This is a genomic window from Bradyrhizobium sp. CSA112, from assembly GCF_029051645.1.
Classification (GTDB): Bacteria; Pseudomonadota; Alphaproteobacteria; order Rhizobiales; family Xanthobacteraceae; genus Bradyrhizobium.
Map to the genome: position 1 here is coordinate 280767 of NZ_JAACFS010000002.1, position 114474 is coordinate 395240.

Here is a 114474-nt window from a genome sequence, read left to right on the forward strand (position 1 = left end):
CATCTTGACCAGCACGTCCTTGACCGGATGCTCGGTCCAGGCCTGCGTGACGTAATCGCGGTGGGTGACGCCGTCAGGCGTCTGCATGAATACCACGCTGCCGGGCCGCAGCGGCCCGTCCATGCTCTCGGTAACGGTGATCCCTCGGTCGCGGAGCATCTGCATCAGCTCCAGATCGTGCCGCTTGGTGTAGCGGGTATACGAAGAGACGAAGAAGCCGGTCCGGTTTTTCTCGATCCAGGAGGCGAACTTGTCGAGTTCGCCGTAGACGGCGTCGAGCAGGAACACGCCCCGGACCCGGTTGGAAAGGCCGCCGACCTCAAGGCTCCAGGCGGTCGGCAGGAAGCCGCCGCTATAGCCGACGATCACGATCGGCAGGTTCGCAAAAGCTTGCGCCGACTTCGGATCGCCGTAGAGGCGGGCGAGGTGGCTGGCCGATTCATCGATGAAGCGCTTGAAGCCGCCCGGCTGCCAGAATTTGCCGGCCGAAGAGTCCGCGGCGTTCACGGCCATTTGTGGCGCGAGCAGCACGGCGTTGACGCCGGAATCCGAGATTTGCTGCGGCACCAGTTGGCGGTCGCGCACATCGCGCTCCAGCGTCGCGCCGTTGCCGTGGAAGAACACCACGATGACGCCCGGCTTCCTGACATCGAAAGTCTCGGGGACATGCACCAGCACGCGGCTATCGTTGTAGGTCTCGTCCTGCCAATAGACCCGGCCGCTATGGCTGCGGTGGCCCTTGCGGTCGCCCTTGGTGATGTTGAGGAACGGCTCTTCGGAGCGCGGGTTGGTGCCGAAATAGGGGAAGGCCGAGGACTTCATGCTGACCAGTGTGGTCAGCTCTTCGCGCTCGCCGCGGGGCAGGGTCAGCGTCGGCGTTAGCGACGCGACCCTCACGGGCTCCGCGCGAACCGTGCGCTGCTGAGGTGCCAGCGCGACCTGCCGCTGTACCTGGGGCACGCTTTCTTGGGGCAGGCTTTCATTCGCAGTCGGGAAACGGTCGGCGAATTGCGGTTTGGGGAAACGGTCGTCGAATGTATCGGACGAAGCCTGGGACTTGGCGGCCCGGGACTTTGCGCCTTCCGTGTTCGCTGCCAGCATTTCGGCGTTCGGCGCCTTGCCGCACTGAACCAGGAGAAAGGACATCGGCACGAACAGCGCAGCCATCGCAGCCAAGTGCCAACGAAGGGGCAGGGCGCGGCGCCGCATGACCGAGGACATCGCCCGGCTGGCGCGATCAGCTATCTGGAATTTCGGAATTGCTCCGACCATCCACCCCAATGCCCCAAGATCCACTGTCAACCGGCGTAAGCTCGCACGCGTTTAGGCGACGTTAAGCGTCCGGAAAACTCCCCACGTCCGGAAGCCCCGAGGAGACCACGCAATCGTGTCGCGATTGTGGGACCGTCACGATGTTTTCGCAATCCGGTAGTGGCACGGTGCCGCCGGCGGTATCATAAAACCGATTTCGTGTCGTAATTTAAGCCATTGTTAACATTGCTTGAATTGAGGGGCATCAGCCTGCACGATGCAGTTCCTGGCTGCGGCGCTGAAGGTACGGTCCGAGATGGCGGCATCAGAAACGGGAAGCCCGGCTTGGCCCGGCGCGCGCTCCGGCAGCGGCTCCGGCGTTTCGGTCCTGGTGGCGGTCGCCATCGTCGTTGCCGACATGGTCGGCGTCGGCGTCTTCACCAGCCTCGGCTTTCAGGTCAAGGACATTCCCTCCGGCTTTTCGATCCTGCTGCTCTGGACCGTCGGCGGCATCGTCGCGCTGTGCGGGGTGTTTTCCTACGGCGAACTCGGCGCGATGTTTCCGCGCTCGAGCGGCGAGTACAACTTCCTCGGCCGGGCCTATCATCCGGCCTTCGGCTTTGTGGCCGGCTGGGTGTCGGCGACGGTCGGCTTCGCCGCGCCCGTCGCGCTGGCCGCCATGGCGTTCGGCGAGTACGGCAGGTCGGTGCTTCCAGATGCGCCGCCGGTGGTGCTCGCGGTCGGTGTGGTCTGGCTGGTGTCGCTGGTGCAACTCGCCGGCATCAGGCATTCCTCGACCTTCCAGCTTATCGCCACCATCCTGAAGGTGGCGCTGATCATAGCCTTTCTTGCCTGCGGTTTCATAATCGGCACGGCGCAGCCGGTGTCGTTTGCGCCTTCAGCCTCCGACTTCACCCATATCGTCAGCGCGCCGTTCGCGATCAGCCTGGTATTCGTGATGTATTCGTTCTCGGGCTGGAACGCGGCGACCTACATCATCGGCGAGGTGAGGTCGCCGGAGCGCAATGTGCCGCGCGCGATGCTGATCGGAACGCTGATCGTGCTCGTATTGTACGTCGCGCTCAACGCGGTGTTCCTGCATACCGCGCCGATCGACAAGCTCGCCGGCCAACTCGATGTCGCCCGGATTTCCGGCAGTCACATCTTCGGCGAAATCGGCGGCCGCATTGTCGGCGCGATGATCTGCTTCGGATTGATCTCCTCGATCAGTGCCATGATGTGGATCGGGCCGCGCGTCATGATGACGATGGGCGAGGACATTCCAGTGCTGCGGGCGTTCGCCCGAAGGTCGCCCGGCGGTGCGCCGGCTTACGCCATTCTGTTTCAACTCACGGTCGCGAGCCTGATGCTGTTTACGCGCAGCTTCGAGGCGGTGCTTGAATTCATCCAGTTCTCCTTGTTGTTCTGTTCTTTCTTTACCGTGCTCGGGGTCATCAAGCTGCGGATTACGCATCCCGACCTGCCGCGGCCCTACCGCGCCTGGGGATACCCGGTAACCCCGGTGGTTTTCCTGCTCGTGACCGGTTTCATGATGTACTATCTCCTGACCGAACAGCCGCTGCGCTCGTTCCTTGGTCTTCTGATCATGTTTTCCGGTCTCCTGATTTACGCCGTCTTCCGCAAGCGGGAAAATCAAGTCCCCGCGGCCGCAGCAGGCCACGAATGAACATGCTGCATTCCCTGAGAATGGCGACGCTTGCTGCTGTCATGCTGCTGGCGGCCGTGGCTGCCGTTCATGCCCAAACCGCAACGGTGGACGACACCGCGAAATTTCTGGCGGGCATGATGCCGTCGGCGGAATCGCCGCTCGCGCCGCTCACCAGGGATCCGGCCTGGCAGCGGCACGCCAAATTTTTCGACACCGCGTTCGAGAAACTCGAGCAGCGCCAACTATCGCGGATCCGCGCCTGGGCGGATACCAATCTGGCGGCGCCGCGGCCGACCATGTTCTACATGTTCTCAGGTCCGGACTTTCTCTATGCGAACGCATTCTATTCGAAAGCTTCGACCTACGTGCTGAGCGCGCTCGAGCCGGTGGGTTCGGTGCCTGACCTCTCGAGATTGTCGCGCGGCGGCATCGCGTCTGCGCTCTACAACGTCGAGCGCTCGCTCGGTTCGATCCTGAGCTTCAGCTTCTTCATCACCAAGCAGATGAAGACCGATCTGCAGGCGGACCAGATCAGCGGCACACTGCCTATCCTCTACGTGTTCCTGGCGCGCTCGGGCATGACCGTGAAGGGCGTCAGTCCGATCTCGCTGGACGACAAGGGGGCGGCATATTTCGCGGGCGAAAATCCCGGGCCGAACGCCGTACGCGGCGTGCGCATCATCTTCGCCGGCAGCGACGGTCAGGAAAAGACCCTGTATTATTTCTCGACCGATCTCTCCAATTCCGGCGTGAAGGCGAGCGGTTTCCTGAAATTCTGTGCGACGCTCGCGCCCGGCAACAGCCTGATCAAGAGCGCCTCCTATCTGCTGCATTCCGGCAACTTCACCACGGTGCGCGACTTCCTGCTCAACAACAGCGCCACCATCATCCAGGACGATTCCGGAATCCCGCTTGCCTATTACAGCACGAAGAAATGGCGCTTCTTCCCGTTCGGCCGTTATCTGGGACCGATCGACGAATTCGAGGGGCGCTATCAGGAATCCTACGCCGCGCTGTTCCGGCGCGCGCAGCCGATCGATTTCGGGATCGGCTATCGATGGCGCACGCCAGAATCGAATTTGCTGCTCTCGGTGAGATTGCCTGACGATGGGTCGACCGCCGCCGACGCCACGTCGTCGACCGAGGCGCCGCTGTCGCCGCCACGACCGCGCAGGCCGCGACCGCCGGCGGATATCGGACCGCAGCCGCGAGGCGGATTTTTCTTCTGGCGCTAAGCGGCGAAACTCAGGTGAAGCGTCGCATTCACGAACTGTTGACGCCGCGCCAGCGCCCGTAGCGCCACGGTAGATACCAGCGCGCGCCCGGAGGTGTTGTGAGTGGCACGTTGTCGATGCCGGACGTGCCCCAGGGATGGCAGCGCAGGATCCGCGCCAGCGTCATCCAGCCGCCGCCCCATAGGCCGAAGCGCTCGATCGCTTCATCGCCATACACCGAACATGTCGGCAAATGCCGGCAGTTGTAGCCAACCAGCAGCGACAGTGTGTGCCGGTAGATCCAGATCAGCACGCGTCCCGCATTTCGCGGCAGACGACGGACTGTGCTGGCACAATCCGTGCATTGTTTTTGACGTGACGAACGGTCTGCGGGCACCATGCCGAACTATGTACGTAGTTTTGCGGGCGTTCCCAAGCAAGGAACTTAATGCCTGCAGATATTTACGCCACAGTTCACAATTATCGCACTGCGAAGCAGCGCAGCAATCCAAGGTATTATGGACGACACAGGACAGCACAGTTACCGTTTTGATACGGATCGATGACAGAATCATCTTGCGATAAAACCGGAGCCATTGCCGCTATTCGTGGACGGGGCTTGGGGGAAGGAACCAAATTGAGGTTTGTGAGGTCGCTGAAATTTCGCGGCTGGGCGCTTCTCGGCGCCACCGCCCTCTGTCTCGCATTGCCTGGCGCGATCACGGCGCTGGGTAATTCGGCTCACGCCGGCGGAACCCTCGAAGAACGCAAACAGCCGATGCGTTTCAAATGGAATGCGTGCCAGCCCGATTGCAGAGGCTGGGTCTCGGCTGTCGGCATCGTCACTTCAGAAAGTCCAAAGGAGTTCGACGAATTCGCCAAGAATCGTCAGCTCGCCGGCGCAACCATCGTGCTGGATTCCAGCGGCGGCTCGGTCAACGATTCCATCGCGCTTGGCCGGCGGTTTCGCAATCTCGGTGCGCTGACCACGGTCGGCGCCACCGTGCGCACGAAGACCCCGCAAGGCGAACGCGCGAGCGTGGCGCCGGAAGCCTATTGCGAGTCGATGTGCGTGTTCCTGCTTCTGTCAGGCAAGACCCGCTACGTGCCGCCGGTCGCGCACGTCCGCGTGCACCAGATCTGGATGGGCGATCGTGCCGACGATGCCAAGGCCGCGAGCTACACCGCGCAGGATCTGATGATCGTGCAGCGCGACATCGGCCGGCTCACGAAATACACCTTCGAAATGGGCGGAACCGGCGATCTGCTGTCGCTCGCGCTAAGCGTGCCGCCGTGGGAAGATCTGCACGAATTGTCGCGCGGTGAACTGCGCCTGGCCAACCTCATCACGACCGATGCGGCCGCCGATGTGTTCCCGCAGGACAATGCGTCGGTGCCGATGGCCGAGGCGAAGCCCGCCAAGCCGCAGGACCGCTTCGTCAGTTCCACCGTCGGGGGCGAGGCGCAGCCGGGCAAGTCCACCAAGACCGCCGAAGCCGCGGCTCCGACGGGTGGCTCTGCGGCGGCGCCGGCCCAGCCGACGCCGGCTCAGCCGCAGCAGAAGTAAGCCGTATCCTGGCAGACTACGTCATCATCCGCGAAAGCGGATGATCCAGTACGCCCCGGCGTTGGGATAAATCGAGAATTCCCGGCGTGCTGGATACCCCGCATTCGCGGGGTATGACGACGGTATGCTGGGCTCGCCCCTTACGCCGACGCCGGCTGCTTGGCCTTTGCTTCGATCTGGCCGATGGCGTCGACCACGGCGTCGAAGGTCAGCATGGTCGAGGCGTGCCGCGCCTTGTAGTCGCGCACCGGTTCGAGCAAGGCGATGTCGGCCCATTTGCCTTGCGGGGGGCCGCCATTTTCCTTCAGCATCTTGCGGACGGTTTCTCGCAACTCGCGTAACTCGCTAGCCGTCGAGCCGACGACATGGCTTGCCATGATCGAGGAGGAGGCCTGGCCGAGTGCACAGGCCTTCACGTCGTGGGCGAAGTCGGTGACCACGGACCCGTCCATCTTGAGGTCGACCTTGACGGTCGAACCGCACAGTTTGGAGTGGGCGGTGGCGCTGGCGTGGGGGTCGGGGAGGCGGCCGATGCGGGGGATATTGCCCGCCAGTTCGATGATCCGCTTGTTGTAGATGTCGTTCAGCATGAGAATCGGTGTCCCGGGCGGCGGTGCGGGTGCCCTTGGCGGCTGGGTTTCATCGTCCTATATATGGACAGGAACGGCGGAAAAACAGCCCGGCCGTTCGCCGAAGACGGCCCGACATGGAAACCAGTTCGGCCGCCAGCGTTTTTGTGGATGGGACTCAGGCGCCCGGCGGCAAAGCTGCCCCGTCTGCCCGGTGACACTCCGGTCTTTGTGGCCGGTCGAACGGAGAAGACATGGACGCATTGATCAAATCCCTCCGCCCAGGCAAGCCTTCTGAAATCAGGCCTTCCGAAGTGAAATCGCCCGATGTGGCCCCGGAAACCCGCTCGGCCGAGCTCGACCCGGCCGAGTTCCTCGCCGCCGCCGTCCGCGCCGACCTGCCGCGACCGTCGCGCGCGGAGGCCGAACAGGCCGTACATACGTTGCTCAGCTATATCGGGGAGAACCCCGGCCGCGAGGGTCTTTTGGATACGCCGCGCCGCGTGGTCGAAGCCTTCGACGAACTCTATCAGGGCTACCACCAGTGCCCGGCCGAGGTGCTGGACCGCACCTTTGGCGAAACCGCGGGCTACGACGATTTCGTCCTGGTTCGCGACATCGAATTCACCTCGCAATGCGAGCATCACATGATGCCGTTCTACGGCAGGGCGCATATCGCCTATACGCCGGTGGAGCGGGTGGTCGGCCTGTCGAAGCTGGCGCGGCTGACTGACATCTTCGCCCGCCGCCTGCAGACCCAGGAGCACCTGACTGCTCAGATTGCGGCTGCAATCGACGAGGTCCTAAAACCCCGCGGTGTTGCCGTGCTGATCGAGGCGGAGCATACCTGCATGTCGGTGCGCGGCGTCGCCAAGCATGGCGCCATGACGTTCACCAGCCGGTTCACCGGCATGTTCCGCGACAATCCGGCGGAGCAGCAGCGTTTCCTGTCCCTGGTGCGAGGACCGAACCGGTAACCTCGTCGCTTCTTTGATTGACGCGTTTTCTTCACGCGAACCGGCGTCCACTTCGCTTGAAAACGCTATGGATTCTGCGAGGCTTTCCGTGTCCGCTTCAAAACATGACCATGACCGCGAAGAAGGGCTGGAATTCCAGCCCAAATTCGACGCGTCCGGGCTCGTGACCTGTGTCGCGACCGATGCGGCGACCGGCGACGTGCTGATGGTCGCGCACATGAACGACGAAGCGCTGCGCAAGACGATCGAAAGCGGCGACGCCTGGTATTTCAGCCGTTCGCGCAATGCGTTGTGGCGAAAAGGCGAGACTTCGGGTCAGACCCAGCGCGTGGTCGAGATGCGGATGGATTGCGATCAGGACGCGGTCTGGATCAGGGTGGAGCAGATCGGTGCCGCCTGTCACACCGGCCGGCGGTCCTGTTTCTACCGAAAGGTCGATAACGGTGCGCGATTGTCGTTCGTCGACGCCGACCGCCTGTTCGATCCGAAGGCGGTCTACCGCGAATAGCTTCGGATTGTCTGACCGTCATTCCAGCAGCTCGGCGATCATGCGCGCTGCGCGTCTTGCCCCATCGGCCTCGACAGGTTTCGGCTTATCCGACCTCGATAAAGCCAGCATCATCGCATCGGCAATCATGTCCGGCGTGGAGGCGGCGAAATCCATTTGAATTCCTGCGCCGTAGCGGCGAAGGCGATGAGCGACGTGAAAGGTCTGCTCAAAATGATTTCGTAGCGGAAAATAGACAAACGGCGTGCCGGCGGCAGCAAGTTCCATGCAGGTGGTCAGCCCGCCCTGCACCAACGCAAGATCACAGGCCGCAAGATGGCGATCGAGATTGGCGACGAACGCCCGTACCTCGACGCCCGCAGGCGCGGCCAGCGACGCCGCTTCGATGCGCGGGCCGGCGACGACGATCATGCGCAGGTCCGGAAGCTTTGCCTTCACCATGGGATAGGCCTGCAGGATGCGCCGTATCAGGTGCGCACCGACGCCTGAGCCGCCGACGGTGACAATGCAAATCCGCTCGTCGTCGCGGTAACCCAGTCTTTCGCGAAGGGCTTCCCGGCTACCGAAGCCCTGCGGATGCTCGCCAATGATGTAGCCGGTAAAATCGAAATGCTTCGGTATCCAGTCGCGCATCGGAGGCAGATCTGCGCCGAACGACAGCGGCACGATGTCTTCAGGTGTACCTACGAAAATCGAGCGATCGCGCACCGTCGGATGCCGTTCGACATGCTCGATCATCTCTGCGTTATAGTCGCTCGTAAGGAACGCCTCGTGCTCGCCGCCGGATGGCATCGGGACGTAACCGACAAAGTCCGTCAGCCAGGCAAGCCTCGCTTTCTTCAGTTCGGGGTGCTCGTGCCAGTAATGGTCGATGTCCCAGGCTTCGTCCGCGATCACAAGGTCGTAGGCGCCTTGCTCGACCGCCTCCTGGAAGATCATGAAATTCCTGATCAGCACTTCATCCATGCGGCGGAGCGCCTGAAAGCAGTGCAATTCATGCTCGCCGCTTTCGAGTTCGATATGCCGCGTCTCGCTGGCAAGCCGCGCGCTTAGCGGATGAACCTGCTCGTTGCTGGCTTCGAGCAGACGCGTGACCGGATCCTGCGCCAGCCAGTCCACGCCGAGATCGGGATGGAGCCTGCGCAACTCGCGCGCGATGGCAATGTCGCGGCGGCCATGCCCGAGGCCGATCGGCGAGGAGAGGTAGAGGGCACGTTTCCCGGCCTTGTTGCCTTGGACGATCCGGCGCGCTGGCGCCGCGATGCCGAGTCTTCGATCGACGAAGTCGTTGATCAGCGTGTTTGCCTTTGCCGGGTACCGTCCAAGCGGGTTATGTCCGCCGCCTCTGATCGTGACGAACTCCGAGCCGCTCACCGCCGCGTGCGCGGCCTTCGCGCGCTCGTGGGGTTGGATCTGGTCGTTGTCGCCATGGATGAACAGAACCGGACAGCGAATCTTGCGGTACATTTCTTCACTGACGTCGAAGCCGGGAGGAATGCTGCGCGCTTCCACTGTGCTGACCAGCGTCGGACCGCTGGTCTCGGCGGCCCAGCCGATTCCGTCCTCGATCTGCTTGGTCGAATGCGGCTCGCTGCAGAGGTTGCGAATGAAGAACTCAGCGAAGTCGGGATAGTTCTTCAGCCAGTAATCGCGGTTGAACTTGTCCCAGCCTTCATAACGGTCGCGTGCGGCCAAAAAGTGCGATGCGGCCAACCTTTCGTAGTGTGCAGGTCCGATGGTCGAGACCGTACCGGCAAGTATCGCTGCCCTGGTGCGCTCGGGATGATACGCCGCCAGAACGGAGGCGAGCAGGCCGCCGAACGAGAGCCCGACCAGGATCGCTTGGCCGACGTCGAGAGCATCCATCACGGCGAGGGCGTCGGCCAGATAATTGTCCAGCGTGTAGGCGGCGACATCCCTGGGGCGATCGGATTTGCCATTGCCGCGCCCGTCATAGGTGATGCAGCGGAAGCGCTCGCTGAAGCAAGGTAGCTGCGCCTTGTAGATTCGCGAGTGAACGATGCTCCAGGGCGGGATGAACAGCATGGTGTCCGTGGCGTCACCATAAATTTCGTAGGCGAGATTTACGCCGTCGCGGGTGACGAAACCCGCGCTATCAGGCAATTTTGCCCGCATGGCATCACCTCTTGTCTGACGAGGATCCTTCCGCAATCCGGATGAGGTCACCGACGCGACGAAGCGATGCGCGGATCGGTGAGCCCTTCTTTTCCAAGCCGAGCAGGAACAGGCTTTCGCCCCCGATAAAGCAGGAGGCGGCGATCGCGCCGACCTCCTCGGCCGAGAAGGGGCCGAGGGGACCGATCTTCTGTTCAGCCGCCCGGACCACTCCCACGATCAGATCGACCCAACCCATAAGGCCGGCGCGGATCACCTTGGCGACTTCCGCGTCATGCCAGCTCACGGCGATCAGCTCCTGCAGCACCCGCACATAGCCTGAGGCGATGTCCTCATCCAGGTAGTCGCAGGCGCGGTCCCACTGCTCGGACAGTTTCAGTGACGTGTCACCGAACAATTTGTTCTGCCGGTCCAGGAGCTGAGCGTTGAGATATTCGAACAGCTCGAGGACCAGGTTCTGCTTGGACCCGAAGTGATAATGAATCTGGCTCAAGGGCACGGCTGCCTCTGCCGCGACTTCACGGGTGGACAGTCCGGCATAGCCGGCGCGACGCAGCACTTTCTTGGCAGCTTCGAGCAAGCCGGTGCTGGTCTCAATCTTCTTCACTGCCGCGCGCGCCATGGTGCCTCGTGATGCGATGGAAGTAGCCAAGACGCTACATGAAATCCGGTCGAAATGGCCAGGCTCGGCGTTTTGCCCTCCAGCCGTCGGAAGACCGATGCCCGGCGTCAAGCCGGGCACTGTGAAACAACCAATGCATGTCACCCTACCTTCGCCTTATGTCGTGGCAGCGGGATCAGCATGGACACCTGCTGCCGGTAGCGTCGGTACTGGTCGCCGAATAGCGCTATCAGGTCGCGCTCCTCCAGCCATATGCCGATCAGGATGTAGCCGGTGGTGGCGATGGCGAACACCAGATGACCGACCGTCATCGTCGGCGTCGCCCAGAACGCAAGCAAGAAGCCAAGATAGATCGGATGCCGAACGACCTTATAGAACATTGGCGTTTTGAACTCGGCCGGGGGCAACTCGCGCCCGAGAAGGCGCGCCAGCACCTGGCGCAAGCCGAACAGCTCGAAATGGTTGATCATGAAGGTGCTGGCGAGCACCACCGTCCAGCCGATCCAGGAAATCGTCTGAAGGACAATTGCCGCAACCGGATCGGTCGCCGACCATACGATGCCTGTCATCGGCCGCCATTGCCAGTAGAGCAGCAGCAATGCGACGCTGGCAAACAGCACGTAGGTCGTACGCTCGACCGACGGCGGTACGACGCGTGTCCACCACCGCTTGAAGGCGGGGCGCGCCATCACACTGTGCTGGACCGCGAACACGCCGAGCAGCAGGACATTGATGATCAGTGATGGAATGAATGGCTCCGGCCGGCCGCTGTCGATGGTTTTCGGCACCGGCAGGTTGCCCACGAAGGCAATCGCATAGAGGAAGGCGGCCAGAAACAATAGGTAAGTGACGATGCCATAGAGCATCGCAACCAGGCCGCCGGCGGTGGACTTCGCAGAAGGAGAACGGATGGCTTGATCACTCATGAGTCGATCCTGTTTCTGGAAAGTTGAAGGGATGCCCTTTCAATGTTCGTCGTCGGGAACCCGTCGCCCCGGCATTTCCCGTCATTCAAGCGGCGCGTGACCGCTCAATATTAGGTCGGTCGATCGACCGAAATGTTCAACCCGTGCTGCGGCTTTTTTTTGGCAGGAGCCCCTTAACGGGCCATTAACCATAATTGCGGCAGTCTCGGCCCCCTATTAGGCACTGATTGCCGGTGCCTTGAGAGCCCGCGCGAGGTTTCGCGAGGAGCGGGGCACCAGAGACATGGCGGTCGACACAACAAGCGCCACGGCTGCGGCAGGTGTCGATCCCGCGCGTCTGAAGATTGCCGGCTCGATCAGGCAGGCCGCTTCGACCACCGGCGCCAGCTTCGAATATCTGCTCGCCACCGCGAAGATGGAATCCAACTTCAACCCGAAGGCCGCCGCCACCACCTCGTCGGCGCGCGGGCTGTTTCAGTTCATCGACCAGACTTGGCTCGGCACGGTGAAAGAGGCGGGCGCCCATCTCGGCTATAGCCAATATGCCGACGCCATCACCAAAAATCCCTCGGGCAGCTATTCGGTCGACGATCCCGCAGCGCGCGCCGCAATCATGAAGCTGCGCGACGATCCGGACGCCGCCTCATCGATGGCGGCAGTACTGACGCAGTCCAACAGTTTCAAACTGACCGGCAAGATCGGCCGTCGTCCGACCGATGCCGAACTCTATATGGCGCATTTCATGGGCGTCGGCGGCGCCGGCAAGTTGATCCAGAGCGCTGAAGACAATCCGAACGTATCGGCAGCGCGGATGTTTCCGAACGCGGCCGCGGCCAACCAGTCGATCTTCTACGACCGCTCGGGGCAGGCGCGCAGCGTCTCGCAGGTTTATTCGGTGCTGAGCACGCGTTACGCCGCCGCCGCCAACTCGCCGGTGACGCGCACGGCGATGGCGGCCGTCGGCGGCGATCTGCCAAGACGCATCAACGTCGCGAGCGCCGCGCCGGCGACGATGGCGATCGACAACGCGGCCTATCTCTCGAGCTTCCCGGATCAGCGCAGCGTGACGCCGGTTGCGGCAGCATCGCAGACCGCTTCATCACAGGCGGAGCCGATGTTCCGTTCGCTGTTTCAGGCCGGCGAACGCGTGCAGCCGATCTCGTCGGCGGTTCAGGAATTGTGGGGCAAGGTTGCATCAGTAACGCCCGAGGTCCGCGCGCCCGGCCGGCTCGACCTCTTCAGCGACCGCTTCGGCACGTTCGGTAGCTGAGCGCAGACGCACGTCCCGGGCGCGATGCAGCGCGAAGCGATGCGTCGCAGAACCGGGACCCGCGCGGCCTTGGATGGACTCCGGATCAGCAGCGCAACACTGCGTGTTGCGCAGCATCCGGGGAACGGCAGACGGCAAGCCGTCCTTCCACCCTTAACAAAACGTCAATAAAACCAGCCGTTTATGGTGAACCCTTTGTTAAGCGTCATGGTTTATTTTTTCTAATAGTGGCACCGCGTCACGGTGTCGTCTCACGTTGCGTAAGCCAGGACCATGATCGTTCGGCAGTTCATCAGTTGGATTCGTACCGCTCCGGCAGGCGAGCGGGCAGAGGCGACGCGGGCGTTGGCGCGGGCCTGGTTGATTTCAGATCTTTCCGAGGACGATCGCATCGCCGCCGAAGGCGCGCTGCTGATGCTGCTCGACGATCCATCGCCGCTGGTCCGCCAGGCCATGGCGGAAGTATTTTCGCGCAGCGCCGAAGCGCCGGCGGCCATCGTGCAGGCGCTTGCGCTCGATCAGCCCTCCATTGCGCTGCCAGTACTCGAACATTCACCGCTTCTGATCGATGCCGACCTCGTCGACATCGTCGCGACCGGCAACAGCGATACGCAATGCGCCATAGCTCGCCGCATCAATCTGCCGCCCTCGGTTTCCGCTGCGATTGCCGAAGTCGGCTCGGCGGCCGCGGCGCTCGAACTGATCGAAAATGCCTATGCCGAACTGGCGCCGTTTTCCTGGGACCGCATCGTCGAACGTCACGGCCATCTCGCCGCTATCAGGGAATCGATGCTGGTGCTGGAAGGCTTGCCCGCCGCCACCCGCGTGGCGCTGGTCGCCAAGCTCTCCGAAACGCTGGCGCAGTTCGTCGTCGCGCGCAACTGGCTCAGCGCCGACCGGGCAGGGCGGCTTGCGAGCGAAGCGCGCGAGCGCTCGGCCGTGAATATCGCAGCGCGGTCGCGCGGCGAGGACATGGCTGGTCTGGTGCGGCACCTGCGCGCGACCGGGCAATTGACCGCCGGCCTGATCCTGCGCGCGCTATTGTCGGGCAATCTCGAACTGTTCGATTCCGCGCTCGCCGAATTGGCCGACCTGCCGCTGGCCCGCGTGACAGCGCTGCTGCATGACCGCGGCGGCGCCAGCCTGCAGGCGCTGCTGATCCGCGCAGGCTTTCCCGAATCGACCTTCGCGGCGTTTCGCGTGGCGCTCGAGGTCAGCCATGAAACCGGCTATGTCGATACGATCGGCGGAGCCGCGCGACTGCGCCGCCGCATGGTCGAGCGCGTGCTGACCCATTGCGCGACCGACCGCAAGGCCGCCGAGCCGCTCTTGATCTTGCTGCGGCGTTTTGCAACCGAGTCCGCGCGCGAAGAAGCCCGCATGTTCTGCGAGGAGTTGGTCGCCGACGAAGCGTTCGTGCCGCCCGCGCGCGATCTGATCGCGGCGTAAGCCGATCCTGCGACAACACACTCGGTGTCGTCCCTGCGAACGCAGGGACCCATACGCCGCGGCTTATCCATTGAAAAATGCTGGTCGACGGCTTTCGCTCACCACAAACGGCCGTGGTTATGGGTCCCTGCGTTCGCAGGGACGACGACGAGAGAGAGGCGACTCTCACTCCGCCGGAACGATGCTCGGCGCCAGAATGGCTTCGAGATGCTCGGGGCGGTCGCGGTTGACCTTGAGCAGGAATTCATCGGCGACGCCGCGGAGCTGCTTGCTCAGTTTGCTCGCCATCACGGCGGTGTCGAGCTTGGTGCGCTCGCGCACGATCGCCTGAATGGCGTTGATGTGATGGGTGATCAGCTCCGCCGGGACCAGGTGGAGGTCAGGCGCATGTTCGATGATGCGGCACAGGCTTTCGGCGGCAGCGCCCGCGGAAGGGAAGCCGAACGTGGCGGCGTCGCCCTTGATGTCATGGGCGGCGCGAAACAGCTCTTCGCGGTTGTCGATGGTGAAGCCGTCGCGGAGAACGACCGCGTGCGCGGCCGAGAGGCGGTCCGCCTCGATTGTCATCCAGCTCTTGAATTCGCCGGACAATCCGGCCAGCGCCTTTTCGGCGCGCCCGACGGGATCGTCGAGATCGGATTCGGGAACGCGCAGCAATACCTTGCGCAACGGATTGGGCTGCGTGATCACGTGGTGATCGGCAAACGACTTGATCTGCAGCGTCCCGGGCTTTTCTTTCGCCATGATGGTATCTCCAGGCTGCGCTTGGATGAGGGCTGCGCTTAGATGTTCGACCGCGCCTTGTCGAGCAGCGACGGCTGCTGCATCACTTCCATCTCGCCGCCGACCCGGCGCTCGGGGCCGATATAGGCGTTGTTGGTGTTACGCCGCCGGTCCGGGCCGAAATAGGTCTTGGTCTTGATGAAGGGGCGCGGGCTGGCGACGACGTTGAGAATGCGCTGGTAGAGTCCCTTGGCCGAGATCGGTTTGGCCAAAAACTCGGTGACGCCAGCATCGCGCGCAACCGTCACGCGTCGTTTCTCCGAATGCCCGGTCAGCATGATGATCGGGGCGTAGGGATTGCCCTTGGATTCCGGCTGCCGGATCATCTGCGCGAGTTCGAGGCCGTCGAAGATCGGCATCGCCCAGTCAGTGATGACGATGTCGGGCACATAGTGGCTGTACATTTCCAGCGCGGTGGCGCCGTCTTCGGCCTCATAGACCTCGCGTGCGCCGAACGAATGCAAGAGCGTCCGCAGGATGCGGCGCATATGCGGATTGTCGTCGCAAATCAGAAATCGCAGCTTGTTGAAGTCGATGCGATACATGGAACGGCCCGGCCCAAGCAAAACGGTATACTGGCGTTAACCATATCGCGGCGCCCGTTAAGGAATGGTTGCGAAGCCGACCTCCTGATAGAGGTCGGACAGCGATATTTTCTCTCAACGGTCGCGCAGGGACGACGGCGTCAGTATCCGAACTGCTCGCGCAGGATGCGTTCCTCGAGGCTGTGACCGGGGTCGAACAGCATCCGCATCGAGATCGTCTTGTCGGACAGCACCTCGACGCGGCGGACATCGCGCACGTCGTCATGGTCGGCGGCCGCTGCGACCGGGCGCTTTTCGCCCTCGAGCACCTCGATCACCACGAAAGCGGAGTTGGGGAGCAGGGCACCGCGCCAGCGACGCGGGCGGAACGCGCTGATCGGGGTCAGCGCCAACAGCGCGGCGTTGATCGGCAGGATCGGTCCCTGCGCCGACAAATTATAAGCAGTCGAGCCAGCGGGCGTCGCCACCAGGATGCCGTCGGCGATCAATTCCGCCATGCGCTCGTGCTCGTCGATCAGGATGCGCAGATGCGCGGCCTGGTTGGTCTGGCGAAACAGCGCGACCTCGTTGATGGCGTGATGCAGATGCACCGCGCCATGGACGTCGGTGGCGCGCATCAGGAGTGGGTTGATCAGGGATTCCCGCGCCGCCGCCAGCCGCGTATGCAGATCGTGCGTGGTGAACTCGTTCATCAAAAAGCCGATGGTGCCGCGATGCATGCCGTAGATCGGCTTGCCCGAGCGCATATGCCGGTGCAGCGTCTGCAGCATCAATCCGTCGCCGCCAAGCGCCACCACGACGTCGGCGTCGTCGGCATCGTGATTGCCATAGAGCTTGGTGAGCTGCGCCAGCGCGGTCTGCGCCTCGGCGCCTGCGCTCGCGACGAAGGCGATCCGGTCGTATCGCTTGGGGGTGGCCATCGGACGACGAACTCTTGGGTAACGCCAGGACTGGGGGCGCCGGATTGCGCCGCGCTCGTCTATACACCTTGTCGGGGCTTGTCGAGATGGCCGAACCGGCCTTTCGCGCCGGTAACGTAAACCGGCGGTCATCAGGGCGTCATTTTTCCTGCAACGTCCGGATCGGGTCCCAATCCTCGCCCGGCGGGTTTTTGGCCAATACCCGGGCCCGCTCGGCAAATAACGACGCCGGCCGGTCGATATCGGCGGAGCGGCCGAAACACTGCGCAGCGCGCCCGAACTCGCGGGCCCGCCAGTGCGCAAGCCCGTCGGCGTAGTTGGCGATCAATGTCGCTTGCGAGGACGTCAGCCCGGCCGACAGCGCCAGCAACTCGTAGATCTTCAGCGCCTGGGTTCGCCCCTTGACCCTGATAGCGTCGAGTTCGCGCCAGGCGAAGGCCTCGCCGGCTAGCGCGACAGTCGTCTCGGAAGCGATGACGGTGGTGCCGTAGAACTTGTTGGCGCCCTCCAGCCGCGAAGCCAGGTTCACCGCGTCGCTCATCACCGAGTAGTTGAAGCGCCGCCGCGATCCGAAATTGCCGACCAGCGCCTCGCCGGAATTGATGCCGATCCGCTGCGCCAGCTTGCATTCGCGGAAGAGGGCTGAGGAATCGTTGAGTTCTGCCAGTTGCGTGCAGCAATCCAGCGCGGTGCGCGCCGCATTGGCGGCATGGTCGGGATCGTCGGCTGGTGCGCCGAACACCGCCACGATGGAGTCGCCGATATATTTGTCGACATATCCGCCATGGCTCTCGATGACGTCGGTCATCGCCGAAAGATATTCGTTCATCAGCTCCATCAGGCTGTCGGGCGACATCTTTTCCGCGATCAGCGAAAAGCCTTCGATGTCGGAGAAGAACACCGTCACGTTGCGGGTCTCGCCGCCGAGCTCGGGCAATTTGCTCGATGACAGCATCCGGTTGATGACGTGCGGGGCTAGATAGAGCGCAAAGCTCTTCTGCAGCAGGCGGCGGTCCTTGTCGGCAACGACGAAGCGGAAGCCGATCGTGGCGGCGAGCGCGAAAAGGCTTGCCAGGAACGGCTCGGCGATCGGCAGCGCCAGCGCCTGGTTGAAGGCGATCGTGGCGCCGGCAACGCCGAGCACGATCATGGCGGTCCAGGCCAGCGCCGCGCTGAGCGGTCTCAGCCGCCATGCCGCGATAGCGGCCAGCGCGGCAAACAGGGCAGAGATCAGGAAGCGCGACAGCGGGCCCGGCTCGACCACGGCATTGCGCCGGATCAGATTGTTGACTGCCGTAGCATGGATATAGACGCCGGCGATCGTGCTGATCCTGTAGCCTGCGGTGACCGGCGTGCTCTCGGCCGCGCAGCGCGGTGCGCGCGCGCCTTCGATGCCGGTCGCAAAGCGCTTGGAGGTCTGCCGGCGGTCCTCGATATCGAGAACGCTGCCGAAAATGACGACCTTTCCGGCGAACCAGCGCCGGAAATAATCCTTGTCGTTCTTGACGGCGCACGCGCGCAGATCGGCGAATGAGAAGGTCGGAACGTCGTCGGCGCCGCCCTCGAAATTCAGCGTCATCGTGTTCGGCACCCGGCCGGGAACCTGGTAACCGGCAAGCGTCAGCCTGCCGCGGTCATCGAACTCGGGTGTAGCACGCAGCGCCCGCGAGGCCAGTTCGACCGCCATCGAGGGCACCCTTGCCCCGTTGACGGTAAAGCTCAGCGGCAAGCGCCGCACGATGTCGTCGCTGTCGATATGAACGTTGAGCGGGCGGATGTTCTGCTGCTGGCGTACGGCGACGCGCTGTCCCGGCGATGGCCTGACCGCCTGGTTGCCGCCCAGGGTTTCTCCCAGCACCACCTTGCCGTTCGCCGCCGCACCGGCGAGCGCACGAAGGAAGTCGCGGTCGAAGCCACGGACTTTCTCGCCGAGCATGCCCTCGCCGAACGGAATCTCCGACTGTTCGATCGAGGTTTGGATCACAATGTCGAAGCCGGCCACCTTGGCGCCGCCTTCGAGTGTCGCTGACAGCACGCGGCCGATCTCCCCGGTCCAGGTCAGCATCGGCGCACCCTTCAACGGCGCGGTACGCAGGCTTTCCTCGTCGATCGCTACGACGACCGCCGGCGAAGCGGCCGGATCCTGTCTGCGGCCGAACGTCTCCCAGCGCAGTGCGGTGAGGATATCGAGCGATAGCCCGCGGATCGGTCTGGCCGCCGGAGAAACCGAAGCCGCGGCGCAGACCAGCGCGATGGCGGCAACCACCATCCTGTCGCGCGTGCTGCGCCTGATTCTCAAGCGGGACGGCCCGTTACGCCTATTGCATCCGCAGCAGCCGGCCGACGATCGGCGTCGCGCCGGGTTTGGCCTGCGCATCCACCCGGAACACGATCTGCGATGATTTGAACGTGGCGGCGTAAAGGCCACCGGGAGCCAGCGCGACGTTTTCGCTGGCAAAATCGAGGAACCGTCCCTTGAGCTGGGTGCCGCCCAGACTGATCTCCTGACGCTCGCCCGGCACGTCGAGGCGCCGAATGATTAGCTTGCCGCGTCCCTTGGCCTCCACCAGCGGCGATGCACCGTAAAGGGTGAGTTGCGCCTGGACCGAGGAAGCCGCTTTGCTGTTGTCGACGCTGCGCAGCACGGTAGCGGCGACGCCGCTGGTTTCGCGTGTGGTCGCGTTTGCCTGATTGGAATCGCAATTCGTCTTCTCGGCCTTCACCTCGGCGAGATGAACGGCGCTTTCCTCGGTGCCGACGATGACCGTGCCGGCGCCGCTGATCGTCTCGCGCCGGCATGACTTCAGGTAGCTGAGAATGATGGAGCCGCCGTCGCCGATCTTGATGACCGCTTTGGGCGTCACATAATCCATGAATTCCACGCCGGTGACCTTGCCCTGAACTTCTTCGACCACCGCGGCCGGCGAATCTGCGGCGGCCGGAGAAACCAGCGCCAGCAGGCCGAGACAAACAGCAATCGTACGTTTCATATTTAAAACCCCATTGAAAAGCGCAGGTTCATTAGTCGCGCCAGCGCGCAAATGGTTTCATGGATGGATCAAAAATGCTCGGCCGGTACGCCGACGGAACCGACCGATAGCACCTAATGGTCGGCGGGGACAACCATCGGACGTGCCGGCCATTTTCTCACGTGATGCTGTCGGGATTGTGATTTTCGGCAAGGTTCCTCATTGTTGTGCACCACCGCCTCATTGTCGCAGTGTTGCGGCAGAATTCGAGGGGCTTCGGGATCGCAGGACACAGGGAGCAACCCCATGGCTTTTCGTTTCACGGCGCAGCGTCAGATGCGCTTAGCCGTTGCGCTTCTGGCCCTGTGCTGCATGGCCGACGCGTACGCCCAGGACGCCATCGCCCCGTCTTCGCAGCGGCAGCCGGCGGCAACGCCGTCGCCGTCCCCATCCGGCGAGAGGGGCGGGGCAGGGCGGGGTAGCGCCACGCCGCCGCCCGCCGCCGAACAACATCGTCTGCCGCCGGATTCCACGACAAAACAGACGGTGACGCTGCCCGGACGCACACTCGATTTCTCCGCCACCGCGGGTTCGATCCGCTTGTTCGACGACAAGGGCGAACCGCAGGCCGACATCGCCTATACCTCCTACCAGCTCGACGGCACCGATCACGCGCGCCGGCCGGTGACGTTTCTGTTCAACGGCGGGCCGGGCGCATCCTCCGCCTGGCTGCAATTGGGCGCGGCCGGGCCGTGGCGGCTGCAGATCGGCGGCGATGGCGCGGTGTCGTCGGCAACTCCCGATCTGTTGCCCAATGCCGAGACCTGGCTCGACTTCACCGACCTGGTTTTCATCGATCCTGTCGGCACCGGCTACAGCCGCTTCGTCGCGTCCGGCGAGGACGTGCGCAAGCGCTTCTTCTCGGTCGATGGCGATGTCAGTTCGATCGCACTCGTGATCCGTCGCTGGCTGGAAAAATACGACCGGCTTTCATCGCCGAAATTCGTCGCCGGCGAGAGCTATGGCGGCATTCGCGGGCCGAAGATCGTCCGCAACCTGCAGACCCAGCAGGGCGTCGGCGTGCGCGGGTTGATTCTGGTGTCGCCCTTGCTCGACTTTCGTGATTTCTCCGGCTCGAGCCTGCTGCAATACATGAACACACTCCCGACCATGGCTGCGGTGGCGCGCGAGGTGAGGGAAGCGGGCAAGGCGCCGCTGACGCGCGCCGATCTCGCCGACGTCGAACGCTACGCGCAGGGCGAATTTCTCACCGACCTCATCAAGGGGCAGGTGGACACACAGGCCACCACCCGGCTTGCCGACAAGGTAGCCGCGCTGACCGGCATCGATCAGGCCGTGAGCCGCAGGCTCGCCGGCCGCCTTGAAGTCAGCGAATTCCGCCGGGAGTTCGATCGCCGCAACGGCAGGGTGACCGGACGCTATGACGCCTCGGTCATCGGCTTCGATCCATATCCGGATTCGAATTCCGCGCATTTCGGCGATCCTTCCGGCGATCCGCTGAAGGCGCCGCTGACCAGCGCCGCCGTCGAGCTCACCACGCGCAAACTCAACTGGCGGCCGGATGGCTCGTATCACCTGCTCAGCGAGAGCGTGAACCGCTCGTGGGATTTCGGCCGCGGACCGGCCGAGTCGGTTTCACAGCTTCGCCAGATTCTCGCGCTCGACCCGAAAACGAAATTGCTGGTCGGCCATGGGTTGTTTGATCTCGCAACGCCCTATTTCGCCTCGAAGGTGATCCTCGACCAGTTGCCGGCCTTTGCCAGCCCGGATCGCGTGAAACTCGTCGTCTATCCAGGCGGCCACATGTTCTATTCACGCGACGGCGCGCGTCAGGCATTCCGCGCGGAAGTCGAGGCGCTGGTGAAGTAGGGAAGTCAAAACAGAAACGGCGCGGTCAGACGACCGCGCCGTTTATTGTTCGTCATTGCGAGCCACCCGGTCGGCGCGTAGCGCCGCCGGATGACAGGCTCCGCGAAGCAATCCATGTCACGGCATAACGGACAGATGGATTGCTTCGTCGCTTCAGCGCAAAATTGCTTTGCAATTTTGTCGCGAGCTCCTCGCAATGACGAGGAGAGGTTAGCGCTCAATAAACCAGCCCCGTTCCCGGCGGCTTCTCCAGCGCCGCGGCGAGCGAGCGATATTCCTCGCTGTTCGTGCCGCTAAGCTGGGCAATCCGGTTCAGGTGATATTGCGCCTGATCGCGGTTGCCCTGTTCGACCTGCCACAGGCCGTAATACTGCCAGGTCTTGACGTGGTTCGGATCGGCCTTGAGCGCACGCTCGTACCAGATCTGCGAGACCTTGTAGTCGCCGAGCTGGCGATAGGAGTAGCCGATCAGATTGGCGACGGCGGCTGTGTCGTCGCGGCCGAGCGCCTTGAGCTGTGCGATCGCCGAAGAATAGTCGTGGCGCTGGTAGATCGCAGCATAGGCGGCGCGATAGCCGTCGGCGAACGCGGTTTGTTCGCTGCCGGGACGGGCCTCGCTGGACTTCTTTTTCTTCTTCGGCGGCGGAGGCGGATCGTTGTCGGCCGCGGCGTAGACGACGGAAACGACAGGGGCTGCCGCAAGCGCGAGCGACAGCATTGCGAGAGTCAAAAGCCTGATCGCTAATTTATTCATGCAATTCTCCTGATGGCCGGTTCGGCGATCCTACACCGAAGCCCGCTGGTTTGAACCCCTGGCGCCTAACAACATTCCCGCGCCCTTTACCTCGATTCCGCCAATTTTCATCAGCGGTCCGCCGTCAACGGACATGACGAAGATGTCATTCAGATGAACGGCGCCCGAAAGTTCGATTCAGAAGAGGTTCAGTGCACGGCCGCTAGCGTCGCCTGCACGATCGGCGAGCCCGGCCTTTCGACCGGAAATGCCCGCGGGTCCCCCATGGAAAAGGAGACAACCATGCTCAAGACCATTTCCGCAGCGCTCGTTGCCGTTTCCGTTATCGCCGCGCCCGCACTTGCCGGCACGCCGGGCAAGACCGTTCAGGCACCGACCGCACAGGCGCCCGCCGTGAAGGCGGAGCAGGATAAAACGAAGGCATTGAAGGCCAATGCGCGGACGGCGCGCGATCACAAGCAAACCGGCTCGCACAAGACGCACGCGAAACCACACGTCGCGGTCAAGCATGTGAAGCCGGCCGCAAAACGCAGCTAGCTCTGATTCGCCGGCGCGGGTTTCGCCCCCATTGCCCCCGCGCCTGCGAATGTCAGGCCAGCCCACACGCCATTTGCTTTGCTAATGGCGGTGGGCTGGCGCGTACTCAACTTTTCGAGAGCGATATGCTGCAATAACCGAGTTGCGAATTCCATTCCATCGCGAGGCGGTCTAAGAGACGGCACTTGGTGAGGGGAAGAGTTCGCTTGGGGCGTTCGTTCAAAATTGCGGCGATGGTGTTGTTGCCGATCGCGCTTTCGGCTTGTGCCGCCAGCGATGACAGCAAGCCGATCACTTTTACCGAGGATCGTGGCGTCTCCAGCCAGCCGTTTCCGAAAAACTACCGCACCGAAGTGCAGTCGTTTCTGAAGACCTATCTCAACAATCCCGTTGGCGTGCGCGATGCCGTCATGGCCGAGCCGGTCGAGCGCGTGGTCGGCGGACGGCTGCGCTACGTCGTCTGTCTGCGCTTCAGCGCGCGCGAATCCGACGGCGGCTACCGCGAGCCGCGCGAACGCGCCATGCTTTTTGTCGACGGCCGGTTCGACCGCATTATCGAAAATGCCGTCGAGCCCTGTGCGGGGGTGACGTACGCGCCATTCGCGGAACTGGAGAAAATGACGCGCTAATTCCAGGTGTGTTTGCGTGGAAGTGCGGAGCGCCGGGGTTGGCCGGGTTCGTCTTTGCAGCTTCCTTGGCAGGATCTCCTCCTGTCTCCACACGAGAGTGATGCATATATCGCATGCGATTAAATCGGAAGGGTTGACATTAGACCGAGCAAGCCAATACATCGGATACGATTTAATCGTATAAGATAAAACACTGGAGTGAGAGCCATGTCCCAGCACGTCAACCCTGACCGCCGCCGCTTCCTCGGCACCGCCGCCGTAACACTTGCGGCCGCACCGTTTGCCTTGAACGGCGCGCTATTTGCGCAGTCCGGCGACGCAAAACCCGGGGCGGGTGCGATCAGGCCGGGTACCCATACTTCGTTCGCCGCGCTGAAACAGATCGAGGCCGGCGTCCTCAATATCGGTTACGCGGAAGCCGGACCGGCCGATGGCCCCGCCGTCATTCTCCTGCACGGCTGGCCCTACGACATCCACGCTTTCGTCGACGTCTTCCCGTTGCTGGCGTCGGCAGGGTTTCGGGTGATAGCGCCCTATCTGCGCGGCTATGGCACGACGCGCTTCCTCTCAGGCGAGACGCCGCGCAACGGCCAGCAGGGCGCGCTCGCCACCGACGTCATCGCCCTGATGGATGCGCTGAAGATCGACAAGGCGGTCGTGGCCGGCTTCGACTGGGGCGCCCGGACCGCCGACATCGTCGCGGCGATCTGGCCGCAGCGCGTCAAGGCGCTGGTCTCGGTCAGCGGCTATCTGATCGGCAGTCAGCAGGCCAACGAGAAGCCGCTGCCGCCATCCGCCGAATTGCAATGGTGGTACCAGTACTATTTTGCGACCGAGCGCGGCAGGCTGGGTTACGAGAAATACCGGCGCGAGTTTTCCAAGCTGATCTGGCAGCTCGCCTCGCCGAAGTGGAGTTTCGATGACGCTACCTTTGAGCGGAGCGCCGCGTCCTTCGACAACCCCGACCATGTGGCCATCGTGATCCACAATTATCGCTGGCGGCTCGGTCTTGCCCCGGGCGAATCGAAATACGACAAGCTGGAAAAGCAGCTGGCTGAATTTCCGGTCATCGCAGTGCCCACCATCACCCTTGAAGGTGACGCCAACGGCGCGCCGCATCCGGACCCCAAAGTCTATGCCAGGAAGTTTTCCGGCAAATATGCCCACCGCCTCATCACCGGCGGGATCGGACATAACCTGCCGCAGGAAGCGCCGCAGGCCTTTGCCGACGCCGTCATCGAAGTCGCTCGCTGAGTGCGGGATGTCTGGCCGCCGGCGGCCGCAAAGGCTTGCCGGCGCTGCCGTGTCTTCCGACGTTCCCGGGACGGAACCGTGAACAAATTTGGATCACTTTTCGGCGAGGGTTGAACCTTGCTTTAGTCATCGCGGACATCAACTAAGCGGGAAGCTACCTCCTTAACGGAGAAAAAGGCCTTGTGCAAGGGAACTAAAACGTTTTGTTGCAGTGCCGTCACAGTGGCGCGCCATCGGGTCGCGGGTACTTGCCGCAAAGCAACCTAAATGAAGTCACGTTGTTTGGCTTGGTATCCGACGTCCGTAACGGGGAAAGTGAAATGAAGAAGATCCTGCTCGGCGCAGCCGCGCTGGCCGCCATGGCGGCTCCAGCTGTTGCGGCTGACATGCCGCCGCGGCCTTATACCAAGGCACCTGCGTATACCGCCCCGGCCGTCGTCTACAACTGGACCGGCTTCTACATCGGCGGCCATGTCGGCGGCGCCTTTGCAGGGAACGACTCCCTGCAGGGCAGCGACGCGCGCTTCCTCGGCGGCGTGCAGGGCGGCTTCGACTATCAGTTCGCTCCGAACTGGGTGCTGGGTGCCGAAGCCCAGTATAGCTGGCTGCCCAGCTCCAATAATGACGGCGTCCTGTTTCCGGGCGGCACCCTCGTAACCTCCAACACCGACCAGATCGGCTCGGTGACCGGCCGGCTCGGCTACACCTGGGGTCCGGCGCTGCTCTACGCCAAGGGCGGTTACGCCTGGCGCGACGGCAACAATCTGGGGGTGACGACGGCGGCCGGCGCGCCGGCGGCCTTCACCACCGACGGCAATCACAAGGACGGCTACACCGTCGGCGGCGGCCTCGAATACATGTTCGCCCCGAACTGGTCGGCCAAGGCCGAGTACCAGTATTACAATTTCGGCGACACCACCTTCACATCCGGTCCTGTCGATCTCACCGGCCGCAGCTTCCGCAACGACGAGCACACCGCCAAGGTCGGCGTGAACTACCGGTTCGGTTGGGGTGGCCCTGCTGCTGGCAAATATTGATACCGGCTTTGGTATCGACACGTGCAAAGGGCCGGCTTCACGCCGGCCTTTTTGTTTGGGGAATGTCGAGGCGAGCGTGCGCCGGATTTTTTTGGCGGCGCGAAAAAAATTTCGCGCTGCATGCAACTTTTCGTCACGATCCGATATTATGGTTCCGGCCGGCTGGTGGGACAACGAACATGCGTGTTTTTGCGTTAGGGCTGATCTTTTCCGCAGCAGCGTATCCGTGCCTTGCTCAAACTGTCCTGAAATCCGAACCGCTTATCCTTGCTCCCTATGAAATCGCCTTCGTGCAGGACCCCTCGTGCGGGGCCGGCAAGGTGCGCAAGGTAACCGGTGCGATCAGGGGACTGCAGCGGCGCAAGGCCTGTGTCACCCTGTCTTCGGAGCAGGCATCGCTGATCTCGGCAACGCCGTAGAACCCGATTTTTCACCTCGGATGTCGTCCCGGCTGATGCCACGGACCCATACCCCGAGCGGTGTCGTTCGCCCGCCCGGCCGTGCCACGGCCGATGAAGAAGGGCACTATTGCTTCGCCGTGGCGCTATGAGGTAGCGGCCCGTTGGGCGCTCCGATCAGCTAATCTGCGACGGCCTGCGATCCTATGCTACGGGTTTCCTCGTCCTTCAGGCGAGGATCCGCGGCGCCGCGGTGGCCTGATCACCCGTATTCGGCGTACCCGTCGGCTCAATCAGCAGGATATGCACTTCCCCGCGCGCTACGGGCCGATGCTCAATGCCCTTGGGCACGACAAACACCTCGCCGGCATTGAGGGTGACCGTGCGATCCCGCAGCTCGATGTCCAGCGTCCCCTTGAGCACAAGGAAAAAATCGTCCGTCTCGTCATGCTTGTGCCAGTGGAACGGCCCTTCCAGCTTGGCCACCATGATGTCGTTGTTGTTGTATGTCGCAACTGTACGCGGGGAGAAACGATCCGTAAACGTCGCGAGCTTTTCGACAAGATTGGCGGGTGCCTTCATTGCGCGTTTTCTTCCTTGGCTGGAGACCCCTCAGTCAGGTTCGACTGCGTCAATGGCGGCGGAGGGCAGTTGCGTCGGAACGGTGACGCACGGGCGAGATATCGCGCTTTGGCGTAAGCTGGCAAATGGCGCCGCCCTCACGACGCCAACTGCAATTCCGTCTGTGCTTCCCGCTCGGCGTCGGCCTTGTTGCGGGCGGGGTCTTCATGCGGCTCGAGCTGGCACGGCTTGATCTCGTAGTCATGGTCCAGCACCGGACGGGGGCCGGTGTTGTCCTGTCCGGCGACGACATCGACCACGAGACCGCTCTTCTGAGCGATCTTCCAGACATCGGCTGCGGTGGGATAGGCCTTGCTCAGCTTGGCATCGTTTGAGAACAGCGCGTAGGGCATGGGTAGCTCCGGTAAAAACGGTCAACGCGGAAGCGGGGGCCGGGTTTCCGGCTTGGCTGCCATGCCGCCATTTCACAGGCTGTTTCGGGAGCAAATTGGCTCGTTTCGGCCCATTTTCGTGGAGTCTCTGAGTCTTTAACGAGCCGTAAATTCCGAAAAAAAGAATCCCCGAGACTCCGCCGCCAGAATCGCCGGATGTTCCGGCCATGAGAACGAGCCTCCAGACCTCCTGCGAGCGTGTCCAACTCACGCTGACCGTCTGCCTGCTGCTCGCCTGCGCAGCCAACGTGGCGCTGGTCTACGCCTGGCTCTGAATCTGCCCTGAATATCGTGCCAACGCCGCGCAGTGTCTCTACTTCTCCGGCCGCGGCGGCTGCCCGCCTTCCCTGATAGCCGCATGGACCTTTGCCATGGTCGCGCTGCAATAGGCCTCGCGCTCGCGGTTGAACCGCTCCTGATGAGCACGGAAATTCGCAACCCGCGCCTTGATCTCGGCCTGGAAGTCTTCCCTCAGGTCGGGACGCACAAGAGGGGCCTGCCTTGAGATCTCCCTCGGTATTTCTCTCGATGCTTCCATTGGCGCCTGGGCGGCGGGCGTCGTCTCCGCCAGCAAAGCCTCGACGTCAGGGAGCGGCGCGGCCGCGCGGGTCAATTCGGATGTCTCGACGGAGAGCTGGGTGATCGAGGTCGTGACCGTCTTCTCGGCCTCCGGCGTCTTGCCGGTCACCGATTGAACAAACGCCATCGTTTGCGCGATCAGGAGATCGCGTTCCCTCATCCATTTCATGAAACACCTCGGCGCAAGTCACTCCATCAAAGGCCTTTTGTGGAATCAAGCGGGTGGGGAGGCAACAGTGGATAACTGCCGCGCTTTTGCGCGCGAGGTGACAAAACGGTGACAGTCCTGACCGGCAGCGTGCACATGACGGTCAGGTGTGGTCCGGGTTCAACCGAGGTCTCACGAAAGGGATGTTAGCGCTCGCGGGGATTCGTATTTGGGACGAACGGCGCGCCGATCACGCGCACCGGCGGCTGGTCACCGACGTTGATGATCCGCTTGTCGGGTGAGTTCGCCTGCTCGGCGAACCGGACCGGATTACTGTCGCCGACCCCGAGCAGACTGGCGCCGCCTGCAATGGCCACGCTGATCGAGGTGACCACAGCCAACAAAACCATGTTGCAGTTTTCTTCGCGAATTCTCATGCGAGAAAAACGTGGAAGAGGAGGGGTGGTTCCGGCTCCGAAGAGAGAGATGCGCGCGGCGGGGTTGATCGGCTGTTTGTTTTGTACCGTAAAACTACGGGTAACTGTTTGTACCGTAAAATTACGGAGAACTGCAGTCTTTACAGGCAAGTAGCACGAAAAATCAGCAAACGTAGCCGCTAGTATGGGCCGAGAAGCTCTTTTCGCGCATCGCGGGTGGATGCCATACCATTCCGGAGTTTCCAGATATCGGCCTGCTCATTTATCGGAGCCGCCTGCGGTGGAGTAACCCTACCGCACGACCCGTATTTGCCGGGCCTTGCATGGAGCTTGTCTTTCTGTGAAAGGCTATATTATGAAATATAACTAATTTTATCAACTAAGCGGATCCGATTGTTTTCGACATGAAAGTTCATTTTGGCCCGGGGGGCTGGGTTCAATGGCCAGACAGCGAAGAGTTCTCGATCGAGTTCATGAGGCTGCTGGGCGCGGCGCAGGAAGGCGGTTCGATGATCTCCGAATGCTTGCTTGCCGCAAGCCGGATAGACCCAACGGATGTCGGCGATTCCTGGTATCGGGAATGGATAAGGATGGCCGACATCAGCAATGAGCGCGCCAATGCCGCCTTCAAGCGCGGTCATGTGCTGACCGCGCAGAGTAACTGGCTTCGCGCCATCAATTACTATCAGGCATCAGCGTTTGATTTCGATGCTGCCGACAAGAAACAGGAGCATGCGCTCCGAACCATGCGAGCCTGCGCCCGCCGCTACATTGCGCATTTGACGCCCCCTGGCGTGGTCGTCGAGATTCCCTGGTTGAACGGCTATGCGCTGGAAGGCTATTTTTTGCCTGCCCCCGCCGCTTCTGGTCGAGCGCCTGTTGTCGTGTGCATGGGCGAACCCGGCCATCGGAAGGAGGAATATCTCTACAAGGCGGCACGCTATGCCCGCGATCGGGGAATGTCGATGCTGGCGGTAGATCTGCTTGGATCCGGCACCTGCGCCAAATTCGATGAAGTCGTCGGCCGTCCCGATCTGGAAACATCGGTGGGTCACGTGATGGATTACCTCACGACAAGAGACGATGTCGACGAACGCAGGATCGCAATTCTCGGCGACGGTTCAGGGTCGTCCTTTGTGGCGCGCGGTGTTGCTCTCGATAATCGCTTCGCCGCCGCGGTTTGTGATGGCGGAATCTGGGACATGCATGAGCGCGCGTTCTTGATGAATCGCCACTCGCCGAATGGTCTCGGAAGTAATGGAGTTGAAGGCGGCTCGGCCGGGCGAAAATTCCATTGCCCGGTCCTGATCACCATGGGTGAGCAGGGCTGGCTCGAACGCGACCATGTGACCGATCTGTTCGAGCGGCTCAAGATCGCCAATTCCGACATTTCATTGAAGATTTTCGAAAGCTCTGAAACGGCTGCCGCGCAGGGGCACCGCGACAACCCTACGCTTGCCAGCGAATTCATTTTTGACTGGATGGCCGATCGCCTCAACTCGATATCGGCCTAGCCCAGCCGCCGCCCAAATCATATGCCCATCGCGACTTTCAGGCTGGCCTTCTCAAGGCGATTCCTCAATGCCGCGAGCTTGGCGGTGAACTCGCCGAGCTCGCGGTCGCTGAATTCGGCAAAGATGAATTCGTTGAGCGCCGCCTGCTCGGAAGCCAAACCCGCGATGTGCTTATAGGTCTTGTCCGTCAAGGACATCTGCACGATTCTGGCATCCTCCCCTGAAGTCTTGCGGCGCATGAAGCCCTTTTTCTCGAGCATTTTCGACTGAGTCGTTACGAAGGACGGGTCAACGTGGAGCCTCTTGGACACGACCTTCACCGGGACGCCTTCACCCTGATCCAGATCGGCCAATGCCATCAGGATCAGCCATTGCGGGCCGCTGATGCCCAGCGTTTTTGCCCAGAAATAGCGAATCTCCTGGAGGTGCACGTTGATGGCGGCGATCTCCCAGGCAAATTGCCGGGCGACGTCCTGATTCTTCTCGCCGAACTCATTCGACGCTCCGCGTTTCGCACGGCCCGACGAATCCGATCCCTGCCGCAGTTCCCGTCCCATGGCTTGTTTCATCGCGATTCACCCTGAAGCTGCTTACCTAATTTAATAACAAAATCATCTGATTGCATGCCTTTTGCTGCCGGCTTCTGAACAAGATTTCGCGAGCTACCGGTGTTGCTGTCGCGACACAGTTCGGCGGGATAGAGATAGCTGAGTTCATAAAGTATTTTGATTAAGTAATTGGCGCATGCATAGTTCCAAAGGCGGTCGGGGGATCCTGGATCGTTCCGTTCTAGGTGGTTCGCTTAAGTCCCTCGCGTTCATGCGGGTGTGTCCGAAGACGCGAAACGACTGAGCGGTTTTCAAAAGGCGAGGGCGGATCTTTTCCTGGGGGAACAGCCACAGGTCCGGTCCTTGTCCTAGCAGCGCAACTTGGAGGTTTAACATGAATATGATCAAGGGCCTTATTCTCGGCTCAGCGGCGGGTTTCATCGCCGTGAGCGGAGCGCAGGCTGCCGATCTTCCCGTCAAGGCCAAAGCGGTCGAGTACGTAAAGATCTGCTCGCTTTACGGCGCGGGTTTCTACTACATCCCGGGCAGCGACACTTGCATAAAGATCGGTGGCTATGTGCGCGTTGACACGACGTTCAACGGCGGCATTTTCGATGAGCCGGCGTGGAAGGCCAATCTTGGTCAGCAGAATCGCGTGCGCGATTACTATGCTGCCCGTTCGCGTTTGGCGCTCAGCGTAGATACGCGCACTGCCACGGCGTACGGCGTCGTTCGTAGCTTCGCTCAGGCCAACTTCAACCTGAACTCGTCTACCGGCGAAGGTTATGGTACGCCTGGCGCTGTGGCTGGCTCGGGCCTTGCGGCTGGCTCGCAGTCCCTGGGCGTGGATTTGGTGTTCATCCAGTTCGCTGGGTTCACCTTCGGTAAGTCTGCTTCGGCCTTTGCGACGCCTTGGCAGGGTTATCCGGGCAACAACTCCTCGCATCTGATTGGCGGCCATGACGACGTCACCGGCACCAACAACATCCAATACACCGCGCAGTTCGGCAACGGCGTGTCCGGCACCATCGGCCTGGACGACCCGTACTACGGCCGCACTTCGCTGCTGAACCTGGGTGCTACCAACCCATCCGTTGCCGTCGCGGCAGGTTCGCAGGCCTACAGCGGTGCGCATGCTCCGGACATCGTCGGCAATATCCGCGTCGACCAGGCATGGGGTCTGTTCCAGATTTCGGGCGCTTTGCATGAAGTCACTCCTTCCTACAACCTCCTGACCGCCGGTGCTGTGAACAACCTGTCGGAAATCTCTGGCCACCCCGATTCCAAGTGGGGCGGTTCGGTGATGGCTGCGTTGCAGCTCAAGAACCTGCCCACCGGCCCCGGCGACGACATCAAGGTTGATGCCACCTATGCCAAGGGTAACACGAGGAACGTGATCTTCAATTCGACCAGCTTCGCGATGTTCGGCGACACGGGCCGTGCGGACTCTTACCAGAGCATCGGCTTCGGCCAGACTGCCGACGGTGTCTACCTGCCCGGCGGCGATATCAAGCTGGTTGAAGCGTACGGTATTCGTGGTGCGTTCAACCACAACTGGGATCCGTACTGGTCGAGCAGCCTGTTCGGCTCCTACTCTGCGGTTCGTTATGGTGGCAGCAACGGCGACCTCACCACGGCGAAAGGTCAGTGGTGCTCCAACTACAACGCCGGCAAGGTGTTGAGCGCAGACTACTCCTGCAACCCCGACTTCAACGTCTCGCAACTCGGTGTGGTCACCCGTTGGACCCCCGTTGCGAACCTGACGTTCTCGGCGGAAGTGATGTGGTTCCACCTCGACCAGAAGTTCAGCGGTGCTGCCACTATGACCCCGGTGGCTCCGAAGCCGGCCACGCGGTACGAGTACAAGGATCAGGACGCCGTCAGCTTGAACGTTCGCGTTCAGCGCAACTTCTGATCCTGAACTGAACTATCGCAATGACCCCCGGCAGTTTTTACCGCCGGGGGTCTCTTTTTTGGCGAGCTCCGAGGCCGCACACCGTTCTCAAACTCCACCCGATTTTCAAAAGGTCAGGCGTTGAGCAACCTCGGTCTGTTACAGAACGCATTCGCCACAAATAATTTGCGCACTATTTGTAGGGCGATCGATGACGAGATATCGAGGCAATCGAGCATCACGGAATTTTCTCAACTCGCGAAGGTGAACCGGACCACGCTTTTTCGCGCCTTTCGTCGCCGGCAGGGAACAGGGCTGGAGACGATGATACGAGTGCTCGAAGTGTTAGGATTTCGCCTTGCTGTGACAGCCAAGGGGCAAGTCGATAGAAAGGCGAAAGCTGACGCTTCGACATCCGAGCGAAACATTCTTGAGAAGACTTCGCCTGGCGAAGGAATGGCACGCAAACTTACTGCAGCGCTCAACAGCTCGGAAGCGCGTCCTGTCATCGGAGTGTTCGCGGAGATATTGCGGACGCAAGATAACATCGCCAGCTTATCGAAAAAGACAATCAGATGCCGCGAAACATTCTATAGAGCCTTTGTTTATCCTCGCGTACCTCGGTTCAGCACCGCCCTGACCCTCCTGGATGCACTGGGATTCACTTTTACTATACGCAGGATACCTCGCTACAAGCCGTCACCGTACCCCTCAACCCTGTTTGGTGACGACAGCGGGACCCATACAACGGCCGCTGTCGATCGTGCGCTAATTTCTCAGTGCCAGTGATTGGCCATCGCTCGACACACACACCACACACACACACACACATCGCATCCGAGCGACGCTCCAACAGACTCCTGTCGCACGGTTTGAAGCCCACATCGGGCGTCAAGGCTTCACTGAAGCCTTGACGTCCGCGCACCCATCGAAAACCAACGAAGGCCCCCCTCCGCCGAACATGCCGAGTTATATTGTAAAAATACTTATTGCAATAACATGATTTACTAATGTATTGTCATCAGGCGTAGTCGCCAAACAGGTTGGCGGCCTCTCATGGAGAAGCGCACCAGCATCTTCAGAAATACCTCCGAAACCTCTGGCCATGCCCGGCCAGGGGTTTTTCGGCCTCTTGAGGGCTATTTTCTGATTGCGCCGGTGAGTGCAGATTCGGATGGCACCAGATGGCCAAGACGGCGCGTCGCTCTCAATACGCCAGCACGGCTCAGCTTGAAAAATTCTTGAATCAGGCGTTTCAAACCACCGATAGCCGTCAGGTTTGCCTGGCTCTCGGTGAAGCAGTCCGCGCCCAAAATGTCACGACGATTGCTATCGCATCAGGAATAGAGCGGGCACACCTCTACGGTGCCTTTGCATCGGAGAGGGGGCCGCGGCTTTCCACAGTGACGAAGGTGATTACGGCACTTCGCCTGCGGCTGGTTACAGTGCAACCGTCCGCATCCACGCTCGAAAGATATAGTTATCAACAGCCAGTGCATGGCCATTTGCGTTACAGCACTCCGGCCGGAGTTGCCGAGCTCTTGAATCCTGCCCTTGCAACATCCAATCTTCGTGCCATTTGTTCTACCTTTGGTGAGATCATCCGAGCCCAGGAGAATGTTGCTGAGTTCGCGCGACGAATACAGATTGGCCGAACACGCCTCTACCGCTCGTTCATGGGCGATCGTTCTCCCGAATTTACGACTGTCCTGACGATTCTCGGGGCGTTCGGTTTGCAGCTACGTGTAGAGCGGGTAAGCAAACGGAAAGCATCGCTCGATCCCTATTCAACGCAGGGCCTTGGGCAATCGGCAGAGCTTGGGGAATCGGCAGAGCTGGTGTTCCCCCAACAGCTTCCCGTGGAATTCCCGGCAATGGTGGAGGCCTGAACGGGTCTTGGCTCGGCCGAGCGGTTTCGTCCGCGGACCTTCTTAAATGGTGCCGGTTGAGAGGATTGAACTCCCGACCTTCGGTTTACAAAACCGCTGCTCTACCGCTGAGCTAAACCGGCAAACTGAAGCGATCGGTGCGCGGCGAAAATACCCGCCGCGTGGAGCCGATCTTCGGCGGCTCGAATACCAGACTTGTCCGCAAAGGGCTAGAACCTCAACACCCGCGCGCGCGTACCCCGTATGAAAAAGGCGGCCTTCCGGCCGCCCTTTTTGCGCTCAGTTCCGCTTGCTCACTGGCAGAGATGCCTGCGGCCGTCCTCGCCGCGGAACTAGGTGCCGGGGGTACAGACAAAACCGTTGCGGCGGGCAGAGGCTTCGCCGCCGATCATTGGTGGACTCCATTGCAGGTTGCGCCACGCCAAGTGTTCGCGCCGACGGATCGTTCCGATGCGGTCCTTTTTGCGCGCGTCAAACAGACGTGATGCCGAACAGTGAGGAAGGCCGAGACTTCCGATTCCGGTTGTGCGATCTGCCAACAGATGTGAAGTTCCGGCTCGTTATCGTCTGAAGGATCACGGAATTTCATGCAGGCGCGCGACGTCGATTACCGCTGTAGCGAGGTCAATTTGCGCGGCTATCTCGCGCTCGGTGAGGGGATCGGCAAGCGGCCAGGCGTGCTGGTGTTTCACGAAGGGCTTGGGCTTGGCGAATTCGCGATGGAGCGCGCACGCCGGCTCGCCGGTCTTGGCTATGTGGCGCTGGCCGCAGACATGTTCGGCAACCGGCGGCAGGCCTCCAATCTGCAGGAAGTCGCTACGCTGGTCGGCGGGCTTCGCGCCGAGCCGGAAAAACTCCGCGCCCGGGGCCGCGCCGCGCTGGCTGCGCTCGCCGCGCTGCCGGAGGTCGATGCCGGCAGGTTGGCGGCGATCGGGTTCTGCTTTGGCGGGTCAGTCGTGCTGGAGCTGGCGCGCGAGGGTGCCGACCTGAAGGCCGTGGTCAGTTTTCACGGCGTGCTGGCGACCAAGATGCCGGCGCAACCGGGACAAATGAAAGCCAGCGTGCTGGTCTGTACCGGGGCCGACGATCCCTTGGCGCCGCCGGAACAACTCGCCGATTTCGAGAACGAGATGCGGGCTGGCGGGGTGAAGGACTGGCAGGTCATCGCCTACGGCAACGCGCTGCACGGTTTCACCAATCCCGCTGCTGACGGCTCGATGATGCGCACCGCGCTGTACAACGAACAGGCCGACCGCCGCTCCTGGGCGTCGATGAAAAGCCTGTTCGATGAAGTCTTGACCTGACAAAGGCTTCCAACTCGTATTTGATAAGCCGGTACAGCGGGTAGGGGGCGTATGTTCGGAATTCTTGGGCTGGGGTTTTTGCTGGGCATGCAGCATGCGCTCGAGGCCGACCATATCGCCGCTGTCTCCAGCATCGCCGTGCGCCGTAGCCATGTGGCCGATATCGTCAAGCACGGGCTGACCTGGGGGCTCGGCCATACGCTCACTTTGTTCGTCTTTGCCGGCGCTGCGATCCTGCTCGGCCACGCGATCCCGGACGGCGTTGCCCGGCCGATCGAGACGGCGGTGGGCCTGATGCTGGTCGGCCTCGGCGCCCACGTGCTGTGGCGGCTATGGCGCGACGGCGTGCATTTTCACCAGCACGGCCATGGCGACGGCACGGTGCATTTCCATGCCCATAGCCATGCCGGCGAAACCACGCCGCATGCCCGTATGGCTCACGCGCATGACCATGGCTTCCGCTGGCGTACCCTGCTGGTCGGCCTGATGCACGGCATGGCGGGCTCGGCCGCGCTGCTGGTGCTTGCGGTCACGCAGGCCTCCAGCCCCGCCGTCGGCCTCGGTTACGTTGCGTTGTTCGGGGTCGGCTCGATGATCGGCATGGGCGCGCTGTCGACGGTGATTGCGGTGCCGCTCGCGGTCTCGGCCCGCTCGCTCACCTGGGCCAATCGCATCCTGCAGGGAGCTGTGGGTCTTGCCACCGTCGCGATCGGAATTATGACCGTGGTCGAGATGGTGCTGGCTTGACGTGGCCGCCTCAGTGCCGCGGGAATGAACAATAATAAAGAGTTCGGGGAGGATAGGATGAAACGCCGAGATTTTCTGGCCGGAAGCGCCGCATGCTCACTGGCCGCATGGACGGGCCAAGCGCTGGCGCAGTCGGGCCCGCTGACCAAAATCATCTTTCCGTTTGCGGCCGGCGGCAGCGGTGACCTGCTATGCCGGCAGTTGGCGCAATATCTGCCTGCGCTCCTTGATCGCAGTTTCATCGTGGAAAACCGCACCGGCGGTGACGGACTGATCGGCATCCGGGCGGTAAAGGGCGCGAATCCCGATGGCACCACGATCCTGATGACGACTGGCCCGACCATGTACCTGCTGCCCATGGTGGAGAACCAACCGAGCTTCGACGCGGCCAAGGACTTCGTGCCTGTCTCACAGTTGACTCGCTTCGAATTCGGCGTTGTCGCGAGCCCTGCGATCGGAGTCAAAGATTTCAAGGAATTGGCAGCCTGGTTGAAGGCGAATCCCGGCAAAGCGACTTATGGCACTCCGGGCAGCGGCAATATCCCGCATTTCACCGGCTGGCAGCTCGAGCAGGCGCTGGGCTTATCGATGACCAAGGTGCCGTATCGTGGTTCGGCGCTGATGGTGAACGATCTGATTGCGGGGCACGTCCCGTTTGGCATCACCACGGTTTCCGACACCGTTTCACAGCACCGCGGCGGAGGTTTACGGATTGTCGCCGTCGCAAGCGAAAGCCGTTCCTCATTCTTGCCGGACATTCCGACCCTGAAGGAGAGCGGCGTCAATCTGGTGGCGGATGGCTGGTACGGGATGTGGCTGCCTGCCGGCAGCTCGCCGGAGTTCGCGAAGAAGCTGAGCACTGCCGTTGCCGAGGTGCTGGCCAAACCCGAGGTGAAGGAAAAACTGCTCGCGGTCATGCTAACTCCGGTCGGTTCGACGCCGGAGCAGTTGACGCAAAGGCTCGCGGCTGATCACGCATTCTGGCAGCCGATCGTCAAGGCGACGGGATACAAGATCACGAACTAAAGCCGTTATTGCGAGCGGAGCGAAGCAATCCATCTATCCGTTATGCCGAGCTATGGATTGCTTCGCTCCGCTCGCAATGACAGTGCTCTCCCTCATCCCCATCCCGCCGGCTTCATCCCAACTTTCTCCCGTGGTGGAGCAGGGCAATCGGCCCGCGCCGTGGCGCGATGCTTCGCGCGTCGATGACGTATGGCGCGCTCCACCGTTGCGATCAAAGAGGCGACCCAATAATCAAGGATCCAGCCGGCCTGGCCAAGTTCTCGATTGCTTTGTTTTGCTCGCAATGCCTGCGTCATGACCAGATACCCTTGCCGCCGGTGAGCAAGTGCTCCCGGCCGCCGCTCAAGAAGTTTACAGCCCGTCGCCCACGCCTTATCGCCGCGCTTCGAGAACGATGTTGAAGGGCGTCTCGGCTGCGATCCGCACGCAGCCAAATCCGGCTTCGCGCAGAACCGCTTCCAACCGTGCCGGCCCTGCCTGTCCGCCGAGGGCGAGCCCGACCTCCTGTGCCAGCGAAACCGGCGTACAGATCATGGTGGAGCCGGCATAATACAGCCGGCCAACCGGATTGATGTTGTCCTCCAACCGGTCTCCTGCACGTGGCTCCACCGCCATGAATGTGCCGTCGGGGGCCAGAGCCTCCAGAATCCGGCTCGCCGCACCCACGGGGTCGCCAAGGTCGTGCAGCGCATCGAAGCAACAGATCAGCTCGAAATTGCTGCCCACAAAATTCTTGGCTGTGGCGACATCAAATTCCGTTCTGGCTGCTACGCCGTCGCGTTTCGCGGCGTCGCGGGCGCAGGCGATCGAATCTTCGTGGTTGTCGACCCCGAGAAATCTGGATCTTTCGAAGGCCTTCGCCATCAAAATGGTGGAGATGCCATGGCCGCAGCCGATATCCGCGACCCGCACGCCGTTATTGAGCTTTTCGATCACGCCGTCCAATGCGGGAAGCCATTCCTGCACGAGATGGGCTTTGTAGCTCACCCCGAAGAAGCGCGACATTCCGCTGAACAGACAGTTGCATCGTTCGTGATAGCCGGCGGCGCCGCCGTTGCGGAAAGCCTTGCTCACCTTGGGTTGGTCAAGCATCACCGCCTGGCAAACCTCGAACGAGCCCAGCATGTAGACCGGACTTTCCGGATTTCCGAAGACCATGGCCTGCTCGGGATTCATGGCAAAGCGCTTGGTGGTGCCGTCATAGTCCAGATAACCGGCGGCGGCGTGGGCGCTGAGCCATTCGCGCACGAGGCGCTCGACCGTTCCGGTACGGCGCGCCAGTTCTTGCGGCGTCACCGGTCCTGACTCGGCGAGTGCGTTATACAGCCCGAGTTCGTCTCCGATGCGGACCAAAGGCGCAATCATGGCGGCGCCGAGATCGTCCAATATCCGCGTAACAAATACTTCCAGCTTCTGCTCGTTTAATTCTCTAACTATCATGTTCATTGCCGCCTCCTTTGGCGCGACGGGACATAGATCCTCGCGAGGGTGCGGCAAATGACCAGACTGCCGGATGGCTTGACTGAGCGTCTAAATCATTCCTATTTTTTGCCGTTCGTCCGAAAAGCGTGACCGAGCATCCGATTGGAGCTGCGATTATGGGCGCCGATGCCCTGTCCGATGTGTTGCGCGCGGTACGGCTCAGCAGTGCAATGTTCTTTCATCTCGACGTTCGCGCACCGTGGGTGGCCGCGGCGCCGGCCTCGTCCGCCTGTGCCTCGGCCGTTCTGCCCGGGGCGCAGCATGTCATCGAATATCACGTCGTGCTGGATGGCTGCTGCTGGGGCGGGTTGATCGACGAACCTTCCGTACAGCTCGACGCCGGCGACATCATCGCGTTTCCGCAAGGCGCAGCCCATGTGCTTTCCAGTGGGCCAGGCATGCAGGCTGTCCCTGACTTTAGCTATTACCGTCAACCGACGACGGACCAGCTCCCCCACAGGATCAGCCTCGGTGACAACGGGCCCGCGGACGCACGCATCCTGTGCGGATTTCTCGGCTGCGACACGCGTCCTTTTAATCCGCTCCTGGAGGCGCTGCCTTCGGTCCTGCATCTGCGCGGAAGTGCATATCGCGACCGTTCGAGCCTTGCATTCCTGATCAATGCAGCGCGGGCCGAAGCCGAGGGGCGCCGGGCAGGAGGAGAGGGCGTCCTTGCCCGGCTCGGCGAGCTGCTCTTTGTCGAGGCGATCCGCTGCCATATCGAAGCGCTCGGTCCGGAACAGACCGGTTGGCTTGCAGGGCTCGGCGATCGACATGTCGGCCAGGCGTTGAACCTGTTGCATGGCGACCCTGCGGCGGATTGGACGTTGGATGAACTCGCGAAATCGGTGGGCCTGTCGCGCTCGACGCTCGCGCAGCGCTTCACCCATCTCATCGGACAACCGCCCATGCAGTATTTGACGCGCTGGCGCATGCAGCTTGCGGCAGGCCTGCTCGCTTCCGGGCGCGATCCGATCGCACGTATTGCAGAAGCGGTTGGTTACGATTCCGAGGCCGCCTTCAATCGTGCGTTTCGCCGGACGGTGGGAACGCCACCGGCCGCCTGGCGGCAGGCTCATATAGTGTCGGGGTAACCCGCGGGAAAATTATCGCGTGGCGGTTCCCGAGACCCTTTACCACGTTAATCGCCTGAATTACTGCATGATTTGTCAACGTTGGCAGCACCTTCGCGCGCTCGATGGGCTAATGTGCCGCGTCCGCGCTTTGACTTGATGATGATTCCCAAGTTTAACTACCATTGTGTCTCGGATGGGAATTGGGCATCGAAGCAGGTGCGCCGGATTCTTGGTTGCCGCCTAGCCGCGTCAGCCGACAGCAGGGGGATAGCACCGCATGAGTTCATATTTTCGGCGGCAGCTTGCGGATTACGTCGAGTACCATCGTGACCCCTGGAATTGCGCGATGCATGTCTTCGGCATCGCGTTTTTGTTCCTGGCCGCTGTTCTTCCGCTCAGCCTGTGGTCCATCACCGTATTCGGGTTCCAAACCAGCGCGGCAATCATCGCTGTCGTACCGGTGCTCATTTACTGGTTCCTGCTCGACTTCGCGCTCGGAGCCGCGATCCTTGGGGCCGCAATCGTCTTGCTCTCAGTCGCTGCCGTGATCGTTAGTCACGCGACGACTGCTGGCATGTGGTCACTTACGGCCATCCTGATTGTCGTTGGGGTCGCATCGCAGATTGTCGGGCACCGCGTGTTCGAGCGACAGCAGCCGGCGCTGGTCGACAACCCGACCCACCTGTTGCTCGGACCAATGTTTGTCATGGCGAAGCTGTTTATCGCGCTGGGCTTTCGGCGCGATCTCGCCATCATCATCCAACAGCATCCGCAAGGTGCTGCATCGTGATCTCAAACAGTTCAGCTTGAGTCCATCGGCAGCATGACGCGCATACTGGTCACCGGCGGCAGCGGGTTCATTGGAAAGCACCTCGTCTCCGCGCTGATAGCGCGAGGCCGGCAGGTGAGGGTTCTCGATCTTCAGCCGCCGCCGCACGCTTTGCCGCAAGTTCAGTATGTCAGGGGTTCGGTGCTTGATCGAGACCTGGTGGACCGGGCGATGGATGGCGTCGATGAGGTCTATCACCTGGCCGGCCTGCCCGGGATGTGGCTGCCGCGGAAAGCTGATTTTCACACTGTCAATTACGGCGGCACCGAAATCGTCATTGAGACGGCACGAAAGCGCGGCATAAAGCGCTTCCTGCACTGCTCGACAGAATCCATTCTGTTCCGTTCCTCGCCATCGATGGTTCCTGTCGCTGATGATGCGTTGCTGCCGGACGACATGCCGGGTCCATATACGCGCTCGAAAATGCTCGCCGACCGGTTCGCCATGCAGGCGGCCGCATCCGGATACCCGGTGGTGATCGGCTGTCCCACCATGCCGGTCGGACCTTACGATCACAACGTTACGCCGCCGACGGCGATGCTCCGGTATTTTCTCAACCGGCGCCTTCAATTGCATCTTGATTTTGTCGTGAACCTCGTCGATGTGCGCGACGCCGCCGAAGGGCTGATCCTTGCCATGGAGCGCGGACACGCTGGACATCGCTACGTTCTCGGCGGCGAAAGCATGGCGCTAAGACAGGTTCTCGAACTCATCGCTGGTATCAGCGGACGTCGCGTCCGGTGCATTCACGTGAACGGCAAGGTCGCCGAAATGGTCACTGCAACGCTTGAGTTCATCGCCGATCACGTGACGCGCCGGCCCCCCTCCGGTACGGCCGAAGGCGTTCGTATCGCATTGCGAGCAGGGGCCTTGTCGATCGAAAAAGCGCAACGAGAGCTGGGCTATGCGCCAAGCCCCGTCGAACCTGTGTTACGGGAAACCATTGCGCATCTGCTTGATGGCGGCCACAATCAACCTGAATGGGGTCCAACGCAGAGTGCTCGTCCTCGACCGTTTCATGTCGAGCGACGGCTTGGCGGCTGATCCATGCGATTGAGGCGATCCGCGATATGCTAAACGATCCTGGTCAATGGTTGGCTTTCGCCTTGAGTGGCTGGACCACTACCTGGCCCACACAGGTCCTCGCCATCATCTGGATTTTGTGGGTTATCAGTTGGGTCGTGGCGTCGTTCTGGTCCGGTCAAACCAAGAAACACGTGATGACCTGGGACTCGCTCAAATACCGCTTGCCGATTCTCGCAGGGGCCGTTCTTTTCTTGCCATTGACTGGCAAGGTCTTGGGAGAAAAGCCGCTCTGGCAATTTGGCAGCGCTGGCATCTACGTGCTGGCGTGTCTTGTCCTTGCAGGGATCTCGTTCACATGGTGGGCGAGAATTCATCTCGGACGTTTCTGGTCGAACGCGATCACGCACAAGGAAGGCCATCAGGTCATTGACACCGGCCCGTACGGGCTTGTGCGCCACCCGATCTATACAGGGCTTATAGCGGGGATGCTGGTGACGGGTATTGCGGTCGGCACAGTGACCACGATGCTGGGTGCGGTGCTGATCTCGGTCGGGATGGGGTTGAAGGCCCGCATGGAGGAGGGCTTCCTCACGGAAGAACTCGGTGCGGATGCCTATGGATCGTATTGCCGTCGCGTTCCGATGCTGATTCCGTTCCTGCGGCCTAACTGAGGCCGCAGTACATTTTGCGCGCTATCGTTTGGGTTTCGGCGCCGCCGCCGACGCGACAGGTGGAGCAAGACGGCGCGGAACCAGAACGCGTTGGCCAACTGACAGCGGTGCACTCTCAGAATACTGATTGGCCTGGGTAAGTGACCACAGCGGTACACCGTTAAGTGCCGCGAGCCTTTGCAAGGTATCGCCCGAACGGGCGAGTTGCTGCGTGCCGCTGTCCCACAGCTCGATCGGGGCATCGGAAGGAACGACGTAGCGCAGCGGCGCCGCCTCTCCTTTGGTTGGCGTCATCGCAAGTTGCGCAACTGCCGTCACCACTTGCTCGTGGATGGAATCCTGCTTGTCGATGTTGATGTGGGTGACTTCCTCGTGCTGCTTCAAATCGAAGCTCGCGTAGTGACCTTGGTAGCCCTGCTCCGCCACCACGTCGCCGCCGCCCAATATGCTGTCGGACAGGAAAATGTTGATGAAACGCTCGACATTCAGCGGCACCTTCGGGCTTGCCTGAGCCGGATCAATGGTCACCACCAGGCTAACCTGGATATTTTCGGATTTCAGTATTCCGGCGAACGTCAATGCACAAAGTCCGCCCATCGAATGACCGATCAGGGCGATAGGCGCGGGATCGTCACGGAAGTCACGGATGGCCTGATCTGCGATCAGCCGGCAAATGGTGAATTCATAGACGTCAGCCCGGATACCGGCTTCCTGGAGGCGCTTGGTCAGGCGGTCCATCCCGCGCGAAAAGATCGGGCCGAGCGCGCCCCGGAACAGATAGACGCGCGGCTGGGGCGTGGCTGGCGGCGCGTCGGGAGCGATTGTCGCGGTAGCATTGGTCGAGCGGGCGACCGGCCCGGCGAGTGCCAGATTGCAAATGGCCGAGAAGATGCAGACGGAAAGGGCCGCACGGATCACCACGGCCGCAACCTGCGTCGGACTTCTCATTTGCTTTCCGTCCGTGCTTCCAGTTGTAAAGGCGCGCCGGAGCATGAATGCCGGCATGCGACGCCGCCCGGCGCTTCTTGCGGATGATCTATCGTCGAGGAATTGGCAGAATTGCGGCGCTGGTCGCTTCGATGACAGCCGCCTGAACGAGCGAACCGAACTACTAACGTACCGCTGCGGTGCTTGCCGAGCCGGGTCTTGCCGTGTCAGGTCTTGCCGCGCTTGCCGCCCGAGGCTGCCGCAGTTTCTGTGTCCCTGAAGCTGGTGCAGATCGGCCGAAGACGACGGCGTCGATCTCGCTTATCACCTTCTGCTGCATGATCTGGTTCTTTTCGATGGACATGTGCCCGACGCCAGGCACGCCCTGCACATTCACATTCTCGAGCTTGCCCTGGAACTGCCCGGTTTTCGCAACCGGCGTCCCGGCGCCATTGGCGATGTAAAAGTTTATATAGCGTCCCACGCGCCCCGAGAGGCTGGTGCGAAACACCGAATCCAGGCCGATTGCCAGCTTCACGGGAGCGCCAAGCTGATCCAGCTTGGCGACCATATCGGGCAGCGCGGTCGCGCCCGAGGAATGCCCGACCAGAATGATCGTCTTGATCCTGCCGCTTTTGTATCCGGCGGCGGCTTCGTCGGCGAGCGACGACCAGGAGGCGAAGTTCGCGACAGTGACCGGGATGCCCTGCGCCCGGAGCTGTGCCGCAATGTCATCGAGCCCTAAGGAAAAAATATTGAGGACACCGCGGAGCAGATAGACATGAGCAGTTGAAGCCGCCGACGGGGAATTCGGCGCTGCCAGCGCGGAACCTGCGCCGATAGGCAGGAGTAACAAGACCGCGATCGCGATCGTTTGCAGTAGGCGCCACGATGCCCGGCGGAAAAAGGATGGCCAGCCGACAAATCCGATGTCGCCGCAATATGGCTTCATGGCTCTCCTCGAAGGGTTGCAAAGTGTTTCGCCGGGCGACCGTAGCGCCCGCGTGCTCGAAACTGCAATAAACGCGGCGTGAGCGGCCGCAATTTACCGACACGACGTGGCTCCGCCGCAACACCAATCATGCGTGCGAGGCCGGCTCTTAAGGCTTCATCCCGATCTTCTCCCTGATCGCACCGAGTTCCGCCTCGTCCCAGATGCCGATCAGCACGCCGTTCTTCACTTGCAATTGCTGGGCAGCATAGGCCGCGATCTTCGCATTCGGCGTGGTGACGTGCATTTTCGGATGCAGCGCCCAGTCGAACAACTCCGACTGCAGCCGCGCCACGATATCGGCGCAGGCAGGGTCGGCGCCGCGATCGTCAAACTCCTCCGGATCGGTTTCGAGGTCGTAGAGCATCGGCCGGAACCCGGACGCGTGGATGAACTTCCAGCGGCCGTCGAACACCATGAACAGGCGGCAGCGCTCGATCGGCTGGTTCAGCATCACGCGAACGTCCTGCATGGCGTAGTCGTATTCGGAGAACACTACCTTGCGCCAGTCGGCGGGCCGTTCACCATGCAGCAGCGGCTTTAGCGAGCGTCCCTCCAGAATGTGATCCGGCGGCGTGGCGCCGAAATAGTCGATGAAGGTCGGCGCCAGGTCGATCGCCTCGACCAGCGCGTCGCTCACCGTGCCGCGCGTGCTGTCGGCGGCAGGCGAGGGATCGATCACGATCAGCGGAATCTTGGCCGATTGCTCGTGGAACAGATCTTTCTCGCCCATCCAGTGATCGCCGAGATAGTCGCCATGGTCCGACGTGAACACGATCATGGTGGTGTCGAGCAGGCCGCGCGCTTCGAGGAATTGCATCAAGACGCCCATCTGGTCGTCGATCTGCTTGATCAGGCCCATATAGGTCGGGATGACTTTCTCGCGCGCCTCGTTGCGCGACATGTTCCGAGAATAGCGCAGGTCCATATAGGCGGCAAACACCGGATGCGCGTTGGCGCGTTCCTCCTGCGAGCGGATCACCGGCTGCACGTCTTTCGGGCCATACATGCTGGCGTAGGGTTCGGGTGCGATGTAGGGCCAGTGCGGCTTGATGTAGGAGAGGTGCAGGCACCATGGCCGGCCGTCGTCTTGCGCCTCCGCAATGAACTCCATCGCGCGCCGCGTCATGTAGGGCGTCTCGGAATGCTCGTCGGGGACGCGCGCAGCCTTGTCGGCGTGAACCAGCAGCCAGCCGTTTTGCAAGGTGCCGTCGTCTGCCGCGCCGGAATTGGCCCAGTGCTCCCACGGATTGGGCGCGTCATAGCCGTGCTGGCGCAGGTAGTTGTCGTAGGCCGGACGCGGCCGCCCGGTCGGGTGCAGGCCGTCGTCGCGTTCATAGGGCTCGAACCCGCATTCCGACACATGCACGCCGATGATCGAATCTGCGGGGATGCCGAGATTCTTCAGGCCTTCGAGGTCGGGGGCCATGTGGGTCTTGCCGACCAGCACGTTGCGCACGCCGATCTTCTTTAGGTGGTCGCCGAGCGTAGGCTCCCCAACGCGCAGCGGCCAGCCGTTCCAGTGCGAGCCGTGCGAGCGCATGTAACGCCCGGTATAGAACGACATCCGCGACGGGCCGCAGATCGGCGACTGCACATAGGCGTTCGAGAACAGCACGCCACGCCTCGCCATCGCGTCGATGTTCGGCGTCTTCAGCACCGGGTGTCCGGTGCAGCCGAGATAGTCGTAGCGAAGCTGGTCGCACATGATCCAGAGCACATTCTTCACAGGCGTTTTGGTCGTCATTTCAGGCATTTCGGCTGGAGTCAGGAGGAAGTGGGAGAAGGGCGGGATGGTGCGATATTGCCGCGCAAATGACAATCGAGCGGGGCACCGGTCCCGGGTTCGGCCTTCCGATCCCCAGCGACGTTAACGTTTGGATAGCGCCATTCCTCGCAATTGAGCGGCGATCCAGCCTTGCGCGTTAGCCTTACCGGCAGTTTGGCCGGCCGCCTTAACACACGGAACGGCGCGTTGGATTAAATTGGGACTCCAGGAAAACGGGATCCCAAGCGATGCGCGTTGCCGCGACACTGGCAATTTTGGCGGTGATGACGTCGGCGGCCTTTGCCGGCGGCGGCTTCGAGATCGTGATTCCGGGCCGTCCCGGCGTACCCATCATCATTAACGGCATCGATGCATCCTATGCGGTGGTCGAGGGCGATTGGGGTCTGGGCAAGGGCACCCATGTCGAGCCGACCATTTACGGCGGCCGCTATATCGATCCGGTTCCGCATGTCGGTCATTACTATCCGAGCGCCGGCCGCATGCCCGGTTACGGGCGCCTGGAAATCGAGCCGCCGGCGAACCGCAGGTTACCGCAGCCGGCCGAGAGCTATCATCAGTCCTGGTCGGCGCAATCGGCGCCGCTGCCGGCGCAGTCCAACGTGCCGGTCGATCCGCCCGAGATCATCTACGCGCCGCAGGATTACAGGCGAGGGCCGCATAATCTTCCACGCTAAGACCTAAGGAAAATACGAACAGGAGAGAGTAATGCGTCAGATACTTAAAGGATTGGTCGCGGCAGTCGCCGTCATGGCCGCTGCACCCGCGATGGCGTGCGGTTACACCGCCTGTGCAGCGCCGGTCTATGTCGCGCCGGTCGCTTATGGCTATGCGGGCTGCAACCCTTGTGGCGGCTGGGTCCGCGAGCGTCTGCCCGATCCGGAGCAGCAGTATTATTACGTCAACCAGGGCCCGACCTATACCGGTCCCGGCAACTGGGCGCCGCGTCCGGTCTATCGCGAAGGCGCGATCTCCGACTACGGCTATGGCTATAACCGTTCGTACGGCTATCACCGGCACGGTTACCGTTACACGGGCCGTTATTACCACGGTCGGCCCGTACTGCGCCGCTACTACTGATCTGTCGCCATCAGTGAACGATTTCAGCGCCCGTTTGCCTGCCGCGAGCGGGCGCTCTTCATTTCATCAAGCCAAGCCTGACAGCGCCGATATAGAGCGCCAGCACTGCGGCGTTGGAGACGTTCAGGCTCTTGATCTCGCCGGGCATGTCGAGCCGCGCCACCACGCTGCAGGTCTCGCGGGTCAGTTGCCGCAACCCCTTGCCCTCGGCGCCCAGCACCAGCGCGAGCGGCTGCTGCAAGGCCACCGCGCCGAGATCCTCCGTCCCATTGCTGTCGAGCCCGACCGTCATGAAGCCGCGGTCGTTCAGTTCGGTGAGCGCGCGGGCGAGGTTTTGCACGGTCACCAAAGGCACCAGTTCCAGCGCGCCGGACGCGGATTTTGCCAGCACGCCGGTGGCCTCCGGGCTGTGGCGGGCCGTGGTGACGATCGCCTTGACCGCAAAGGCGGCGGCCGAGCGCATGATCGCGCCGACATTGTGCGGATCGGTGATCTGGTCGAGCACCAGCACGATGCCTTCCTGCGGCAGGGTATCGATATCGGGCGAGGGCAGGGGATCGACCTCCGCCAACATGCCCTGATGCACGGCGTCGGGGCCGAGCCGCTGGTCGATTACGTTCGGCCGGACGATTTCCGCGGGAACGCGGGTGTCGATATTCTCGTCCGCCAGCCGCCTCGCGGCGTTTTCGGTCAGGAACAGCTTTCGGATTCCCCGCTCCGGGTTGGCGAGGGCCGCCGAAACCGTGTGCCAGCCATAAAGAATCACGGGCCCGTCAGGGCTCGCGTCCCGGTCCCGGCGGCCCGGCAGACGCGCGAATTTCCGCCCTTTTTCGAAGGGTTTGCCGCCGCCGCGGCGGAACGGCGGCTTTCGGTCGCGATCGCTCATGGGGAGCTTGTGTCACGGGGGCATGAATATGGCAATTTGCCCCATGGAAGCGCGTTTTGGTGGTCCGCATTGGTTGACTTTGCCATCCCCCTTCGCCCATAAACGCGCCGGCCGCAGCCGGTTCGACCGCGCTCTCGGCCTCAGCGTCATCCATGGTCCGGTCCTCCGCCACTCGGGCGGTCGGTTCGGTGACGCTGTTGGACGGGGAAGTGTCCCGAGTGGCAAAGGGAGCTGACTGTAAATCAGCCGCCGTATGGCTTCGAAGGTTCGAGTCCTTCCTTCCCCACCAGCCTTCGCTCGCTCCGCGAGCTACGGCTCGGCAAGCCCCATCGTAGCGAAGGCTGCCGCGGCGTAGCCCGAAGGGCGAAGCCGGGCTCTCTCGGCAGATCAGAAAGCTTCGCCTGGCGTCACCCACGCTATGTTGTTTGCCCGGACACCGCTACTTTTGTGCGTTGGAGAAAGCGGTTTCGAGCACTTCGCCAATCGGCTGCCAGGTGCGGCCGTCGAATTGAATGAGTCGCAGGTGTTTGATCGGTCGAAAATTCCCGGGTCCAGTGCTGATTTTGACCCCAGGTAGCAACATCGAGCCTTGGTAGTCTTTGAGGGCCGCTGCCTGCTTCATGACGTTCTCGCGAGATAGGTCGTCGCCGCATTGTTTGAGCACTTGGGCCAATGTCTCGGCTGCGGCGTAGCCGAAGACGGCGGCGTTGTCGTCCTTGCCTCCGGCCCGATTGTATTTCTCGACAAATGCCTGCCAGTCCTTGCTGGTTTGTTCGTCCTTCCAGGCCGGGTCATTTGCATCCTTCAGGAAGGCGGCCGTAATAGCGCTCAAGGCGTTGTCGGTGGGCTGCGCCGTCGCGATCGATGAAGCCATATGGTTCAAGATGAACACCGGATGCCAATTGAGATCCGCCGCTATTCGGACGGCTTTCGCTGCGTTTGCAGGCACCCCTGCAAATACAAAAATTTCAGCTCCTGATCGCTTCAAGATCGATATGTGCGTGTCCAGATGCTGATCTGCGATATCGTAGGCGATGTCGACCCTGATCATCCGGGCGACGTCGCCGAGTCCGTCTTCCAAGCCCTTGAACAGTTCTCGACCGAAATGATCGTTCTGCCAGAGAGCAACGATCCTTTTTCCGGGGTAGAACGCCTGTATGTAGTTGGCGTAGATGCGCCCCTCTTCCCGAATGGAGGGCTGCCAGCCCATTGTCCACGGAAACAACGACGGATCGCTCAGATGATCGTCTCCGGAGGCGACAAAGAGTTGAGGAACTTGCCTTTCGTTCAAGTACGCGCGAACGGCAAAATTCCCCGGCGTTCCGAACGATCCGAACATCAGGAGGACGTCGTCCTTCTCGATGAGATCGCGCGTGAGGCTTAGAGCCGTCGATGGATCGGATTTGTCATCATATGAGATGAAGCGCACCTTGCGGCCGTTGATCCCGCCACGCTCGTTGATCATCTCGAAATACGCCGCTTCGGCTTTTCCAATCGCTCCGAAGACCTGCAAGCTGCCGCTATAGGGCATAACGTTCCCGATGCGAATTTCAGTGTCGGTCACGCCCGGATCGCGTACTCGCTCGGTGATCGCGCTCAATGATGTAAGCGCCAAGATGAGCGCCAGGACAAAAGCGATCAGTGTTCGGGCCCTGGTTTGCATCGGATGAACTCCGTTACAAGAATGCAGCCAGATTTCGAGACCTATGTGAGGCGCGTAGCCTGTTCTAGATCAAGCGCCGAGAGATTGGCGGCAACATGATCGTCATTTTCTTTGACAAAAATGGATGAGCCAAAAATGGATGAGCCTATGTCCTCGACCGGCTCATACCGAAAACGGCGGTAGCCAGTAGCAGGCAAGCGCAAGTTCCCGCAAAACGCGATGCAACAAGCGTACGCTGTCGATCGGTTGTGTCAACGGATTCGCTTTTGTTCCCTTGGAGGCAACCAAGCCACTCCCATGAACTGTTCCGCGCCCGCCGCGAGCAGGCGGCGAGGAGCGCATCGTCGCCTTGGGAAGCCTCAACCCTGATCGCCTTCCTGAGCGGTTTCCGGCAACGCTTCTCCGGGCAGGTAAAGCCTGATCGGTCGAATCTCGTAGACGGCCGTCGGATTGACGCGGCGCAGGTCGCGCGCAACATCGAGCGCGGCGTCCGCGTTGTCGCAGTTCACCACATACAATCCCAATAGCTGCTCCTTGGTCTCGGCAAACGGCCCGTCGATGACCATGCCGGCGCCCGGTCCGCGTAGGGTGCGGGCTTCCGCGGTCGCCCCGAGCCGCGCCGCCGGTCCGAGCAGTTTCTTCGCGTTAAGCCGGTCGTGCACCGCCAGGAGGTTGGTCATCAGTGCCGCATCCTCTTCTGGCTTCCAGGACATCACCTCGGCTTCGACGTGATAGGCGAGAATGGCATAGAGCATCGGATTCTCCTTGATGGGCTGGCCGGGCTGGCTGCCCCTTAAAGGACGATTCGGCCCGGATCATCCCGACATATCGACCGCGACGAAACATTCCGGAAACACGATATATCGGATTGCCCTTGAACGCGGCCCGGCAGGCTCTCGACTGATGAGCAGAACGCGAGCCAACGCGCCATTCAAGGAGACGGTTATGCGACGCCAGCCAGCCACGATCATCTGCGATGCTACGAGATTGCGCGCACCGTCGCCGGCGTCGTCGCAGGCAGGCGATTGGCACGACGTCACCGGCCACCACCGCTACTACGGCAGTTCCGCCGTCAACGGCGGCGAGCGTATTGCCGAAGACCGCCGCGGCCGGCGCCCTCGCTTCGTCAATCTCTGTGGATTTTGATCGCACACCAAAGCTGCCGGCACATGACCGTGACCAGCCTCAGGCACCAACCATAAAGCCAAACAAAAGGCGCGGCGGGATGGCTCCCGTCGCGCCCCAATTGTTGTGCTCGCTGGTCCAGGGCTGAGAGCGCCCCGATGCCAGGCTATAAATAGAGCCTAGCGGGCGATCCCAGCGAGGTGACAGCGCTTGGTATAAGACACTGGATCACCTCCTTTCGTTGTTGATGGAAACATCAATATAGGCGGCGAATCAGCCCCTGTTAAGGGCTCGGACCGTTCCATGGGCCGCCACAGGATGTTCTGATCGGGCCACCTGCGGCGGGTTGAGGCCGCCTGCACGGCGTGTTAGTTCAACGCCAGCGCGGGTGTAGCTCAATGGTAGAGCAGCAGCCTTCCAAGCTGAATACGAGGGTTCGATTCCCTTCACCCGCTCCATCGTTCAAAATTTATTCAAGATTTCGCTGATATCGTGTCGCAATGTGATACGCCGTAGGCACCTGCGGTTGCGTACACGAACACGTTCCGATTGCGGGGCGACGCGTTAGCGTCGATTTCGTGCATTTCTGAGGGCGAAAATACGCGCTTGCTAACCATGCCTTACGGAACGCCTGGACTTGCCACAAAATCAATCCGATTGAGACACAATGTCGGCGAGTAGGGTTGAAACGGTGCCCGCTCGCATCACGCGCGTTTAGTAATGGGCTCACAGGGGGGCTGCAATGCGGGCTAAGATCGATCCTCGTTGGCTAAAAGAGCAATTGTTCCGGTCTCGGGCCGGAACGGCCATGCGCCGGCTTTGCACCGCGCCGCGACGCGGCGCTGTGACGGCGCTGGTGCTCGCCGCGATGGCCGGCTCGGCGATCAGCGATCAGGTGTACGCGGCGCCTCCGGGCAGCAACGAAATCCGGATTGGCAACACGGCCCCCTATACCGGTCCGGCCTCCGCCTACGGCGTCATCGCCAAGGTCATCGCGGCCTATCTGGACAAGGTCAACGCCGAAGGTGGCATCAACGGCCGCAAGGTCAATATGATCACCTATGACGACGCCTACGAGCCCACCAAAACCATGGAAATGACCCGCAAGCTTGTCGAGGAGGACCAGGTTCTCTTCACCTTGGGGACCATCGGTACGAACACGAACGCGACGATCCAGCCTTATTTGAACTCAAAAAAGGTCCCGCAGCTTTTTGCCTTGTCGGGCGCGGCGGCCTGGGACCAGCCGCGCGATTTTCCGTGGACCATGGGCTTCCTGCCGACCTACACGGCTGAAGCTCAAATCTTTGCGCAGTATATCCTGGAGAACCATCCCCGCAGCAGGATCGCCGTCCTCTATCAGGAGGATGGGATGGGCAAGGAATACCTGAAGGGCCTGAAGGACGGCCTGGGCGGCAAGATTGCGATCGTGGCCGAGGCCCCATACAAGGTGACGGACACCAATATCGATGCGCAGATGGCCAAGCTGAAGGCCTCGGGCGCCGACGTCTTCATTGAGTTCACCACGCCGAAATTCGCGATCATGGCGATCCGGCGAAGCGCCGAGCTCGGCTGGAGGCCGAACCATTTCGTCGCGTCGATCGCCAACTCCTACTCGGCCGTGATTCAGCCGGCGGGCGCGCAAAATGCGGAAGGCATTTTGTCGGCGGCATACCGCCTGGAGGGCGAAGACTCGGCGGCGGCCGGCGATGCGGCGTTCCGCGAATGGAGCGCCTTCATGCAGCGCTATGTGCCGAGCGTGAGCAAGGCCAACGGCCAGGCCGTTCTCGGTTATCTCGTCAGCAAGACGCTGCACGAGGTCCTGAAGAACTGCGGCGACGACCTGTCGCGTGAAAACATCATGAAGCAGGCCCGCTCGATCAAGGGTATTCAGCTTCCCATGATGGTGCAGGGCATCCTGCTCAACACCAGCGCCGCCGATCATGCGCCGATCGAGCAGATGCGGATGATGCGCTTCACGAACGGCCAATGGCAGCACTTCGGCCCGGTGCGAAGCGGCATCGATCCTGGCGCCGTCAGCGATTCCTTCAAGACGATCTTCAAGTACGGCACCGCCACAAAGCGCGATCTGGCCAACCAGCTCAACGCCAATACCGTGAGCCTGATGACGGGCTCGTTCGGCTCCACCTATGCGCAGGTCGGCGCGGATCTCGCTTCCGTGCTCGACAGCGGCACCAATTTGCGGATCTTGCCCGTGATGGGCCGCGGGTCTGTTCAGGCGGTGGCCGACATTCTGCTCTTGAGGGGCGTGGACGCCGGCATCGTGCGCAAGGACACGCTGTCCTATCTCGACCGCAAGGACTTCGCAAAGGACATCCGCAACCAGTTTGTCTACGTCGCCAAGATGTTCAATGAAGAGATGCACGTCCTGGCGCCGAGGACGATCACCAGCATGAGGGAGCTCGACGGCAAGACCGTGGTGGTCGATTTGCCCGACAGTTCCACCTTCGTGACCGCGATCAACGTGTTCGACCGGCTCGGGATCAGGCCGCACCTGATCTATCAGGAGCCCCGGCTGGCGGTGGACATGCTGCGCAAGGGCGAGATCGACGCCATCGTGGCGATCGAGGGCAAGCCGTTGCAATGGCTGAACCAGGTCAACGATCGCAACCTGCATCTGGTCCCGGTCGACTACGCCAAGCCTCTCCAGGAGGAATATCTGCCTTCCAAGCTTTCGTCGGCGGACTACCCGGGCCTCGTGGCGGAGGGCGGCTCGATCGAGACGATCGCGGCCGAGGCGGTGCTGGCGTCGTATAACTGGGCGCCGAACAGCGACCGCTACCGCCGGCTGGCGCTCCTGGTGGACACTATGTTCGACAAGGTCGCGCAGTTGCAGCGCCCGCCGTTCCATCCGAAGTGGAAGGAAATGGCGCTGCGTGCGACGGTATCGGGATGGACGCGCTTCAAGGCGGCACAGGAATGGCTCGACCGCAACATGCCGCCCCCTCCGGGCTTATCGGCAGCATCGGGCGCCGTTCTGCCCGCCGCCGCGCCGGTGGCCGCGCCCGCCGCTACCGCGTTCTCGCCACAGGAGCGCGATCCGCTGTATCGCGAATTCCTGGAGTGGCGCGCCAGCCGCGCCAAGGCCGGCCCCCGGCAGTGACGGCAACCACGGTTTGACGATAGGACGGCCCGCTTCGGCGGGCCGTTGCTTTTTCGGCAAATGCCCGGGCCGTTCCATTTGGCGGAACGCACCATCCGCTTCACTTCGAGACCTCCGGCCTGTTCGCGGCGCCTTGTGTCGGCGGGCGGCGAACGGATGGCGTCATGCCGGTAATGCAGGGCTCAGCCACATAAAATAGTGTATCGGCAAGCTTCGCAGCGGCAGGCGCGGCGACCGCGCCACAGAATCAAGATTTCGGAGGAAGTTTCATGTCGGCTCTGCCACTTTCGGGCATCAAGATTCTCGACCTGACGCGGGTGCTCGCGGGCCCGCTGTCGGCGCAGATGCTCGCCGACCTAGGCGCCGAAGTGATCAAGATCGAACGTCCCGGCGGCGGCGACGACGCCCGCGCCTTTGGCCCGCCTTACCTGAAAGACCCCGAGGGCAAGAACAACAACAACAACTCGTTCTACCTCTGCGCCAACCGCAACAAGAAATCCGTCACCGTCAATATCGCGACGGCGGAAGGGCAGGACATTGTCCGCGAGCTCGCCAAAAGCTGCGACGTGATGATGGAGAACTACAAGGTCGGCGATCTCAAGCGCTACCGGCTGGATTACGGATCGATCAAGGCGATCAACCCCGGCATCATCTATTGCTCGGTAACCGGCTTCGGCCAGACCGGGCCTTATGCGCCGCGCGCCGGCTATGACGCGATCCTGCAGGCGATGGGCGGCTTGATGAGCGTCACCGGCCACATCGACGGCGAACCGGGCGCGGGGCCGATGAAGGTCGGCCCCTCCATCGTCGACTACATGACCGGCATGAACTCCTCGATCGGCATTCTGGCCGCGCTCTATCACCGCAAGGCCAATGGCGGGGAGGGGCAGCACGTCGACGTCTGCCTGTTCGACACCGTGATCGCCGCGCTGTCGCATTACGCGCAGATCTTTCTCGTCAACGGCCAGACGCCGCCGCGGCGCGGCACCTGGGGCAATGGCGGCATGCCGGCCGGTGTGTTCCGCTGCACCGACGGCGAACTGATGCTGGTGGTCGGCAATGACGGCCAATTCCAGCGCACCTGCGCCGTGCTCGGCGCGCCGGAGCTCGCGACCGATCCGCGCTTCGTCAAGAACAACGACCGCGTCGTTCACGGCAAGGAGATCATGGCGATCTTCGCCGGGCTGTTCCTGAAGGAGCCCGTCGCTCATTGGCTGGAAGAGTTGGAGAAGGCCGGCGTCCCCTCAGGTCCGATCAACGATTTCTCGCAGGTGTTCGCCGATCCGCATGTCCGCTCGCGCGGCATGCAAGTCAAGGTCGACCACCCCTTGGAGCACGACCTTTCGCTGATCCGCAATGCCATCACCTTCTCCGGCACCCCGGTTAAGGAGTATCGCGCGCCGCCGCTGCTCGGCGCGGATACCAAGGACGTGCTGGCGACGATCGGCTACGACGATGCCAAGGTCGAAGCGCTGAAGGCGCAGAAGATCGTCTGATCCGGAAAGCCGGCGCGGGCTTGCAAGGCCGCGCCGGTTCTCATTTGGCGACACGACAAAGCACAGACAGTCAGCGCAAGCCCTGACGGTTGATCAGGATCCGATGGATCTGGATGAACGCGGGCAGCTCCATCAGAAACTCGGGATCGCGATCGAGATGGTGCACCTTGGTCGGCTCGCCCTTGGTGAAGGCGGTCATGGACTCAAGGTCGCTCCAGTAGGAGATGGTTGTGAACCAGCTCTCCTGTTCACGGTCCTGAAGAGCTGAACGCCGAGCGCCGTCTTCTCCAGCGGCGGGATGCCTTCAGTTCTAATATAAGCTTCATAGCTGTCAGCGATTTCAGGCCGCGTGCGGCCGCGCCAGATGCGGGCAATCGTCGGCTCGGTCGGCATCGATTCCTCCGTTCTGTGTGTTCCTCGACCCTCGACCAGAGTGTCGACTTGCGTTGATGCACTTTTGCGAGGGCTGACCCACAACGGCATTGCCGGCCTGCGCGTTCCCCGGCGAAGATGGAAGCGCTGTTGTGATGAGGTCCGCGTCGAACGATCTCATCCTGTCTTTGCGAAGTAGAAATTGTCGCGCGCGGTCGCCGCGCCACGGGATGATTGGAACTCCGAAGATCGCTCGATCGAGCATGACCATTATCCCATAAATGGTCACGATTGGGTCAATGACTGATCACACTCGGCCAATAGCAGCAAATCAGATCAATCGCGAATGGTCCTTCAGCACATCGTCATCAGTCATCACCCTGCGAGGACATCGTCATGGCGCAGCCGAGTACCTATGAGCAGTATTTGCTTGAACTGATCAATGCCGAGCGTGCCAAGGTGGGCGCTCAGCCGCTTGCCTTCGATGGCGATCTCAACGAGGCCAGTGAAGGCCACAGCCAATGGATGATCGGAACAGACACCTTCTCGCACACAGGCTCAGGCGGGTCGAGTGCGGGTCAGCGCATGACTGCCGCGGGCTATGCGTTCACGGGGTTCCTGGAGCTGGGGTGAGAACATCGCGTGGGCAACGACGCGATCGCCCGCCGGGCTGCAGGACGAGGTGCTGCTGCTGCACACAAACCTGATGAATTCGTCGGGTCATCGGGCCAACATCCTCAATGACAATTATCGCGAAGTCGGGCTTGGCTTCGAGGCAGGCGATTACGGCGGCCGCGATAGCGCGTTCGTTACCGAAGATTTCGCGCGTTCCGGCTCGGGCGTGTTCCTCACCGGCGTGGCGTTCGACGATAAGGATGGCGACCGCTTCTACGATGTGGGCGAGGAACTCGGCGGTCTGACGCTAACCGCCGTGAGCAGCACCGGCGCGACCTACACCACGACCACATACGGCTCCGGCGGCTATGATCTCGTGCTGCCGCCGGCGACCTACACGGTCACGTTCTCAGGGGCGGGTATTCAAGCCACCACCATGCAGACGACGATCGGCAGCAAGAATGTCAAGCTCGACCTGATCGATCCCGCCACAAGCGGCGGCTCCCAGCCGCCGCCTTCCGAGCCACCTCCGCCTTCGTCGAACGTGATCGCCGGCACGGCATCAGGCGAGACCCTCAATGGTACGGCCGGCGCCGACACGATGCAGGGCCTCGGCGGCGACGACCGGCTCTACGGGCAGAACGGCAATGACCGGCGCGAGGGCGGCTCCGGGAGAGACTACCTGTACGGCAGCACGGGAGACGACACGCTGCTCGGCGGCGACGGAAACGATCGTCTCTATGGCGGAGCCGGCCGCGATGTCCTGACTGGCGGCGCGAACCAGGACAGCTTCGTTTTCGATACTAGTCTCGGTGCTTCGAACGTCGACAAGATCACGGACTTCTCGGCCGTGGACGACACGGTCCGGCTGGACAACGCGGTATTCACGGCGTTCGGATGGAACGGCACGATGTCCTCTTCGACGTTCCATATCGGCGCGGCCGCCCATGATTCGACCGACCGGATTATCTACAACAGTGACACCGGCGCGCTTAGCTACGATCCGGACGGGACAGGTTCGGCGGCCGCAGTCCAGTTCGCGGAGCTCTCGACCAAGCTGGCGCTGACCAGTCAGGATTTCCTGATCGTCTGATCCGGAACGCCCAGAAAACGGACTATCTGCGCATAGCGCTCGATGTCCGCTTCGGCTTGATGTCCTGCACGACCGGCGCGACCGATTGTGCGAACAGTTTCGCCACCGGGCTGAGCGAGCGATCCTTCAGCGCGATCAGGCCGATCGCGCCGTGTGTGGTTGGCAAGCGCACGTCGACCGCAGTCAGTTGCGGATGTTCGTTCGGTGTCGTCAACATCGCCCGGGGATGAATGCCGAGGAAATTGCCGTTGCCCACCAGCACGCTCAGCGAATACGTGCACGACGTCGTCACCGTCGCACGGGGAAAGGCCAGGCCTTGCGCTTCGAATGCGCTGCGCATGATTCCGGTGAGGAAGCCGGTTGGGGGAGGGAGCACCCACGGCTCGCCGACGAGTTCGGCCAGGGACACGTTGCGGCGTCGGGCCCACTTGCTGTGCTTGCTGCAGAGGACCACCAGTTCGTCGCGAAACAACGTCTCGACGCTTAGATCATCGTTGCCGGCCATCGACGCGAGCCGGCTGATGACGATCTCCACATCGCGCTGGCGCAACTGGCGGAGCAGCACGTCAGTCGGGCCCACAGTCAGATCAAACCGCATTCGCGGATAGCGCGGCACCAGGCGATTGAATACGGCCGAAGCCACCGCCGACATCGGCGGTGTCGTGCCGATCCGCAACTCGCCGACCTCGGGGTCGGCGAGGGAAGCGATCTCGCTGATGCCGTGCCGTAACTCGTTGAACACGATGGCGCTGCGCTCCAGCAGGGCCCGTCCATAGACCGTCGGTGTGACGCCCTGCGACGAACGCTCGAGCAGCGGCACGCCCACGGCATGCTCCAACTCTGAAATCGCATAGGAAACGGCGGGCTGGGTTATGGCCAGATGAGCCGCCGCTTTGGCCATGCTGCCGGTTTGGGCCGCAGTTTGAAGCACATGAAGATCGCGAAGCTTGATGCGTCCGTCGAGAGCAGGGCCTCGGTCCATGTAAGCCTCCATCAATGGATTTTATCGCCATATAAAGAAAACAAGACTTCCTTTATGGATCATCAAGGCAGAGGGTCGAGTGGTCAAGATCATAACGACCGTCTGCCAGCGAGGGCGTCCATGCGCATGATCCGAGTTGCATTGGCAATGATGCTCGGCCTGATGGCTGATCATGCCGGGGCCGAGACGGGCGAATCCCCGATCCGGATTGTGCTGCCGTTTCCGGCCGGCGGTGTCGGCGATACGGCTTTGCGGATGATCGCTGAGTCGATGCGCGTGCAGCTCAATCGGACGGTCATCGTCGAGAGCAGGCCTGGCGCGGCGGGACGCCTCGGCATCCAGTCGGTGAAGGGCGCGCCGGCTGACGGTACGGTCCTGCTGTTCACGCCGATCGCGCCGATGGTGCTTTTCCCACACGTCTACGACAATTTGGCCTACGATCCAGTCCGGGACTTCCAGCCGATCTCGCAGGTGGGGACCTTCGACCTTGGCGTCGCGGTGGGCGCGAACGTGCCCGCCAAGAACCTGAAGGAGTTGGTTGACTGGTTGAAGAGTCATCCCGATCAGGCGGCCTATGGAACGCCGGCAGCAGGATCACTGCCGCACTTCTTTGCGGTGCTCTTTGCGCGCCAAGCCAATCTCGAACTTCGTCACGTCGCCTACAAGGGCAATCCGCAAGCCATTACCGATCTGATCGGTGGTCACCTGCCGCTGTTCTTCACCTCGACGCAGGATCTGGTCGAGGCTCACAAGGCCGGACGCATCCGCGTGCTTGCGACGTCGGGCCGGGCGCGATCACCGGTGCTGCCGGAAGTGCCGACGTTTACCGAAGGCGGCTACGGCATTCGCGGCGAGGGCTGGTACGGCATCTACGCGCCTGCCGCAACACCGGCCGCGCTGATCACGCAATTGAACCGGGCCGTGCGCCATGCGGTAGGCACTCCAGAGTTCGGCGAGCGCCTGACAGCCTTGGGCGTTCAACCGACCGGCACTTCTGCTGAGGAATTTTCAAGGATTCAGAAATCCGACTCCGAACTATGGGGACCGGTGGTGAAGGCATCCGGCTTCAAGCCTGAATAGCTTCGTAGGTTGGCAAAGGAGCGTGAGCGACGTGCCTACCATCTATCATCAAGTGCGCTTCTTGTGGTGGGCACGCTGTCGCTTTGCCGACTCTGCGGTTCTCGTGTCCCGGACGCAGTGCAGCGTTCTTAACGCTGCACTGCAGAGCCGGGACCCATGGACCCCGGATCAGCAGCGCATCACTTCGTGCTGCGTAGCATCCGGGGAACGCAATCACCTACGGACTGCGAACTGATTTGCCTCCTGTGCAAGCGCAATTTCATGCTGCGGCCTGCGACAAGCTGGCACGACGGGCAAATCAGCAAGAACCTGTCCAGCCCTTCGCGCAAAAATATTCTGCTTTCGTTCTCACGCAAATCACCGGCATAACTCCGCCTGTCTCACGCAGATGAGGGGCGCTCGCGATCGTCACGAACGTGCGGTGAGATGCGATGGACGCAGATGGCGCGCTAGACGTACGCGCCGGATGCGTACGGCGAAGTCGTGTGGTCCGGACGCCGCGGTGCTGGCGTTAAGCTGTGTGAAAGCGCAGCGACGGTGGCAAAAGAGCCGTTCACCGGGGAGAGCACGAAGTAAGCCGTAAAGCCATTGCGCAGGGAAGGCCGGAATGCTCCCGCTGCCCTGTATGCTCGTGTGCAGTTTTGTTTGCGCAAATCGCACGCGAGACCGCGGGTGCAGCAAGCACCCGGTCTTCCCTGCGCCCTCTGATTGGAGGGCGGGAGGTTCTCCAGCAAACCTCGGACAGTTCATGTCGCGGGATCGCGAACGCATACTCGGTTGTCGTCACCCGCGAAGGCGGGTGATCCAGTATTCCAGAGACATCAATGATTGAACCGATAGGCCGCGGCGTACTGGATCCCCGCCTGCGCGGGGATGACGGTAGTGTGTTGCATCGCTACCTCCGCGTCATTGCGAGCGAAGCGAAGCAATCCACCTCTCCACTTGCGGCGCTATGGATTGCTTCGCTGCGCTCGCAATGACGTGGAGAGAGCCGTGCTACGAGAATTTAGCGCGTGACGATTCCAATTCACAAGTCCTGCCGGGTCAGCCTCCCGTGCGGTACCACCGGCAGCGTGGGTGCTCTCTTCGCCGGCGTCTCGCCGCCCGTCAGCGCCATCACCGAGACCGCGACCACGCGGTTAACGATGGCATCCACGTCGTTGAGGTCGCATTGTCCTTCCGACAATCTGGTGAGCCGCTCTTTTTCCCGGATGGTGTGATGCGACATCGCCAGCGCGAAATGCAGGCCCCAATAGAGTTCGGCGTCGTCGCGGCCGGGCATCGCGCGGCGCATCGCGGCGATGAATTTTCGCAAATGATCGACCTCGCGGTTCTTGATGCGGCGGATCGGCGGCACCGACTCGATCGAGGCGCGGATCATGAAGCGCGCTGCGGTCGAGCCTTCGCGGTCGGGACCGAGACAGCCGCGCAGGGTAGGGCCCACCAGTGCATGCAAGATGGCGTCGATCGGGGCACGGCCGCCGCCTTTTTCTTCCGCAAGCTTCAGCTCGTTGAGCCGCTCGCGGTTGGTGGCGAGGCTGCGGGTGACGAACAGCTCCGCGATCAGCTCGTCCTTGGAGCCGAAATGATAGTTCACCGCGGCGAGATTGACGTTCGCTTCGGCGACAATGTCGCGCAGCGTCACGTCGCCGAAGCCGCGATCGGCATAAAGCCGTTCGGCGGCGGCAAGGATGGCAGACCGGGTCCTATCGCTCGACATATCTGGTACCCGCCAGGGGAGTTGCAATTCAAACAGTTGTATGAAACTATCGTTTGAAGAGCCGGAAATGTCAATCCGTCGCCTCATTGCGTAGCGCAAAATACCTTGCGGCGAATGGGAGGCGGGCGGACAGTACGGCCCAACGAATTCAGAAGCCCAGAGCCGAGGAGCGTCCCATGAACTTCGATATGTCCGAGAAGCAGAAGGAATGGCTGGACCGCGTGCGCGCATTCATGGCCACCCATGTTCGTCCCGCGGTGCCGATCTACGAGCAGCAGGATGCGGAGGGGCCGCGCTGGAAGGTGATCCCGATCCTCGAGGAACTGAAGAAGAAGGCGAAGGCCGAGGGCCTCTGGAACATGTTCATGCCGCCGAACGCGCATGAGGATGATGAATTCCGCGGCGCGGGATTGACCAACCTCGAATATGCGCTGCTGTCGGAAGAGATGGGCCGCATCTCCTGGGCCTCAGAGGTGTTCAATTGCTCCGCCCCCGATACCGGCAACATGGAAGTGTTCATCCGCTACGGCACCAAGGAGCAAAAGCGGAAGTGGCTCCGGCCGCTGATGGACGGCGAGATTCGCTCCGCCTTCCTGATGACCGAACCAGCGGTGGCTTCGTCGGACGCGACCAACATTGAGACGCGCATCGAAAAGGATGGCGATCACTACGTCATCAACGGCCGCAAATGGTGGTCGTCGGGTGTCGGCGATCCCCGCTGCAAGATCGCGATCCTGATGGGCAAAACCGATCCGAAGGCGGCGAAGCACCAGCAGCAGTCGCAGATCCTGGTGCCGCTGGACACGCCCGGCATCAAGGTGGAGAAGATGCTGCCGGTGTTCGGGTTTGACGATGCGCCGCACGGTCACGCCCAGGTGCTGCTGGAAAACGTTCGCGTGCCGAAGGAAAACATCCTGCTCGGCGAAGGCCGCGGCTTCGAGATCGCGCAGGGTCGCCTCGGCCCGGGCCGTATCCATCACTGCATGCGCACCATCGGCAAGGCCGAGGAGGCGCTGGAGAAGATGGTGAAGCGGCTGGCCTCGCGCACCGCGTTCGGCAAGAAGATCATCGAGCACTCGGTGTGGGAACAGCGCATCGGCGAAGCGCGCGCCGACATCGAGATGAATCGCTTGCTGTGCCTCAAAGCCGCCGACATGATGGACAAGGTCGGCAACAAGACCGCGCAGGCCGAGATCGCGATGATCAAGGTCACAGCTCCGAATATGGCGCTGAGGATCATCGACAACGCCATCCAGGCTTACGGCGGTGGCGGCGTCTCCGACGATGCCGGCCTGGCGCGGGATTATGCGCATATCCGTACGCTTCGTCTGGCCGACGGTCCGGACGAGGTGCATAACCGCGCCATTGCCAGACTTGAACTTCGGAAGTATGCAAACGCTACGCACTAACTAATAGAGGGAGCGAACGCAGCGCTCTCTCAACCGTCATTCCGGGGCGATGCGCAGCATCGAACCCGGAATCTCGAGGTTCCGGGTCTGGTCCTTCGGACCATCCCGGAACGACGGATAAGAAACTTAAGGGGAGCGTCATCGTGGCGGACGGCGTCAGGAAAGACGAAGAGTTTTCGGGCACCAAGGCAGTCGAGGAGCGCCATCGCATTGATGAGGCGAGCCTCGATCGCTGGATGCGCAAGCATGTCGAGGGCTATCAGGGGCCGCTGACAGTCCGGCAGTTCAAGGGCGGCCAGTCCAATCCGACCTACAAGCTCGAGACACCCGCTCGCTCCTATGTGATGCGCCGCAAGCCGTTCGGCAAATTGCTGCCGTCGGCGCATGCGGTCGACCGCGAGTTCCGCGTGATCGCAGCCCTCGGCAAACAGAGCTTTCCGGTTGCCAAGGCCTATGCGCTGTGCACCGACGACGCCGTGATCGGCGCGGTCTTCTATATCATGTCGATGGAAGAAGGCCGGGTGTTCTGGGATCCGACGCTGCCGAGCCAGACGCCGGACGCGCGGCGCCAGATCTTCACCAGCAAGATCGAGACGCTGGCGAAACTCCATGTCTTCAATCCGGAAGCGATCGGGCTCGGCGATTTCGGCAAGCCCGGCAACTATTTTGCGCGCCAGATCGACCGCTGGACCAAACAGTACCGCGCCTCCGAGACGCAGCACATTCCGGAATTCGAGAAGGTGGCCGAATGGCTGCCGCGAACCGTTCCGGAGCAGAAGCGCGTCTCGATCGTCCACGGCGACTACCGTCTCGACAACATGATTTTCCACGCGACGGAACCGCGCGTACAGGCGGTGCTGGATTGGGAATTGTCGACGCTCGGCGATCCCATGGCCGACTTCACCTATCTGTTGATGCAGTGGACCATGCCGGGTCTGGCCAATGTCGATCTCAAGGCGCTGAATATTCCGAGCGTGGAAGAGGCCGCGCAGATCTACTGCAACGTCACCGGCATGGAAGTGCCCGACCTCAACTGGTACTTCGCCTACAACATGTTCCGCCTGGCGGGCATCACGCAGGGTATCGCCGGACGTATTCGCGACGGCACCGCCGCCAACGCCAAGGCGTTGGAGTCGGCGGCGCGCACCGTGCCGCTGTCGAAGTCTTCCTGGGAATATGCTCAGAAGGCCGGCGCGACTTAATCCTACTGCGTCATAGCTGCTCAAAAACCCTCATCCTGAGGAGCCCGCAGAGCGGGCGTCTCGAAGGATGTAGGCCACAGATGGGGCCTCATGGTTCGAGACGCGCTTCGCGCTCCTCACCATGAGGAAATCCAGTTGGCACTCTCTCCGAATATTCGCGGCAGCCTGCTGATGGCGGTGTCCATGGCGGCGTTCACCATGAACGACTCCATCACCAAGGCGGTGTCGTCAGAGATGAACTTTGGCCAGGTGATGCTGGTGCGCGGGCTGTTCGCGATCGTGCTGGTCGCGGCGTTCGCCTGGTATCAGGGTGCGTTGCGTCCGCTGCGCACGCTGATGCAAAAGCCGGTGGCGCTGCGGGTGTTCGGCGAAATCGGCGGCTCGATATCGTTCATGGCGGCGCTCGCGCACTTGCCGCTCGCCAATACCTCGGCGATCTTTCAGGCCTTGCCGCTGGCGATTACGCTCGGCGCCGCCGTGTTATTCGGCGAGCCGGTCGGATGGCGGCGCTGGTCGGCGATCGTGGCCGGCTTCATCGGCGTACTTATCATCGTGCGGCCGGGGCTGGCGGGCTTCAGCCAGTATTCGGTGTTCGCGCTGGTGTCGGTCGCGTTCTGCGCGCTGCGCGATCTCGCAACCCGGCGGATACCCGCCAAGATCCCGTCGCTGTTCATCACCTTGCTGACGACAATGACCGTAACCGCCGCCGGCGGCGTCATCCTCGTTCCGCTCGGGGGCTGGACGCCGCCGTCGACAGGCGCGCTTGGCCTGCAGGCGCTGGCCGCCGTGCTGCTGCTGATCGGCTATCAATGCATCATCACCGCGTTGCGCACTGGCGACATCTCGGCGGTGGCGCCGTTCCGTTATTCCGCGCTGCTGTGGGCGATGCTGCTCGGCTATCTCGTGTTCGGCGACGTGCCCGATGCGATGATGGTGCTGGGCGCATCCGTCATCGTGCTGTCCGGCCTCTATGCCTTCTACCGCGAGCGCATTCGTCACCGCGCGCTGGCGGCGGAATCATCGGGCTTTCCGCCGGATGGGTTGTGATCGTTCGCCGCCGAAAGATTAGGAGCTTACTTGCGACTTCCGCCTGGAAAATCAGTCTCGTGTCCCGGACGCGGTGCGGCACAAAGTGACGCGCCGCAGAGCCGGGACCCAACTTCCCGTTCCGTGCAAGCAATGGGCCCCGGCTCTGCAGCGCAACGCCATAGCGCGTCGAAGACGCGCGTGAACGCACTTGTGGCGCTGCGCTGCGTCCGGTGCACGCGATCACGGCTAAATCGGCTTCCCCGTATACGGCATCGAGGCAGTCAGGCCGCCGTCGACCGGGATCGCTTGACCGTTGACATAGGAAGCGTCGTCGCTGGCGAGGAACAGGCCCATCGCGGCAAGTTCGTGCGGCTGGCCGGCGCGCTTCAGGGGATTGAGCTGGCCGATCTTGTCGGAGGTGCCGCGCTCCTTGGCGCGGTCGAACACCGGCTTGGTCATGCCGGTTTCGATCAGGCCCGGGCACACCGCATTGATACGCACGCCGGTGCCGGACAGCGAGTAAGCAGTGGTTTGCACCAGGCTGATGACGCCGGCCTTGCTCGCACCATAGGGGTGTCCGCTGGCGCCGGCCTTCAGGCCCGCCACCGAAGCGGTGCAGACGATCGAGCCGGACTTCTGTCGGATCATGTGCGGCATCGAATGCTTGATCGCGAGGAACGGTCCGATCAAATTGATGCGCAAAACTTCCTGCCAGTGCTCGACTGTCTGCTCGGCCAGCGGCACCAGTCCGCCGCTGACGCCGGCATTGGCCCAGATCGCATCGAGGCTACCGTATTTCGCGACCGCCTTGTCGATGAAGGCCTTCACGTCGGCTTCCGAACCCGCATCCGCCATCACGGCCTCGACGGTGCCGCCGGCATCGCTGACGAGCCTGGCGGTATCCCTCACGCCCTCGGTCTTATCGACGATGACGAGCTTCGCCCCTTCCTTGGAGAACAGCACCGATGCTGCGCGCCCGATGCCGCTGCCCGCGCCGGTGATGATGACGGATTTGCCTTCGAGGCGGCCCATGAGTTTCTCCCTACCGTGTTGCGTGTGTCGGCGTCTGCCGCCTTGCGGAATTCAAACAAGATTTCAAACGTCTGAGGCACTTGAGACGATGTATGCTCTGACGTACAGCGACAACGAACAGTATTGAAGGGCTTTGGCGATGTCCAATACAGACAAACCGCTGACGATCACGACACGATGGTGGTGGGTTCGCCATGCGCCCGTCCGCGAAGATGGCGGCTGCATTTACGGACAGAAGGATCTCGGCTGCGACTGCAGCGATCGCATCGTATTCGAGGCGGTCGGAAAAATCCTGCCGCGTAACGCAATCTGGTATGCAAGCAATCTGAAGCGCACGCATCAGACCGCGAGCGCGATCTGGTCCGCGGGATTCCCGAAGCCTTCGGAGATGCCGTACGTGAATGCATTCGCCGAGCAGCATCTCGGTGAGTGGCAGGGCCTCAACCGCGCGGCGTTCCTCGCCAGCCGCCCGGTCGGCAGTCACTGGTTTGCGGAGATCGACGAGGTCCCGCCCGGCGGCGAGAGTTTCATGGACCTGTACAATCGCACATGCGGCGCGATCGAACGCATCAATGCCGAACAGGCGGGCAGGGACATCGTCGTGGTTGCGCATGGCGGCACGATCAGGGCCGCTATCGGCCTCGCGCTCGGCGGTCAGCCCGAAAAGAGCATGGCCTTCGATATCGATAATTGTTCGGTGACACGGCTCGATCATATCTCGAGTGCCAATTACGGCGGCTGGCGGCTCCCGATGGTCAACCAGCAGCCCTGGATCGCTGATGCTTCGCACAATGCCATGCATCAGCCGGCGGGACCGGAGGTCGAGCCACCGGAGACGAAACTTGGCTGAGCCTTAAGTTGTCGAGAACCGCAAAGGCTGCTTAGTTCGAATTCAAGACCAAACCGGCATCGCGCTGGATCAACATCGGGGAGAGAGACATGAGCTTGTTCGATATGACCGGGAAAGTCGCCGTCATCACCGGCTCCACGCGCGGCATCGGCCGTGCCATCGCCGAGCGCATGGCCGAACACGGCGCCAAGGTGGTGATCTCCTCGCGCAAGCAGGATGTCTGCGACCAGGTCGCCAAGGAGATCAACGAAAAGTTCGGTGAGGGAACGGCGGTTGCGATCGCTGCGAACATTTCCAGCAAGGAAAACCTGCAAAACCTAGTCGACGAGTCCAACCGCGCCTTCGGCAAGATCGACGTGCTGGTCTGCAACGCAGCGTCCAATCCCTATTACGGTTCGCTCGCCGGCATTTCCGATGACCAGTTCCGCAAGATCCTGGACAACAACATCGTCGCCAACAACTGGCTGATCAACATGGTGGTGCCGCAGATGATCGAGCGCAAGGACGGCTCGATCGTGATCGTGTCGTCGATCGGCGGCCTGAAGGGTTCGACCGTGCTCGGCGCCTACGCGATCTCGAAGGCGGCCGACATGCAGCTCGCGCGTAACCTCGCCTGCGAATACGGCAAGCACAATATTCGCGTGAACTGCATCGCGCCCGGTCTGATCAAGACCGATTTCGCCAAGGCGCTGTGGGACAATCCGGAGACGCTGAAGGCATCGACGGCGCGCTCGCCGCTCTTGCGCATTGGCGTGCCGGACGAGATAGCGGGCGCCGCGGTGCTGATGGGATCGAAGGCTGGCGACTTCATGACCGGTCAGACCATCGTGATCGACGGCGGCGCGACGATCAGTTGACTATTGGCCTGTCATTCCGGGGCGCGCGCCAGCGCGAACCCGGAATCTCGAGATTCCGGGTTCAGCCCTAACGGGCTGCCCCGGAATGACGCTGCGTCTTATTCCACCGCCGCGTAAACCAGATCCCGCAGCATGTTGCGGATATATTCGCGCTGTCCGGGGCCCTGCATCATGAACACTGTGAATAGCTCCTCGGCCGGATCGATGAAGAAAAACGTGCCGGCCATGCCGCTCCAGAAGAACTGGCCGAGCGAGCCCGGGAAGGGCGCGATGCCTCGGTGAGTGCGGACCGCGAAGCCGAGGCCAAAACCGTGACCGGGCGGCATCAGCGGCGAGTCGACCTTCACACCGGCGCTGAGATGATCTGAAGCCATCAGCTCGAGCGTTTTGCGGCCGATGATCCTGTTGCCGTCGAGCGAGCCGCCGTTGAGCAGCATCTGGCAGAACCGCGCATAATCCATGGTGGTTGAGACTAGCCCGCCGCCGCCGGATTCCATCGCAGGCTTCTCCAGCATGTTGAAGAGCTGCACCTTGTCGCCATTCCAGGGATCGGTCGCAAACGGTTCTGCGAGTCGGCCGGCATTCGCTTCAGCAGTGTGGAACGCGGTCTCCGTCATCTGTAACGGCGCCAGGATGCGTTCGGTCAGGAAGGCGCTGAGCGACTTGCCGGAGACGACCTCGATGATGCGGCCGAGCACGTCGGTCGAGCGGCTGTAGTTCCATTCCGCGCCCGGCTGACAGATCAGCGGCATACCGGCGATCATGGTCGCGTGCTCGGCGTTGGTGATCTTGCGGCTGCGCAGCCGCGACTGCTGGTAGAGCTGCTGGACGAGGCCGTTGCCGGTGTGGTCGTAAGTAAGGCCGGACGTGTGCCGCAGCAGGTCCTGAACGGTCATCTGCCGCTTCACAGGCACGAGGTCGAGCTTGCCGTTGCTCTCGACGCCGACCTTCTGGTCGGCAAATTCCGGAATGAATTTTGCGACGGGATCGCCCAGGATGAAGTGGCCGCCCTCGACCAGCATCATGATGCCGACGGAAACGATCGGCTTGGTCATCGAGAAGATGCGGAAGATGCTGTCATGCGCCATCGGCGCGCTGGCCGCCGGGCTCTGGCGGCCGATCGCATCGAACCAGCCGATCTGACCGCGCCGCGCCACCATGACCGTGGCCCCAGGGAGGGTTCCCTTGTCGACCTCGCATTTGAAGGCATCAGACATCCGCTGCAGGCGGAGGGGCGAGAGCCCGATGGTTTCCGGCCTGGCGTCGGGGAGAGAAGGGGTCTGGGGGCCGGATGTCTGCCGGGCGGCGGTCTGGGCGTTCATGGTGTCTCCCGTTGCTCTTGTTTGTTGTGCCGAGAACAAAGTTTGGCTCAGAAGCCCTGCTTTGGGTAGGGCGCAAGCCGCTTCGCCCCTTGCAATCGGGGCATGGCCTATGCTTGAAACGGCGCGAAGCGGCCGCACACGCCGCTTCCCTGCAGGAGTGTAGCTCAATTGGTAGAGCACCGGTCTCCAAAACCGGGGGTCGCAGGTTCGAGCCCTGCCACTCCTGCCAATGATATCAATGACTTAGGGCTAATCGCCGACCTGATTGTTCGGTTTTGCTAACGGATTTGCTAACACGCGGGGCTGCCTGCCGCACGATCAACCAGCGCCAAGAAATCCAGCCGCCAAGCCCGCAATGGTATCGGACAGCTTTTCGTCAGCCTGCTTCAACCTTTTCCGCTTGGTGTAAGTCCGCAGAAGTATGGCGGGGTCGTCCCCGATCCGTTGGGCGACAGTATGTACAGGTATCCCAGCATCGAGGAGGGCGGTGGAATGGATGCCGCGCAAATCATGGAACCGGGTTTTGCCAAAGCCGAGCAGCTTGGCCTGCTCCGCAAAATCCCTTGAGAAATTGCGCGGATGGCGCGGCGTGGTGAATGACACGGAGAGTGCCGGAAACATCAGCGCGCCGTCGGGCAGCCGGATCAGGGACAGATCAACGTCGGCACCGTCAGGGATGCCAGCGCAGAGGCGCTGATGCCGTTCTTTCGCCTCAAGCAAGATCGCAATTGTTCTATCATCCAGATCAATGGTCCTAAACCCGCGTTTCGTTTTCGGCGGCTTGATCCTGATCCCGAATTTTTTCGTCTGCTCCAAAGCCCTTTCGATCCGCAGCGTCTTTTTGTCGGCATCAAGGTCGGACCAGCGCAAGGCCAACAGTTCATTCCGCCGTGCGCCGCTAGCGGCTGCCAGCGCGACAACAGGGAAGATGCTGGATAGCTTGAACCCTGCGATCAATGCTGCCAATTCGGTTTCCGTCAAGCCCTCTCCGATCTCGTCGGTTTCCTGGTCGTGATCGAAGTGATCCGGCGCTGGGACTTGCTCGACCCGCAGCATCGGATTGGCGGATATTAGACCCTTGCGGTGGGCGGTCGCCAAGCAGGCACCGAGAACAGTGTGAACATGATGCTGCGTCCGAGGTGATATGAGTCTGGCTTCCGCCATGCTGGCGTAGAGCGCGTCGACTTGTGGGGCCCGCAATTTCTGGAGTAATCGATTGCCCAATACCGGCTTAACGTGCGTCCGCAGCAATTGCCCATAGCGCTCTAACGTCCGCTGGCTGACTTTCTTGCGCCTCCGCCCCGGTGCCCCGGCCTCAACCCACTGGTCGATCCATTGGCCGACTGTCAGCTTGGAAGTCTCGACATATTCTCCTGCCCCCATTTCGGTGATCAGCCGGGCACATTCGATCTCTGCTTCGCGCTTAGTGCCACGAAATGTGTGCCATTTCTGCCGCCGCTTCCCGGTCGCCGGGTCTTTGCCGAGATCGAGGATGATCGAATAGCTGCCGGGGGAGCGCTGCGTGATGCTGCCCTTCATGGCTTTCTTTCCTTTGCTTGCCGATTTGGTAGTGGCCGCGAACCCAAGCGTTCGAGTGTCTTGCCCCATGCTTCGCGGCTAGCGAGGGCGTCAGCTATTGATTGATCATCGCTCCCACGAGCACGAGGCGGGTTTATGCCGCCCAAGCCCGCGAACATCTGCGCCAGTTCTGCCGGTGATTTGCCGTCGAGTGAGCCGGTCGGCCTGCCACGGCCGTTCCGCAAGACGAGGTCGCGATAAGATCGGATCAGTTCCGCCACCGTCAAGCTGAAAAGCTGGAAGGTGTTTTCGTCATCAATCCATCTCTGGCCGGTGAATTGCTCGATGTGCCAAAGCGCCTTGGCCATGCTGTCGGCGATGTCAAAAACGTCCTGGCCCCATTGCTCGACCAGATAGTCCTGTCTGTTCAACGAATGCTCCATCCGAACCTCCACCTCGGCGGCGAGTGATCGGCCTGAGCGTTGGGCCGCATTCTCCATGCGATCCCGCAATTCTTGTGTTGTCCGCATATTGAGCGGATGCCGCTTACCAGAGGTTTTCTTCCGCTTGCTGGTGCTACCGACGGTTCGCGGCATCAGGTGTCCTTTTCCGAAATCTGCGTCAACTATTACGCATTGGCCTTGACAGTCAAGCTGGGTTGTGGCGGGTTAAGCCTAATACTCATTTGCGTAATAGATTACGCAAAGATGGAGATTGGTCATGACTAATGCCAACTGGAGCGGCCCGGACAACGGCCAAGCCACCCTGACCATTACGGTGCCCGAGGCGGGGAGGATGGTCGGGCTTTCGAGGAACGCGAGTTATGCCGCCGCTCAAAGGGGCGAAATCCCAGTTCTGAGATTTGGGGCGCTTCTGAGGGTTCCGGTGGCCGCGTGGCTGCGAAAAATCGAGCAACCCGAAACCATTGCCGAAGGGCCCGCCAAAGTGGCCCCGATCAAGATGGGCAAGCGCAAATAAAAAAGCCGCCGGGCGAGGCTGTCGATGCGTTCGCCCCAAGCGGCTTGGAAAGTTTTCAAATGTGCCGCGTCATTTTAGGGTCGCCACTCGAAATCCGCAATGGGCCGAGGCAGCCGCGATGACAAGCGCCGCAGCCATCGCCCAAACCCTCGGCGGAGCACGGCGCGAAGGCACCGTTTGGCGCTGCCTCTGTCCCGCTCACGGCGGCCGTTCGCTAGTCCTTCGCGACGGTCATGACGCGCTGCTGGTAAAATGCTGGGGCGGCTGCGCAACCGAGGATGTTTTCGCCCATCTACGTCATCGAGGGCTGACCGACAGGTACGATCAACCTTCACGGCACGTATCGCGAGCGCCGCCGCCCAAGCAGATTGCCGCCGACGACGCAGTGACGCAGCTTCGCACGGCGCGCTTTCTGTTTGGGCTTGGGCGGGCGGTAGACCAATCGCCCGCCGCAACGAGATATATTCGGGAAGCCCGCGCCTATGCCGGGCCGATCCCGCCGACGATCCGCTACCTGCCTGCGTGCAGCGACTACAAGCACGCCATTGTTTGCGCTTACGGCATCCCCGCCGAAATCGAACCCGGCGTTTTGCGCCTGGCCGACGAAGCCGTTGCCGGTGTTCACCTGATCAAACTCAATGCTGATGGCGGCGACCGTCATCGCCCTAGCGCAGATGATGGCGATCCGGCCAAGATCACCATCGGGCGCTGCCTCGGGACGCCGATGATCTGCGCACCATTTGCCGAGTGCAGCAATGCACTGGCGATCTGCGAAGGCGTCGAGGACGCGTTGTCGGTGCACGCCGCGATGGGGATCGGTGCTTGGGCCGCAGGCGGTGCAACGCGCATGCCCGCGCTGGCCGAGAGCGTCCCTGCCCATGTCGATTGCGTTTCAATCTGCGTCGATGACAATAAGGCCGGACGAGAAAATTCAGCAAGGCTCGCCGAACGGCTGCAAGGGCGTGACATCGAGGTCCGGCTAATTCCGCCGTTCGAAATCGGGAGTGGTGCCCGATGACCGCCGACATCAACTACAGCATGAAACAGCGCGGGAAAGCCGCGACACTTGAAGATATCGACAAGGTAAAGCCGGAGCCGCCGCGCACAAACGGCAGTGATCCCGGCGAAAAGCAAATGCGCGAGCCTCCGGTCCCGTGGTGGCGTGACCCGGCGACAATTCCGAAGCGGCACAGCCTCTACGAGGGTCACTACATTCGCGGTGCAATCGGGGCGACCATTGGTGCTGGCGGTCGCGCCAAAACCACGCGCGCCGTCTACGAAGCCGTTTGTATGGCCGTCGGCTTCGACATCGCGACCAAGGTTGTCTCGCCGGAAGGGAAGCTGCGGGTTTGGTTCTGCAATGGCGAGGAAGATCAGAACGAACTCGACCGGCGCGTCGCCGCTACATGCCAGCACTATTGCATCACGCGGACGGACCTGGCCGACCGCCTCTATGTCCAATCTGTCCGCGATAAACCCCTGCGGATCGCCACGCTGATCGCAGGTAGGCCGGTGATTGATCAGGCTGCCCTCAACTACATGGAGCACTTCATCCGCCAGAATGGCATCGACGTTTTCATGATCGACCCGCTGATCTCTTTTCATAGCGTGATCGAGAATGACAACGCTCACATGGACGTTGTGATTAAGGAAGGCTTCGGCTCAATCGCCGGGCGGACCAACTCAGCAGGTGAGGTCTTTCACCATCCCGGTAAACCGAAATCGGGGCAGCCCGATACGACCGTTGAAGATATGCGCGGTGCGTCTTCCGTACTTTGGGCGGTGCGCTCGGCGCGGGTGCTCAACCTCATGACGCGAGACGAGGCCGTAAAGCTCGGACTGTCGGACGACGAGCGCCGCCTGCACATTCGCATTACCAACGGGAAGGCCAATATGGGGCCTCTCGGCAAGTCAAAATGGATGCGTCTCGTGGTCGAAAATCTGGTCAATGGAGATCGGATAGCGTGCGCCAGTCCGTGGGAGCCGCCCGACCCCTTCAAATATCTCACCAAAACGGACATGGAACTGGCGCGAACACTGGCGCGGACTGGCGCATATCGCGCCGACCGGCGGTCGCCGGAGTGGTTCGGCTATGCGCTCGCCAAGCAACTCGGTCTGACGGTAGCGCATGAGGGCCACACGGACCCGAAAGACCTCGCAAGCCTCCAAGCGATCATCAAGAAATGGCTGGAAAATAGGGTCTTGGACATCGAGAAGCGCAGGGACGAGGACCGTAAGGATCGCAGCTTCATTATTCCTGGCCCGTTCAAGCCGGAAGCGCCCGCAGTATCGGCATTGGCTTGTCCCGATGACGAATAGCCGCCAGCTTCTCAACTGGCGCATTACTGGCGCACGACTGGCGCAGCCATCGGGCGTAAAGGGCCGAGATTTGCGCCAGTGCGCCAGTTGCGCCAGTCCCTTTAGGGACTGGCAACTGGCACTGACGCAAAGCGGCCCCCAACATGACCGCGCCGGTCTTAGCGGCCGATGGCTCGGTTCTCCTGCTTTCCCATCGCTCTGCGTATCTTTTAGCCGTTCGGCGGCTGTTTCGTCGCGCGTATCAACCGAAGTCGCTCGCGTTCGAGATCGAGCGCGCGTTCATGAACGCACCGGCCCGCCCCCGCATCGACGAGCACGGCATCGAAGGAAGGAAGGTAGGCAGGGGGAGGGAGAGGCCCCTCCGTCATCCCGAGACGAAATAGCCCCCTCTCCCCCGAGGGGAGGAGGGGGCGGTCTCCGGAGCGCCATGTCATCCGCGCTGGCGAGTCATGCTCTGCCCATGCCACGAGTTCCGGCGCGAACAGCCGCATCAGCGTGGCTCGCAATGGCTGCCTATAGCGGGCGTCCTCCCCGGGGCGGGGAGGGATCGCCCCATCGCACGAACGGCCACCGGCGTGGCCACCATCGATGCGCAAGGGCCAACCATCGCGATTTCTGCGCGAAAAATTTAGGGACCGTATCGCGGAACCGAAGGCCCGCGCGGCCGCCGCGCGCGGATTTTGAGGATATTTCGGGTTCGAGAAATCGCGGTTTCGCTTCGCGAGAGGAGCTGATGATGACCAACCTCGTAGACCAGCAAACGCTAGCGGACCGCCTCCGCCTGACGCAAAGGCGGGTTCAGCAGCTTGAAGCCCGGGGCGTGATTGTGCGCCTTCCGGATGGCGGATATGACTTCGACCGCAACCAGCATCGCTACCGATGCTTTCGCGACCGAGATACGGTGCAAGTGAAGCTCGAAATTGTGCAAGCTGCGAAGGACGTCGATGAGATGCTTGCGCTGATGAGAACTAAACGCCGGGTCTCGCAACGCCGCCGGATCGCTATGGAGCGTGGTCCTGCTATCGGGCGACTAGACGATGCGATGCAGCTTTCAAATGCTATGGCGGACGAGCACGAACGTCAGATGCTGAGCGATTACACAAACATGGTCGTTGGCCGTTCCATGGGTGAAATGTTTGCTTTGTGCAAGTGGCAGCTTGCCGACTAGTGGGTTGCCGGACTGTTCCCGATCCACCGAGCGGCGCGAATGGAGTAGAACCAGCGTTGCTAGCCCCTAGCACCGCCTGCCCACCACACTTGGTCTCGGCTCAGTCATTTGCCTCGCCTATCTCGCGGATTTCGCAACATTAACCGGCGGATCAAAATCGGGAAACGCAAATTCCAAATATCCAGAAAGGCCGCCGTCCCGCGTCCCCGCGTCGGAGGGAAGGCCCCCAAAGTACCTTAGAAAAGGCTGCCGGAGCGGCCTTCATCTTATTGTTTCGACGCGACGTCCGAGAAGCGGAAGATGAATTCAGGTTCCATAAGGGAGCCGCGCAAGGTCAAGCTGCCTTCTCTGACACAATCGGTGCTGTCCGCCCGAAATGATCCAGAGAAAACGACCTGCTTTCCTTCTGCCAGCGCCGACGCCTTCGAAAACAATGGGCTACCTGGATCGATCAGGGTGTTATCTCCTGCGTCCGAGACGGCATTGTTCCAAGTCTTGATCACAATGTCCTTGTCGATCTGCACTTCCAAGACGCCCTTGCCGTCGCCATTTGTCGAAAGCTTTGAAACTCGCCCGACCCAATTCCTAATACTCGGCGAGCGCAACAGGGCACATAGTTCCTTTGCGCGCAGTGGCCGGGCGGCCCCTTTCGCCATGTCATTCGCTCCCGACTTGTAGACCGAGCGCGCGTTCTCGACGGCAGCGATGAATTGCTTTTCGAGATCGGGCATTGCATTGAGCGCCTGCGATATCTCGGCCTTCGCCGGGGTTGTTACCGCAGCGAGTTCATGTTTTGCGGGGTCAGCCTCACGTTGCAGTTCTTGCCGTCGAGAAATTTCTGCCGCCTCTGCTCGGGCCAAAGCATCCTGCCGCGCTTTTTCCTGCAACCCTAGCTGACTTCGAATATCCGCTAGCTTTTGCTCTGCCGCCTGTCGAGCGCGCCGAGCTGCTTCGGCTTCCTTGGCCGCTTCCGCAATTTTGGGTGCCTCGGCTTCCGCAACTCGCAGCGCCTCTTCTGCGGCCTCTCGATCACGCTTCGCCTCTGCGCGAAGCCGCTCTTGCTTTATGCGAGCTTCCTCTTGCGAGAGTTCGCGTTTCTTTTGAGCCTCAAGCGCTTCTAGCGCAGCCATTTCGTTTTGCTTGGCGCGCTCTCGCTCCATCGTCTCCCTTGCGAGCCTGCCGCTCGCTTCGATTTGGGCAAGCCTCTGTCGTTCTGCGGCCCTGCCTCGTTCGACCGCTTGCTTGAGTGTCTGCGTTGCTCGTTGAACCTCGCGCCGAGCGTCAAGATTGTAGCTCGGAGGGAAACCATTGACCTCAAGGAAGCACCGATCTCTTACCTGTGCGTACTCCTCAACCATCGCGTCAGTCCACTCGGAGTTTGGCTTGCCGAGGAACTTATCGCCGTAAATCCGTCCCAGATCGGTCCACGCGCGTTTGCAACCACCCCGGCTGTCCACCCACGACTGAACATAGTCAGCTTTGGCAATATTAGAACTGGCGAGGGCGACCATCACCACGCCCAGCGAAACTATCACTCTCAAACGACAATCCCCCAATCATCAACGTTTGGCTCGTATTGATCACAGCCAACACACGATGTCAGTTAGACGAATTAGGTGCATCCGCTCTTCTCCCCAAGTTCCTCACTAGGAACTGGCCGCTGCAACCGGCAGCCGAGCTTTTGCATGGGCGACATTTGGCTCCGCCCTTTAAGGGATTTGTAACTGGTCGGTGAAAGCCTACTCACATTGCAGATAGGTCGCGATCAGCGGCAGCGAATTCCGAAATGCTTTAACCCGACCGGCCCGGTTTGCGGTCTCCTTCCATTTTGGAGAGGCCCACTATGTTCAAAGGCATCCTAGTTGCAGGTTTGGTGCTGCTTGGTGCAGCGCTGCTCGATCAGTATCTCACCCATGGTCTGTATGCCGACGCTGCCATGGCGATGCTGCGACAGATCAGGCACTCGTTTCGCGTTTGAGGCATTTCGGCTGATGCCATCTGACCGAGCGGCAGACTATGGAGCTATGGCAAGGCTCACGGCTGGTAGGCTCTCCAGCCCTGACACAACAAAAGCCATGTGGGCGTTACACCGCATGGCTTTTGGTGGGACTGTCCCCGTCAGCGCGGGAATTCCATCCTCTCGCCATTAAAACGCGGATAGCGTCCGGACGTTCCGGACCTTTGCGCCAGCTATGTTTGCTAGCGCCTTCGGAACCGCAACCTTTTAAACCTAGGTGAATTAATCTTCGGCTGCGGGCTTCGCAAAACTGCGAGGCGAGCCATGCACCTATCGCCAATTGAGGCCTTTCTTGCAGTCGCCGCCCTAGGAACCGCAGTCTTGATCGAGATCGCTGCGTTCATCGTCATAGGGTTGATCTGAGACCGCTGATAGCAGCCACCCTGGCATCGCCGCCATACCGAACGCTGTTATATCGATGCTGCGACAAATCAGGCACTCGTTTCGCGTTTGATTGAGGGGCGCTTCGGTGGACGCCGTGCGTGCACGGTCCCGCCTCGGGTAGTGGGGCTGGGGGCTCTGGGACGGAACCGTGCTAGGCCGCTCGGGGTTGGCGGCCCGATCTGATAACGCGGCGCTGTTAGCTGTCGTTCCTGCTGCGACGCAGATGCGCGCGAGGCCCGGCTGAGGGTATCCGGGCCTCTGGCAGGAACCTCAACGGCACCCCTCCGTGCCGCTCGGCTGATGCTCTAACGAACGTTAGGTCTTTTATCATTCCGTCACATTGATCTGGGGCAATGTGTCGGTACCGCACGGTGATCGCGTATCGGTCGCCATTCCAGCAGCTCCCGCCAAGCGCTGCACCCGCCGCCGCGCCTGTTCCTGATCGTGGATGTGGGCCATCACTGCGCCAAATCGCGCATGTCGAACCATTGCCCGCAGCCAGGGCATTTCATGTGATGATCGGCCTCGGTCCTAGCGATGCCGTTGACGTTTCGTCCTCTGCAACGCCTATGATCTCGTACTCAAAGACGACGCCTTCGGGATCGTTCACCACGAACCACTTATCGGCGAGGTCCGGGTTTGCAAACACCTTGAGATGGTCACGGTCGCCGACCTGCTTCTTTGTATCGACGTAAATCCAGACCGTTTTCATCGATCTCGCGCCAGCTTGCGGCGTCCCCAGTGGGGTTCCTTGCGAGATGGGTTAAATTCCGAACGTGGCCCCGGTTCAATGCTTTCATGACGCCGATCCGGGCAAACATCGCTGGCCCATCGTGTTCCGCTACCAGCAACAGCGCCTGCATCGCGGCTTGCCATTTTTCTTCATCGTGCTCTGCGTGCGGCAGCTTGGTAATGTATTCTGCCGCGTCGCGCAGTGTGACCAGTGGCTTCCGGCCCGGCACTATGATTGGATCGAAAAACCCTTGATCCCATGACACTAACCCACGCCCGCCGACTGGCTGTCGATATCGAGGACTGTGGATAAGAGAAATATTTCTACAACCATCACGCGAATGGTGCACTTTTTTCGTGTAGCGTGTGATTGCTGGTTCGTAAAAGAGATGTCTATGGCCTAGCGGGTTATAGAGTTCATCATTTTCAAAACGATTGCTGAGGAACGTATGGCTAAAGCAAAGGTCTTTATTAGCTTCGATTACGATAACGACGAGACGCTCAAGGATTTTCTGGTAGGGCAATCAAAACTCGCGGACTCCCCGTTCGAATTGGTCGATTGGTCGATCAAGGAAGCGTTAAGTGGGAATTGGAAGGAGAAGGCGCGTGCAAGGATAAAGGGCGCTGATGTTGTTGCAGTCATCTGTGGAAAGAAAACCAATACCGCTGCGGGTGTGAGCGCTGAAGTTTCCATCGCGCAAGAGGAGAAGATTTCTTACTTCCTGCTGCAGGGCTATAAGGATGGTGGCTGCAAAGCACCGACCTCCTCCAAATCCACCGACAAGATATACGATTGGACGTGGCCGAACCTCAAAGCCCTTATCGGCGGCGGTCGATGAAAAAGGCGTTGATAATTGGCATCGACGATTACCCATCCGCCCCTTTGAGCGGTTGCGTAAACGATGCCATCTCAGTCGCAAACAGACTTGAAACGAATGGCGATGGTTCGCCCAATTTCTCGGTCCGCCTAATCACCAGCAACGATACGAATGTAACGAGCGCTCTGTTGTCAGAAGCCACTTCCGAACTCTTCAAGGGAGATGCTGATACGGCGCTCCTCTTCTTTGCAGGTCATGGGCTAATCAATCCAGAAACGAATGCTGGCTATATAGTTAGCCAAGACGGCAAAAAGGGATCGTGGGGTCTAGGTTTGTCTGAAATCCTGAACCTTGCCAACACCGCTTATCCGCGTATCAAATCAACCGTCGTCATCCTCGACAGTTGCCAATCTGGCTTTGCTGGAGAACTGCCGTCATTGGCGAACCAAAATATCTCAGCAATTGGCACCGGCGTGACAATTCTTACCGCCTGCCATCGAGAAGGCGCAGCGAGTGAAGCTAATGGGCACGGGCTTTTTACTGGAATACTTCTCGACGGATTAGGTGGTAGTTCGGCGGACGTTTGCGGCAACATAACGCCTGCATCGCTGTATTCGTTGATCGACCAAACGTTGGGGCCTTGGGAGCAGCGCCCAATCTATAAAGCGAACGTGCAGACGTTTGTTACCCTTCGACAGGTGACGCCCAAAATCCCACTAGACACACTTCGGCGGCTTCCCGCCTATTTCCCGATGTCGGCGCACATATTTCGCCTTGATCCTTCTTTTGAGCCTGACCGGCAAAACATCCCTGAGGCGCTGCGCAACATTCCGGTAAATGAGGAGAATGTGCGGACCTTCAAGGAGCTTCAGATGTGCAACCGCCACGGTTTAGTTGTGCCCATCGATGCTGAGCACATGTTTTATGCTGCTATCAATTCGACAGGCTGTAAACTTACCGCGCTCGGTGCGCACTATCGAAAGCTAGCCGAGATGAAGCGGATTTGAAGTGTTGGGATAGCTGATCAAGAACAACCAGCAGGCGATCCACCTGTTCTTCGGCAAGCACGATACCGCCAAGGCTCGATAAAACTGCCGCTCCACATGCCACGGTCCGCGCGCTTTGGTTCGTCCTGCGCCGCCGCGTATGCTCCCTTGGAATATAGCGGCCAGTCGAGTGCCTGGCCGTTCTTGACCAGCCACTCCGCAAGATCGATATCCGCGACAGTGCAGACCGCAACAGCGCGCCGGTATTGGTCGCGATCAACTTCAACGCACTCAACGGGGCGGCTAATGAATGCATCGAGGTCGTTCGCGGCTTTCTGCCCACATCGATAATGGTCGCTGCTCTTGGTCCGGCAAAGTTGGTCGCTCTCGGGCGCGTCGATGCCCCAAAGGCGAAGGCGGTTGCCGTGGATTTCTAGCGTGTCGCCGTCGATGACGCTGGCTTGGCCGGTTAAGCCATCGGCCGCTTGAGCCGATGTGGCTAATAGCATCGATGCTATTAGGAGGTTGCGCACGGAGAGGCCGCGCAATTTGAAATCAGCGCGATCATTTCTTCTTACATGGCCACGTTACCATCATCACTGCGGTCGTTGGTACGATAAAGTCGTCATGTAGTTGCTCCGGGCGGCGCTCGGCTTCTTTCACAACCATCCGCACAAGCTGATCGTTGGTGACGCCATCAGGCGGACATACCAGTGCGAAAGCCCGCAATGCCTCCACAGCGCCGACCACAAAACCAGCGCACATCCCCGAAGTGGTGAGGCGGTTCGGCTCCGTTCTGAGGATTTGCTTAATCTCTTCTATGTCGCGGTCGGTTTTGTTCTGCCCGGGCAGATGCCGATCCGATCAGTACAGCGATCACCGTCGTGGTCAAACCCGCAATTCGACGAAACTGAAACATTTCGTTTGACCAATAACTTTAGAGTGGCCAGTGGACACCAAGACAGATTTCAATTCCCGCCTTTAAGTAAGCCAAACGACGCAAAGATCATTCCGCCGACTATCATGAGGACGGCCAAAGCCCTTCCGGCCAGTTCGCCCTGTCCCAATAGCGCGAGCAACGTAAAAGCTACGATCCAAGTGCACATGACAGCGGCGGGACCGTTAGCCCGCAAGTTCAAAGCAATATTGCTGAAAAAATTCATTTCTGGCCTCAGTTGAAATTCAACCGGAACTGGCAACCGAAGGCAATAGGGACTATCCGTCTTATGCAGTGGATGATGCTGCCGCCACGTCTTCCTTGTCCGCGCCGCGCGCCACGATCTTCAACGCATCATCCGGCAGCGGTCGCTGCAACGCCTTCGCTTCTTCCCATGGCGCGCGCATCCAAACGTCTCGTTCTTCGTCGGTCGTCAGGATCACCGGCATTGCCTTGGGATGGATCGGCTCGACCACCGCGTTCGGCGATGTCGTCAGAAAGCCGTAGACGAGATGCGGTCCGGGGATCGGTTTCGACTTGGTACCCCGGTCGCCTTTGAACTCAGTCCAGATGCCGCCGAAGGCGAACAGCGGTCGGTCATTGTTCAGCGCAAACCAAACCACGTCCTTCTTGCCGGTCTCTGGGTTCGGCTCCGGCGCGTATTCCGCGAAGCTGTTTGCCGGGATAAGACAGCGGTTGTCCGCCTGAGCCATCCCCTCCAATGCGGCGAGGACGTATTGCGGATGTTGGTGACTGGTGGGCCGCCTGTGCGCGGTGGTGGCGGCATGCCCCAGCGCATCACGGCAAGCTCGGTGCCGTTGTCGGTGTTGCGGATCACGGGCGCGGGATAGTCCGGGAAGACGCCGGGCATGGGCGCGAGGTTGCCGACGTAGCGGTTGAGGACACGAAACAGCCGGATGATCGCTTCCTGGTTCGTGGTGATCGAATAGAGATTACACATATCAAAGCCGTGGTGTGCACTCAGGCTCAATCGTCATTTAACATCGTGCGGATCGATACCTTTTCCAGCAATAGCTCGTTCAGTTCCATAGGCCTGACTCGTCTGAAACCCCTAACGCGTAGCCGCCGTGGATCAGTTGGCTGCCTTCCTGGCCTTCTTGACGGCAGTTGTTTTCCGGGCTTTGGGACGGCGCTTCACGGGTAAAGTCTGCTCCGCCTTGATACGTTCCAGCAGGGCGCTAGCCGGTTCGTCGTTCGGGTCCTGCGGCACAAGCTCGCCCCGGAACGCTTTGGCGAGGATGGCTTGGTCGAGGTGGTCGATGAGTTTGCGGGCACTTGTTGTCTCGGCAGCAAGGCGGTCGATCCAAGAAAAAGCGGTCTCAATTTTGCTGACGATTACTTGCTGGTCCTTGAGCGAAATTTCCGGAACGCTGACCGCTCTTATATCTTCAAGACCGAGACCAGCACGCGTCGCTCCTCGATCCTTCTCCAACAGCTGTTCTTGTCCGATGTCACTCGATAAGTACCACGCCAGATATGGACCGTTTTCAGGAGCCTTGAGCCGAACCAAAGCTACGTGCTGATTTACATAAGCCGGTCCTATGTCGGAAGTGACCAGTCCGACCCGCCCTAGGTCAGCAGTGATGGTAATCACGAGATCATTCGGTCGTACATTGGTCCGCTGACCCTCAGATCCATCTGGAGGAGCTACCCTTTGAGTGTCGTCCCAATTAAGGGAGATGTCCGTCCGCTGGACATTCCCGACCCGGATGAACTTCGGTCCGGTATCTGAATAATATTTCGCCCAGCCACGTGAGCCGCTCGTCACGAAGTCGGAGCAATCGCCAAGCGTCGTTGTGATGCAGGTTTGCAACTGGCCTCGAAACGCCGCCGTTAAAATCGCTTGTTTGTACTTCTCAACAAGTCGAGGGATATGGTCGAGGTGTTGGCGGGCGCGTCTTGAGTTTGCAGACAGGTTTTCGATCTTCGCCACGATCCGTCGCTGCTCTGGCAGCGGTGGTAGAGCCATCAGCGTTCGGTTTAAGGCCGCCTGATTGATTTTTGGCAGCACGGTCCGGCCCTGCTCATGAGCGATCACATCTCGGAAATCGGGCGATGTTAGCCAGTAGAGCAAATATTTCGGCTCCGCCGTATCCTTTGTCCAAAGAGGGTACATGTCAGCACTACAGACGCCCTCGAAATCCACCAGGACAGATTTGAGCAGATACGGGCGTATCTTGGTGAAGAGTATTTGACCGGGGTAGAAGCGCTGCTTGGAGCTAATGACGGCATCGGCGCGGACGGTCGAATATGGAAGCAGTTGGCGGTTGCCCGAACCAATGTGGTTGGGCGCGATGTGAGGTAAATCGAGTACTTTCGACGGTGCGACCAAGTTCTGTGCAATGTCGGCAACGTCTTCAAATCGGGCCCATGCCCAGCCGTTCGGCAGATCGCTCATTCCGCAGCCTCGGCCACGGCAGCAGCTTCATCAACAGTGTCCGGCTCTAATTCTTCCGATAGGGTTTCGATTTCCTCCAGCGCCGCCTTGAGATGCCCGATAATCGCAGCTGCAATATCTTCCGGCTCCGTTAAGTACGCTTCCGCATCAATCTCCGTATCGCGCAGCCAGGAAATGTCGAGGCTGTCATTTCGCGCCTTGATTGCTTCCCGCGTGAAACAACGCCAGCGACCTTCCTCGCCCTGATCCTTGCGCTTGGCTCCGCCGTTCGGATCGTCCCCATAAGCCTTCTCGAAGTCGGCGAAGTCTTGAACCGTCAACGGACGGGTTTTGCCGAAGGCAGGCGCGTCTGCGCGCATGTCGTAGACCCATACGGCCTTGGTGTTGGCCCTGTCGGTCTTGCCACGTTGAAAGAACAGCAGGTTAGTCTTGACACCCTGCGCATAGAAGATGCCCGTTGGTAGCCTCAACACGGTGTGCAGATTGCACAGATCCATCAGCCATGAACGCAGCCGCTGTCCGGTATTATCCTCGAACAGAACGTTATCGGGCACCACCACCGCCGCCCGCCCGCCCGGTTTCAAACTGCGCACAACATGCTCGACAAAGGCCAATTGCTTGTTTGACGTATCCGCCGTGATGGAGAAGTCGGAGCGCGTTGGCCGACCGCCGCCCTTCTTTGTTCCGAAAGGAGGGTTGGTCAGGATCAAGTCGGCCTTCGGCAATCGCTCACCGTCGGGGCTCAGCGTATCTCCTACGGCGACACCCGATCCCTCGATGCCGTGAAGCATCAGGTTCATTAGCAACAGCCGATGGGCATCAAGGACCAGTTCTAGGCCAACGAAAGCCTGTGTTCGCTGGAATGCCTGCTGCGCTGGGGGCAGGTTGAACAGGTCGTCGGTGGCGTCCTTGATGTAACGATCCGCCGCCACGAGAAAGCCGCCTGTCCCGGCTGCGGGGTCCTGCACAATCTCGCCCGGCTTTGGCTTGAGAAGGCGCACTGCACAGTCGATCAAGGGACGCGGTGTGAAGTACTGTCCAGCTCCCGATTTCTTCTCGCCAGCATTCTTTTGCAGCAGACCTTCATAAAGATCGCCCAAGCCCTCACGTCGAGCCGAAAACCAATCCAACTTGTCAATTTCCGAGACCAGCGTTCTTAAATTTGTCGGCTTCCGCAGCGAAGTCTGAGCGTCCGTAAAGATGTCCCGCACCATGCCGGTGCCACTGGTGCCGAGCTTGAGCAGCAAGGCACGGTAGTAGGTCAGCAAGTCTTCGCCTTCGCGCTTGGTCAGATCGCCCCAACGATATCCCTTGGGTAAGGCGTCCTCGCGCTTGGTCTCCTGCATCATCTTTAGAAATAGCAGAAACGTAAGCTCGGTCACGTAAGCTTGATACGTGATGCCGTCATCGCGCAAAACGTTGCAGAGGCCCCAGAGCTTCTGCACGATATCGCGCGTGACATTGTCGTTCGTCATGCAGACTTGCTCCAGAGTTCGTCATTAATGTCGCCCAGAATGGCTTCCAGTCGTCCGTCAAAGATGCGATCCAATCGCGTGAACCCGCCGGTTTCTTCACGGAATTGACCTTCATCCAACACGGCACGGTCGGCAACGCCAACCTGTGCCACGGCCTTGCCGATGCGTTCAAGCCATTTGCGCTGCGGTTCGCTCCAAGTCCCGCGCTTGCCAATACGATCCATCGCTGTCTTCACGCGGTCGGCCCAGGGTAGAAGCGGATCGCCGAGTGCCGCCTGCCGAATGAACCCAACAATGGATGCAGCGATATCCTCGTTCTTGGCCTGCTTCCAGGCGTTCCGTAACGCGGCCTCGGAGAACCCTTGCCGGTCGAGCTCCATCCGGACGGCCTTGAGGTTATCTCGCGTCAGCTCTCGCGGGCGCTGCACGACGGCTCGCAATGCCGCGACTTTGTTGACGTTTTCGCGGACGAACCGTTCGAACGAAATGAGAAAGTCTTCCGGCTTTGTTGTCGCACCGTATCCGCTTGTCACGCCAACCAGTTTGTCAGGATGCACCGAAATCGGCAGCGGGATTGGTCTTCCGCCTTCAGGCCTCCAGTCGAGGATCGGTCCAATCCCGGGCTTGCCTTTGACCCATGTGGCCATTCCCTCTAGTGGCTCCTGCGCAAGGCGATTGAGCGTCGTCCGGACCGGCTCGCCCGCTGCTGCCTCATAGGCCTCCTGTGCCTGCGGCGTTAGCTTGCCTACAGCTCTACGTAGCTTCACGAGAATTTCGTCGCGCAATTGTCCCCGATGACCGGGGTCGGTCACCCGAGCGAATTCTTCGAGCAATTGCGTGAGGGTCAATTTCGGATTGACGACAACCGGTTTCATCGCGGTCAGGGATTGAAGCGCCTCATAAATACCCACGGCATCAAAAATGCGGAATGTCTCCTTGCCAATTTCAGGGCAGAGGCGGGTAGCCCGACCTAACATCTGTTCGTAGAGGATGCGGCTTGACACACGACGGATGAACACGAGATTTTCGATCTTGGGGACATCGATGCCAGTCGTCAGAAGATCAACTGTTACCGCCACAGATGGCGCAGCATCGTTGCGATAACTGCGGATCAGCTTTCCGGGGTCGTCAACGCTGCCCGTGATCTTCGCGACAGTGGCGTCATCCACGCTGCCATAGCGTCGTTCGAACGCCTTCTTGAGTTCGTCCACCACGATATCTGCATGCCCATCGGTTGCAGCAAAAACCAGAGTTTTGCCGGGCAGGGACGGGTCAATCTGCTTGGCCAGCTCCTCGCAAACCACCCGATTGAATGAGCGGGTGATTACTTTTCGATTGAAGTCACTCACCTGGAAATCAAGATCGTCTGGCGCGTGGGTCAGATCGATTTGTCCGGTGGTTGCGTCGAGCAAAGGCAACTGTTCCCCGCGCGCGAAATGAATGCCATCTCGCGAAAGCTCGGTCTCGATCCGGATCGGCGGATCGTGATCGATCAAAAATCCATCGATCACGGCCTCGCGGTAGGAGTAGGTGAAGATGGGATCACCGAATATCTGGACAGTATGCAGCGCGGGTGTCGCTGTCAGTCCGATCTTCACGGCGTCGAAGTGTTCCAGCACGCGTCGATATTTCGATATGTAATCGGTCTCGCTCCTGAACGACAGTTCTGCATCGGACATTTCCCGGTCAAGCAGATAGCCTCGATGACACTCATCCACGATGATCAAATCGTATTGGTCAACGGGCGGTACATCTTCATTCTCGTTGGCAAACAGCACTCGCTTTACCAGCCCCTGGATCGTGCAGATATGCACCTTGGTGGCCGTTTCCGGGCTGATATCGCCGAGTTCCTTTAAGCCAAAGATGTCGGCAAATGTTCGCGTACTCACAATGCGCGTGGTCTTGAACTCGTTAGCAGCTTGATCACCGAGGGCGTGGCGGTCCACCACGAAGCATACACGGCGGAAGCGCTTCGTCTCCAGGAGACGGTACAGGAGAGCGATGGCGAGCTTGGTCTTGCCGGTGCCGGTTGCCATCGCCAGCAACATCGTGCGGTTGGCATCGTTGGTGAGCGCATTCTCGACGGTGCGTATTGCCCGCTTCTGATAGTCGCGCAGCGGAAAGCCAAACTCGATGGGCGATGACGCGAGGCGTTCCTGAGCAGCTTGCCGATCAATGTTCAGTTCGGCGGTCAAGCCTTCCGGCGTGGGCCAATCAGTCAGAGCGCGTCGCAAGTTGGTCGAATGACGGGCGTCACGAAACCATATGCCACTCTGCGTCTCGACCTGCTTGAGATAAGGGCGACCGTTGGTAGCGAACAGGAAGGGGACACGAAAGGGCTGCTCGTTAGTCTCCCCGGAGCTAAATCGCCATGGCCCGCCTTCCGGGAGTTCAATGCCGTCACCCGCCACGAACGCCTGAGCGTAGCGCCCGGTCTGATCAATCGCCGCCTGGATGTTTTTGCGCTTGCGCTTGGCTTCCACCAAGCCGATGCAGGTCATGCCAACGAAAAGAGCATAGTCGGCCGGACCGTTAGGAGTTGGCCATTCCGCGATAGCCATCGACTTGCCTTTGATGGGCCGGGCACCCTTGGCATATCGCAGGTTAACGCTGTCGGCGTCCCAACCGCGCTCACGCAGTTGCTCGTCTACGAGCTGGCGTGTGTCGGCTTCATCGAGGTTGATGGCTTCGGCGGCAACTTCCGCAAGCTGAACGACCTTCTGTTTTTCGGCCGCCGGACTGGCGACAGCGGCAGCCTGCCATTCAACCATTTGTTCGGCGAGTTGATTGGCGTCAATCCATGCAGCTTCTCGCGACGCGTTGGATTGAGGAGCCGATAAATGTTCAATTGCCGACGTCGCGACCTTGCCTTGCAGAATGGCTAGGCGCAGGGAGAGCTGTTCCTTAGCCGCTTCGCTTTCGGCGGCTAACTGCGCCCAAATCTCCTTCTCCTCGGCCGCGCCCTTCGCGCCCTGTTCGGCGACTAACTTCGCTGCCTCAGCCTCGGCGACAGCCTCTTTAGCTCGCTGGGCCTCAGTTAGGGCTGCCTCCTTTTCGGCTCGCAGTCGCGCAAGTTCGGCGGTGAGTTCAGCGGTGGCGTCAATGGGAGGGCGGGGTGGCTGAAATGGCCCTGACTTAAAGTTTTGATCGTCGAACGTGCGATAAAACCAGATGCCCAATTGCCGGGCCATCTTGAGGCATGACAACGCAGTTGCATGATCACCATCGCGGCGATGTACCGCAGCGTTGCCTGCCACCCGCAGCTGATGGAAGAGGTCCAGCACGTTCCGTGGATAGTTCGCATCAACCCGGAGGCGGCGGAGCAGATCGGCTTGAGGTTCGCTGGCGTCGGCCAAAAGGCCAGAGCGAGCGGCAACCATCTGCGCCAACAATTCGCCGAACTGGCGAACCGTTATCAGCGCGATAATGGGGTCATCGGAAAAATAGCGTTCGCAAAGAGCGCCGATGCGCTCCAAATCTGGATAGCGTCTCGCCAGAAAATTGAAATTGGCGGATTTTGGCTGCGCTTTGGCATTCATTTAGTTTGGCGACCGCTCCCCCGAAGCAGGCTGATTACCGCTATGGTGGCCCCCGTAGCGGTTAACCAGTTCTAATGCCAAGGCTGAGACACCATGAGCGAACCTCAGGGTCAATGCAACCGAAGTCATAGGCAGTCCGCAAGCGGGTAGGCTGGTTGCAGGTCAAATGCCGCCGTTGCGAGACCGAAGCTAGCCTCCCGCTCAATTCAATTCCGGCGTCCGCGCGATAGCCAGTCTGGAAACTGGAAGCGGCACTGAAATGCCGTTCATGCGGAACTCCGGCGATACAGGCCGCCCGTGGTGAAGCTGACGCAAGAGCTGGAGATCGCTCACCCGGACGATGATGATCGACGATGAAGCGCGGCTGAAAACGCGCTGTCGGGCCACGGCTATCGGTCGTCCGGGTCGCGGCAGGTACATTCCGCGAACCCGGTGCTAACATTTTGCTAACAAACCGCCTCAAACGGGGAGGGGCTGAACGAAACTAGAACGGCCTCAAATATGCAAAAAGCCTTATAAAATGGGATCAACTGCAATTGGACATGACAGGAGCGGATGGGCGCAGCCGAACTCCAAAACCGGGGGTCGCAGGTTCGAGCCCTGCCACTCCTGCCAGCTAAATCAAGCACTTACTCTAATTTGTTTGACTATGACGGGACCCCATCTAGGGGCACGACCGATTCGGGGACTGCGCCTTTCCACTGGATAGCACGGGACCGCAGCCGCCCTTTCACTCGCGGCGAGCGGACGGGTTCAGCTCCGTCATTCATGGAGCAGATTACAGGGGAACAGTCGGTCGAGAGACCGGACACCGATGCGCGCAGCCGTATCGTCGCACCCTGCAATGCCTTTCAGTATCCGGAGGAAACTTCCAAGAACTCCCGCGTTGCCGGCACAGCGCGCAGCTTGTTGCGCATTCAAGGGAGGCGAGGGAAGACCAATGGGACTCTTGTGGCGAGTCCTGAAGGCTGCGGTATCCGGCTTCATTGCCAACGATGCATTGAGCCGGGGAGCGTCCATCGCCTTCTATGCCGCCACCTCTCTGGCACCCGTGCTTCTGATCGTCGTTGCGATCGCCGGCCTGGCGTTTGGGCAGGACGCTGCCCGGGCCGCGATCAGTGAGGAGCTCGGTAAGCTGTTGGGGCCGACCGGCGCCGACTTCATTAAATCCATCCTGGCGCGATCAAGCGATCCGATGTCCGGCGCGACCGCGACAGCCGTCGGCATCGTCACGGTGCTGATAACAGCGTCAGGCGTGTTCGGCGAGATGCGCACGGCGTTAAACGCAACGTTCAAGGCCAAGCCGGCGGACGAGCCAATCTCCGCCTTGATCCGAAGCCGGGCGGCCAGCCTCGGTCTCGTCGCCGCATTGGGCTTCATGCTGATCGTCTCGCTGGCCGCCAGCGCCGCGCTGTCGGCCCTGGAACACTGGTCTGCCGGCAAGGTCGTGCTCAGCGCGATTAACACGGTCGTGTCGCTCGGCATCTTCACGCTATTGTTCGCAGCGATCTACAGGGTGCTGCCGGATACGACGATCTACTGGCGCCATCTTCTGCTGGGCGCTTTCGTCACAGCCCTGCTGTTCACCGTCGGAAAGTCGCTGATCGGATGGTACCTCGGTCAGGCAGCCCCGAACTCGACCTATGGCGCCGCGGGTGCTCTGATCGTCCTGATGTTCTGGGTCTACTACTCCGCGCAGATATTCCTGTTCGGCGCCGAGCTCACGAAGGCGATCGATGACGAAAGCCGGCCCGCCGAACCCCGGGACGCAGAAGGAGCGGGGTTGAGGCGTGCGTGAGAACGAATCCGCTGGTGGGTCGCTAATTCGGCAACCAGATCAAATGGTTGGACGAATTTCCTGCCGCTTGCCTGGAGCTAGGCGAAGAATGCGGTGAGGACGTCCACGTCCGATCGGGTGGGAGCTTCGCCCCGCAGGTCTGCGTCGATTACCCGCCGGCACGCATCGACCGTCATCTTGTCGCCGAGGTCGTTTGCCGCGTCGAGAACGGTCCAGGCCGTCTCGCCTGAAGGTCTATCGTAGTCGTGGCCTAACTGAGCCATGGTCTTCCCTCATTGCCCATCGATCGAGCATCAGGATAGCAGCCAGCTTTTTAATATCCGGATCGCGATCTCATGAGGATTTGAGGGGAGCCGGTACCTGCGATTAACCAATGGCTTTTCGCCGTCCAGGCCGGCCGCCCGGAAACGGCCCGTTGGAGGCCCGCGGCACCCCGTACCTTGACCTTTTGCCCGGCTGCCAGTAGATACCCGCTACCTGCTGCCGGCCCGTTTGACGGATATCCGGCGCGGCTTTGAATTCCCCCGAACAATCGAGCCCGCTGTGCGGCTCATCCTTCGAGAGAGGGCTGGGCGCGAGAGGGCTGTTCGGATTCGCTTTAAATCACAATCGTCTCACGAAGGACGCGGTAACCAACGATGGCTTTCAGCCCGTTCAAATTCCTGCAGGAAGTGCGCTCGGAGACCGCCAAGGTCACCTGGCCGACGCGCCGCGAGACGACGATCACCACGATCATGGTGTTCGTGATGGTTGCACTGGCTTCGATCTTCTTCTTCTTGTCGGATCTGATCATCCGCTACGTCGTCACTTTCCTCTTGGGCGTCCAATGATGAGCACCGGAACCCTTACGATGGACAAGCGCTGGTATATCGTTCACGCCTATTCGAACTTCGAGAAGAAGGTCGCGGAATCGATCCGCGAGCAGGCGAAGCAGCGCGGACTCGAGGAACTGTTCGATCAGGTGCTGGTGCCGACCGAAAAGGTCACCGAAGTGCGCCGCGGCCGGAAGATCGACGCCGAGCGCAAGTTCTTCCCGGGCTACGTACTGGTGAAGATGAAGCTGACCGACGAGGCGTTCCATCTCATCAAGAACACGCCCAAGGTGACCGGCTTCCTCGGCGCCGAAAACAAGCCGATGCCGATCTCCGAATCCGAGGCGATGCGGATCCTGCACCAGGTGCAGGAAGGCGTCGAACGTCCGAAGGCGTCGGTATCGTTCGAAATCGGCGAGAACGTGCGGGTGGCCGACGGTCCGTTCGCGTCGTTCTCCGGCGTGGTTGAAGAAATTGATGAGGCGCGTTCGCGCGTGAAGGTCGCGGTGTCGATCTTCGGCCGCGCTACGCCCGTCGAACTGGAATTCGGTCAGGTCGAGAAGGTCTGATTGATACTGTCATTGCCGGGCTAAAGCGCGAAGCGCGTCTTCGCGCTAGAAGACCGGCAATCCATCTGCTTCGTAACAATGCGTCTTACGAAGGTCGATGGATGCCCGGGTCAAGCCCGGGCATGACGAGAAGGGAGGCGGCAACGCTTCCAAAGAGCCGTGGAAGGGGACTGACGGTCGCCAGCCGTCATGCGAACCGTACCACGGTCCTGTGAAGCTTCCGGATTGTCCGGAGCAACATGAGGAGCAATACATGGCAAAGAAAGTGACCGGATACCTGAAGCTTCAGGTCCCGGCCGGTGCGGCGAATCCTTCGCCCCCGATCGGTCCCGCGCTTGGTCAGCGCGGCCTCAACATTATGGAATTCTGCAAGGCGTTCAACGCGCAGACGCAGAAGGAAGAAAAGAACACCCCGATCCCGGTGATCATCACCATCTATGCGGACCGTTCCTTCACCTTCGAGATGAAGACGCCGCCGATGTCCCACTTCCTCAAGCAGGCCGCCAAGATCCAGTCCGGTTCGAAAGCTCCGGGCCGCGACAAGGCCGGCCAGGTGACCAAAGCGCAGGTGCGCGAGATCGCCGAGAAGAAGATGAAGGATCTCAATTGTGATTCCATCGAGGCGGCCATGAAGATGGTCGAGGGCTCCGCCCGTTCGATGGGTCTGGAAGTTGCGGGGTAACGGACCATGGCAATCGGAAAACGTTTGAAGAAGGTCCGCGAGGGCATCGACCGCGAGAAGCTCTATCCGCTCGCGGATGCCATCAAGATGATCAAGGAACGCGCCACGTCGAAGTTCGACGAGACGATCGAAATCGCGATCAATCTCGGCGTCGATCCGCGTCACGCCGACCAGATGGTTCGTGGCGTCGTCAACCTGCCGAACGGCACCGGCCGCACGCTGCGCGTCGGCGTGTTCGCCCGTGGCGCCAAGGCGGAAGAAGCCAAGGCAGCGGGCGCTGATGTCGTCGGCGCCGAAGACCTGGTCGAGAAGGTGCAGGGCGGCAATATCGATTTCGATCGCTGTATCGCCACCCCCGACATGATGCCGCTGGTCGGCCGCCTCGGTAAGGTGCTCGGCCCGCGCGGCATGATGCCGAACCCGAAGATCGGCACCGTGACGATGGACGTCACGTCCGCCGTAAAGGGCGCCAAGGGCGGCTCGGTCGAGTTCCGCGTCGAGAAGGCCGGCATTGTGCAGGCCGGTGTCGGCAAGGCGTCGTTCTCCGAGGAAAAGCTCGTGCAGAATGTGAAGGCGCTTGCCGATGCGGTGTCGAAGGCAAAGCCCGCCGGCGCCAAGGGCACCTATATCCAGCGCGTGGCGGTTTCCTCCACCATGGGCCCGGGCGTCAAGGTCGAGCCGGGCACGCTGCTCGGCTAGTTCATTGCGGTTTACGTGAATAGAAAAGGGCGGAATCGGGAAACCGATTCCGCCCTTTGCGTTTGACGACGCTTTGCGTAATCGTCGCCTGTGCCGGACTTGGCAAGAGGACTTGACAAGAAGGACTTGGCAAGAAGGAAGAACAATGCCCGAGAAGGTCCTGATCTATTCGCGTTTTCCAAAGGCCCAGATGGAGCGTTTCGGCGAACGGTTTGAACTCCTGAACGCCGCTGGCAAGCCGCCCAATGAAGTGTTTTCTGCCGAACAGCTCGCGGACATTCGTGCGATGATCACGGCCGGCGGCACGCCGCTCGGCGCTGGCGCCATGGACATGCTGCCCAGGCTCGGCGCGATCATCTGCTACGGCACCGGCTATGACGGCGTCGATCTGGCTGCGGCGGCGAAACGCAACATTGCGGTCGGTCACAGCCCGGGGGCCAACGCGGCGTCGGTCGCCGACATCGCGGTTACTTTAATGCTGGCGGCCACACGGCGACTGCTCGTCGCGGACGACTACGTGCGGGGCGGGAGCTGGGCGGCTGCAAAACCATCGCCGATGATGCGCCCGCAGGCGGGCATGCTTGGCCGCAGAATAGGCGTCTACGGCATGGGCGAGATCGGCCGCAAGATTGCCGCGCGCGTCGCCGCCTTCGAGACCGAGGTCGGCTATTTCAGCCGCAGGCAGCACGACGTGCCGTACCGATATTTTCCGAGCCTCGATGCGCTGGCCGAATGGTGCAGCGTCTTGATGATCGCGGTGCGGGCGGGGGCGGATACTAATCACGCTGTCGATGCCGATATCCTGCGCAAGCTCGGCAAGGACGGTTACGTCGTCAACATCTCGCGGGGCTCGGTCATCGATCAGACGGCGCTGATCGCAGCACTGACGGATCAGACCATCGCCGGCGCCGGTCTCGACGTCTACGCGAAGGAGCCGCATGCGCCTGATACGCTGACGGCGCTGCCTAACGTCGTGCTCTCTCCGCATATCGGCGGCCATACGCTGGAGTCGCATGTGGCGATGCAGAACTGCGTGCTGGCCAATCTGGATGCGTTTTTCGCGGAGAAACCGCTGCCATACAGGGTGGCCCTCGGCTGACGGCGTCAGTGCAACCCGGCAGGCGGCAGATGGCGCAGCTTGTCGGGATTTCGGACGATATAGATCGCGGCGATTTTCTCGCCGTCGATCGCCATGCTCATGGTGTTGTCGAGTTCGCCGTCCAGGTAGAGCAGGGCGCCGAAGGCGCCGTTGATCATGGCAGGCTCGATGCGCATGTCGTGGCCGGCGTTCTTGGCGGCAACACCGATGAAGAAACGCGCGATCTTGTCGGCGCCGATGATCGGATTGCGCGCTGCCGTCTTGCGGCCACCGCCATCGGTCAGCGCCACGGCATCCTCGCGCAGCAGCGCGGCGAGCTGCGCAACGTTGCCGCTGGCGACCGCTTCACTGAAAGCCTGCAGCAGACGGGCGTGATTGTCGGGCGCTCGCGCCGGCGCTGGGCGATTGTCGCGCACCGCACGGCGCGCCCGTGACGCCAGTTGCCGGCAGGACGCCTCGGTGCGACCGAGCATGGCGGCGATCTCGGAAAACGGCGTGTCGAATACGTCGTGGAGGAGGAAGGCCGCGCGTTCCATTGGCGACAGCCGGTCCAGCGCCAGCAGCAATGCGAACGATAGGTCGTCGGCCAGTTCGGTGGCGGCGTCGGCCGACAGGCTCTCCGCATCGAACACCGGCTCCGGCAGCCACGGCCCGACATAGACCTCCCGCTGCGCCCTCGCGCTCTTCAGGCGATCGAGACAAAGCCGGGTCACCACGGTGACGAGAAAAGCCTCCACGTTGTGGACGTCCTGCGCGCCGGCAAAGCGGAAATAGGCGTCCTGCACGACGTCTTCCGCGTCGCTGCGGCTGCCGAGCATGCGATAGGCGAGCCCGAGCAGGCGCCCGCGATGAGGCGCCAGCGGGTCGTGGTCATGCGGCCTGTTTGATGACATCGACATTGTGTCCACGGACAGTGACGCGGCGGCACTCCTTGGCATAGCCGAGTCCGGCCTTCACCATCGGGAACATGCGGCCCATCTGCAGCGCCAGGGTCAGATCTATCACGCCTTTCGGGCCCCATTGGGCTCGGACGGCGTCGCGAAACTCGTCATCCTCGCCGGAGCGGCGCACCACGGCGTCGGCAAACCTGAAACCCAGCGTGGTCGCGTCGTTCATTGCGCGCGGATCGCGGCGGAGGACCGCCTCAATCTGGTCCTTGGCCATGCCGGCTTCCAGCGCCATGTCGACGACCAGTTGGGTGCAAGGGCCGCAATCCTCGGCCAACGCGCCGACGATCTTGGCCGCGAAACTCGCGTCGATCGGGACCGCCTCGCGGTGGGCGGCCGCCTTCATGAGGGGCGCGAATTTGAAGAAGGCGGAAGGGGACACGTTCAGCATCATTTCGAGATAGCCGACGTCGTACCCGTAACGCTTGGCAAATGCGCGCAAGCTGCGGCGCGCGATCCAACTACGCATGATGTTCTCCTTGGCTGGGGAAGGCGGAATAGAGGGCGGCTGCCGACGGCAGCACGATGGCGAGGAGGTCGAAGGCGGGGTAATGGGCGTGGCCGCCCGCCATGATCACCACATGGAGCAGGGCGTGGACGGCGAGGAATCCGGCACCCGCGACAGCCGCCGGCCAGTACCGTGGCCGCCATGCCCGCGCGGCCAGCGCCAGACCGGCCACGAGGAACGCGGCGCCGATGTCCTGAACGAAATGTGGGTTGAACGGGCCGGTGTCCGGCACGCCCGGCACGGTTTGGTACCAGAGCGGGCCGGCCACGAGCATGATCAGCCCGTTCAGAACCGTAAGTATCGCAAGAAAGGCCGCTAACGGACGCCGCATGGGAACCTCCTGCGGCCAAGACGAGCCTGATGACCCCGGTGTGACGGGGCCGTCAAAGAATTTCAAGGATTCGGGGCGAAAATTTTTGTTCCAGCCAGTCAGCGAACTGGTGTGAATTTTGCCCTTGGCAAGTCGGGTGAGACTCGGTAAACAACCGGCCTCCGGGCGTGCTGGCCGTAGCTGGCACGTCCGTGCGCGCATTCCGAAAACCCGGCACGGTAGGAGATCATTCCTTTCAGGACATCCGCATGGATTGCTCGAAAGGAAGGAAAACTCATCGCTTCGGTGGAATGCGGCAGGGGTCTTTCGGCTTGCCGGATGACCTCGATCCTGTCCGAGACTGCAGGCGCCCAAGTCGAAATTTGTACTGAAATGCAAATTTCTTCAACGGCTTAATCTTACGGCCTGCATAGACGGGTGAAGACCGGATTTTGCTTTAACGCCGCCCTTCGCGGCGCCGTAGCTGATTTGGTTCGAACCTCGACACCCCGCGCCATCTGGCTCGGGAGGGCAGGCTTATCAATGTCGTCTTGCCCGACGTGTCCTTGAGACTGGTGTCTAGAGGTCAGGTTTTGGGTGAGACGATGGGTGCAACCCGGCGGTCTCGCTTCTTACGAAGGCCGCCAACCGGAGAGAGCTTGCTGTGGAAAGAGCGGCAAAAAAGGACGCGGTTGAGGCGCTGAACGAGGTCTTCAAGACCACGAGCGTCGCAGTCGTCGCCCACTATTCCGGCCTCACCGTGGCCCAGATGCAGAAACTGCGTATGCAGATGAAGCAGGCGGGCGCGTCGGTGAAGGTCTCGAAGAACCGTCTCGCCAAAATTGCTCTTGAAGGCACGGATGTCGTTGCCATCGGTTCCCTGCTGAAGGGGCCGACCGTGATCGCGACTTCAAACGATCCGGTAGCGGCGCCGAAGGTTGCCATGGAGTTCGCCAAGACGAACGAAAAGTTCGTCATTCTCGGCGGCTCGATGGGTAAAACCGTCCTGGACGTGAACGGTGTTAAGGCGCTTGCCTCGCTGCCGTCACTCGATGAACTGCGCGGAAAGCTTGTCGGCCTCCTGGTGGCGCCGGCGACCAAGATCGCTCAGCTCTCGACTGCGCCCGCGGCCAAGCTCGCGCGCGTCGTCCAGGCCTATGCCTCAAAGGGCGAAGCGGCCTGACCCTTCGCTAATCTCAAAACTGGTTCGAAACCAAACGCTTAAGGAAATAGATCAATGGCTGACTTGCAAAAAATCGTCGACGACCTCTCGAGCCTGACCGTGCTCGAAGCCGCCGAACTCGCGAAGCTCCTCGAAGAAAAGTGGGGCGTTTCCGCCGCTGCCGCCGTTGCGGTTGCCGGTCCCGCCGCTGGCGGCGCCGCCGCTGCTCCGGCTGAAGAAAAGACCGACTTCACGGTCGTTCTCGCCGCTGCCGGCGACAAGAAGATTGAGGTCATCAAGGAAGTCCGCGCCATCACCGGCCTGGGCCTCAAGGAAGCCAAGGACCTCGTCGAAGGCGCGCCCAAGCCGGTCAAGGAAGGCGTGAACAAGGATGAGGCCGACAAGCTCAAGGCCCAGCTCGAAAAGGCTGGCGCGAAGGTCGAGTTGAAGTAAGCGTACTACACAGAAAAGTGTGGGGATTCGCGGGGTTAGCCCCTCGAATCTCCATGGTTCTGCCCCATATCGGGGCGGCAGCAGGAAAACACGGCAGGCGGCGGGACGGCAGGGTTCCGGGCGTAAGCCGTTGGGAGACAGTCAGATTTCGGGCTTTTTCAGTCCGTGAAGCGACCAGTTGTGACGGGCGGGTGCAGTCATGCGCCCGCGCGTCGTTTTGCGTTTTGAGGGTCTAAAGAACGGGTTCAGGACTTAATTCCTGAAAGTGGGCTTGGTTCCTTTGAGCGATTCGAAATTCAACCCGGGGGCGATGGCAGTCGCGCTTCGGAAGGTTCGCCCACAAGGGCGACGAAAATGAGAGGCCACGATGGCGCAGCAGACATTCACCGGTCGCAAACGTGTTCGCAAGTTCTTTGGACACATCAAGGAAGTCGCCGAGATGCCGAACCTCATCGAGGTTCAGAAGGCGTCCTACGACCAGTTCCTGATGGTCGACGAACCCCCGGGCGGCCGGCTGGACGAAGGCCTGCAGGCGGTATTCCGCTCGGTGTTCCCGATCTCGGACTTCTCGGGCACCTCGATGCTGGAATTCGTCCGCTACGAGTTCGAACCGCCGAAGTATGACGTCGACGAGTGCCGCCAGCGCGGCATGACCTATGCTGCGCCGCTGAAGGTGACGCTGCGCCTGATCGTGTTCGATATCGATGAGGAAACCGGCGCCAAGTCGGTGAAGGACATCAAGGAGCAGGACGTCTACATGGGCGATATCCCGCTCATGACCATGAACGGCACCTTCGTCGTCAACGGCACCGAGCGCGTCATCGTCTCCCAGATGCACCGTTCGCCCGGCGTGTTCTTCGACCACGACAAGGGCAAGACCCACTCGTCCGGCAAGCTGTTGTTTGCCGCGCGCGTGATTCCATATCGCGGTTCCTGGCTCGACATCGAGTTCGACGCCAAGGACATCGTGTTCGCGCGCATCGACCGCCGCCGGAAGATCCCCGTGACCTCGCTGATGTACGCGCTCGGTCTCGACGGCGAGACGATCCTGTCGACGTTCTACAAGAAGATCAATTTCAAGCGCGCCAAGGAAGGCTGGCGCGTGCCGTTCGACGCCGCCCGTTTCCGCGGCTACTCGACCATCAACGATCTGATCGATGCCGATACCGGCAAGGTCGTGCTCGAGGCCGGCAAGAAGCTGACCGTGCGCGCGGCGCGCCAGTTGCAGGAAAAGGGCCTCAAGGCGCTGCGCCTGTCGGATGAAGAGCTGGTCGGCAACTATCTTGCCGAGGATCTCGTCAATCCGAAGACCGGTGAAATCTACGCCGAAGCCGGCGAAGAACTCACTGAGAAGTCGCTGAAGGCGCTCAACGAGCAGGGCTACAAGGAGCTGCCGCTGCTCGACATCGACCACGTCAATGTCGGCGCCTACATCCGCAATACGCTGCATGCCGACAAGAACATGACGCGTGAAGACGCGCTGTTCGACATCTATCGCGTGATGCGTCCCGGCGAGCCGCCGACCATCGACTCGGCCCAGACCATGTTCCAGTCGCTGTTTTTCGACAGCGAGCGCTACGACCTGTCCGCGGTCGGCCGCGTCAAGATGAACATGCGCCTCGAACTCGACGCGCCCGACACCCATCGCACGCTGCGCAAGGAAGACATCCTGGCCGTCATCAAGACGCTGGTCGACCTGCGCGACGGCAAGGGCGAGATCGACGACATCGATCATCTCGGCAATCGCCGTGTGCGTTCGGTCGGCGAGTTGATGGAGAACCAGTACCGCATCGGTCTGCTCCGCATGGAGCGCGCGATCAAGGAGCGCATGTCGAGCGTCGATATCGACACCGTCATGCCGCAGGACCTGATCAACGCCAAGCCGGCGGCTGCCGCGGTGCGCGAGTTCTTCGGCTCCTCGCAGCTCTCGCAGTTCATGGACCAGACCAACCCGCTGTCGGAGATCACCCACAAGCGCCGTCTCTCGGCGCTTGGTCCGGGCGGCCTGACCCGCGAGCGTGCCGGCTTCGAGGTGCGCGACGTGCATCCGACCCACTACGGCCGCATCTGCCCGATCGAAACGCCGGAAGGTCCGAATATCGGCCTGATCAACTCGCTGGCGACGTTCGCGCGCGTCAACAAGTACGGCTTCGTCGAAACGCCCTATCGCAAGGTCAAGGACGGCCGCGTCACCGACGAGGTCGTGTACCTCTCGGCGATGGAGGAGGGCCGCTATCGCGTGGCGCAGGCCAACGTGCCGCTCGACGCCAAGGGCCGCTTCACCGAGGACCTGATCGTCTGCCGTCACGCCGGCGAAGTGCTGCCGATCACGCCTGATAAGGTCGACTATATGGACGTGTCGCCGAAGCAGCTCGTTTCGGTTGCCGCAGCCCTGATCCCGTTCCTCGAGAACGACGACGCCAACCGCGCGCTGATGGGCTCGAACATGCAGCGCCAGGCGGTGCCGCTGGTTCGCGCCGAGGCGCCGTTCGTCGGCACCGGCATGGAAGGCGTGGTCGCCCGTGACTCGGGGGCTGCGATCGCGGCCCGCCGTTCCGGCGTGATCGACCAGATCGACGCCACCCGCGTCGTGATCCGCGCCACCGAAGATCTCGACCCCACCAAGTCGGGCGTCGATATCTACCGGCTGATGAAGTACCAGCGCTCCAACCAGTCGACCTGCATCAACCAGCGTCCGCTGGTGAAGGTCGGCGACATCGTCAAGAAGGGCGACATCATCGCCGACGGTCCCTCGACCGATCTCGGCGAGCTCGCGCTCGGCCGTAACGTGCTGGTCGCGTTCATGCCGTGGAACGGCTACAACTTCGAAGACTCGATCCTGCTCTCCGAGCGGATCGTGAAGGATGACGTCTTCACCTCGATCCACATCGAGGAGTTCGAGGTGATGGCCCGCGACACCAAGCTTGGCCCTGAGGAAATCACCCGCGACATTCCGAACGTCTCGGAAGAAGCGCTGAAGAACCTCGACGAAGCCGGCATCGTCTATATCGGCGCGGAAGTTCGCGCCGGCGACATCCTGGTCGGCAAGATCACACCGAAGGGCGAAAGCCCGATGACGCCGGAAGAAAAGCTCCTGCGCGCCATCTTCGGCGAAAAGGCCTCCGACGTCCGCGATACCTCGCTCCGCGTGCCCCCGGGCGTGCAGGGCACGATCGTGGAAGTGCGCGTGTTCAACCGTCACGGCGTCGACAAGGACGAGCGTGCGCTGGCGATCGAGCGGGAAGAGATCGAGCGTCTGGCCAAGGACCGCGACGACGAACAGGCGATCCTCGACCGCAACGTCTACGGCCGCCTCGCCGAGCTCCTGGAAAACCGCCAGGGCATCGCCGGTCCGAAGGGCTTCAAGAAGGACACCAAGATCACGCGCGCCGTGCTCGAGGAGTATCCGAAGTCGCAGTGGTGGATGTTTGCGTCCCCGAACGACAAGCTGATGGCCGAAATCGAGGCGATGCGAAAGCAATACGACGAATCGAAGAAGGGCCTTGAACAGCGCTTCCTCGACAAGGTCGAAAAGCTGCAGCGTGGCGACGAATTGCCGCCCGGCGTGATGAAGATGGTCAAGGTCTTCGTCGCGGTGAAGCGCAAGATCCAGCCCGGCGACAAGATGGCCGGCCGTCACGGCAACAAGGGTGTGGTGTCCAAGATCGTTCCGATCGAGGACATGCCGTTCCTCGAGGACGGTACGCACGCGGACATCGTGCTCAATCCGCTCGGCGTGCCTTCGCGCATGAACGTCGGCCAGATTCTGGAGACGCATCTCGGCTGGGCCTGCGCAGGCCTCGGCAAGCGCATCGGCCAGACCATCGACAGCTATTATCAGAAGCAGGACCTCAAGCCGCTGCGCGAGACCCTGAAGAAGATCTATGGCGATGATGAAACCATCAAGACGCTGAACGACAACGAGCTGATGGAGCTTGGCAGGAACCTGAGCCACGGCGTGCCGATTGCGACGCCGGTGTTCGACGGCGCCAAGGAAGCCGACATCGAGGAGATGCTGAAGCTCGCGGGCTTCGACGCCTCCGGCCAGTCGACCGTCTATGACGGTCGCACCGGCGACGCCTTCGATCGCAAGGTGACGGTGGGCTACATCTACATGCTCAAGCTGCACCATCTGGTCGACGACAAGATCCACGCGCGTTCGATCGGCCCGTACTCGCTCGTCACCCAGCAGCCGCTGGGCGGCAAGGCGCAGTTCGGCGGCCAGCGTTTCGGCGAAATGGAGGTGTGGGCGCTGGAAGCTTACGGCGCAGCCTACACGCTGCAGGAAATGCTGACCGTGAAGTCGGACGACGTCGCCGGCCGTACCAAGGTGTACGAGGCGATCGTGCGCGGCGACGACACGTTCGAGGCCGGTATTCCGGAATCGTTCAACGTGCTGGTCAAGGAAATGCGCTCGCTCGGCCTCAACGTCGACCTGCACAATTCCAAGATGGGACCGGCGCCGACGTCCGAGGCGGCCGAGTAACATCAAAGATTCCATGTCCGGCCCCAGCGCGAAGACAACTTCGCACCTGGGCCGGACATTCGCGCTTCGCTCGGACGTTGAGCGGGGCGTGGGCCAAGAAGAATTTCGAATTTGCTGCCGGTGACGATCGGCACGCGAGGAGAAGACGATGAACCAAGAAATTATGAATCTCTTCAATCCGACGACCCCGGCTCAGGTCTTCGACCAGATCCGGATCTCGATTGCATCTCCGGAGAAGATTCTGTCCTGGTCCTACGGCGAGATCAAAAAGCCGGAGACCATCAACTACCGAACCTTCAAGCCGGAGCGTGACGGCCTGTTCTGCGCCCGCATCTTCGGGCCGATCAAGGATTACGAGTGCTTGTGCGGCAAGTACAAGCGGATGAAGTACAAGGGCATCATCTGCGAAAAGTGCTCGGTCGAAGTGACGCTGTCGCGCGTCCGGCGCGAGCGCATGGGCCATATCGAACTGGCCGCGCCGGTTGCCCACATCTGGTTCTTGAAGTCGCTGCCGTCCCGTATCGGCCTGCTGCTCGACATGACGCTAAAGGATCTCGAGCGGATCCTTTACTTCGAATATTACGTCGTGCTGGAGCCGGGCCTGACCGCGCTCAAGGACCGTCAGCTCCTGTCGGAAGACGAGTACCTGAAGGCGCAGGACGAATACGGCCAGGATAGCTTCACCGCCATGATCGGCGCAGAGGCGATCCGCGAGCTGTTGAAGGGGCTTGAGCTCGAAAAGCTCGAGCAGTCCCTGCGCGCCGAGATGCACGAGACCGAGTCCGACATCAAGCACAAGAAGCTCGCCAAGCGCCTGAAGATCGTCGAGGCTTTCCGCTATTCCGGCAACAAGCCGGAGTGGATGATCCTGACCGTGGTGCCGGTGATTCCGCCGGACCTGCGTCCGCTGGTGCCGCTCGACGGCGGCCGCTTTGCGACGTCCGACCTCAACGACCTCTACCGTCGCGTGATCAACCGCAACAACCGCCTGAAGCGGCTGATGGAGCTGCGCGCGCCGGACATCATCATCCGCAACGAAAAGCGCATGCTGCAGGAGGCCGTCGACGCGCTGTTCGACAACGGCCGCCGCGGTCGCGTCATCACCGGCGCCAACAAGCGCCCGCTGAAGTCGCTGGCCGACATGCTCAAGGGCAAGCAGGGCCGTTTCCGGCAGAACCTGCTCGGCAAGCGCGTCGACTATTCGGGCCGCTCCGTGATCGTGGTCGGTCCCGAATTGCGCCTGCATCAGTGCGGCCTGCCGAAGAAGATGGCGCTTGAGCTGTTCAAGCCGTTCATCTATTCGCGGCTCGACGCCAAGGGCCTGTCAACCACCGTGAAGCAGGCGAAGAAGCTGGTCGAAAAGGAGCGTCCCGAGGTCTGGGATATTCTCGACGAGGTGATCCGCGAGCATCCGGTGCTGCTCAACCGCGCGCCGACGCTGCATCGCCTCGGCATTCAGGCGTTCGAGCCGGTGCTGATCGAGGGCAAGGCTATCCAGCTCCATCCGCTGGTTTGCGCCGCGTTCAACGCCGACTTCGACGGCGACCAGATGGCCGTGCACGTCCCGCTGTCGCTCGAAGCGCAGCTCGAAGCGCGCGTCTTGATGATGTCGACCAACAACATCCTGCACCCTGCGAACGGCCAGCCGATCATCGTGCCGTCGCAGGACATCGTGCTCGGTCTCTATTACGTGTCAATCATGCGCGAAGGCCTGCCCGGCGAGGGCAAGATCTTCGGCGACATGGCCGAGCTCGAGCACGCCCTGCATTCGAAGGTCATCCACCTCCACACCAAGATCAAGTATCGGTGGGAAGGGACTGACGAGAACGGCAAGACCACCAGGCGCTGGATCGAGACCACCGCGGGCCGCGTCATGCTCGGCACATTGCTGCCGAAGAACCCGAAGATTTCGTACGAGATCATCAACAAGCTGATGACCAAGCGCGAAATTTCCGGCGTGATCGACCAGGTCTACCGTCACTGCGGTCAGAAGGAGACAGTGATCTTCTGCGACCGCATCATGGCGCTGGGCTTCTACAATGCGTTCAAGGCCGGCATCTCGTTCGGCAAGGACGACATGGTCGTGCCGCACTCAAAGTGGAAGATCGTCGACACCACCCGTACGCTGGCGAAGGATTTCGAGCAGCAGTACAATGACGGCCTGATCACCCACGGCGAGAAGTACAACAAGGTGGTCGACGCCTGGTCGAAGGCGACCGAAGAAATCGCCAAGGAGATGATGAAGGAAATCTCCTCGACCAAGAAGACGCCGAAGGGCGCCGACGCCGACATCAACTCGATCTACATGATGGCGCATTCGGGTGCGCGCGGTTCGCCGGCCCAGATGCGTCAGCTTGCCGGTATGCGCGGCCTGATGGCGAAGCCGTCGGGTGAGATCATCGAGACGCCGATCATTTCCAACTTCAAGGAAGGTCTGTCGGTGCTCGAGTACTTCAACTCGACCCACGGCGCCCGCAAGGGTCTCGCGGACACCGCGTTGAAGACCGCTAACTCCGGTTACCTGACCCGCCGTCTGGTCGACGTGGCGCAGGACTGCATCATCACGCAGGACGATTGCGGCACCAAGCTCGGCATCAAGATGCGCGCCATCGTCGATGCCGGAACGGTCGTCGCTTCGCTGGCCTCGCGTATTCTCGGCCGCACCGCGGGCGAGGATCTGCGCGATCCCGCGACCAACAAGGTCGTGGTCAAGCGCGGCACGCTGATGGAGGAGACGCATGTCGACGCCATCCAGCAGGCCGGCATCCAGGAAGTGAAGATCCGCTCGGCGCTGACCTGCGAACTCGTCAACGGCATCTGCGGCAAGTGCTACGGCCGCGACCTGGCCCGCGGCACGCCGGTCAACCACGGCGAGGCGGTCGGCGTCATTGCCGCCCAGTCGATCGGTGAACCGGGCACGCAGCTCACGATGCGCACGTTCCACATCGGCGGCGCAGCGCAGATCAACGAGCAGTCGTTCGTCGAATCGAATTTCGAAGGCAAGGTCACCATCAAGAACAAGGCCATCGCCAGGAACAGCGAAGGTCACTTGATCGCGATGGTCCGCAACATGGTCGTTGCGATCACCGATGCCGACGGAACCGAGCGTGCTACCCACCGCATCCAGTACGGCGCGCGCATGCACGTCGACGAAGGCGATATGGTCAAGCGCGGCCAGCGCATCGCGGAATGGGATCCGTACTCACGTCCGGTTCTCACCGAAGTCGAAGGCACCATCGGATTCGAGGATCTGGTCGAAGGCCAGTCGATCTCGGAAACGCTGGACGAATCCACCGGTATCGCCAAGCGCGTCGTCATCGACTGGCGCGCGTCGCGGGGCGGGGCGGATCTGCGTCCTGCCATCGTCGTCAAGGGCAAGGACGGCAAGGTGCTGAAGCTCGCACGTGGCGGCGATGCCCGCTACATGCTGTCGGTCGACGGCATTCTGTCGGTCGACGTCGGTGCCAAGGTCAAGGCTGGCGACATTCTGGCGCGTATCTCCACGGAAAGCGCCAAGACACGCGACATCACCGGCGGTCTGCCGCGGGTGGCCGAACTGTTCGAGGCCCGCAAGCCAAAGGACGCGGCGATCATCGCGGAAATCGCGGGCACGATCCGTTTTGGCCGCGACTACAAGAACAAGCGCCGCATCTCGATCGAGCCGATGGACAAGACCGAGGAGCCGCGCGAGTACCTGATCCCGAAGGGCAAGCACATCCATCTGCAGGACGGCGACATCGTCGAAAAGGGCGATTTCATCGTCGAAGGCAATCCGGCGCCGCACGACATCCTGGCGATCAAGGGCATCGAGGAACTCGCTGCCTATCTGGTCAACGAAATCCAGGAGGTCTACCGGCTGCAGGGCGTGCTCATCAACGACAAGCACATCGAGGTGATTGTCCGTCAGATGCTGCAGAAGGTCGAGGTCACCGACCAGGGCGACACCGACATGATCTCGGGCGAGCAGGTCGACAAGATCGAGTTCGACGCGCTCAACGTGAAGGCCAAGGAAGAGGGCAAGAAGCCCGCCACGGGAACGCCGGTTCTGCTCGGCATCACCAAGGCGAGCCTGCAGACCCGTTCGTTCTTCTCGGCTGCCTCGTTCCAGGAGACCACCCGCGTGCTCACCGAAGCTGCCGTCAACGGCAAGGTGGACCCGCTGGAAGGCCTCAAGGAGAACGTCATTGTCGGCCGGCTGATCCCGGCGGGCACCGGCGCCTCGATGGCCAAGATCCGCGAAGTCGCCGTCAAGCGCGACAAGCTGATTCTCGACGAGCGCGAGAAGCAGGCGGCCATCGTGCCGACCGCTCCGGAAGCCGAACCGCTGGCATTGCCGCCGGCGGAGTAAGGGCTCCACGCCAATCAACAGGAAAGCCGGCTGCGAAGCCGGCTTTTTCTTTTTACGAGCGAGGATATTGCTTCACCCGGATGGGTGACCGCTGCTATCAAGTCAGGAAATGGCCTCCTGCCATAACGGTAATGTTTGCAATTCCCCATGAGCGGCTCGGCTCATTTTGAACCCCTGATCGACCGCATTTACGAAGCGGGGCTCATTCCGTCGCTTTGGCCGGCTGTGCTCGGCGAACTCAGCGCAGCGATTGGCGGCAACGGCGGCTTTCTGTTCGGCGTGCGCGATGGCTACACGAGTGCGGTCAATTCTGTCGAATATGACCAGCTCATGCCGGTGTTCTTGGGAGACGGATGGAGCGAACGCGATCCAAATCTACCGCGCGCCATCGCCCTCAATCATGCAGGCTTCGTCACTGATTATGATCTCCTCTCGGAGGAGGAGATTGCGACCAACGACGTCTATTGCAACTTTTACCGCAAACACGGCCTTGGCTACCGCGCCGGGACGATCATTCCGATGCCGAGCGGCGATTCAATCGCGATCGTGATGCCGCGGCATCAGGATCATGGCCCGGTACCCCGCGAAGTCGTCGCCTTGCTGGATGGATTGCGTCCGCATCTGGCCCGGGCTTCGCTTGCGGCAAACCGCTTCGGCTTCGAGCGCGCCCGTGCGCAGGCTGATGCGTTGCAGGTGTTGGGGCTGCCGGGCGCGGTGCTGCACGGGCGCGGCCGGGTGTTCGCCGCAAACGATCTGTTCGAAGCGCTGGTCCCTTCGCTGTTTCAGGATCGTATCGAGCGCGTAATGGTGACGGATGCCACGGCGGACGCGCTGCTTGCGGAGGCGCTCGGTACGCAGTCCCTTGCCGGCGGCCAGACTGTCAAATCGATACCGATCGCTGCGACGGCAGACCGCGTGCCGATGGTATTGCATGTCATCCCCGTGCGCGGCGATGCGCGCGATATCTTCACCCAGGCCACTGCGCTGTTGGTGGTGACGCCGGTCGATCGCGCCGTGGTGCCGACGGCGGAAGTCCTGCAAGGCTTGTTCGACCTGACGCCGGCGGAGGCGCGTGTGGCGCGGGGCATCGGCCAGGCTGTCACCATCGATGCGCTTGCGGATGCGACCGGCGTCAATCGCGAGACGGTGCGCAGCCAGCTCAAGGCCGTGCTATCGAAGACCGGCCTGTCGCGCCAGCAGGAGCTTGTCAGCCTGCTCGCCGGCAAGGCGTTCCGTGGCGAATAGACAACCGCGCCGTGCAGCACTGGACTCGAAACGGCCGACCGTGCTGCTGCCAGAATAGCGCACCCGCAAGAATACGGTGCGAAGACAAAAGGTCGGCGCAAGCCGGCCTTCTTGCTGCTTTCTTTCATTGCTGCGTTGCGAGGGCCTGCTTTGTTCATCTTCCCTTCAGGGTGAAAAGGGCTTTTGCTAGCGGTTTAGACCGGCTGCTTTACTAAAAGCATGGGGAGCCGGAGGGCGACGGAAAAGACATGTTGGATCTTGCGATTGTAGGGGGCGGCCCGGGCGGCTTGATGAGCGCCTGGTATTTGAAGAAAAAGCTCGGCGATCTCTGCCGCATCACGATCTACGAGGCGTCCGACCGTGTCGGGGGTAAGATCGTTTCGCGCAAATTCGATACCGCGCCGGCGATGTACGAGGCAGGCGTCGCCGAGATCTACGATTATTCGATGACCGGCCCGGATCCGCTGCGGGAACTGATCCAGCATTTCGGCCTGCAGACGATACCGATGGACGCCGAGCAGGTGCATATCGACGGCGAACTGCTCCACGACGTGCCGGGCATGCGCCGCAAGTATGGCGAGAAGACCGCGGCTGCGATTGAGGCGTTCCGCAAGCGTTGCAGCGATATGGTGTCGCCAATCGAATATTATGAAGGCGTCGGCGCCCACGACAACGAGCATCCCTGGGCCTACAAGACCTGCGAGGAAGTGCTGGACGAGGAAGTCGACGATCCCACGGCCAAGCGGTTCTTCAAGGTGATGGCGCGATCGGATATCGCGACCGAGAGCCACAACACCAACGGGCTGAACGCGCTGAAGAATTTCGTGATGGATGTCGACGGCTATATCAGCCTGTACTCGATCCAGAACGGCAACGAGCAGTTGATCGACTGCCTGCGCTCGGAAGTCGATGCCGACATCCAGCTCAATCATCGCGTGCTCAAGGTCGGAAAGACCTCCTCGGGTCGCTATCAGCTCAACATGATGAACGGGAAGGGGCCGGAGACACGGGATTTCGATCTGGTGCTGATGTGCCTGCCGCATTCCTGGCTCGCCACCATGCGCTGGGACGGCGAAGACCTGCGCAAGTCGATGGTCAAGCATGTCGCCTATTTCGACCGTCCGGCGCATTATCTGAGGGTTTCGATCCTGTTCGACGAACCGTTCTGGGGCGAGAAGATCGCCGGCGCCTGGTTCATGTCGGAAGCGTTCGGCGGCTGCTGCGTCTACAACGAGGGCGCCCGCCACGACGTCGGCAAGCACGGCGTGCTCAACTGGTTGATCGCCGGGTCGGACGCGCTGGCATTTGCCAACCTCAGCGACCAGGAACTGATCGACGCCGCGCTCAAGTCGCTGCCGGCTTCGTTCGGCGATGCGCGCGATCATTTCCTGGAAGGCAAGATCCACCGCTGGTTGTCTTCGGTCAACGCGATTCCCGGCGGCCTGCCGGTGCGTGACGTCATGACCAACCACCGCCCGGAGCCGAAGCAGCATCCGGGGATCGTCGTGGTCGGCGACTACCTGTTCGATTCGACGCTAAACGGTCTGCTCGACTCCTCCGACGCCGCCACCGATATCATTCTGACCGAGATGATGCGGTTGCGCCGTGCCCGTGCACAGCAGGGCGAGGTGTCGTCCGACAAGATCGACCGCAGCTATTTCGAGAATTACCGCGGCCTTGGTCCTTACAGCGAAGTCTGGAGCAAGTTTACCGATCCGGCTTATCTCACCGACCTGATCAAGATCGTCTGGGACAGGGCCAAGGGCTACAAGCTGCTCGTTGCAGGCTCGGCCAGCGGCGAACTGGTCGGCGCGCTGCGCGAGCGCGGCATCGATGCCTGGGGCATCGAGAACAACCGAGCGATCCACGCAAAAACGCCGAAGGCGGTGCGGAAGTTCAACAAGCTCGGCTCCATCGTCGACATGCCGTTCAAGGACGATGAGTTCGATTTCGTGTTCGAGACCAGCCTGTGTCACGTTTCCGAAAAGCAGGTCCCGCGCGCGGTGCGCGAGCTCAACCGCGTCGTGAAGACCGGACTGGTGTTCGGGTCGGTGACGTCGGACATGGCGCCCGCGCTGATCGACCGCTACGACCTGTTGCGCGGCGTGAAGAAGCTCGGCACCTGGTGGGAGTGGTCTGAATTGTTCTTCGGCAACGGGTTCGACCTCTCGATGCACCGCCGCGACTGCACCGATGCGGTGTGGGCCGCGACGCTGGCCGCCAACAAGGGGCCGGGCCAGTGGTACGCCGACTCCGACAGCCTGCGCTATTCGTTTTTTGACAAGGTCGAATCAGACGATTGAGCTCCGCCCGGTTGTATTAAGGCGCGACTGGCTCTGGACTGGCTCTGATGAATCAGAGTCAGTCGCGCCAAATGTTTGCCGAATTCATCCCGATCGCATAGAATCCTTTGCGGTAGCGCTCGCCGCTGCCGCGTTCGATTTGCGGTCATGCCGGCCGTGCAGCATCGGTTGGTTTCATGGCGCCCAAGCCTCCTTCCTCGGATGATCAGAATCCCGCGCCGGCGGACGATCCTGAGCTTGCGAAGAAGCTCGCGGTTGAGGCTGCCGCTGCGCCCCTGGCTGGTGGCAAGGCGGCCGGTGCGCCTCCTGACGACGAAAAGGACAGCGAAGAGGACGAGCTGGAGCTCGACGACGATGATGATGACGAGGACCTCGTCGTCTTCACCGCCAAGGAAGCCGCCGGCGCGATGGCCACCGTCTACGGCTTCGTCAAGCCGTATCTGGGCAATTACAGGAAGCTGCTTGTCTTCGTGACCTTCGGCGTTCTCGTTGAGACGCTGTTCAACGTCATCATGCCGCTGAGCCTGAAATTCCTGATCGACGACGCGCTCGGCGAAGAGGATTTTCAGGCGCTCTACAAGATCCTTGGCGTGCTTGCGGTCGCCGGCATCATCACCTCGATCATTGCGGTCTGGTACGAGCGCTGGGATGCGCGGCTGGCGGCATGCATCATTGCCGATGTGCGGACGCGGCTGTTCGAACACGTCCAGAACCTGCCGGCGTCGTATTTCGCCCGGACCAAGCGCGGTGAAATCCTCTCGCGCTTCTCAATCGACCTTGCGGCCTTCGAGGGTTCGATCAAGACCTTCGCCAACAGCGCTGCCTTGCCGTTCCTGGAACTGATCGCCGGCATCATCCTGATGCTGTTTTTGAACTGGCAGCTTGCGGCCGTGGCGCTCCTGGTGTTTCCGATCACGCTGATCGGGCCGCGGATTTTGACGCCGAAGGCGGTGCAGGCGAATTACGAGCAGAAGCTCAACGAATCGGCGCTGCTCGGCACCGTGCAGGAAAACGTGGCGGCGCAGGCGGTGATCAAGGCATTCAGCCTGCAGCGCCGCACGCTCGGCTGGTTCACCATGCGCAACCAGCAAGTCCGCATCAAGACCGCGTCCGCCGTCTTCCTCTCCACGATGGTGGAACGCACCGTCACCATTTCAGTATTGCTGCTGCACCTCGTGGTGCTGGCGATCGGCGCCTATCTCGCCACCAAGGGCCAGATCACCATCGGCACCTTCGTCACCTTCGAAAGCGCGTTCTGGGAGGTGTCCTACAACATCGCCCATCTGATGCATTTCATTCCGGTGTCGATCCAGTCGGCGGCGGCGGTGCGGCATATGCAGGAGCTGCTGGATGAGCCGACGCGCGGTGCTGATCGTCCGGGCGCGCCTGACTTGCCGCGCATCACCAACGACATCACCTTCGACCGCGTCACTTTCGCATACGAAGGCAGCGAGACGCCCGTGCTCGACAATTTCAGCCTCAAGCTTGGCGTCGGCAAGCGTATCGCAATCGTTGGTCCCAGCGGCTCGGGCAAGAGCACGCTGCTCAACCTGATCTTGCGTCTTTACACGCCGGACGAGGGGCGGGTGGCGATCGACGGCGTCGACATCCGCCGCGTGACCCGCGAATCCCTGCGGGCGAGCATGGCGATCGTGTTCCAGGAGAACATGCTGTTCAACATGTCGATCCGCGAGAACATCCGGCTCGGCAAGGAAGGCGCCAGCGACGCGGAAGTCGAGGAAGCGGCGCGCAAGGCCGAGATTCACCGCTACATCATGAGCCTGCCGCAGAAATACGACACGCCGGTCGGCGAACGCGGCGATACGCTGTCGGGTGGCCAGCGTCAGCGCATCGCGATCGCGCGCGCGATCATCCGCAATCCCTCACTGCTGCTGCTCGATGAAGCGACGTCGGCGCTCGACCAGACCACGGAAGCCGCGATCAACCGCACGCTTCTGAACGTGGCGGAAGGGCGCACCATGATCTGGTCGACACACCGCCTGACGTCGGTGGTCGAGATGGACGAGATCATCGTGATTTCAGGCGGCAAGGCGATCGAGCGCGGCTCGCATGCGCAGTTGCTGGCAGCCAACGGTGTCTATCGCAAGCTCTGGGACGACCAGGGCCGCCACACACCGCACAACGCCGCCGCTGAGGCCGACGACGACAATGAAGACGATGACGATGAAGAGGATGATGACGCGAAGGAGTGAGCAGGGCGGTTTGACCCTGCGCTGATTCCATTGCGCATCCGCCGCAAGGCGCCTTCGCCGAACCACGCCAGGAAGCGCGCGCAGCGCTATGCACGCCGGCCGGGGCTACGATCTCCGCCTGGACCGCGCCGATCAGCGCGTCATACATGATGCCGTATTGGCGGCTGGGCGGCTTCTTCTCCAGCAGGTAGCCGAATCGCGAGATCCAGTTTTCGCCGTCATGGGTGGCCGAGCGAAGCACCGAATCGGCGATTCCGGTCTGGTAGAAGCGACCGAGCTGCTCGTCGCCGCTGATTTTTTCGACGCGGAGGTCGAATGGATAGGCCTGATGCGGATCGATCAGAACAGTCGGGATGCCCGCGCGTCCGAGCATGGCGGCCGCGGTCGAGCCGGCAAGGCCGCCCGCCGATGATCGCGATGTCGGCGTATTTCATGGGCAATCCCGGCCGTGTTGCGCCAGTTTTGCGCCCGGAAAGGCAAATAAAGGCTTAGCCGGGAAAAACTGGAACCGGAGATCGGTGCCCTCGGTCTTATTTATCCGGGTAAAAACAAGCCGAGTCGGTACGCCGCGGGAGGGCAGGGCATCGCCATTTCGGACCTCCCGAACTCGCGCGAAACGCTGAATCCGCAGACGCCGTAGGCGTTTCCAGCGTTCTCGTTTCGCTTGACTTAGCTATCCACCGCTTATAGAAGACGGCCACTTAACGACAGGCGGTGAGCAACGCCAGCGTCGGAACGGAACACCCTTTCAAATCCTTCTGGACTGAGACGGGCACCAACCTCGACGAATGCCGCTCAAACGCTGTCGATCATATTGCTAGGCAATGCCAGGACGATTTTAGTTCTCTTGAGCACGTCCTCTTGAGAGTGAACTCGGATGCATGACCTCGAAAGCAGGCCGGACAGCGAGCGCTGATCGGTCTTCATTCGCGGTCCTCTGTGGCGTCGAAGCGCTTTCCGCTCAGCGATGAGTGGTTGGCGCGATTTCGTTTTGCGTGGATGTTTTTTCACGCAAGGCGGGCCGAACGGAACGGCTAGTTCCGAGAAGAATTTGCGAGGCCATTCCAAGGTTTCGCGCGAACTAAAGGGTGAAGGCTGACATGCCGACGATCAACCAGCTGATCGCAAAACCGCGTACGGTACAGAAGTCGCGCAAGAAGGTGCCGGCGCTGCAGCAGTCGCCGCAGAAGCGCGGCGTTTGCACGCGCGTCTACACCACGACCCCGAAGAAGCCGAACTCGGCGCTTCGTAAGGTCGCCAAGGTGCGCCTGACCAACGGCTTCGAAGTGATCGGCTACATCCCGGGTGAGGGTCATAACCTTCAGGAGCACTCGGTGGTGATGATCCGCGGCGGCCGCGTCAAGGACTTGCCCGGCGTGCGCTACCACATCCTCCGCGGCGTCCTCGATACCCAGGGCGTCAAGAACCGTAAGCAGCGTCGTTCGAAGTACGGCGCGAAGCGTCCGAAGTAATCAGGAACAGAATCGATGTCTCGTCGCCATTCTGCTGAAAAGCGTGAAGTGAACCCGGATCCGAAGTTCGGGAACGTCATCATCACGAAGTTCATGAACTCGATCATGTACGACGGCAAGAAGTCTGCCGCCGAGAGCATCGTCTACGGCGCGCTCGCCATGATCGAAACCAAGACCAAGCAGGGTCCGCTGCCGGTGTTCGAGCAGGCGCTGGAAAACGTCATGCCGACCATCGAAGTGCGGTCGCGTCGTGTCGGTGGCGCCACCTACCAGGTGCCGGTCGAGGTCCGCTCGGTCCGCCGTCAGGCGCTGGGCATTCGCTGGATCATTACTGCAGCGCGCGAGCGCAACGAAAAGACGATGACGGAGCGGCTCTCGGCCGAGCTGCTCGACGCGTCGAACAACCGGGGAAATGCCGTCAAGAAGCGTGAAGATGTGCACCGGATGGCGGAAGCCAACCGCGCCTTCTCGCACTATCGCTGGTAACGGCGAAACACGGATTTTAAGGAACAGCCCATGCCCCGCGTTCATGCCATAGAGAACTACCGCAACTTCGGTATTATGGCGCATATCGATGCCGGCAAGACCACGACCACCGAGCGCATCCTCTATTACACCGGCAAGAGCCACAAGATCGGCGAAGTGCACGAAGGTGCCGCGACGATGGACTGGATGGAGCAGGAGCAGGAGCGTGGCATCACGATCACCTCGGCTGCGACCACCGCGTTCTGGAACGGCAAGCGCCTGAACATCATCGACACCCCCGGCCACGTCGACTTCACCATCGAAGTCGAGCGCTCGCTGCGCGTGCTCGACGGCGCGGTATGCGTGCTCGATTCCAACCAGGGCGTTGAGCCGCAGACCGAAACCGTCTGGCGCCAGGGCGACAAGTACAAGGTTCCGCGCATCGTCTTCGCCAACAAGATGGACAAGACCGGCGCCGACTTCTTCAAGTGCCTCGCCGACATCGTCGACCGCCTCGGCGCCAAGCCGATCGCGATCCAGCTTCCGATCGGCGCCGAGAACAACTTCAAGGGCCTCGTCGACCTCGTCGTCATGAAGGGCATCATCTGGAACGATGAATCGCTCGGCGCGAAGTTCGACTACGTCGATATCCCGGCCGACATGGTCGACCAGGCCAAGGAATACCGCGAGAAGATGGTGGAAGCCGCCGTCGAACTCGACGACGACGCCATGGCCGCCTATCTCGACGGCAAGGAGCCGGACGAGGCGACGCTGAAGCGCCTGATCCGCAAGGCGGTGCTGACCGGCGCGTTCTATCCCGTGCTGTGCGGTTCGGCCTTCAAGAACAAGGGCGTGCAGCCGCTGCTCGACGCCGTCGTCGACTATCTGCCGTCGCCGATCGACGTGCCCGCGATCAAG

The 114474-nt window shown here is 61.2% G+C and carries 101 protein-coding genes, 4 tRNA genes and 3 pseudogenes (2 of these 108 running past the window's edge); 64 read left to right on the forward strand and 44 right to left on the reverse strand.

Annotated elements, in window-relative coordinates:
- Window positions 1–1272 carry the 5' portion of an alpha/beta hydrolase gene (locus GWE18_RS06260; RefSeq protein WP_275184923.1) on the reverse strand. The gene continues 54 nt to the left of window position 1, outside the view, so 1272 of the gene's 1326 nt are visible here — the first part of the coding sequence; the start codon lies at window positions 1270–1272; its stop codon lies off the left edge, out of view.
- A gap of 295 nt (window positions 1273–1567) precedes the next feature.
- Here GWE18_RS06260 and GWE18_RS06265 point away from each other — a divergent pair, with 295 nt between their 5' ends.
- On the forward strand, window positions 1568–2938 hold the full coding sequence (locus GWE18_RS06265; protein WP_275185159.1) for an amino acid permease: 1371 nt from the start codon (window positions 1568–1570) through the stop codon (window positions 2936–2938).
- Window positions 2939–2940: 2 nt separating this feature from the next.
- Window positions 2941–4155 carry a hypothetical protein gene (locus GWE18_RS06270; protein ID WP_275184924.1) on the forward strand — a complete coding sequence of 405 codons (1215 nt, stop codon included), beginning with the start codon at window positions 2941–2943 and terminating at the stop codon, window positions 4153–4155.
- Between the two features lie 28 nt (window positions 4156–4183).
- Here GWE18_RS06270 and yidD read toward each other — a convergent pair whose 3' ends face one another.
- Window positions 4184–4534 carry a membrane protein insertion efficiency factor YidD gene (gene yidD, locus GWE18_RS06275; protein ID WP_275184925.1) on the reverse strand — a complete coding sequence of 117 codons (351 nt, stop codon included), beginning with the start codon at window positions 4532–4534 and terminating at the stop codon, window positions 4184–4186.
- Between the two features lie 237 nt (window positions 4535–4771).
- Here yidD and GWE18_RS06280 point away from each other — a divergent pair, with 237 nt between their 5' ends.
- Window positions 4772–5701: a hypothetical protein gene (locus GWE18_RS06280; protein WP_275184926.1), complete on the forward strand. Its 930-nt coding sequence runs from the start codon at window positions 4772–4774 to the stop codon at window positions 5699–5701.
- A 140-nt stretch (window positions 5702–5841) separates the two neighbouring features.
- Here the strand turns inward: GWE18_RS06280 and GWE18_RS06285 are convergent, their stop codons facing one another.
- Entirely contained in the window at window positions 5842–6291 is a 450-nt protein-coding gene (locus tag GWE18_RS06285) for an iron-sulfur cluster assembly scaffold protein (protein ID WP_275184927.1), read from the reverse strand.
- Between the two features lie 233 nt (window positions 6292–6524).
- Here GWE18_RS06285 and folE point away from each other — a divergent pair, with 233 nt between their 5' ends.
- Both folE and hisI read left to right on the forward strand, forming a co-directional pair.
- On the forward strand, window positions 6525–7247 hold the full coding sequence (gene folE, locus GWE18_RS06290) for a GTP cyclohydrolase I FolE (RefSeq protein ID WP_275184928.1): 723 nt from the start codon (window positions 6525–6527) through the stop codon (window positions 7245–7247).
- Window positions 7248–7314: 67 nt separating this feature from the next.
- Window positions 7315–7755: a phosphoribosyl-AMP cyclohydrolase gene (hisI, locus tag GWE18_RS06295; RefSeq protein WP_275184929.1), complete on the forward strand. Its 441-nt coding sequence runs from the start codon at window positions 7315–7317 to the stop codon at window positions 7753–7755.
- 18 nt (window positions 7756–7773) lie between these two features.
- Here the strand turns inward: hisI and GWE18_RS06300 are convergent, their stop codons facing one another.
- From GWE18_RS06300 to mddA, 3 genes are all read right to left on the reverse strand, one after another.
- Entirely contained in the window at window positions 7774–9891 is a 2118-nt protein-coding gene (locus GWE18_RS06300) for an alpha/beta hydrolase (protein WP_275184930.1), read from the reverse strand.
- 4 nt (window positions 9892–9895) lie between these two features.
- Window positions 9896–10513: a TetR/AcrR family transcriptional regulator gene (locus GWE18_RS06305; protein WP_275184931.1), complete on the reverse strand. Its 618-nt coding sequence runs from the start codon at window positions 10511–10513 to the stop codon at window positions 9896–9898.
- Between the two features lie 140 nt (window positions 10514–10653).
- Complete coding sequence (gene mddA, locus GWE18_RS06310) at window positions 10654–11439, reverse strand: methanethiol S-methyltransferase (protein WP_275184932.1); 786 nt, start codon at window positions 11437–11439, stop codon at window positions 10654–10656.
- Window positions 11440–11722: 283 nt separating this feature from the next.
- Between mddA and GWE18_RS06315 the strand changes: the two genes are divergently transcribed.
- On the forward strand, window positions 11723–12709 hold the full coding sequence (locus GWE18_RS06315) for a transglycosylase SLT domain-containing protein (RefSeq protein WP_275184933.1): 987 nt from the start codon (window positions 11723–11725) through the stop codon (window positions 12707–12709).
- A 273-nt stretch (window positions 12710–12982) separates the two neighbouring features.
- On the forward strand, window positions 12983–14158 hold the full coding sequence (locus GWE18_RS06320) for a DUF2336 domain-containing protein (protein ID WP_275184934.1): 1176 nt from the start codon (window positions 12983–12985) through the stop codon (window positions 14156–14158).
- 165 nt (window positions 14159–14323) lie between these two features.
- Here the strand turns inward: GWE18_RS06320 and GWE18_RS06325 are convergent, their stop codons facing one another.
- The 5 genes from GWE18_RS06325 to GWE18_RS06345 form a co-directional block, all read right to left on the reverse strand.
- Window positions 14324–14902, reverse strand: a complete 579-nt coding sequence (locus tag GWE18_RS06325; protein ID WP_275184935.1) for an Hpt domain-containing protein — start codon at window positions 14900–14902, stop codon at window positions 14324–14326.
- 38 nt (window positions 14903–14940) lie between these two features.
- Entirely contained in the window at window positions 14941–15486 is a 546-nt protein-coding gene (locus tag GWE18_RS06330; RefSeq protein WP_057849217.1) for a response regulator, read from the reverse strand.
- Between the two features lie 140 nt (window positions 15487–15626).
- Window positions 15627–16406, reverse strand: coding sequence for an NAD kinase (locus GWE18_RS06335; RefSeq protein ID WP_057901589.1), 780 nt, complete (start codon window positions 16404–16406; stop codon window positions 15627–15629).
- Window positions 16407–16545: 139 nt separating this feature from the next.
- Window positions 16546–18675, reverse strand: coding sequence for an adenylate/guanylate cyclase domain-containing protein (locus GWE18_RS06340; protein WP_275184936.1), 2130 nt, complete (start codon window positions 18673–18675; stop codon window positions 16546–16548).
- A 49-nt stretch (window positions 18676–18724) separates the two neighbouring features.
- Complete coding sequence (locus tag GWE18_RS06345; RefSeq protein WP_342804227.1) at window positions 18725–19447, reverse strand: hypothetical protein; 723 nt, start codon at window positions 19445–19447, stop codon at window positions 18725–18727.
- A gap of 300 nt (window positions 19448–19747) precedes the next feature.
- On the opposite strand from GWE18_RS06345, the gene GWE18_RS06350 reads away from it, so the two are divergent.
- Window positions 19748–21265, forward strand: coding sequence for a peptidase S10 (locus tag GWE18_RS06350; protein WP_275185161.1), 1518 nt, complete (start codon window positions 19748–19750; stop codon window positions 21263–21265).
- A gap of 217 nt (window positions 21266–21482) precedes the next feature.
- Here GWE18_RS06350 and GWE18_RS06355 read toward each other — a convergent pair whose 3' ends face one another.
- Complete coding sequence (locus GWE18_RS06355) at window positions 21483–22019, reverse strand: tetratricopeptide repeat protein (RefSeq protein ID WP_275184937.1); 537 nt, start codon at window positions 22017–22019, stop codon at window positions 21483–21485.
- 282 nt (window positions 22020–22301) lie between these two features.
- On the opposite strand from GWE18_RS06355, the gene GWE18_RS06360 reads away from it, so the two are divergent.
- The 5 genes from GWE18_RS06360 (at window position 22302) to GWE18_RS06380 (ending at window position 25895) form a co-directional block, all read left to right on the forward strand.
- Window positions 22302–22556 carry a hypothetical protein gene (locus GWE18_RS06360; protein ID WP_275184938.1) on the forward strand — a complete coding sequence of 85 codons (255 nt, stop codon included), beginning with the start codon at window positions 22302–22304 and terminating at the stop codon, window positions 22554–22556.
- Window positions 22557–22762: 206 nt separating this feature from the next.
- Window positions 22763–23185 carry a hypothetical protein gene (locus GWE18_RS06365; RefSeq protein WP_275184939.1) on the forward strand — a complete coding sequence of 141 codons (423 nt, stop codon included), beginning with the start codon at window positions 22763–22765 and terminating at the stop codon, window positions 23183–23185.
- 207 nt (window positions 23186–23392) lie between these two features.
- On the forward strand, window positions 23393–24439 hold the full coding sequence (locus GWE18_RS06370; protein ID WP_275184940.1) for an alpha/beta fold hydrolase: 1047 nt from the start codon (window positions 23393–23395) through the stop codon (window positions 24437–24439).
- Window positions 24440–24759: 320 nt separating this feature from the next.
- On the forward strand, window positions 24760–25476 hold the full coding sequence (locus GWE18_RS06375) for an outer membrane protein (protein ID WP_275184941.1): 717 nt from the start codon (window positions 24760–24762) through the stop codon (window positions 25474–25476).
- 179 nt (window positions 25477–25655) lie between these two features.
- Entirely contained in the window at window positions 25656–25895 is a 240-nt protein-coding gene (locus GWE18_RS06380) for a hypothetical protein (RefSeq protein WP_057849237.1), read from the forward strand.
- Window positions 25896–26102: 207 nt separating this feature from the next.
- Here the strand turns inward: GWE18_RS06380 and GWE18_RS06385 are convergent, their stop codons facing one another.
- Window positions 26103–26456: a cupin domain-containing protein gene (locus tag GWE18_RS06385; RefSeq protein ID WP_275184942.1), complete on the reverse strand. Its 354-nt coding sequence runs from the start codon at window positions 26454–26456 to the stop codon at window positions 26103–26105.
- A 137-nt stretch (window positions 26457–26593) separates the two neighbouring features.
- A complete protein-coding gene (locus GWE18_RS06390; protein ID WP_275184943.1) occupies window positions 26594–26848 on the reverse strand; it encodes a hypothetical protein in 255 nt (84 codons plus the stop codon).
- 206 nt (window positions 26849–27054) lie between these two features.
- On the opposite strand from GWE18_RS06390, the gene GWE18_RS06395 reads away from it, so the two are divergent.
- Entirely contained in the window at window positions 27055–27162 is a 108-nt protein-coding gene (locus GWE18_RS06395) for a glucose transporter (RefSeq protein ID WP_275184944.1), read from the forward strand.
- 38 nt (window positions 27163–27200) lie between these two features.
- On the opposite strand, the gene GWE18_RS06400 is transcribed toward GWE18_RS06395, so the two are convergent.
- Window positions 27201–27635 carry a hypothetical protein gene (locus GWE18_RS06400; protein ID WP_275184945.1) on the reverse strand — a complete coding sequence of 145 codons (435 nt, stop codon included), beginning with the start codon at window positions 27633–27635 and terminating at the stop codon, window positions 27201–27203.
- A gap of 185 nt (window positions 27636–27820) precedes the next feature.
- Window positions 27821–28051: a hypothetical protein gene (locus tag GWE18_RS06405; RefSeq protein ID WP_275184946.1), complete on the reverse strand. Its 231-nt coding sequence runs from the start codon at window positions 28049–28051 to the stop codon at window positions 27821–27823.
- Between the two features lie 404 nt (window positions 28052–28455).
- On the opposite strand from GWE18_RS06405, the gene GWE18_RS06410 reads away from it, so the two are divergent.
- Window positions 28456–29565, forward strand: a complete 1110-nt coding sequence (locus tag GWE18_RS06410) for an alpha/beta hydrolase (RefSeq protein ID WP_275184947.1) — start codon at window positions 28456–28458, stop codon at window positions 29563–29565.
- Window positions 29566–29582: 17 nt separating this feature from the next.
- Here the strand turns inward: GWE18_RS06410 and GWE18_RS06415 are convergent, their stop codons facing one another.
- Window positions 29583–30134: a MarR family transcriptional regulator gene (locus tag GWE18_RS06415; protein ID WP_275184949.1), complete on the reverse strand. Its 552-nt coding sequence runs from the start codon at window positions 30132–30134 to the stop codon at window positions 29583–29585.
- A 373-nt stretch (window positions 30135–30507) separates the two neighbouring features.
- On the opposite strand from GWE18_RS06415, the gene GWE18_RS06420 reads away from it, so the two are divergent.
- Window positions 30508–32028 (forward strand): porin, encoded by a 1521-nt coding sequence (locus GWE18_RS06420; protein WP_275184950.1) that lies wholly within the window; start codon window positions 30508–30510, stop codon window positions 32026–32028.
- A gap of 1163 nt (window positions 32029–33191) precedes the next feature.
- Entirely contained in the window at window positions 33192–33896 is a 705-nt protein-coding gene (locus tag GWE18_RS06425) for an addiction module antidote protein (protein WP_275184951.1), read from the forward strand.
- 47 nt (window positions 33897–33943) lie between these two features.
- On the opposite strand, the gene GWE18_RS06430 is transcribed toward GWE18_RS06425, so the two are convergent.
- Window positions 33944–34018: transfer RNA gene (locus GWE18_RS06430), tRNA-Thr, on the reverse strand.
- Window positions 34019–34483: 465 nt separating this feature from the next.
- On the opposite strand from GWE18_RS06430, the gene GWE18_RS06435 reads away from it, so the two are divergent.
- From GWE18_RS06435 to GWE18_RS06445, 3 genes are all read left to right on the forward strand, one after another.
- Window positions 34484–35200 carry a dienelactone hydrolase family protein gene (locus tag GWE18_RS06435; protein ID WP_275184952.1) on the forward strand — a complete coding sequence of 239 codons (717 nt, stop codon included), beginning with the start codon at window positions 34484–34486 and terminating at the stop codon, window positions 35198–35200.
- Window positions 35201–35251: 51 nt separating this feature from the next.
- Complete coding sequence (locus tag GWE18_RS06440; RefSeq protein ID WP_275184953.1) at window positions 35252–35947, forward strand: urease accessory protein; 696 nt, start codon at window positions 35252–35254, stop codon at window positions 35945–35947.
- A gap of 201 nt (window positions 35948–36148) precedes the next feature.
- Window positions 36149–36973: a tripartite tricarboxylate transporter substrate-binding protein gene (locus GWE18_RS06445; RefSeq protein ID WP_275184954.1), complete on the forward strand. Its 825-nt coding sequence runs from the start codon at window positions 36149–36151 to the stop codon at window positions 36971–36973.
- 372 nt (window positions 36974–37345) lie between these two features.
- On the opposite strand, the gene GWE18_RS06450 is transcribed toward GWE18_RS06445, so the two are convergent.
- Complete coding sequence (locus GWE18_RS06450; protein ID WP_275184955.1) at window positions 37346–38419, reverse strand: class I SAM-dependent methyltransferase; 1074 nt, start codon at window positions 38417–38419, stop codon at window positions 37346–37348.
- Between the two features lie 152 nt (window positions 38420–38571).
- Between GWE18_RS06450 and GWE18_RS06455 the strand changes: the two genes are divergently transcribed.
- From GWE18_RS06455 to GWE18_RS06470, 4 genes are all read left to right on the forward strand, one after another.
- On the forward strand, window positions 38572–39549 hold the full coding sequence (locus GWE18_RS06455; protein ID WP_275184956.1) for an AraC family transcriptional regulator: 978 nt from the start codon (window positions 38572–38574) through the stop codon (window positions 39547–39549).
- Window positions 39550–39808: 259 nt separating this feature from the next.
- Window positions 39809–40321 carry an Mpo1-like protein gene (locus tag GWE18_RS06460; protein ID WP_275184957.1) on the forward strand — a complete coding sequence of 171 codons (513 nt, stop codon included), beginning with the start codon at window positions 39809–39811 and terminating at the stop codon, window positions 40319–40321.
- 33 nt (window positions 40322–40354) lie between these two features.
- Entirely contained in the window at window positions 40355–41404 is a 1050-nt protein-coding gene (locus GWE18_RS06465) for an NAD-dependent epimerase/dehydratase family protein (RefSeq protein ID WP_275184958.1), read from the forward strand.
- 26 nt (window positions 41405–41430) lie between these two features.
- Window positions 41431–42057, forward strand: a complete 627-nt coding sequence (locus tag GWE18_RS06470) for an isoprenylcysteine carboxylmethyltransferase family protein (protein WP_275184959.1) — start codon at window positions 41431–41433, stop codon at window positions 42055–42057.
- 21 nt (window positions 42058–42078) lie between these two features.
- On the opposite strand, the gene GWE18_RS06475 is transcribed toward GWE18_RS06470, so the two are convergent.
- The 3 genes from GWE18_RS06475 to GWE18_RS06485 form a co-directional block, all read right to left on the reverse strand.
- Window positions 42079–43062 carry a LysM peptidoglycan-binding domain-containing protein gene (locus GWE18_RS06475; RefSeq protein WP_275184960.1) on the reverse strand — a complete coding sequence of 328 codons (984 nt, stop codon included), beginning with the start codon at window positions 43060–43062 and terminating at the stop codon, window positions 42079–42081.
- A gap of 106 nt (window positions 43063–43168) precedes the next feature.
- Window positions 43169–43936: a hypothetical protein gene (locus tag GWE18_RS06480; RefSeq protein WP_275184961.1), complete on the reverse strand. Its 768-nt coding sequence runs from the start codon at window positions 43934–43936 to the stop codon at window positions 43169–43171.
- A gap of 148 nt (window positions 43937–44084) precedes the next feature.
- A complete protein-coding gene (locus GWE18_RS06485; protein WP_275184962.1) occupies window positions 44085–45722 on the reverse strand; it encodes an alkaline phosphatase family protein in 1638 nt (545 codons plus the stop codon).
- A 269-nt stretch (window positions 45723–45991) separates the two neighbouring features.
- Here GWE18_RS06485 and GWE18_RS06490 point away from each other — a divergent pair, with 269 nt between their 5' ends.
- Complete coding sequence (locus GWE18_RS06490) at window positions 45992–46438, forward strand: hypothetical protein (RefSeq protein WP_275184963.1); 447 nt, start codon at window positions 45992–45994, stop codon at window positions 46436–46438.
- Window positions 46439–46469: 31 nt separating this feature from the next.
- Window positions 46470–46841, forward strand: coding sequence for a hypothetical protein (locus tag GWE18_RS06495; RefSeq protein WP_063791627.1), 372 nt, complete (start codon window positions 46470–46472; stop codon window positions 46839–46841).
- Window positions 46842–46899: 58 nt separating this feature from the next.
- Here GWE18_RS06495 and rlmB read toward each other — a convergent pair whose 3' ends face one another.
- A complete protein-coding gene (gene rlmB / locus GWE18_RS06500) occupies window positions 46900–47727 on the reverse strand; it encodes a 23S rRNA (guanosine(2251)-2'-O)-methyltransferase RlmB (protein ID WP_275184964.1) in 828 nt (275 codons plus the stop codon).
- A 203-nt stretch (window positions 47728–47930) separates the two neighbouring features.
- Between rlmB and GWE18_RS06505 the strand changes: the two genes are divergently transcribed.
- A tRNA-Tyr gene (locus GWE18_RS06505) sits at window positions 47931–48016 on the forward strand.
- Window positions 48017–48166: 150 nt separating this feature from the next.
- Here GWE18_RS06505 and GWE18_RS06510 read toward each other — a convergent pair.
- Together GWE18_RS06510 and GWE18_RS06515 are read right to left on the reverse strand one after the other, a co-directional pair.
- On the reverse strand, window positions 48167–49390 hold the full coding sequence (locus tag GWE18_RS06510; RefSeq protein WP_275184965.1) for an ABC transporter substrate-binding protein: 1224 nt from the start codon (window positions 49388–49390) through the stop codon (window positions 48167–48169).
- Window positions 49391–49749: 359 nt separating this feature from the next.
- Window positions 49750–50145, reverse strand: coding sequence for a YciI family protein (locus tag GWE18_RS06515; RefSeq protein WP_275184966.1), 396 nt, complete (start codon window positions 50143–50145; stop codon window positions 49750–49752).
- Window positions 50146–50335: 190 nt separating this feature from the next.
- Between GWE18_RS06515 and GWE18_RS06520 the strand changes: the two genes are divergently transcribed.
- The 4 genes from GWE18_RS06520 (at window position 50336) to GWE18_RS06535 (ending at window position 55132) form a co-directional block, all read left to right on the forward strand.
- Window positions 50336–50536 carry a hypothetical protein gene (locus GWE18_RS06520; RefSeq protein WP_275184967.1) on the forward strand — a complete coding sequence of 67 codons (201 nt, stop codon included), beginning with the start codon at window positions 50336–50338 and terminating at the stop codon, window positions 50534–50536.
- Window positions 50537–50899: 363 nt separating this feature from the next.
- Window positions 50900–50973, forward strand: a tRNA-Gly gene (locus GWE18_RS06525).
- Between the two features lie 350 nt (window positions 50974–51323).
- Window positions 51324–53636 carry an ABC transporter substrate-binding protein gene (locus tag GWE18_RS06530; protein WP_342804228.1) on the forward strand — a complete coding sequence of 771 codons (2313 nt, stop codon included), beginning with the start codon at window positions 51324–51326 and terminating at the stop codon, window positions 53634–53636.
- A gap of 269 nt (window positions 53637–53905) precedes the next feature.
- Window positions 53906–55132 (forward strand): CaiB/BaiF CoA-transferase family protein, encoded by a 1227-nt coding sequence (locus GWE18_RS06535; RefSeq protein ID WP_275184968.1) that lies wholly within the window; start codon window positions 53906–53908, stop codon window positions 55130–55132.
- A 70-nt stretch (window positions 55133–55202) separates the two neighbouring features.
- On the opposite strand, the pseudogene GWE18_RS06540 reads toward GWE18_RS06535, so the two are convergent.
- Window positions 55203–55525: pseudogene (locus GWE18_RS06540) on the reverse strand (hypothetical protein).
- A gap of 375 nt (window positions 55526–55900) precedes the next feature.
- Here GWE18_RS06540 and GWE18_RS06545 point away from each other — a divergent pair.
- Both GWE18_RS06545 and GWE18_RS06550 read left to right on the forward strand, forming a co-directional pair.
- Window positions 55901–56137 carry a CAP domain-containing protein gene (locus GWE18_RS06545; protein ID WP_275184969.1) on the forward strand — a complete coding sequence of 79 codons (237 nt, stop codon included), beginning with the start codon at window positions 55901–55903 and terminating at the stop codon, window positions 56135–56137.
- Window positions 56106–57212: a hypothetical protein gene (locus GWE18_RS06550; protein WP_275184970.1), complete on the forward strand. Its 1107-nt coding sequence runs from the start codon at window positions 56106–56108 to the stop codon at window positions 57210–57212. Before GWE18_RS06545 ends, GWE18_RS06550 begins: the two co-directional genes overlap by 32 nt.
- A gap of 22 nt (window positions 57213–57234) precedes the next feature.
- Here the strand turns inward: GWE18_RS06550 and GWE18_RS06555 are convergent, their stop codons facing one another.
- Window positions 57235–58206 (reverse strand): LysR family transcriptional regulator, encoded by a 972-nt coding sequence (locus GWE18_RS06555; protein ID WP_275185163.1) that lies wholly within the window; start codon window positions 58204–58206, stop codon window positions 57235–57237.
- Between the two features lie 108 nt (window positions 58207–58314).
- Here GWE18_RS06555 and GWE18_RS06560 point away from each other — a divergent pair, with 108 nt between their 5' ends.
- Complete coding sequence (locus tag GWE18_RS06560) at window positions 58315–59274, forward strand: Bug family tripartite tricarboxylate transporter substrate binding protein (protein ID WP_275184971.1); 960 nt, start codon at window positions 58315–58317, stop codon at window positions 59272–59274.
- 1027 nt (window positions 59275–60301) lie between these two features.
- On the opposite strand, the gene GWE18_RS06565 is transcribed toward GWE18_RS06560, so the two are convergent.
- Window positions 60302–60994: a TetR/AcrR family transcriptional regulator gene (locus GWE18_RS06565; RefSeq protein ID WP_275184972.1), complete on the reverse strand. Its 693-nt coding sequence runs from the start codon at window positions 60992–60994 to the stop codon at window positions 60302–60304.
- Between the two features lie 176 nt (window positions 60995–61170).
- Here GWE18_RS06565 and GWE18_RS06570 point away from each other — a divergent pair, with 176 nt between their 5' ends.
- The 3 genes from GWE18_RS06570 (at window position 61171) to GWE18_RS06580 (ending at window position 64652) form a co-directional block, all read left to right on the forward strand.
- A complete protein-coding gene (locus GWE18_RS06570) occupies window positions 61171–62403 on the forward strand; it encodes an acyl-CoA dehydrogenase family protein (RefSeq protein WP_275184973.1) in 1233 nt (410 codons plus the stop codon).
- A 143-nt stretch (window positions 62404–62546) separates the two neighbouring features.
- Entirely contained in the window at window positions 62547–63605 is a 1059-nt protein-coding gene (locus GWE18_RS06575; protein WP_275184974.1) for a phosphotransferase family protein, read from the forward strand.
- 135 nt (window positions 63606–63740) lie between these two features.
- The gene (locus GWE18_RS06580) at window positions 63741–64652 is read left to right on the forward strand and encodes a DMT family transporter (protein ID WP_275184975.1); all 912 of its coding nucleotides are present in this window, start codon (window positions 63741–63743) and stop codon (window positions 64650–64652) included.
- A gap of 228 nt (window positions 64653–64880) precedes the next feature.
- Here the strand turns inward: GWE18_RS06580 and GWE18_RS06585 are convergent, their stop codons facing one another.
- The gene (locus GWE18_RS06585) at window positions 64881–65666 is read right to left on the reverse strand and encodes an SDR family oxidoreductase (RefSeq protein ID WP_275184976.1); all 786 of its coding nucleotides are present in this window, start codon (window positions 65664–65666) and stop codon (window positions 64881–64883) included.
- A 139-nt stretch (window positions 65667–65805) separates the two neighbouring features.
- Between GWE18_RS06585 and GWE18_RS06590 the strand changes: the two genes are divergently transcribed.
- On the forward strand, window positions 65806–66516 hold the full coding sequence (locus tag GWE18_RS06590) for a histidine phosphatase family protein (protein ID WP_275184977.1): 711 nt from the start codon (window positions 65806–65808) through the stop codon (window positions 66514–66516).
- 89 nt (window positions 66517–66605) lie between these two features.
- The gene (locus tag GWE18_RS06595) at window positions 66606–67373 is read left to right on the forward strand and encodes an SDR family oxidoreductase (protein ID WP_275184978.1); all 768 of its coding nucleotides are present in this window, start codon (window positions 66606–66608) and stop codon (window positions 67371–67373) included.
- Between the two features lie 98 nt (window positions 67374–67471).
- On the opposite strand, the gene GWE18_RS06600 is transcribed toward GWE18_RS06595, so the two are convergent.
- Complete coding sequence (locus GWE18_RS06600) at window positions 67472–68695, reverse strand: serine hydrolase domain-containing protein (RefSeq protein WP_275184979.1); 1224 nt, start codon at window positions 68693–68695, stop codon at window positions 67472–67474.
- 153 nt (window positions 68696–68848) lie between these two features.
- On the opposite strand from GWE18_RS06600, the gene GWE18_RS06605 reads away from it, so the two are divergent.
- A tRNA-Trp gene (locus GWE18_RS06605) sits at window positions 68849–68924 on the forward strand.
- A gap of 89 nt (window positions 68925–69013) precedes the next feature.
- Here GWE18_RS06605 and GWE18_RS06610 read toward each other — a convergent pair.
- Both GWE18_RS06610 and GWE18_RS06615 read right to left on the reverse strand, forming a co-directional pair.
- The gene (locus GWE18_RS06610) at window positions 69014–70234 is read right to left on the reverse strand and encodes a tyrosine-type recombinase/integrase (protein ID WP_275184980.1); all 1221 of its coding nucleotides are present in this window, start codon (window positions 70232–70234) and stop codon (window positions 69014–69016) included.
- Window positions 70231–70809 carry a TraY domain-containing protein gene (locus GWE18_RS06615; RefSeq protein ID WP_275184981.1) on the reverse strand — a complete coding sequence of 193 codons (579 nt, stop codon included), beginning with the start codon at window positions 70807–70809 and terminating at the stop codon, window positions 70231–70233. The genes GWE18_RS06610 and GWE18_RS06615 overlap by 4 nt, the downstream gene beginning before the upstream one ends.
- Before the next feature lie 124 nt (window positions 70810–70933).
- On the opposite strand from GWE18_RS06615, the gene GWE18_RS06620 reads away from it, so the two are divergent.
- The 4 genes from GWE18_RS06620 (at window position 70934) to GWE18_RS06635 (ending at window position 74678) form a co-directional block, all read left to right on the forward strand.
- Entirely contained in the window at window positions 70934–71191 is a 258-nt protein-coding gene (locus GWE18_RS06620) for a helix-turn-helix domain-containing protein (RefSeq protein ID WP_275184982.1), read from the forward strand.
- Window positions 71192–71309: 118 nt separating this feature from the next.
- Entirely contained in the window at window positions 71310–72209 is a 900-nt protein-coding gene (locus GWE18_RS06625; protein WP_275184983.1) for a toprim domain-containing protein, read from the forward strand.
- The gene (locus GWE18_RS06630; RefSeq protein ID WP_275184984.1) at window positions 72206–73510 is read left to right on the forward strand and encodes an AAA family ATPase; all 1305 of its coding nucleotides are present in this window, start codon (window positions 72206–72208) and stop codon (window positions 73508–73510) included. The genes GWE18_RS06625 and GWE18_RS06630 overlap by 4 nt, the downstream gene beginning before the upstream one ends.
- Before the next feature lie 736 nt (window positions 73511–74246).
- Entirely contained in the window at window positions 74247–74678 is a 432-nt protein-coding gene (locus GWE18_RS06635) for a hypothetical protein (protein WP_275184985.1), read from the forward strand.
- Window positions 74679–74944: 266 nt separating this feature from the next.
- On the opposite strand, the gene GWE18_RS06640 is transcribed toward GWE18_RS06635, so the two are convergent.
- A complete protein-coding gene (locus GWE18_RS06640) occupies window positions 74945–76219 on the reverse strand; it encodes a cell envelope integrity protein TolA (RefSeq protein WP_275184986.1) in 1275 nt (424 codons plus the stop codon).
- A gap of 302 nt (window positions 76220–76521) precedes the next feature.
- Between GWE18_RS06640 and GWE18_RS06645 the strand changes: the two genes are divergently transcribed.
- Window positions 76522–76656 (forward strand): hypothetical protein, encoded by a 135-nt coding sequence (locus GWE18_RS06645; RefSeq protein ID WP_275184987.1) that lies wholly within the window; start codon window positions 76522–76524, stop codon window positions 76654–76656.
- Window positions 76657–77587: 931 nt separating this feature from the next.
- Here GWE18_RS06645 and GWE18_RS06650 read toward each other — a convergent pair.
- Window positions 77588–77791, reverse strand: a complete 204-nt coding sequence (locus tag GWE18_RS06650) for a hypothetical protein (protein WP_275184988.1) — start codon at window positions 77789–77791, stop codon at window positions 77588–77590.
- Window positions 77792–77855: 64 nt separating this feature from the next.
- Between GWE18_RS06650 and GWE18_RS06655 the strand changes: the two genes are divergently transcribed.
- From GWE18_RS06655 to GWE18_RS06665, 3 genes are all read left to right on the forward strand, one after another.
- On the forward strand, window positions 77856–78074 hold the full coding sequence (locus GWE18_RS06655) for a hypothetical protein (protein WP_275184989.1): 219 nt from the start codon (window positions 77856–77858) through the stop codon (window positions 78072–78074).
- A gap of 186 nt (window positions 78075–78260) precedes the next feature.
- Window positions 78261–78650, forward strand: a complete 390-nt coding sequence (locus tag GWE18_RS06660; RefSeq protein ID WP_275184990.1) for a TIR domain-containing protein — start codon at window positions 78261–78263, stop codon at window positions 78648–78650.
- The gene (locus tag GWE18_RS06665) at window positions 78647–79636 is read left to right on the forward strand and encodes a caspase family protein (protein ID WP_275184991.1); all 990 of its coding nucleotides are present in this window, start codon (window positions 78647–78649) and stop codon (window positions 79634–79636) included. The genes GWE18_RS06660 and GWE18_RS06665 overlap by 4 nt, the downstream gene beginning before the upstream one ends.
- A gap of 17 nt (window positions 79637–79653) precedes the next feature.
- Here GWE18_RS06665 and GWE18_RS06670 read toward each other — a convergent pair whose 3' ends face one another.
- The 5 genes and pseudogenes from GWE18_RS06670 to hsdR form a co-directional block, all read right to left on the reverse strand.
- Window positions 79654–80124 carry a thermonuclease family protein gene (locus GWE18_RS06670; protein WP_275184992.1) on the reverse strand — a complete coding sequence of 157 codons (471 nt, stop codon included), beginning with the start codon at window positions 80122–80124 and terminating at the stop codon, window positions 79654–79656.
- A gap of 715 nt (window positions 80125–80839) precedes the next feature.
- Window positions 80840–81513 (reverse strand): annotated as a pseudogene (locus GWE18_RS06675) (SOS response-associated peptidase family protein).
- 132 nt (window positions 81514–81645) lie between these two features.
- The gene (locus tag GWE18_RS06680; RefSeq protein WP_275184993.1) at window positions 81646–82971 is read right to left on the reverse strand and encodes a restriction endonuclease subunit S; all 1326 of its coding nucleotides are present in this window, start codon (window positions 82969–82971) and stop codon (window positions 81646–81648) included.
- Window positions 82968–84446 carry an N-6 DNA methylase gene (locus tag GWE18_RS06685; RefSeq protein ID WP_275184994.1) on the reverse strand — a complete coding sequence of 493 codons (1479 nt, stop codon included), beginning with the start codon at window positions 84444–84446 and terminating at the stop codon, window positions 82968–82970. The genes GWE18_RS06680 and GWE18_RS06685 overlap by 4 nt, the downstream gene beginning before the upstream one ends.
- Complete coding sequence (gene hsdR / locus GWE18_RS06690; protein WP_275184995.1) at window positions 84443–87985, reverse strand: type I restriction-modification system endonuclease; 3543 nt, start codon at window positions 87983–87985, stop codon at window positions 84443–84445. Before hsdR ends, GWE18_RS06685 begins: the two co-directional genes overlap by 4 nt.
- Window positions 87986–88925: 940 nt before the next feature.
- On the opposite strand from hsdR, the gene GWE18_RS06695 reads away from it, so the two are divergent.
- Window positions 88926–89783, forward strand: coding sequence for a YihY/virulence factor BrkB family protein (locus GWE18_RS06695; RefSeq protein ID WP_275184996.1), 858 nt, complete (start codon window positions 88926–88928; stop codon window positions 89781–89783).
- 77 nt (window positions 89784–89860) lie between these two features.
- Here the strand turns inward: GWE18_RS06695 and GWE18_RS06700 are convergent, their stop codons facing one another.
- Window positions 89861–90046, reverse strand: a complete 186-nt coding sequence (locus tag GWE18_RS06700; RefSeq protein ID WP_275184997.1) for a hypothetical protein — start codon at window positions 90044–90046, stop codon at window positions 89861–89863.
- Window positions 90047–90421: 375 nt separating this feature from the next.
- On the opposite strand from GWE18_RS06700, the gene secE reads away from it, so the two are divergent.
- The 5 genes from secE to GWE18_RS06725 all read left to right on the forward strand — a co-directional run bounded on the left by secE (window position 90422) and on the right by GWE18_RS06725 (window position 93644).
- Window positions 90422–90613, forward strand: coding sequence for a preprotein translocase subunit SecE (gene secE, locus GWE18_RS06705; protein WP_028349074.1), 192 nt, complete (start codon window positions 90422–90424; stop codon window positions 90611–90613).
- A gap of 20 nt (window positions 90614–90633) precedes the next feature.
- A complete protein-coding gene (gene nusG / locus GWE18_RS06710) occupies window positions 90634–91164 on the forward strand; it encodes a transcription termination/antitermination protein NusG (RefSeq protein ID WP_057849226.1) in 531 nt (176 codons plus the stop codon).
- A gap of 253 nt (window positions 91165–91417) precedes the next feature.
- Window positions 91418–91846 (forward strand): 50S ribosomal protein L11, encoded by a 429-nt coding sequence (rplK, locus tag GWE18_RS06715; protein WP_275184998.1) that lies wholly within the window; start codon window positions 91418–91420, stop codon window positions 91844–91846.
- Between the two features lie 6 nt (window positions 91847–91852).
- Window positions 91853–92545 carry a 50S ribosomal protein L1 gene (gene rplA, locus GWE18_RS06720; RefSeq protein ID WP_275184999.1) on the forward strand — a complete coding sequence of 231 codons (693 nt, stop codon included), beginning with the start codon at window positions 91853–91855 and terminating at the stop codon, window positions 92543–92545.
- A 145-nt stretch (window positions 92546–92690) separates the two neighbouring features.
- Window positions 92691–93644, forward strand: coding sequence for a 2-hydroxyacid dehydrogenase (locus tag GWE18_RS06725; RefSeq protein ID WP_275185000.1), 954 nt, complete (start codon window positions 92691–92693; stop codon window positions 93642–93644).
- 5 nt (window positions 93645–93649) lie between these two features.
- On the opposite strand, the gene GWE18_RS06730 is transcribed toward GWE18_RS06725, so the two are convergent.
- From GWE18_RS06730 to GWE18_RS06740, 3 genes are read right to left on the reverse strand one after another with little or no spacing between them, the layout of a single operon-like run.
- On the reverse strand, window positions 93650–94537 hold the full coding sequence (locus GWE18_RS06730) for a sigma-70 family RNA polymerase sigma factor (protein ID WP_275185001.1): 888 nt from the start codon (window positions 94535–94537) through the stop codon (window positions 93650–93652).
- Window positions 94515–95060 carry a hypothetical protein gene (locus GWE18_RS06735; RefSeq protein WP_275185002.1) on the reverse strand — a complete coding sequence of 182 codons (546 nt, stop codon included), beginning with the start codon at window positions 95058–95060 and terminating at the stop codon, window positions 94515–94517. Before GWE18_RS06735 ends, GWE18_RS06730 begins: the two co-directional genes overlap by 23 nt.
- A complete protein-coding gene (locus tag GWE18_RS06740) occupies window positions 95053–95430 on the reverse strand; it encodes a hypothetical protein (protein ID WP_275185003.1) in 378 nt (125 codons plus the stop codon). The genes GWE18_RS06735 and GWE18_RS06740 overlap by 8 nt, the downstream gene beginning before the upstream one ends.
- Before the next feature lie 643 nt (window positions 95431–96073).
- Between GWE18_RS06740 and rplJ the strand changes: the two genes are divergently transcribed.
- From rplJ to GWE18_RS06775, 7 genes are all read left to right on the forward strand, one after another.
- Complete coding sequence (gene rplJ / locus GWE18_RS06745) at window positions 96074–96592, forward strand: 50S ribosomal protein L10 (RefSeq protein ID WP_275185004.1); 519 nt, start codon at window positions 96074–96076, stop codon at window positions 96590–96592.
- A 54-nt stretch (window positions 96593–96646) separates the two neighbouring features.
- Window positions 96647–97024, forward strand: a complete 378-nt coding sequence (rplL, locus tag GWE18_RS06750) for a 50S ribosomal protein L7/L12 (protein WP_057849139.1) — start codon at window positions 96647–96649, stop codon at window positions 97022–97024.
- Between the two features lie 367 nt (window positions 97025–97391).
- Complete coding sequence (gene rpoB, locus GWE18_RS06755) at window positions 97392–101510, forward strand: DNA-directed RNA polymerase subunit beta (protein WP_275185005.1); 4119 nt, start codon at window positions 97392–97394, stop codon at window positions 101508–101510.
- Between the two features lie 148 nt (window positions 101511–101658).
- Window positions 101659–105858, forward strand: a complete 4200-nt coding sequence (gene rpoC / locus GWE18_RS06760; RefSeq protein ID WP_275185006.1) for a DNA-directed RNA polymerase subunit beta' — start codon at window positions 101659–101661, stop codon at window positions 105856–105858.
- A 147-nt stretch (window positions 105859–106005) separates the two neighbouring features.
- Complete coding sequence (locus tag GWE18_RS06765) at window positions 106006–107103, forward strand: helix-turn-helix transcriptional regulator (protein WP_275185007.1); 1098 nt, start codon at window positions 106006–106008, stop codon at window positions 107101–107103.
- Window positions 107104–107351: 248 nt separating this feature from the next.
- A complete protein-coding gene (locus tag GWE18_RS06770) occupies window positions 107352–109406 on the forward strand; it encodes an FAD-dependent oxidoreductase (protein WP_275185008.1) in 2055 nt (684 codons plus the stop codon).
- A gap of 176 nt (window positions 109407–109582) precedes the next feature.
- On the forward strand, window positions 109583–111619 hold the full coding sequence (locus GWE18_RS06775; RefSeq protein WP_275185009.1) for an ABC transporter ATP-binding protein: 2037 nt from the start codon (window positions 109583–109585) through the stop codon (window positions 111617–111619).
- A 91-nt stretch (window positions 111620–111710) separates the two neighbouring features.
- On the opposite strand, the pseudogene GWE18_RS06780 reads toward GWE18_RS06775, so the two are convergent.
- Window positions 111711–112053 (reverse strand): annotated as a pseudogene (locus GWE18_RS06780) (FAD-dependent monooxygenase); the annotation flags it as partial.
- A 666-nt stretch (window positions 112054–112719) separates the two neighbouring features.
- On the opposite strand from GWE18_RS06780, the gene rpsL reads away from it, so the two are divergent.
- The 3 genes in view from rpsL to fusA are tightly spaced (at most 30 nt apart) and all read left to right on the forward strand, a layout consistent with a single transcriptional unit that may run on beyond the window.
- On the forward strand, window positions 112720–113091 hold the full coding sequence (gene rpsL / locus GWE18_RS06785; protein ID WP_057849132.1) for a 30S ribosomal protein S12: 372 nt from the start codon (window positions 112720–112722) through the stop codon (window positions 113089–113091).
- A 15-nt stretch (window positions 113092–113106) separates the two neighbouring features.
- Window positions 113107–113577, forward strand: coding sequence for a 30S ribosomal protein S7 (gene rpsG / locus GWE18_RS06790; protein ID WP_057849131.1), 471 nt, complete (start codon window positions 113107–113109; stop codon window positions 113575–113577).
- Window positions 113578–113607: 30 nt separating this feature from the next.
- Window positions 113608–114474, forward strand: the beginning of a protein-coding gene (fusA, locus tag GWE18_RS06795) for an elongation factor G (protein ID WP_057849130.1). The gene runs 1206 nt beyond the window's last position; the window shows 867 of its 2073 coding nt (coding positions 1–867); its start codon is at window positions 113608–113610; its stop codon lies off the right edge, out of view.

Bases quoted from the DNA above. Each gene is read 5' to 3' on its own strand.
- GWE18_RS06265 (WP_275185159.1), top strand. From the start codon at position 1,568: ATGGCGGCATCAGAAACGGGAAGCCCGGCTTGGCCCGGCGCGCGCTCC.
- GWE18_RS06270 (WP_275184924.1), top strand. From the start codon at position 2,941: ATGCTGCATTCCCTGAGAATGGCGACGCTTGCTGCTGTCATGCTGCTG.
- yidD (WP_275184925.1), bottom strand. From the start codon at position 4,534: ATGGTGCCCGCAGACCGTTCGTCACGTCAAAAACAATGCACGGATTGT.
- GWE18_RS06285 (WP_275184927.1), bottom strand. From the start codon at position 6,291: ATGCTGAACGACATCTACAACAAGCGGATCATCGAACTGGCGGGCAAT.
- folE (WP_275184928.1), top strand. From the start codon at position 6,525: ATGGACGCATTGATCAAATCCCTCCGCCCAGGCAAGCCTTCTGAAATC.
- hisI (WP_275184929.1), top strand. From the start codon at position 7,315: ATGGATTCTGCGAGGCTTTCCGTGTCCGCTTCAAAACATGACCATGAC.
- GWE18_RS06300 (WP_275184930.1), bottom strand. From the start codon at position 9,891: ATGCGGGCAAAATTGCCTGATAGCGCGGGTTTCGTCACCCGCGACGGC.
- GWE18_RS06305 (WP_275184931.1), bottom strand. From the start codon at position 10,513: ATGGCGCGCGCGGCAGTGAAGAAGATTGAGACCAGCACCGGCTTGCTC.
- mddA (WP_275184932.1), bottom strand. From the start codon at position 11,439: ATGAGTGATCAAGCCATCCGTTCTCCTTCTGCGAAGTCCACCGCCGGC.
- GWE18_RS06315 (WP_275184933.1), top strand. From the start codon at position 11,723: ATGGCGGTCGACACAACAAGCGCCACGGCTGCGGCAGGTGTCGATCCC.
- GWE18_RS06320 (WP_275184934.1), top strand. From the start codon at position 12,983: ATGATCGTTCGGCAGTTCATCAGTTGGATTCGTACCGCTCCGGCAGGC.
- GWE18_RS06325 (WP_275184935.1), bottom strand. From the start codon at position 14,902: ATGGCGAAAGAAAAGCCCGGGACGCTGCAGATCAAGTCGTTTGCCGAT.
- GWE18_RS06330 (WP_057849217.1), bottom strand. From the start codon at position 15,486: ATGTATCGCATCGACTTCAACAAGCTGCGATTTCTGATTTGCGACGAC.
- GWE18_RS06335 (WP_057901589.1), bottom strand. From the start codon at position 16,406: ATGGCCACCCCCAAGCGATACGACCGGATCGCCTTCGTCGCGAGCGCA.
- GWE18_RS06340 (WP_275184936.1), bottom strand. From the start codon at position 18,675: ATGGTGGTTGCCGCCATCGCGCTGGTCTGCGCCGCGGCTTCGGTTTCT.
- GWE18_RS06350 (WP_275185161.1), top strand. From the start codon at position 19,748: ATGGCCGACGCGTACGCCCAGGACGCCATCGCCCCGTCTTCGCAGCGG.
- GWE18_RS06355 (WP_275184937.1), bottom strand. From the start codon at position 22,019: ATGAATAAATTAGCGATCAGGCTTTTGACTCTCGCAATGCTGTCGCTC.
- GWE18_RS06360 (WP_275184938.1), top strand. From the start codon at position 22,302: ATGCTCAAGACCATTTCCGCAGCGCTCGTTGCCGTTTCCGTTATCGCC.
- GWE18_RS06370 (WP_275184940.1), top strand. From the start codon at position 23,393: ATGTCCCAGCACGTCAACCCTGACCGCCGCCGCTTCCTCGGCACCGCC.
- GWE18_RS06375 (WP_275184941.1), top strand. From the start codon at position 24,760: ATGAAGAAGATCCTGCTCGGCGCAGCCGCGCTGGCCGCCATGGCGGCT.
- GWE18_RS06380 (WP_057849237.1), top strand. From the start codon at position 25,656: ATGCGTGTTTTTGCGTTAGGGCTGATCTTTTCCGCAGCAGCGTATCCG.
- GWE18_RS06385 (WP_275184942.1), bottom strand. From the start codon at position 26,456: ATGAAGGCACCCGCCAATCTTGTCGAAAAGCTCGCGACGTTTACGGAT.
- GWE18_RS06390 (WP_275184943.1), bottom strand. From the start codon at position 26,848: ATGCCCTACGCGCTGTTCTCAAACGATGCCAAGCTGAGCAAGGCCTAT.
- GWE18_RS06395 (WP_275184944.1), top strand. From the start codon at position 27,055: ATGAGAACGAGCCTCCAGACCTCCTGCGAGCGTGTCCAACTCACGCTG.
- GWE18_RS06400 (WP_275184945.1), bottom strand. From the start codon at position 27,635: ATGAAATGGATGAGGGAACGCGATCTCCTGATCGCGCAAACGATGGCG.
- GWE18_RS06405 (WP_275184946.1), bottom strand. From the start codon at position 28,051: ATGAGAATTCGCGAAGAAAACTGCAACATGGTTTTGTTGGCTGTGGTC.
- GWE18_RS06410 (WP_275184947.1), top strand. From the start codon at position 28,456: ATGAAAGTTCATTTTGGCCCGGGGGGCTGGGTTCAATGGCCAGACAGC.
- GWE18_RS06415 (WP_275184949.1), bottom strand. From the start codon at position 30,134: ATGAAACAAGCCATGGGACGGGAACTGCGGCAGGGATCGGATTCGTCG.
- GWE18_RS06420 (WP_275184950.1), top strand. From the start codon at position 30,508: ATGAATATGATCAAGGGCCTTATTCTCGGCTCAGCGGCGGGTTTCATC.
- GWE18_RS06425 (WP_275184951.1), top strand. From the start codon at position 33,192: ATGGCCAAGACGGCGCGTCGCTCTCAATACGCCAGCACGGCTCAGCTT.
- GWE18_RS06435 (WP_275184952.1), top strand. From the start codon at position 34,484: ATGCAGGCGCGCGACGTCGATTACCGCTGTAGCGAGGTCAATTTGCGC.
- GWE18_RS06440 (WP_275184953.1), top strand. From the start codon at position 35,252: ATGTTCGGAATTCTTGGGCTGGGGTTTTTGCTGGGCATGCAGCATGCG.
- GWE18_RS06450 (WP_275184955.1), bottom strand. From the start codon at position 38,419: ATGAACATGATAGTTAGAGAATTAAACGAGCAGAAGCTGGAAGTATTT.
- GWE18_RS06455 (WP_275184956.1), top strand. From the start codon at position 38,572: ATGGGCGCCGATGCCCTGTCCGATGTGTTGCGCGCGGTACGGCTCAGC.
- GWE18_RS06460 (WP_275184957.1), top strand. From the start codon at position 39,809: ATGAGTTCATATTTTCGGCGGCAGCTTGCGGATTACGTCGAGTACCAT.
- GWE18_RS06465 (WP_275184958.1), top strand. From the start codon at position 40,355: ATGACGCGCATACTGGTCACCGGCGGCAGCGGGTTCATTGGAAAGCAC.
- GWE18_RS06470 (WP_275184959.1), top strand. From the start codon at position 41,431: ATGCTAAACGATCCTGGTCAATGGTTGGCTTTCGCCTTGAGTGGCTGG.
- GWE18_RS06475 (WP_275184960.1), bottom strand. From the start codon at position 43,062: ATGCCGGCATTCATGCTCCGGCGCGCCTTTACAACTGGAAGCACGGAC.
- GWE18_RS06480 (WP_275184961.1), bottom strand. From the start codon at position 43,936: ATGAAGCCATATTGCGGCGACATCGGATTTGTCGGCTGGCCATCCTTT.
- GWE18_RS06485 (WP_275184962.1), bottom strand. From the start codon at position 45,722: ATGACGACCAAAACGCCTGTGAAGAATGTGCTCTGGATCATGTGCGAC.
- GWE18_RS06490 (WP_275184963.1), top strand. From the start codon at position 45,992: ATGCGCGTTGCCGCGACACTGGCAATTTTGGCGGTGATGACGTCGGCG.
- GWE18_RS06495 (WP_063791627.1), top strand. From the start codon at position 46,470: ATGCGTCAGATACTTAAAGGATTGGTCGCGGCAGTCGCCGTCATGGCC.
- rlmB (WP_275184964.1), bottom strand. From the start codon at position 47,727: ATGAGCGATCGCGACCGAAAGCCGCCGTTCCGCCGCGGCGGCGGCAAA.
- GWE18_RS06510 (WP_275184965.1), bottom strand. From the start codon at position 49,390: ATGCAAACCAGGGCCCGAACACTGATCGCTTTTGTCCTGGCGCTCATC.
- GWE18_RS06515 (WP_275184966.1), bottom strand. From the start codon at position 50,145: ATGCTCTATGCCATTCTCGCCTATCACGTCGAAGCCGAGGTGATGTCC.
- GWE18_RS06520 (WP_275184967.1), top strand. From the start codon at position 50,336: ATGCGACGCCAGCCAGCCACGATCATCTGCGATGCTACGAGATTGCGC.
- GWE18_RS06530 (WP_342804228.1), top strand. From the start codon at position 51,324: ATGCGCCGGCTTTGCACCGCGCCGCGACGCGGCGCTGTGACGGCGCTG.
- GWE18_RS06535 (WP_275184968.1), top strand. From the start codon at position 53,906: ATGTCGGCTCTGCCACTTTCGGGCATCAAGATTCTCGACCTGACGCGG.
- GWE18_RS06545 (WP_275184969.1), top strand. From the start codon at position 55,901: ATGGCGCAGCCGAGTACCTATGAGCAGTATTTGCTTGAACTGATCAAT.
- GWE18_RS06550 (WP_275184970.1), top strand. From the start codon at position 56,106: ATGCGTTCACGGGGTTCCTGGAGCTGGGGTGAGAACATCGCGTGGGCA.
- GWE18_RS06555 (WP_275185163.1), bottom strand. From the start codon at position 58,206: ATGGAGGCTTACATGGACCGAGGCCCTGCTCTCGACGGACGCATCAAG.
- GWE18_RS06560 (WP_275184971.1), top strand. From the start codon at position 58,315: ATGCGCATGATCCGAGTTGCATTGGCAATGATGCTCGGCCTGATGGCT.
- GWE18_RS06565 (WP_275184972.1), bottom strand. From the start codon at position 60,994: ATGTCGAGCGATAGGACCCGGTCTGCCATCCTTGCCGCCGCCGAACGG.
- GWE18_RS06570 (WP_275184973.1), top strand. From the start codon at position 61,171: ATGAACTTCGATATGTCCGAGAAGCAGAAGGAATGGCTGGACCGCGTG.
- GWE18_RS06585 (WP_275184976.1), bottom strand. From the start codon at position 65,666: ATGGGCCGCCTCGAAGGCAAATCCGTCATCATCACCGGCGCGGGCAGC.
- GWE18_RS06590 (WP_275184977.1), top strand. From the start codon at position 65,806: ATGTCCAATACAGACAAACCGCTGACGATCACGACACGATGGTGGTGG.
- GWE18_RS06595 (WP_275184978.1), top strand. From the start codon at position 66,606: ATGAGCTTGTTCGATATGACCGGGAAAGTCGCCGTCATCACCGGCTCC.
- GWE18_RS06600 (WP_275184979.1), bottom strand. From the start codon at position 68,695: ATGAACGCCCAGACCGCCGCCCGGCAGACATCCGGCCCCCAGACCCCT.
- GWE18_RS06610 (WP_275184980.1), bottom strand. From the start codon at position 70,234: ATGAAGGGCAGCATCACGCAGCGCTCCCCCGGCAGCTATTCGATCATC.
- GWE18_RS06615 (WP_275184981.1), bottom strand. From the start codon at position 70,809: ATGCCGCGAACCGTCGGTAGCACCAGCAAGCGGAAGAAAACCTCTGGT.
- GWE18_RS06620 (WP_275184982.1), top strand. From the start codon at position 70,934: ATGACTAATGCCAACTGGAGCGGCCCGGACAACGGCCAAGCCACCCTG.
- GWE18_RS06625 (WP_275184983.1), top strand. From the start codon at position 71,310: ATGACAAGCGCCGCAGCCATCGCCCAAACCCTCGGCGGAGCACGGCGC.
- GWE18_RS06630 (WP_275184984.1), top strand. From the start codon at position 72,206: ATGACCGCCGACATCAACTACAGCATGAAACAGCGCGGGAAAGCCGCG.
- GWE18_RS06635 (WP_275184985.1), top strand. From the start codon at position 74,247: ATGACCAACCTCGTAGACCAGCAAACGCTAGCGGACCGCCTCCGCCTG.
- GWE18_RS06645 (WP_275184987.1), top strand. From the start codon at position 76,522: ATGTTCAAAGGCATCCTAGTTGCAGGTTTGGTGCTGCTTGGTGCAGCG.
- GWE18_RS06650 (WP_275184988.1), bottom strand. From the start codon at position 77,791: ATGAAAACGGTCTGGATTTACGTCGATACAAAGAAGCAGGTCGGCGAC.
- GWE18_RS06660 (WP_275184990.1), top strand. From the start codon at position 78,261: ATGGCTAAAGCAAAGGTCTTTATTAGCTTCGATTACGATAACGACGAG.
- GWE18_RS06665 (WP_275184991.1), top strand. From the start codon at position 78,647: ATGAAAAAGGCGTTGATAATTGGCATCGACGATTACCCATCCGCCCCT.
- GWE18_RS06670 (WP_275184992.1), bottom strand. From the start codon at position 80,124: ATGCTATTAGCCACATCGGCTCAAGCGGCCGATGGCTTAACCGGCCAA.
- GWE18_RS06680 (WP_275184993.1), bottom strand. From the start codon at position 82,971: ATGAGCGATCTGCCGAACGGCTGGGCATGGGCCCGATTTGAAGACGTT.
- GWE18_RS06685 (WP_275184994.1), bottom strand. From the start codon at position 84,446: ATGACGAACGACAATGTCACGCGCGATATCGTGCAGAAGCTCTGGGGC.
- hsdR (WP_275184995.1), bottom strand. From the start codon at position 87,985: ATGAATGCCAAAGCGCAGCCAAAATCCGCCAATTTCAATTTTCTGGCG.
- GWE18_RS06695 (WP_275184996.1), top strand. From the start codon at position 88,926: ATGGGACTCTTGTGGCGAGTCCTGAAGGCTGCGGTATCCGGCTTCATT.
- GWE18_RS06700 (WP_275184997.1), bottom strand. From the start codon at position 90,046: ATGGCTCAGTTAGGCCACGACTACGATAGACCTTCAGGCGAGACGGCC.
- secE (WP_028349074.1), top strand. From the start codon at position 90,422: ATGGCTTTCAGCCCGTTCAAATTCCTGCAGGAAGTGCGCTCGGAGACC.
- nusG (WP_057849226.1), top strand. From the start codon at position 90,634: ATGGACAAGCGCTGGTATATCGTTCACGCCTATTCGAACTTCGAGAAG.
- rplK (WP_275184998.1), top strand. From the start codon at position 91,418: ATGGCAAAGAAAGTGACCGGATACCTGAAGCTTCAGGTCCCGGCCGGT.
- rplA (WP_275184999.1), top strand. From the start codon at position 91,853: ATGGCAATCGGAAAACGTTTGAAGAAGGTCCGCGAGGGCATCGACCGC.
- GWE18_RS06725 (WP_275185000.1), top strand. From the start codon at position 92,691: ATGCCCGAGAAGGTCCTGATCTATTCGCGTTTTCCAAAGGCCCAGATG.
- GWE18_RS06730 (WP_275185001.1), bottom strand. From the start codon at position 94,537: ATGTCATCAAACAGGCCGCATGACCACGACCCGCTGGCGCCTCATCGC.
- GWE18_RS06735 (WP_275185002.1), bottom strand. From the start codon at position 95,060: ATGCGTAGTTGGATCGCGCGCCGCAGCTTGCGCGCATTTGCCAAGCGT.
- GWE18_RS06740 (WP_275185003.1), bottom strand. From the start codon at position 95,430: ATGCGGCGTCCGTTAGCGGCCTTTCTTGCGATACTTACGGTTCTGAAC.
- rplL (WP_057849139.1), top strand. From the start codon at position 96,647: ATGGCTGACTTGCAAAAAATCGTCGACGACCTCTCGAGCCTGACCGTG.
- rpoB (WP_275185005.1), top strand. From the start codon at position 97,392: ATGGCGCAGCAGACATTCACCGGTCGCAAACGTGTTCGCAAGTTCTTT.
- rpoC (WP_275185006.1), top strand. From the start codon at position 101,659: ATGAACCAAGAAATTATGAATCTCTTCAATCCGACGACCCCGGCTCAG.
- GWE18_RS06765 (WP_275185007.1), top strand. From the start codon at position 106,006: ATGAGCGGCTCGGCTCATTTTGAACCCCTGATCGACCGCATTTACGAA.
- GWE18_RS06770 (WP_275185008.1), top strand. From the start codon at position 107,352: ATGTTGGATCTTGCGATTGTAGGGGGCGGCCCGGGCGGCTTGATGAGC.
- GWE18_RS06775 (WP_275185009.1), top strand. From the start codon at position 109,583: ATGGCGCCCAAGCCTCCTTCCTCGGATGATCAGAATCCCGCGCCGGCG.
- rpsL (WP_057849132.1), top strand. From the start codon at position 112,720: ATGCCGACGATCAACCAGCTGATCGCAAAACCGCGTACGGTACAGAAG.
- rpsG (WP_057849131.1), top strand. From the start codon at position 113,107: ATGTCTCGTCGCCATTCTGCTGAAAAGCGTGAAGTGAACCCGGATCCG.